Origin of the sequence: Tardiphaga sp. 709, from assembly GCF_032401055.1 — a bacterium.
GTDB lineage: Bacteria > Pseudomonadota > Alphaproteobacteria > Rhizobiales > Xanthobacteraceae > Tardiphaga.
The window spans coordinates 4,336,841-4,449,868 of record NZ_CP135529.1 but is presented as its reverse complement, the minus strand read 5'-3'; the positions used below and the strand labels follow the sequence as shown (position 1 = coordinate 4,449,868).

The following is a 113,028-nucleotide window of genomic DNA, read 5'->3' as shown; positions in this document are numbered from 1 at the left end:
TATCCTGGCGATCTGGCCATTCGAATCCTTGTCGATGTAGGGCACGCCGCCTATCAGATCGGCGCCCTCTCGCATCGCCTGCAGCAGGACGTCCTCACAGCCGGGATCGTCGAGCAATCCTTCCTGCGGAAACACGCAGATCTGCAGATCGATCGCCCATGCGTAATTCTGCTTCAACCTCTTCAGCGCGCGAAAGCTGGTCAACCCGATACGCGGATCGACCTCCACATGCGTGCGCATGCGGTTGGTGCCGTGCTTGATCGCTTTCTCCAGCGTCTGCGATGCGCGCGCGTAGACGTCCTCTTCGGTGAAGTCGCGTTTGGCCCGGGAGACTTCGCTGATCACCTCCGCGAGCGTACCATTCGCGCAATTGCAGCGGCCCAGGAGGCAGGATTTGTCGAGATGGATATGCGTCTCCACGAGGCCTGGCACGAGCAGCCGGCCGCCGACATCCTGATCCGGCGCCACGCCGCGCGGCAGGCCGATCTCGATGGCCTCGAACCGCCCGCCGCGAATGCCGATATCCACCGGGCCATCAGGTCGGTCGGCAATGCGCGCGTTGCGCAGGATGAGATCGAAGGTCATGGGAGGACTCCTGGAGAGGCCACGCCACCGATCGGGACGTAGCGAAAGCATATGCGCGAGCAAGCAAGGCACGTGCCAAGACGCATGCGATTCAATCTATGACTAACCATCTGAGAATACGATAATATCTTCAAATATTCCTTCAGAGAACGCCCAATAACTAGTCGTAACAAACAAGAATTGTATACGATCTGACGCATCTACCGAATACAATTCTGGCACCGGTTTTGCTATGATGGCGCCAGCATCTGTCCGCAGGAGAAACCCGATGTCGCAATCCCCCACCGCGCTTGCGCCCTTCACCGATGAAACCGCCAAGGCTGCCGACCTCGTCGAGCGGTTTCTCGTGGCCTCCATGGTGCCGGATCCGGAAACCGCCGGCACCTTCATGTCGGCCGACGTCGCGATCACCTTCACCGGCGGTCGCAAGTTCAAGCATCCGCGCGATGCCACCGCGTTCAACGCCATGCGCTACAAATGGGTGAAGAAGAAGATGGAGCGCACAGACGTGTCGCCGGGGAATGGCGAGACCATCGTCTACAATACCGGAACGCTCTATGGCGAATGGCATGACGGCACGGCGTTCGAAGGCAATCGCTATGTCGATCGCTTCGTCGTGCGCGGCGGCAAGATCGTGAAAATGGATGTCTGGAACGACAGCGCTGAACGCATTCTCGTGCGCATGGATATCGAGGCGTAATCAGCTTCGCATCGTCGCGAGGGCTCCTTGCGATGACGAGGAGCCCTTGTCGCCTTATTTCACATCCTTCAGCAGCGCGATATTCGCAGCGACTTCCTTCGCCACGAGGTCGTCCATTGCCTTCGGCTGCATCGGCACGGTCTCGACGCCAATCTTCTTCAGCGCCGCCTGCATCTCCGGCTTGGCCAGCACCTTGACGCCGGCATCATGCATCTTGTCGACGATCTCGCGCGACGTCTTGGAGGGCACGAACACGCCGATCCAGCTCTCGCTGACGCCGTCCTTCAGACCGACTTCGGTCATCGACGGCACGTCGGGCAGTTCATTGCTGCGCTTGTCGGTGGAGACGACCAGTGCACGCACCTGCCCTTCGCGGATCAGCGGCAAAGCGGTCGCCGCCGGGCAGAAGTAGAAATCGATACGGCCACCAAGAATATCGGCGATCACTTCGGGCCCACCGCGATACGGCACGTGGGTCGCTTCGAAATTGGCAGCGAGGCGGAATTTCTCGGCACTGATATGCACGGCGCTACCGACGCCAACCGAACCGAAATTGATCTGCGATCCCTTGGCTTTCGCATCCTTGAGGAAATCGTCTACGGTCTTCCAGGGCCGCTCCTTCGGAATGATCATGATTTGCGGGCTGGAGCCGATCATGATGACTGACGACAGGTCTTTCGACGTGTCATAGGGCAGGTTCGGAAAGATCGCCGGCGTGATCGCCAGCGCCGAGGAATGCGCCAGGATGCTGTAGCCATCCGGCTCCGCCTTGGCCACCGCGTTGGTGCCGATCGAGCCGCCGCCGCCAACCCGGTTCTCGACCACGATCGTCTGACCGAGCTCGGGCCCGAGACGCTCGAAGAATATCCGCGGCACCACGTCGGTAGCGCTACCGGGGCCGAACGGGATGGTGGCCTTGATCAACCGGGTCGGCCAGTTGCTTTCGGCCTGCGCCGCGACAGACGACAGCAGCACACCGGCGAAAACACACGACCACCGCATAAACTTATTCATTACTTGCTCCAATAATACCATCCACAGGGAATGGCGGCCCAATGATCGGGCCAATCGGCGACAACGAAGCAAATTTCGGACCGTTTGAAGCCTAAAACAACGCCCGAACGCGCGGTGATCCACTCCAGATAAAGGACAATGCCGGCCTCACCCGTGCTGGCAAGGCCGGCAGTCTGCCTACTTGGCCGCGACCTCGCTTTTGAGCAGTACCTTGTTGTCGGCGATCTCCTTGACGAGCAAAGCATCCATCTCGGATGACTTCATCGGCATCGGCTCGACGCCGATCTTCTTCAGCGAAGCCTGCATGTCAGCCGTGTTCAGCACCTTGGTGCCGGTCACATAAAGCTTCTCGACGATCTCCGGCGGCGTCTTGGCTGGCACGAACACACCGAACCAGATCGAGCTGTCGGCATCCTTGAGACCGGCGTCGATCGGTGTCGGCACATCCGGCAGATCGCGAACGCGGGTCGGCGTCGACACCACCAGCGCACGGACCTGGCCCTCGCGGATCAGCGGCAGTGCCGTAGCCAGCGGACAGAAGTAGAAATCGATGCGGCCGCCGATGATATCGGTGATGACTTCGGAGCCGCCGCGATACGGGATATGCGTGGCCTCGAAGCCGGCGGCGGCGCGGAATTTTCTCCGAACTGATATGCACGGCACTGCCGACGCCCACCGAGCCGTAATTGATCACCGTGCCCTTGGTCTTTGCGGCGGTCAGGAAATCCTGAATCGTTTTCCATGGCCGTTCGTTGGGCACGATCATCACATTAGCCGCATAGCCAATCATCAGCACCGAGGACAGATCCCTAGTGGTGTCGTAGTTGAGGTTGGGGAAGATCGCGGGCGCAATGGAGATGGCGTTGGTCTGCGACAGCAAGGTGTAGCCATCCGGATCGCTCTTCGCGACCGCGCCCGTGCCCACCGAGCCGCCCGCACCCACGCGATTTTCAATCACGATCGGCTGTCCGAGCTCCGTGCTCAATCTTTCGAAGAAGAGGCGCGGGACCACGTCACCCGCACTGCCGGCACCGAACGGATTGACCGCCTTGATCGGCTTCGTCGGCCAGTTGGTGTCGGCCAGCGCAGCGCCGGACATCAACCCAGCGGCCAATACGCACGACAATCGCCAGGACTTGTTCATCGCTCGCTCCAGTTGCGCCATTCAAAGGAATGGCAGCTCATAGAATAAAGCAAAAGCAAGAACCGGACCGGCGCGGGCCTAGAACGAGGTCCCGGCCCGCGGCTTTTTCTCCGGCACTTCCGGCTCGGTCGGTACCGGGCCGATGCGCAGCGCGGTGATGCGGTTGCGCTCACGGCGCAGCACGCGGAAGCGGAAGTTGTAGAAGGTGAAGCTCTGCCCGCGCTCGGGGATGGAACGCGCTTCGTGAATGACGAGACCGGCTACCGTGGTCGCTTCATCATCCGGCAGATGCCAGTCCATGGCGCGATTGAGGTCGCGGATCGGCACCGAACCATCGACCACCACCGAGCCATCGGCCTGCGCGCGCACGCCGGCCACGACCACGTCGTGTTCATCCGCGATGTCGCCGACGATTTCTTCCAGCACGTCTTCCAGCGTCACCATGCCTTCAACTTCGCCATATTCGTCGACCACGAGCGCAAAGTGAGTCTTGCGGCGGCGGAAGGCTTTCAACTGATCCGACAGCGGGCGCATTTCCGGAACGAACCACGGCGGCAGCGCGATCGAGGCCACGTCGATCTTTGCGGTATCGCCATCGACGGCGCGGATCGCGCGCAAGAGATCCTTGGCGTGCAGCACGCCGATGATGTTTTCCGGCTTCTCGCGCCAGAGTGGAATGCGGGTGTATTCGGTGGCCAGCACTTCACGCACCAGCTCTTCGGACGGCAGGTCCGCATTCAGCGTCACCATCGCCGTGCGATGGACCATGACATCGGACACCGCGAGATCGCCGAAGCGAAACACGTTCTGGATATACTCAGCCTCGCCTGACGCGATGCCGCCGTGTTCGGCAGACTCACCGACAAGACCTTCGATCTCGACACCGGTGAGGATCTCATGCGGTGATGCTTCCTGCACGCCGAGCAGCGCCAGCGTGCCGCGTGACGCCGCGTTGAGCAGCCAGTTCAGCGGATAAAACAGGATGTAGGAGGCGTAGAGCGGATAGGCGATCCATTGCGACACCGGCTCCGGCTGGCGGATCGCCAGCGTCTTCGGTACCTGCTCGCCGATCACGATATGCAGCGAGGAGAAGACGAGGAAGCCGGTGAGGAACGAGGTGAAGTGCAGCGCGGATTCCGAGAGACCGAGCGGATCGAGCACCGGTTTCAGCAGTGCGGCCACCGTGGGCTCACCAACCCAGCCGAGTCCCAGCGATGCCATGGTGATGCCGAGCTGGCAGCAGGCCAGATAGGCTTCGATATTGCCCATCATGTTCTGCAGCAGACGCGCGCCGAAGCGGTTTTGCTCGACCATGCTCTTGACGCGGAAGCCGCGGCTTTTAACCAGCGCAAACTCCGCCGCCACGTAAAACGCGTTGGCAGCGAGCAGGAAGATCGCGATCAGCAGATTGACGGTAATCGAATTCATGAAAGTCCTGCGACGGCGCTGGCTTTGGTGGTTCCCAAACCGGACACGGTCAGTTCTATCCCGTCAGCTTCTGATGCAGAAACGCGCGAACCGTCGCGGGATCCACATCGTTCGCGATGACGGCCCGGCCGACGGCTTCCAGCAAAATAAAAGTGAGCTTGCCGCGCTTCACCTTCTTGTCCTGCGCCATCAGTGCCATCAGCGTATCCGCGTCCGCGAGGCCTTCCTGCGCGAAGCCGGCGATGTCCTGCAGCTTCGTGGGCAGACCCACATCGGCGAGATGATGCTGCACGCGGCTCGCATCGCTCTCAGCGACCATGCCGAGCTGCGCCGACAGTTGCGCAGCCAGCACCATGCCGACCGACACGCCCTCGCCATGGAACAGCCGATCCGAGAAACCGGTCACCGCTTCCAGTGCGTGGCCGAAGGTATGGCCGAGATTGAGCAGTGCGCGCTCGCCGTTCTCGCGCTCGTCGCGCGACACGACGCCGGCCTTGGCGCGGCACGAGGTGGCGATGGCGTGTTCACGCCCTGCGCCACCGCGCATGATGTCGGCGTGATTGGCTTCCAGCCATGTGAAGAACGCGGCGTCCCCGAGCACGCCATATTTGGCGACTTCCGCATAGCCGGCGCGGAACTGCCGGGGCGACAGCGTATCGAGGACCGCCGTGTCGGCCACAACAAGCACCGGCTGATGGAACGCGCCGAGCAGGTTCTTACCCTGCGGTGAGTTAATGCCGGTCTTGCCGCCGACGGAGGAATCGACCTGCGCCAGCAGCGACGTCGGCACCTGCACGAAATCGACGCCGCGGCGGATGATCGCTGCGGCAAAGCCCGCGAGATCGCCAACCACGCCGCCACCCAGCGCAATGACGAGATCGTTGCGCTCGATCTTCGCCGCGATCAGCGCTTCGGAGACCTTCTCAAGCCCGGCATAGCTCTTCGAGCTCTCACCTTCCTCGACGATGATGTGCGACGTGGGAATACCGGCTTCCGCCAGCGAGGCTTCCGTGGCAGCGAGCCAATGCTTGGCAACGGTCCTGTCGGTCACGATCGCCGTGCGCACGCCCGGTCGCAGCTTCGCAATGCGCGCGCCGAGCGACGGCAGCACGTTACGGCCGATCACGATGTCATAGGCGCGCTCAGCCAGCGCGACGTCCACGACGATAGGGTCGGAATGCTTCAAGGGCGCGGTCATAGTTGTGAACTCAAGGGATCGCCTGTCGGTTCGGAAATGGCGGAAGCTGCGTGTGGGCGGAACAGATGCTCATGCAGCGCGATGATGCCTTCCTCGACGATCTTCTCATGCGGCACGTCACGCGAGTCGATCGTGATATCGGTCTGCTCATAGAACGGATGGCGCGCCTCGATCAGCCGCGCAATGGTCGCGGCGGGATCGGCGGTCTTCAACAGCGGACGGTTTTCCCGGCGCCGGATTCGGCGCAGGATCACGTCGGCATCAGCTTTCAGCCACAGCGAGATCGCCTTGTCGCGGATGCGCTGGCGGGTCTCCTCGCGCAGGAAGGCACCGCCGCCGGTCGCCAGCAGGATCGGTCCGCTGTCCAGCAGCCGGGCGATCACCCGCGCCTCGCCGTCGCGGAAATGCGGCTCACCATGGACCTCGAAAATGTCCGGGATCGACATCCCGGCCGCCGCCTCGATCTCATTGTCGGCATCGACGAAGGGCAGCCGCAGCCGCGTTGCCATGCGCCGGCCGATGGTCGATTTGCCCGCGCCCATCATGCCCACCAGCACGACCGAGCGCTTTCCCAGCGCCGCCACGATGGCGGCCTCCTGGAGTGCGCTGGCAATGGCCGGCAAGATGGTCTCGGACATCAAAAACACCTGCAAAATCAGTGAGCGACAAGGGATCACAGAGGTTTGCCGCATTCTGGTCACCTATACTACCCCCAGCGCCAGCGTTGCCAGCACCTCTTGCAGTCTGTATCCGGACAAGGTGACCGCCTCAGGCGGAACGAATCGCCCCATTTCGCCGCCGAGTTCCCTGATCATGCCCAGCCTGTTCCGCTTTTTGACGGTCGTCGCGGTGATCGTCGGCGTGGTCTATGGCGTCATCTTCGCGCTTGCCAATTTCGTCAACCCGAAGCCGCGGGACATGACGGTCACCATCCAGCCGGACAAATTTCTCAAGAAATAGCCGCTAGGGTCGCCCCATGAGCACCCGTCCTGCCTCCGATTCGAAACTTTCCGGCCTGTTCCTCGACATGCTCGCCGCCGAACAGGGCGCTGGCGTGAATACTCTGGACGCCTATCGCCGCGACCTCGAAGATTTCTCCGAATTCGCCACCGGAGCGAAATCCAGCTTCATGGCAGCCGACACCCAGTTGCTGCGCGACTACCTGGAAGACCTCGACGAGCGCGGCTTTAAATCGACCACCGTTGCGCGGCGGCTGTCCGCCATACGGCATCTGTTTCGCTTTCTGCTCAGCGAAAAAATCCGCAGCGACGATCCAGCAGCCATCCTGTCCGGCCCCAAGCGTGGCCGCAGTCTGCCCAAGGTGCTGTCGATCGCCGATGTCGACCGTATGCTGGTGCAGGCGCGCACGCAGGCGCAAAACGCGGAGGCTTCGGCGCAGCAGCGGTTGCGCGATGCCCGACTCTACTGCCTGCTCGAAGTACTTTACGCCACCGGGCTTCGTGTCTCCGAGCTGGTGTCGCTACCGCTCACCGCAGCGCGGCGCGATGCCCGCATGATCGTGGTGCGCGGCAAGGGCAACAAGGAGCGGCTGGTGCCGCTCAACGAAACTGCCAAACAGGCGATGGCCGAATATCTCGCCGCGATGACCGAGTTGCAGAAGGCTCAACCAAAAAAGAGTGCAGCCTCGAAATGGCTGTTTCCGTCTTTTGGCGAGAGCGGCCACCTCACCCGACAGCATTTCGCGCGCGACCTGAAAGAACTTGCGGCGGCATCCGGCATTGCGCAGCGGCTGGTGTCGCCGCACGTGCTGCGCCACGCCTTCGCCAGCCATCTGCTGCATAACGGCGCCGATCTTCGCATCGTGCAGACTCTGCTCGGTCATACCGATATTTCGACGACGCAGATCTACACCCATGTGGTGGAAGAGCGGCTCAAGAGCCTGGTCCGAGACCTGCATCCGCTCGCGGAAAAATAGCGCTCAGCGCGAGTGCGGCTCGGCCTCGCCAAGATGATCCGTCTCATCGTCACGCCGCATCCCGGAGGTCGGCACCAGTACTGGCTGCAGCGCCGGAATCAGCCGCGTGCGTTCGCGCTTGGCGGGGATCGCCCGATAGACCTGTTTGGTCGCTTCGACGATATGCACGCCGGCGAACGGCATCGACAACGCCGCGCCAATCCGCTCCCACGCCATCGCCGAGCGCAGAAACCAGCCCATCCCGACCGGCGGCATGAACAGCGCCTCGCTCCACGCTGTCGGCGTAAACCAGGTCTGTCGCAGCAACTGCGTGATCTGCGAGCGCGAATAGGGGCGGCCGTGACCGAACGGCGTCGAGTCGGTGCGGGTCCAGACGCCCCGGCGATTCGGAATCACTGCCATCAACCGGCCGGACGGCGCAAGCACGCGCCAGACCTCGCGGAGCAAACCTTCGGGATCGTCGGACATTTCCAGGGCGTGCACCAGGATGATGCGATCGACGGCGGCATCCGGCAGCGGCAGCGAGAATTCGTCGACCAGTGTGGCCAGCGCGGGCTTTGCCGTCGGCCATTTCAGCACCCCCTGCGCCGCCGGCATGAAGGCGATGCAGCGTTCGGAATTCTCCCGGAAAAGGCCGAGATACGGTGTTGGGTACCCCAGACCGAGCACGCGCTGGCCTTCGGCATCCGGCCAATGCGCCTGAATACCGCGATTGATCAGCCGCCGCGCCACGATACCGAGGCGGCGCGAATAGAAATCCCGGAGATCGATCACATCGATGGTCATGATGACTTTCTAACACGTTGCGGCGACCCACGATCCCCCGAATCGCGCATTGCCGGGGCAGCGTTAACGCCAGATATCCAGACCATCGCGGGCGGTGAGTTGCACCAATTGACAAGGCCGGCCCGGCTGCGGCCTAGTCGGAGAAACAGGTGCCGCGACGTCGTTGCAGGAGAGACAAAAATGCTGTCACGCCGAGGTCAAACAATCACAAGGGCGGCGGCGACGGCCGCGGGTCTGGCCGTGGCAGCACTCGCGCCATTCTCCGCCGAGGCCAATCCGGCGACGGTCGATTACATCTGCACCCCTGCGCTGCCGGGCGGCGACAAGATCTCCGTCGATTACAATTCAGGCGGCACGTCGATCACCCTGTTCTATCCCAATGGCGAAACGCTCCGCATGCCGATCCAGAGATCCGGCTCGGGCTTCCGCTACGGCGAAGGCAATGTCGGGATTGCCGGCAAGGGCCAGACCACCATCACGCTGCAGATTGCCGGCCAGCCCGCGCGCCAATGTGTGACACCGCGCTGACCGTCATGCATCGCCCATATTCATCCCCATCAATTTGCCGCACGTACGTGCGAGCGCATCACGACGTGATCCAACGGAGTTACCATGGCTGCTGAAATTCGCGTCTTCCCCTGCCTGTCCGACAATTTCGGCTACCTGATCCACGATCCGCAGAGCCTGAAGACTGCCGCGATCGACGCGCCGGAAGCCGGCCCCATCATGAAGGTGCTGCAACGCGAAGGCTGGAAGCTCACGGATATTCTGGTGACGCATCACCATGCGGACCATGTCGGCGGCATCGCCGAGCTGAAGAAAACTTATGGCTGCAAGGTCACAGCGCCGCACGATCAGGGCACGGCAATTCCTGAAGTCGACGTCCGCGTCGCCGAAGGCGATACCGTGCAGGTCGGCGCGCTCACCGCACGGGTGTTCGAGACCCCCGGCCATACGCTCGATCATATCTGCTACGTGTTCGACAGCGAGCTGGCGCTGTTCTCGGCCGACACGCTGTTTTCCGGCGGCTGCGGACGGGTGTTCGAAGGCACCTACCCGATGATGTGGCAGTCGCTGAAGAAGCTGCGCACACTGCCCGACGACTACCGGGTCTACTGCGGCCACGAATACACCGCGACCAACATGAAGTTCTGCCTCGGCATCGACGCCAACAACGAAGCGCTGAAGAATCGCGCCGACGAAGTGGCGCAGCTGCGCGCCGTCGGCAAGCCAACCATCCCGGTGCTGCTCGGGCTTGAGAAGAAGACCAACGTCTTCCTGCGCGCCGACGATCCGGCCATCGCCGCCGCCGTCCGCCTCAAGGGATTCAGCGAGGACGACGTGTTCGGCGAACTCCGTGAACGCAAGAACAAGTCCTGATGACAGGCAAGACGCCAACTGCAGCCGAGATCATCGCGACGCTCGGCCTGCAGCCGCATCCCGAAGGCGGCCACTACCGCGAGACGTTTCGCGACAGTCGCGTAGATGCCGGCGGGCGGGCGGCCTCAACGGCGATCTACTTCCTGCTAGCGCGTGGCGAGCGCTCGCACTGGCATCGCATCGATGCTGTCGAGATCTGGCACTATCATGCGGGCGCTCCGCTCACGCTGGAAATCGCCAACGACGCCGGCCAGCGCATGATCACGCTCGGGCCGGACGTCGCCGCTGGACAAGAGCCGCAAGGCATTGTCCCACCGCATGCCTGGCAGGCCGCCTCTACCACTGGCGACTGGACACTGGTCGGCTGCACCGTGGCGCCGGGTTTCGATTTCGCGACGTTTGAGTTGGCCCCGAAGGGCTGGAAACCCGACTAGCTCGGCTTCCAAATCACATCCTTCGCTGCGATGCGGCGTCATTCGTAAAGCGATGTACGGCGAAGGCCAGAAACGCGGCGGTGGCGCATGTCGCACATCCTTCGAGACGCCCGCAAGGGCGGGCTCCTCAGGATGAGGTTCGAGCTTCGAGGCCCGTTACGCGTGATATTGCCCGCCATTGATGGTCATGGTCGAGCCAGTGAAGAAGCCGGACTCGTCTGCAGCTAGGAACACCACCGCGCGTGCAATTTCCTCGGGCTCGCCGAGGCGATTGACTGGGATCTGCGGCAAAATGCTCTTCTCAAGCACGGCGAGCGGCACGGCCTGCACCATCTCGGTGTTAATGTAGCCAGGACAGATCACGTTGACGGTGATACCGAGCTTGGCATTCTCGAGAGCCAATGCCTTGGTGAAGCCGATGTCGCCGGCCTTGGCGGCAGAATAGTTGACCTGGCCGAATTGGCCCTTCTGCCCGTTGATCGATGAAATGTTGATGACACGGCCGAACTTACGTTCGCGCATACCCTCGATCACCTGACGGGTCATGTTGAATAGCGAACCGAGATTGGTGTTAACCACCTTGTTCCACTGTTCCGGCGTCATCTTGTGGAAGGCGCCATCCATGGTGATACCGGCATTGTTGACCAGCACTTCCACCGGTCCCAGATCGGCCTCGACTTTTTTCACGCCGGCGGCGCATTCATCGAACGAACCGACATCCCACTTGTAGGTGCCGATACCCGTCTCGCTTTTGAATTTCTCGGCGGCGGCATCATTGCCGGCATAGCTTGCCGCGACGCTGTATCCCGCAATTTTCAAAGCCTTGCTGATCGCAGCGCCAATCCCTCGTGTTCCACCGGTCACCAATGCTACGCGCGCCATGATCGATCCCTCCACAAATCTCTTTTGTAGTTATAGCTACGAATTAATCCGGCGATACGATGAACATCAAGCAGAATTGGACCATCAAGCGAAAATGCCCGACGCAAAGCGCCGGGCATTTTGTTGTAGCAGTGTGTGCAGTGCACACGCGAGCTGATGTTTTCAGCACGCAGCGCGTAAGGATTAGTCGCGTGCAATGCACATCGCGATGCCCATGCCGCCGCCGATGCACAGCGTGGCAAGGCCTTTCTTCGCGTCGCGCTTTTCCATCTCGTGCAACAGCGTGACGAGAACACGCGCACCAGATGCACCCACCGGATGACCGATCGCGATCGCGCCACCGTTGACGTTAACCTTCGACGTATCCCAGCCGAGGTCCTTGTTCACGGCGCAAGCCTGCGCAGCAAAAGCTTCATTGGCTTCGATCAGGTCGAGATCGTTGATGGTCCAGCCAGCCTTCTTCAGCGCGGCGCGCGATGCCGGGATCGGGCCAGTGCCCATGATCTTCGGATCAACGCCGGCCTGGCCCCACGACACGATGCGGGCCAGCGGCTTGAGGCCTTCCTTGGCGGCCTGCTTGGCGGTCATCAGCACCACGGCGGCGGCGCCGTCATTGATGCCCGATGCCGAGCCGGCGGTGACGGTACCATCCTTCTCGAAGGCCGGACGCAGCTTGGCCATGGCTTCGATCGTGGCGCCGTGGCGCGGATATTCGTCGCTGTCGACCACGGTGTCGCCCTTGCGGCCCTTGATGGTGACCGGAACGATCTCGTCCTTGAACTTGCCGGCCTTCTGCGCAGCTTCCGCTTTCTGCTGCGATGCAACAGCGAACTCGTCCTGCTGCTGGCGCGTGATCTGGTACTGCTTTGCCACGTTCTCGGCGGTGTTACCCATGTGATAGCCGTTGAAGGCATCCCACAAACCGTCCTTGATCATGGTGTCGACGAATTCCACCGGTCCCATTTTCACGCCGCCGCGCAGATATTGCGCATGCGGGGCCATGCTCATGGATTCCTGACCGCCGGCAACGACGATTTCCGAATCACCATTGAGCAGCGCCTGATAGCCGAGCGCGACCGTGCGCAGGCCGGAGCCGCACAGCATGTTGACGCCCCAGGCCGAAGTTTCCACCGGCAGGCCGGCAGCAATCGAGGCCTGACGCGCGGGGTTCTGGCCCTGCGCAGCAGTGAGGATCTGTCCCATGATGACTTCGGAGACGCGGGCCGGATCGATCTTGCCGCGCTCAAGCGCCGCCTTGATGGCAATGGCGCCGAGATCATGCGCCGGCATGGTGGCGAAAGCGCCGTTGAAGCTGCCGACGGGTGTGCGGGCAGCGCTGACGATGACGACATCGTCTGACATGGACATCTCCTGTGTTGAGGTTTTTTCGACGGTCAGAGCCAGGATGGCGGGGGCCGCGTTGCAAACTATCCTGTTAACTGAGGGGTGCCCTGTCAATTGGCCCGACGCCAAATTACGGCCGCAACGCACGCAAAATGGCACGGATGTCGCTTTGCATAGCACAAGACTGCTGCCATTTTAACCGTGACGCACAAAACGGTAGCCGAGCCCCTTTGAAAGTGCTTACTTTATTGCATTGCGTTGTTCGACAACCTTATGGCGCGCTGCCGTAAGGTTCCCTGTCCTCGGTCCGTATGTGTGAGCCCCCATGGCGAAATCAGATCAACCCACGACAATCAAAAAATATGCGAACCGCCGGCTTTATAATACCGGAACAAGCACTTACGTGACGCTTGAAGATCTCGCTGCGATGGTAAAGGACGGCGAGGATTTTCTCGTCTATGACGCCAAGACCGGCGACGATATTACCCGCTCGGTGCTGGCCCAGATCATCTTCGAACAGGAAAACAAGGCTGGCCAGAATCTGCTGCCGACCACTTTCCTACGCCAGCTGATCCGCTTCTATGGCGACAGCATGCAGATGGTGGTGCCGAAGTATCTTGAGCAGTCCATCGACAGCCTGACGCGCGAGCAGGAGAAATTCCGCAAGCAGATGACGAACACGTTCAGCATGACGCCGTTCGCGCCGCTTGAGGAAACCGTTCGTCGCAACATGGAATTGTTTCAGCAGACCTTCGCGATGTTCAAGCCGTTCGTGCCGCCGCGCGGCGGCGCTGCGGCGGCGGAGCCGGAAAAGGCGCCGGAGCCGACCGCTGAGCCTGCCGACACCATGGATGACCTGCGTCGCCAGATGAAGGAAATGCAGGAACGCCTCGAGCGCATGTCGCACGAGCCGAAGCCGGAATAATTCGCGGCTTACTTATCGGAAATCGGAATGACGCCGGCCGTAACAACACCTACGGTCGGCGTTTCCATTTGATGAGCGCAACATCGCCATGGCGAAGCAACCCATCCCACTGACTCTCGACCGGCTCGACACCCCGATCGGCATCGCGCTGCTGGCGACGAACCACGGTGGCGCACTCTGCGCACTCGACTGGATCGATTACGAAGAGCGCTTGCTGACTTTGCTGCGTCGTTACTATGGGACGGTCGAACTGATCGAGAACTCGGCACCATCCGAAATCCGCACCGCACTCTCACGCTATTTCGACGGCGACCTCAACCAACTCGATGGCATCACCTGCCACATCCCCGGCACGCCGTTTCAGAACCGTATCTGGACGGCACTGCGAAAAATCCCTGCAGGCAGCACACTCAGCTACGGCACGCTGGCGGCGCAACTCGGCGTGCCCAATGCGATGCGCGCCGTCGGTCATGCCAATGGTGCAAATCCCCTGAGTGTCGTCGTGCCCTGCCATCGCCTGATCGGCGCCAACGGTTCGCTCACCGGCTATGGCGGCGGCATCGCCCGCAAGCGCTGGCTGCTGGAGCATGAAGGCGTTGCAGTGAAGTAGATTCTCTCAGCCGTCATTGCGAGCTAAGCGAAGCAATCCAGTCTTTCTTCGCCTGCGCCTTTCTGGATTGCCGCGTCGCGTCGCTTCGCTTCTCGCAATGACGTGGAGAGGTCAAAGCGGCAAATGCACTTACGCCGCTGGCTTCTCCGCCGCATCGCCATTCGCCAGCAAATGGATCAGCGCGCGCTCGATCGCCGCTCATGGCGATAGTTTAGGGCGCTATTTTCAGATCAACCACTTCAGCCGACGCAACAGACGCGTCGTCGATTTCGGCGACGGACAGCATCTCCACTTCGTCTCGACCATAGCGTCTGATGGTCACCCGATCGCCATTGGTAAAGCTGACATAGATATTATCGCCAATCACTACGGGGCGTGAGAAGCCCCGTCCAGGTGCAGTAATCAAGCGTTCGGCGCCGGTTTTGAGGTCCGCGACCACCAAATCGTAGCGATAGGCACCAATGTCGGTCCTCGTCCTCAGGAATGCCACCAGCGAAGCATCGGCCGAAGCGCTTGGACGGGTAGCGATGCCGGATGCTTCGAAGGATGGCGATAGCGTCGTGGAAGGCACGCTGAGGAAGCCTTTCACCGCATCGAAGGGGAGTTGAAAAATACTGCTCTGGCGGTTCGAACTGGGATCCTGTTTTGGAATGATCGGCTTTTGCGACGGTGAGCCCAGCGCAGAAAAGTACAGCGATGCACCACCCAGACTAAGGGAGTGCAGCTCGTACAACTGAAAGTCAGTCAGTTGGCGCGCGCCGACTGCTGGATCAAACATCCAGATATCGTTGCGGTTCAGTCTTAAGCGGCCATCGTAGGCTTTAAAGTACGGACTCGAAACGTAGAGAAATCGACCGTTGGAAATTTCAAATGCAGAGTGAATCGAACCGCTGCTCTTGACGATGCTGCGGCAGGAAAACGTATCCGTCGCACATGACACCAATTCGTAGCCCTGCTGTTCGCCTAATGGAACACGGGAGAATAATAACCGTGCCCCGTCCGACGACAGATAGGCCGATGACAAATGCGCGCGTTCGCTGCGAAGTCTAATTTTCCGTCCGCTTTGAAAATCAATCAGAAGCAGCTGCAAATTGTCGTCCGCACCGCTTTTCACGAGTAACGCAGCATTCTTGACAGATGCGGCGAGGTAAAAGCCCCTGTCCCTGCGACCGAGATCATCCGAGCTGCTGTTCGAACTCGCCCAACGCTGGAGACTAAATACGGCCACGCCGCCAACAAAGAGTATGCCGACAACTGCCGGCCACCAGAACAATTTGCGGAGTGGTTTGGGCAACACCAACCTCGAGCTTCAGTTTGCTTTTTGCAGCGCGGAACACGTCGTAGCAAAGCATTGCTGACAGATTGTCGGCTGTTTACTTCAAACTGTATCGATCACCCTCCCACCGCGTGCCCCCTACGCCGCCGGCTTCTCCGCGAGATCGCCGTTTGCCAGCAGATGGATCAACGCGCGCTTGATCGCAGCCTGACGCGTCGGGGCATTGATCTGCGCGCCGAGCAAATCGGTGACATAGAACACGTCGCGCGCGCGCTCGCCGAAGGTCGCCACATGCGCCGAAGCAATATTGAGGTTGAGCTTCGAGATCGCCGTGGTCAGTTGATACAGCAGACCCGGCCGGTCGAGCCCCGAGACCTCGATCACCGTATAGCGATCTGACCACTGGTTGTTGACGATGACTTCCGGCTCTACCGTGAAGGCCCTGATCTTGCCTTTGGTCGAGGCGCGCTTGGCCACGGTTTCCGGCAGCCGCACCTTGCCTTCGAGCACGTCCTCGATCATGTCGCCGATCTCGTGTGGCACGGCGGCCTTCGTCGTCATCGCGATCGTATTCCCGGGAGATCGCGATGGTGTCGAGTGCGCGACCGTCGGTTGTCGTGTAGATCTGCGCGTCGACGATATTGGCGCCGGCTGCGGCGCATGCGCCGGCGATAATCGACAGCAGCCAGGGATGGTCGACGGCCAGAATCGTGAGCTCGGTGACGCCGCGGGCTTCATCGAATCCGACATTGATCGCGAGCTTGTGCCCGGCCTCTTCCGATGCGCGCAGGAAACGCGCATGGCGAATCTTGCGGTCGAGCTCGACCTTGAGCCAGTAGGCCGGATAGTGCCGCAGAATATAGGCGTTGAGATCCTGCTCGGGCCACTCGGTGAAGGCACGGCGGAATTCGGCCTGCGCCGATGCTATGCGCTGTGCGCGATTGACCTCGGAGAAACCACCGGTCAGCACCGGCTCGGTTTCGTAATACAGCGTCCGGATCAGCTGCGCCTTCCAGCCGTTCCAGACGCCGGGACCGACGCCGCGGATATCGGCGGTGGTGAGAATCGTCAGCAGCTTCATCTGCTCAACGGACTGCACGACGGCGGCGAAATTCTCGATGGTCTTGCTATCCGACAGGTCGCGCGACTGCGCAACCGTGGACATGGTGAGATGTTCCTCGATCAGCCATGCGACGAGGTCCGTGTCCGCAGCGTTGAATCCGAGCCGCGGGCATAGCCGCCGCGCCACCTTGGCGCCGGCGATGGAGTGATCCTCCGGACGCCCCTTGGCGATGTCATGCAGCAACACCGTGATATAGATCACCGCCCGATGTTCCGGGCGGATCTTGCGCATCAGATCGCTGGCAACAACGAACTCGTCGTTGCCGCCGCGCTCGATCTCCTGAAGGATGCCGACACACCGCAGCAGATGCTCATCCACCGTATAGTGATGATACATGTTGAACTGCATCATCGACACGATGCGGCCGAAGGCACGAATGAAATGACCGAGTACGCCGGTCTCGTTCATCCGCCGCAACACGATCTCGGCATTGTCCGAGGTCAGTATCTCCATAAACAGCGCGTTGGCTTCGGCGTTCTCGCGGATCTCGGGCGTGATCAGCCGGAGCGAGCGCGTCGCGGTCCGCATCGCATCGGGATGGAAGGCCAGATTGTGCTTCTGTGCCAGTCGGAAGAACCGGATCAGGTTGATCGGGTCTTCCTTGAACACGTCAGGCGCAGCAAGGTTGATGCGGTTGTTGTCGATGATGAACGCATCGCTGTCCGGCAGCCGGCGGCGATGCATCTCGGGCCGCAGCTTGGCCATCATGCGCGTCAGCGCTGGCGCCGGCTTGGCCTGCTGGTCTTCGAGCTTGGCGCACAGGATCGCGGTGAGATCGCCGACTTCCTTGGCAATCAGGAAGTAGTGCTTCATGAAGCGCTCGACGTCCTGCATACCGGGATGCGAGGTATAGCCGAGGCGGACCGCAATCTCGCGCTGCAGGTCAAAAGACAGCCGCTCTTCCGGCCGTTTGGTCAGGAAGTGGATATTGCAGCGGACCGACCACAGGAAGTCTTCGCAACGCTTGAAGGTGCGGTATTCCTGCGGATCGAACACGCCCCGCGCCACCAGCTCCTTGCTGTCGCGCACGCGATAAACGTATTTAGCTATCCAGAACACGGTGTGCAGATCGCGCAGGCCGCCCTTGCCATCCTTGACGTTGGGTTCGACCAGATAGCGCGACTGGCCGCCGCGGCGATGGCGCTCCTCGCGTTCGGCGAGCTTGGCGGTGACGAATTCGGCGGCGGTGCCCTGCACGACTTCGGCGTCGAAGCGCGTGACGAGTTCGTCGTACAGAGCCTGATCGCCGGTGAGGAAGCGCGTCTCCAGAATCGCGGTGCGGATCGTCATGTCACCGCGCGCCTGGCGGATCGATTCATCCACCGAACGCGTAGCGTGGCCGACCTTCAGGCCCATGTCCCACAGGCAATACAGAATGACTTCGGCGACCTGTTCGCCCCAGGCGGTCTGCTTGTAGGGCAGGATGAACAGCAGATCGATGTCGGATTCCGGCGCCATCAGCCCACGGCCATAGCCGCCGGTAGAGACCACCGCCATGCGTTCGGCACCGGACGGGATTGGCGAATGATACAGATGCTTCGTCGCCGCGGCGAACAGCATGCGGATGATCTCATCCTGCACGTGGCAGAGCTGCTCGGCACAGCGTCGGCCGTGGCGGTCCTTTAACAGGACGGCCTCGGCGGCTTCACTGGCCTTGAGCAGTTCCGCCTTCAGCAGCTTGGCGACCGCGGCGCGAAACAAATCGTTCTTGCCGCGATGCTGCGCTGCAAGCGCATCGATCTCGGCGGTAATCCGCGTCGTGTCGAAGTCGGTTTCGGTTGTCGGTCTGTCTTGTGTAGCAACGCTGTCCATGAACAACCCGGATATCGGACGGCGCAAGCGCTGTCACGGTGATTGTAGCCCCACAGCTAGTCCATGCTGCCTTTTGCGCAATCCGGGCAACAACGTTCTCGCGGCGGTGTCCTTGGCGCATCATATCTTCTCGTTGACGAAACACCATAACTAATTGAAATTAAAGCACGTTTTCGCACACAGAGCGACCCCGGCATGGTGCCATGACGCCCGCAGGATGTAAGTCGCCTTCGAACCTCACGTTTCGACAGTCCATCAGGGAGAGACCAGAATGTTCACGATGTCACGGCGCGCTGTCGCCGGTCTGATTGCTGCGGCTGCACTGCTGCCCGGAGCTACCTTCGCCGCCGAGCCGCTCAAGGAAATCCGGCTCGATTGGGCGACCTACAATCCGGTCTCCATCATCCTCAAGCAGAATGGCCTGCTGGAGAAGGAATTCGCCAAGGACGGCGTGAAGATCACCTGGGTACAGTCGGCCGGCTCCAACAAGGCGCTCGAATTCCTCAATGCGGGGTCCATCGATTTCGGCTCGACCGCGGGCTCCGCCGCGCTGGTGGCAAAAATCAACGGCAACCCGATCAAGTCGGTCTATGTCTATTCGCGTCCGGAATGGACGGCGCTGGTCACCGGCAAGGACTCCAAGATCGCCTCCGTCGCCGATCTCAAGGGCAAGCGGGTCGCGGTGACCCGCGGCACCGATCCCCACATTTTCCTGGTCCGCGCTTTGCTCGGCGCCGGCCTGACCGACAAGGACATCACGCCAGTTCTGCTGCAGCATGCCGACGGCAAGGCCGCGCTGATCCGCGGCGACGTCGATGCATGGGCCGGACTCGATCCGATGATGGCGCAGGCCGAGGTTGAGGACGGCGCCAAGCTGTTCTTCCGCAAGCCCGACGCCAACACCTGGGGCATCCTCAATGTGCGCGAGCAATTCCTGAAAGATTATCCGGATGCCGCCCGCCGTGTGCTCGCCGTCTATGAGGACGCCCGCAAATATTCGCTGGAGAATTATCCCGAGCTGAAGAAGGCCTTTATCGGCGTCACCAAGCTGCCCGACGCCGTCGTCGACAAGCAGCTCAAGGAACGCACCGAGCTGACCCACAGCCGCATCGGCGCACCGCAGCGCGAGTCCATCCTCGCCGCAGGCTTGGCATTGCAGCAGGCCGGTGTGATCGACGCCAAAGTTGATGTGAAGGCAACGGTCGACGCTTTGATCGACGATCAAGTTCCACTGCCGAAGAGCTAAGCCTCTCGCACCTGCGAAGCCATCCTTCACCCTCCCTGCAAAGGGAGGGTGAAGCTTTTGACCACCTTGCAAACCAAATCGAGACGCGCTTCAGCTATGGCCATGACGCTCGACACGACCGCATCCGACGTCGCGGAGATCAATGAAAAATCCGCATCCAACAGGCGCTGGCAGCGTTTCGCGCGGCCGGCGCTGGGCATCGTACTGCCGCTGACACTCGCGCTGGCATGGGAGCTAGCAGTTTGGTCCGGCTGGTCGAATGGCCGACTCGTGCCGCCGCCATCGCGCGTCTTTGCCACCATCATGGAGCTCGCCCGAAGCGGCGAACTCTGGCGCCATATCACTACGACGCTGTCGCGCGTTGCCGCCGGCTTCGGGCTTGGCGTCGTCGCCGGAACGCTGCTCGGCGCGATCTCCGGCTATTGGGGCATCGCACGACGGTTGCTCGATCCCACCGTTCAGGCGCTGCGCGCCATTCCATCGATCGCCTGGGTGCCGCTGTTCATCCTGTGGCTCGGCATTTTCGAAACCTCGAAGGTCGCGTTGATTGCCGTGGGCGTGTTCTTTCCCGTTTATCTCGGCGTGATGGGCGCGATCCTCTCGGTCGATCGCAAGATCGTCGAGGTCGGCCGCACCTTCCGCCTCTCCGGCCCCGCCATGATCCGCCGCATCCTGCTGCCCGCAGTGCTGCCGGCCTATGTTGTTGCACTCCGCGTCGGCCTCGGGCTCGGCTGGATGTTCGTCGTCGCCGCCGAATTCATGGGCGCTTCCGAAGGGCTCGGCTATCTCCTGATCGACGGCCAGCAGCTTGGCAAGCCGGCGCAGATCCTCGCCGCGATCACCATCTTCGCATTGCTCGGCAAGACCACCGACTGGCTGATCGAATTGATCACGACGCCACTGCTGCGCTGGCAGGATGCGTTCCGTCCGGGCGGAGAGAGCTGATGCTCGCCCTAGACAAGGTCGGCAAGACCTATCCCAACGGCGTCCATGCGATCGAGCGCTTCACCGCGCAAATCCCGCAGGGCGAGATCGTTGCCATCATCGGCGGCTCCGGCTGCGGAAAATCGACGCTGCTGCGCGCCGTCGCCGGTCTCGACCGTGCCTCGACCGGCAGCATCCGCATCGACAATATCGATATCCGCGCGCCGCACGAGAAAATCGGCATCATCTTCCAGGAGCCGCGGCTGCTGCCGTGGCTGAGCGTCGCCGACAATATCGGCTTCGGCCTGTCCGACCTTCCCGTCGCCACACGGCGCGAGAAAGTCGCGCAGGCCCTGGCGCGCGTCGGCCTGTCCGATAAAGCCAAGGCATGGCCGCGCGAATTGTCCGGCGGTCAGGCGCAGCGCGTCGCCATTGCCCGTGCATTGGTGCCGCAGCCGGAAGTACTCCTGCTCGACGAACCGTTCTCAGCGCTCGACGCCTTCACGCGCCGCGATCTGCAGGATCATCTCCTCGATCTCTGGGCCGATACACGGCCGACGCTGATCCTTGTCACCCATGACGTCGACGAAGCTGTCGTGCTGGCCGATCGCGTGCTGGTGATGCGTCCGCGGCCCGGCCGGCTGTTCGCCGAGATCGATGTCGGCCTCGCCCGTCCCCGCGACCGTGCCTCACCGCTGTTCGACGCCGTGAAGCGCCGCGTGCTCAACGCACTGGATCGATCGCTGGATCGCGACGTGCCCGATAGCGCGCCCGCCGAGACCGTCGGCGCGTGGTGGTGACAACAGCACCGCGAGCTAATAAAAGCTGCAACTAACAAAATCTCAGGGAGAGATATCATGGACGCCACCGCGCTTCGCGCCACCCAGGCCCCCATCAAAGAGCTCTACAAGACCGATCCAAAGGCTGCCTTCATCACGCTCAAAGCCAAGGGCTCGATCGACAGTGACGGCATCGCCTGCAAGGTCGAGACAGGCCGGCAAATCGCCGCTGCCGGTCTGCACCCTGCAACTGGCGGCTCCGGACTTGAACTGTGTTCGGGCGACATGCTGTTGGAAGCATTGGTGGCCTGCGCCGGCGTCACACTGAAATCAGTGGCCACCGCGGTCGAAATTCCCTTGAAGTCCGGCAATGTGACAGCCGAGGGCGATCTCGATTTCCGCGGCACGCTCGGCGTCGACAAGGAAGCCCCGGTCGGCTTCGCCGAAATCCGCCTGCGCTTCGACGTCGACACCGACGCGCCGCAGGACAAGCTCGATCTGCTGCTGAAGCTGACCGAGCGTTATTGCGTGGTCTACCAGACCATCAAACATGGCCCGAAGGTTTCGGTGTCCCTCAACAGAGTGTAAGCAGGCCGGACGATCCACCAAGAAAGAGGAGGCCAAGCACCTCCTCTCGTCAGGCTGCCATGTCCCCCGAACTTGCCTTCCTCCTGACGCTCACTCTGCGCATGGCGATCACCGCCGCCTTTGTGATCACCGCCTCCATCATTACCGAACGATCCGGCCCGGTGATCGGCGCATTGGTAGCGACGCTGCCGATCTCGGCAGGACCTTCCTACGTTTTTCTCGCGCTCGATCACGACGCCGCCTTCATCGCGCAGGGCGCGCTGGCCAGCCTGCCGATCAATGGCGCGACGATGTTTCTCGGGCTGACTTACGTGCTGCTGGCACAACGCTACAACGTGATCGTCAGCCTCGGCGCCGCCGTGCTGGTGTGGTTCACCCTCGCCCTCCTGGTGCGGCAATTCGAATGGACTTTGCTTGGCGGTATCGCCGCCAATGTCGTGGCCTTCGGCATCTGCCTGCCGCTGATGGCGCGGTTTCGCCATGCGAAGATGCCGCTCATCACAAGACGCTGGTACGACATCCCGCTACGCGCCGCACTCGTCGCGACACTGGTCGCCACGGTGGTGACGCTGTCCTCGACCATCGGCCCTACCGGCAGCGGCATCCTCGCGCTCTATCCCGTGGTGTTCACCAGCCTGATGCTGATTCTGCATCCGCGGATCGGCGGCCCGCCCACCGCCGCGGTGATCGCCAATGGCGGCTGGGGCCTCATGGGCTTCGGCATCGCCGTCGCGGTCATGCACCTCACGGCACTACGCTTCGGCTCGGTGATCGCGCTGAGCATGGCGCTCGCCACCTGCGTGGTATGGAATCTCGGGTTGTGGACGCTGGGACGCAGGAAGATCCGCGCGGTCTAGCAAGCGGGTCGGAAAGCGGGTGGCAATCGACTCATTGCTGCACAAGTCTGTTCATATGAACGAACGGAGTGCGATGATGAGCTTCGACATCGAGGCCGTGCACCGGATTTTGGGCGGCAGACGAGACGGGGTCCGCAATCCCTTTCAAGTCATAGACCCGCCTTCGCCCAACGATCTGGATGCGACTGCGTTCGCGGCAAGCGTCGACCTCACCGGTTCAGCCGATGATGATAATGCACACCGCTGGCACGACGGGAATCAATCGGCCGCCGCCGATCTCGACGGCGACTGGTTCAGCCGCTGGAACGGTGGCGCCGATCCGACCATTCCCGGCGACGCCAACGACAAATGGAAGCACGGCGCCGCCCAACTGAGAATGACGGATGACCGGATCTATCTGCTGTTCACCTGGGACGATGGCCGTCGCATTGGCCTGATCGACGCCCGTCGCGACGGCGCGCGCAACCTGGCCGGCAAATACATCAATCTCACCGCACCCGAGATCGTGCGCCCATGGGCGGGACTGATCGTTGACACCAACCGCATCGACGGCCGCTGGACCAACGGCCGCCTCGACTTCCGCCGATAACTACTTCGGCAGTTTCGCCTTCAGCGCATAGAGCGCATCCAGCGCCTCGCGCGGCGACATTTCGTCGGGATGCAGCGCCTTCACGGCCTCCATCAGCAATTCCGCCTCCGACGGAGGGGCCGCCTCGACCGGTGCACGCGCTGTGATCGCGAACAGCGGCAAATCGTCCATTAATGCCTTGGCGCTTTGACCGCGATCCTGCGCTTCCAGCTTGGCCAGCACCGACTTCGCGCGCGCGATCACCGCGGGCGGCAGGCCGGCGAGTTTGGCCACCTGAATGCCATAGGAGCGATCCGCCGAACCCGGCAGCACCTCGTGCAGGAACACGACGTCGCCGTGCCATTCCTTGACCCGCACCGTGGCATTGAACAGCCGCGGCAGTTTCGCCGACAGCGCGGTGAGCTCGTGATAATGCGTCGCGAACAAAGCGCGGCAGCGATTGCTCTCGTGCAAATGCTCGATCGCCGCCCAGGCGATCGACAGACCGTCGAAGGTCGCGGTGCCACGACCGATTTCGTCGAGGATCACCAGCGCGCGCTCGGTGGCCTGATTGAGGATGACCGCCGTCTCCACCATCTCGACCATGAAGGTCGAACGACCGCGCGCGAGATCATCAGCAGCGCCGACGCGCGAGAACAGCCTGTCGACAATGCCGATGCGGGCGCGCGATGCCGGCACGAAACTGCCGATCTGCGCCAGCAGTGCGATCAGCGCATTCTGGCGCAGGAAGGTCGACTTACCCGCCATGTTCGGGCCGGTGATCAACCAGATCTGCCCGGACTTCTGCCCCGGCCCCGGCGACAGATCACTGGCATTGGCGATGAACGGCTGGCCGTCGCGGCGCAGCGCCTGTTCGACCACCGGATGCCGGCCCCCCTCGATGGCGAACAGCAGCGAGTTATCGACGTCCGGGCGGATATAATTGTCATCGACCGCCAGCTTCGCCAGTGCCGTCGCCACATCCAGCAGCGCGAAGGCATGGGCGGCAGCGCGCAGATCTTCCGAGGCCTCGGCGACCATCGCCGACAGCCGTTCGAAGATTTCGAGTTCGAGCCCAAGCGCGCGGTCGCCGGCATTGGCGATCTTGGCTTCGATCTCGCCCAGTTCGGACGTGGTGAAGCGCACCTGCCCGGCCAGCGTCTGACGATGGATGAAGATCGCATTCAGCGGCGGCTGCATGAGCTTGTCGCCATGCTGCGCGGTGACCTCGACGAAATAGCCGAGCACGTTGTTATGCCGGATCTTCAGCGCCTTGACGCCCGTGTCATCGGCGTAGCGCGCCTGCATCGACGCCACCACGAGCCGCGAGGCGTCGCGCAGATTGCGGGTTTCGTCGAGCACCGGCTCGAAGCCTTCGCGCACGAAGCCGCCGTCGCGCTTCAGCAGTGGAAGATCGTCGGCCAGCGCCCGCGCAAAGGTCGCGGCGAGTTCGCGCGATGGCCGGCGCAGGCCGGTCATCGCGGCGGTGATATCCGCTGGCAGATTGTCGATGGCGCCGAGACGCGCCAGCACCTGATCTGCGGCAAGCACACCATCACGCAGACAGGCGAGATCGCGCGGACCGCCGCGGCCGACCGAAAGCCGCGCCAGTGCGCGCGACATATCAGGCGCAGACTTCAGGGCCGAGCGCAGATCGTCGCGCAGCCCGCTGTCGGATACGAAACTCGTGACCGCATCGAGCCGGCGGCCGATGGCCGCTTCATCGGTCAGCGGCGCGGCAAGACGCTGCGCCAGCAGGCGCGAGCCGGCGGCCGTCACGGTGCAGTCGATCGCATCCAGCAGCGAGCCCTTGCGCTCGCCTGATAGCGTTCGCGTCAGTTCGAGATTGGCGCGCGTCGCCGGATCGATCGCCATGGTGGTGCCGACCGCTTCGTGGGTCGGCGGCGACAGCGGCACACGTTTGCCAACCTGGGTGCGCTCGACATAGGTGACACACGCCGCCGCAGCGGTCGCTTCCAGCCGCGACATGACGCTGAGGCCATCCATGGTGGCGACGGCAAAGTAATCGCACAGCCGGCGTTCGGCGGTGGCACCATCGAACACGTCACGGGTCAGCGACGTTACCGCCGGCAATTCGCGCAGCAACTGGCTGAGATCAGGATCGCTGTAGAGCGCGTCCGTAACCAGCACCTCATTGGGATTGATCCGCGCCAACGTCGCGCCGAGTTCGCCCGTCGCACATTCGGTGACGATGAATTCCGCGGTGGAAATATCTATCCAGGCAAGACCGATACGGTCGGCACCAGCCGAGCCCTTGCTGCGCGCAATCGCCAGTAGATAATTGTTGGCGCGGGCATCGAGCAGGTTTTCTTCCGTCAGCGTACCCGGCGTCACCACGCGGACGACGTCGCGGCGGACCACGCTCTTGCCGCCGCGCTTCTTCGCCTCGGCCGGATCCTCCATCTGTTCGCAGACGGCGACACGGATGCCGAGCGAGATCAGGCGGTGCAGATAATCATCGGCGCGGACCACAGGCACGCCGCACATCGGGATATCCATGCCCTGATGCTTGCCGCGCTTGGTCAGCACGATCCCCAGGGCGCGCGAGGCGACCTCCGCATCCTCGAAGAAGATCTCGTAGAAATCGCCCATCCGGTAAAACAGCAACAGGCCAGGATTGGCGGCCTTGATCTCAAGATACTGTTCCATCATCGGAGACACTTTTGCGGTGTCTTCCACACGGGGAGCGGGTTCTGGGGCGGTAATGGGCTGCTGGATCGTCATGGCGGCGGACGCTAGCAAATTTTGCTCCGCCGATCCCACCCGCGGCTGTCGCAAACCATAGTTTTCCCCACCGCGGCGAGGCAGTTGACAAGTCAACTACGATTTCATATCCGCAGTTCTCAAGGGAATTCCTGAATTCCCGCGGACAACGCTGCCACCCAGCAGCGGCATTTGACCGGGTGAGCGGGGGTTCTTAAAACCACCGCGAAAATCCGGCAATCGAGCGCGGATGCAGTCTCCAGGGAGAGAATTGATGAGCGATGTCTTCATTTGCGACGCCGTCCGCACCCCCATCGGCCGTTTCGGCGGCTCCCTTGCCAAAGTTCGCGCCGACGACCTCGCCGCCGCCCCCATTAAAGCCCTGATGGACCGCAATCCCGGCGTGGATTGGGCTGCCGTCGAGGAAGTCTATTTCGGCTGCGCCAACCAGGCCGGTGAAGACAACCGCAACGTCGCCCGCATGGCGGCGCTGCTGGCCGGTCTCCCCGATTCCGTTCCCGGCGCCACGCTGAACCGCCTTTGCGCCTCCGGTCTCGATGCCGTTGGCGCCGGCGCCCGCGCCATCCGCGCCGGTGAAATCGATTTTGCCATTGCCGGCGGCGTCGAATCCATGACCCGGGCGCCGTTCGTGCAGGGCAAAGCCACCGAAGCGTTTTCGCGCTCGGCGGAAATCTTCGACACCACCATCGGCTGGCGCTTCATCAACCCGCTGATGAAGGAAAAATACGGCGTCGACGCCATGCCGGAGACCGGCGAAAACGTCGCGCAGGATTTCCAGATCTCCCGCGCCGACCAGGACGCCTTCGCCATCCGCTCGCAGCAGAACGCCGGCAAGGCCATTGCAGCGGGTTACTTCGCCGAAGAAATCATCCCGGTGATGGTGCCCGGCGGCAAGGCCGGCCCGATCGCCGTCGACAAGGACGAGCATCCGCGCCCCGAGACCACGCTGGAAGGCCTCGCCAAGCTGCGCCCGATCGTGCGCAAGGACGGCACGGTCACCGCCGGCAACGCCTCGGGCGTCAATGATGGTGCCTGCGCCATGATCCTTGCTTCGGGCGCCGCGGTGGAGAAGCACGGCCTCAAGGCCCGCGCCCGTATTCTCGGCCTCGCCTCGGGCGGCGTCGCGCCGCGCATCATGGGCATTGGCCCGGTGCCGGCGACCAAGAAGCTGATGGAACGCCTTGGTCTGAAGATCAGCGATTTCGACCTGATCGAACTCAACGAGGCCTTCGCCTCGCAGGGCATCGCCGTACTGCGCCAGCTCGGCGTCAAGGAAGACGCTGACTTCGTCAATCCGCATGGCGGCGCGATCGCGCTCGGCCATCCGCTCGGCATGAGCGGCGCCCGCCTCGCGATGACGGCGGTGCACGGCATGGAGAAGCGCGGCGGCAAGCTCGCGCTGGCAACCATGTGCGTCGGCGTCGGTCAGGGCGTCGCCATGGCGATCGAGAAGCTGAACTAAAACTTAAGTCCACAAGCAAGCCGCCGCGGGATCCGCGGCGGCCAAAGGGGAAACCAGCATGACGCTAATCTATCCCGTCGAGAGCAATGCGGCGCACGCGCCGCGCCTCTCACCCGGCTACAAGAGCACCATCAAGCGTGCCCCGCAGAAGCAGCGCATCCTGATGCCGCACACGCTGTCGGAAACGACAGGACCGGTCTATGGCCACGAGACCGTGCGCCCCGGCGATCATGACCTTACCACCATGCATGCCGGCGAGCCGCTCGGCGAACGCATCATCGTCCACGGCACCGTGATGGACGAGGACGGCCGCGGCGTGCCGAACACGCTGGTCGAACTGTGGCAGGCCAATGCCTGCGGCCGCTATGTGCATGTCTGGGACCAGCATCCCGCGCCGCTCGATCCGAATTTCACCGGCGCCGGCCGCACCGTCACCGACGCCGCGGGCAACTACAAGTTCGTCACCATCAAGCCCGGCGCCTATCCGTGGGGCAATCACCATAATGCCTGGCGCCCTGCGCACATCCACTTCTCGGTGTTCGGCCATTCCTTCGTCTCGCGCCTCGTGACGCAGATGTATTTCCCGAACGATCCCTTGTTCCCGTTCGATCCGATCTTCAACTCGGTCACTGACGAAAAGGCACGCCTGCGCATGGTGTCGGATTTCGACCTCGACGTCACCGAGCCCGGCTGGGCGCTGGCCTACCGCTTCAACATCGTTTTGCGCGGCCGCAACGCGACCCCGACGGAGAATCACTGATGCCCGGAATTACCCCGTCGCAGACCGTCGGTCCGTTCTATGCCTACGGCCTGACGCCGAACGGCAAATACGCCTGGAACGACGCCTTCACCAGCAACCTGCTAACGCCCGACGTCACCGGCGACAAGATCCGCATCGAAGGCGTGATCTATGACGGCGACGGCAAGGTGGTGCCCGACGCCGTGCTGGAAATCTGGCAGGCCGACGCGCAGGGCCGCTTCGCCGATCCGCAGGACACCCGCGGGCTGCCGAATTCGAGCTTCAAGGGTTTCGGCCGCTCCGGCACCACCGATGCCGGCGAATATTCGTTCGACACCGTCAAACCCGGCAGCGTGCCCGGCCATGACGGCAAGCCGCAGGCGCCGCATATCGTGATGGCCGTGTTTGGCCGCGGCATGACCATGCAGTCGATGACGCGTATCTATTTCGAGGACGAAGCCGCGACGGCTGATGATGCGGTGATGAACCTCGTCCCGGCCGACCGCCGCGCGACGATCATCGCGAAGAAGACGGCGCCTGGCGTGTATCGGTTTGATATCCACCTGCAAGGCGCCAACGAGACGGTGTTCTTCGACGTGTGAGTTTTTAACCTCTCCCCGCCCTTTGCGGGGAGAGGTCGGAGCCGGCGCGCAGCGACGGCTCCGGGTGAGGGGCCGGACACGCAGCCGCGCCGCGCGCGGACTGCCAAGTCCCACTCTCCCTCCCCGAGATCTCAGCATCTCTCTGAGGAAATTCCGATCCGAAAATCCACGCATGAGGTGGACGCCGTACCATGCCCCTCACCCGCCGCGGAGACGCGGCGACCTCTCCCCGCAAAGAGCGGGGCGAGGTTAAAAGGAACTATTCCATCACTGCCGGATGCTCTTCCGCACCCGGCTTTGCCGCTTGCGCCCGCAGGTGCCGCATCCGTTCCGCCTCAATGCCTCATGATGCGCCCCGCCGTGCACAGAGCGTAAAAGGACAACAATCGCGCCAGAAATACTGCCAAAAAGCCGAGGCTCGAAAATTGTGCCTCGGCGTGTAACATGGCGGCGCCGACGCTTCCTCATCTGCGGGACGTGTACCACCATGACAGCAATCTCACCGCTACCAGTGGCGGATGCCGGACATCTCACCGCCGCGCTTCGCAAGTCCGGCGTGCTCGGCAACGGTCGCGTCCGCGATGTCATCGTGGAGCGCTCGTTCAACACGGTGCTGTCCAGGATCGACCGGCTGCGCCTGAGCTACGATGGCGGCGACACCGATGCACCGGGCTCCATCATTCTCAAGACCGTCGTCCCCGAACGCGCGGCGACGTTCTGGCATGCCGGCCGCAACGAAGTTGCATTCTACAACACCGTTGGTTCGGCCATGTCCGAGCATCTTGTGCCGCGTTGCTACGAGGCGGTCAGCGATGCCGGCACCAAGGCGTGGCATTTGCTGCTCGAAGACCTCACTGAGTCTCACTTTGTCGCCACCACCTGGCCGCAGCCACCGACATTCGCACAATGCGAGCAGATCGTTCGGTCTCGGGCACGCTTTCATGCGGCGTGGTGGAATGATGCGCGCCTCGGCGTCACAATCGGAACATGGCAGGAGTCCACCGAGCTGGATCAGCAGGTGCAGACGCTCACGCGCCAGTTGGAAAAATTCACCGAGCGCCAGGGCGATCGCCTGTCACCCGAACGGCGCGAGCTCTACGCACGGCTGCTCGACGCGGCGCCGCGCCTGCAGGCGCGCCACCGCTCCCACTCCAACATGACGATCGTCCAGGGCGACTCCCATGTCTGGAACATCTTTCTGCCGAAAGATGAGAACGGCCATGAAGCGCTGCAATTCGATTGGGATAGCTGGCGCGTCGACACGGCATCGGACGATCTCGCCTATATGATGGCGATGCACTGGTATCCCGACATGCGGCGGCGCTTTGAGCGACCTTTGCTCGACCACTACCACGCCGAACTGGTGGCGCGGGGCGTGCGCGACTACGACCGGCAAGCGCTGAATGACGACTACCGCCTGTCCGTGTTGTGGCAGATCACCACCCCGGCATGGCAGGAGGCCAATAACATCCCGCCGGTGATCTGGTGGAACAACCTTGAACGTATCATGCTGGCGGTCGACGATCTCGATTGCCGCGAGCTGCTCGACTGAGAACTGGCTTTATTCCATCACCGCCGGATGCTCATCCGCGCCCGGCTTCACCGCCTGCGCGCGCAAGGTCGCCTTTGACGAGCCGATGATCAGCGCCATCGGAATCGCACAGAGCGTCACCAGCATCACCATCTGATAATCGAGCCCGAAGGCGATAATCGTTGCCTGCAGCGTGACGATGGCGTCCATCACGGCGCGGCCGCTATCGGTGGCGAGGTTGATTGCGCTGGTTACATTGGGCATCTGCAGCGCGTTGTTGAACGGTGTGATGTGCTCGACCAGCACCGCATGGGCCATACGGGTGTTGGACGTCAGCTGCGCGATCACGATGGAAATGCCGATCGAGCTGGCGACATTGCGCAGCAGCGTGAGCATCGAGGTGCCGTCGGTGCGCAGATGATTGGGTAGCGTCAGGAACGCCACGGTAGATAGCGGCACGAAGACGAGACCGAGGCCAAATCCCTGCGCGATCGAGACGATCACGATCTCCGACACGCCGGTCTGGTCGGTCCACATCGACGTGAAGAACAGCGACACCGACATCAGCGCCATTCCCACCATGATCAGTGTACGCGCCTCGACATATTTCATGATGCGCCCGACCAGCATCATCGCCACGAAGGTGCCGGAGCCACGCGTCGCCAGCAACAGACCTGCCGTGAGGATCGGATAGCCGATCACGTTCTGCAGATAGGGCGACGACAGTGCCATGGTCGAATACAGCACCAGCCCCATGACGGCCATGAACACGCAGCCGCCAACAAAATTCTTGTCCTTGAAGATGGCGAACTGGATGAACGGCTTCGAGGTCGTGAAGGAATGCGCGAAGAAATAATAGAAGCCGATGACCGAGACGATCGCCTCAATGACGATTTCGTTGGATTCGAGCCAGCCGAGTTGCTCGCCACGGTCGAGCGCGAGTTGCATCGCACCGATACCGATGGCCAACGCGCCGAAACCGAACCAGTCGAATTTCAGTTCTGCATCGGTCTTGGTCTCGTCCATGAAGGCCAACAGACCAAACACCGTGACGATGCCGAAGGGCAGATTGACGAAGAACACCCAGTGCCAGGAGTAAGTTTCAGTCAGCCAGGCGCCCAATGAAGGTCCCATGATCGGGCCGAGCATCACGCCCATGCCCCAGATCGACATCGCCTTGGCGCGCTCATGCAGCGCGTAACTGTCGAGCATCACCGCCTGCGACAGCGGCACGAGTGCCGCGCCGAACACGCCCTGCAAGAGACGAAAGCCGACCATCTGGTTGATGTCCTGCGCGAGGCCGCACAGTACCGAGGCGACAGTGAAGCCCGCCGAACAGACGATGAAGATCTTCTTGCGCCCGAACCGATTGGCGATCCAGCCGACCGGCGCGGTCATGATAGCCGCCGCCACGATGTAGGAGGTCAGCACCCAGTTGACCTGGTCCTGCGACGCCGACAGCGTGCCCTGCATGTAAGGCAGAGCAACATTGGCGATGGTGGTGTCGAGCGCCTGCATGATGGTGGCGGTCATGGCGCAGATCGTCACCATGTTCCGGCGAAAGCCGGGGACCGCACTGGGAGATGGCGCCGACGTGGTCATCGGATCAGTCCTGACTTGCCTTGGCCGACTCCGCCTTGGCTGACGAAAGTCCGAGCAGGCCCGCCAGCGAGCGATGATGCTTGGTATCGATGGTGGTGTAGGTGCTCATACCAGCCTTCAGTCGCTTCACGAAGGGATCTGCATAATCGAGATAGATCCGCACCGGCACACGCTGCACGACCTTCACGAAATTGCCGGTGGCATTCTGCGGCGGCAGGATCGCGAATTGCGCGCCGGTGCCGGGGCTCAGCGAACCGACGGTGCCCTTGAAGGCATGGTTCGGGAACGCATCGACATCGATCTCCACGGTCTGGCCGACGGCGATGTAAGTGAAATCGGATTCCTTCAGGTTGGCATCGACCCATGGCCTGTTGTCGTCGATCACCGTGAGGATCGGCGTGCCGGCCATCGCGAAGCGGCCGAGCTGGATGTTATCGACCTGCGTCGCGACACCGGAGATCGGCGCCTTCAGCGCGGTGTGGTCGAGATTGCGCTGCGCCTGATCGAGCGCCGACTGCGCCTGCGCGTAAGGCGGGAATTGGGCCAGCGGCAGGTCGGGATTGCCGAGCAACTGGTTCATCGAGGTCGCGAGCTGCTGCCTCAGGAGTTCGAGCTGTGCTTTCGCGGTCACCGCCGCGGTCGCCGCATTATCGAGATCGAGCTGCGAGCCGAAGTTGCTCTTCACCAGCGTCGACTTGCGTTCGACGTCGCGCTGTTTGAAGTCGACGCCCTGCTGCGCCAGATCCTGCATCTGGCCATAGATCTTCACATTGCTGACGAGGTTGTCATAGGTGGTCTTTGCCTGGGCCAGCTTGGCCCTGGCATCGTCAAGCGCCAGCCGGAACGGGATCGGATCGATCTCGAACAGCACGTCGCCTTCTTTGACATGCTGGCCTTCGCGCACCACGACCTTGTCGACCTTACCGGAGATATCCGGCGTGATCAGCACCTTCTGCGCACCGACATAGGCGTCGTCGGTGCCGACATAACGGCCACCTGAGAGATAGAACGCAACGCCGGCAGCCAGAACCACAGCCGGCAACACGACCAGCAGCAGCGACCGGCGATAGCGCTTCAGGAAACCTTTCGCGCCCTCACGCTGCGTCGTCGCGGCGCCATCGGATCCGCCCTCGGGCGCATCCTTGTCGGGAAATTTCAGCACGGGCTCAGCCATAGACTTGTTCCTTGGTCTTTGTGACTGCGGGGTTCAGCGCAGCGCGGATATTGTCTTTGATGGTTTCGAGATGCGCGACCAGCTGGTGCATGTCGGCCTCGCTCACGCCGGCGAACGCGACCTGCATCAGGTTGCCGCGCAGCACCGCCAGCTTTGCCGTCAGCGGGCGCGCGGCCTCGGTGAGATAGAGGCGCTTGATGCGGCGGTCGGTGTCGTCATTGCGGCGTTCGATCAGACCGCTATCGCAGAGCTTGTCGATCAGCCGCGTCAGGCTGATCGGCGCCATTTCCATGGCGTCGGCGAGATCGGTCTGTTTTTGCCCCTCATTGCGCTCGACCTTGGCGAGCACCGCCCATTGGGCGCGGGTCATGCCGAACTGGCGCGCTTCCTTGTCGGCCAGCAGCCGCAACATGCGCTGGGTCTCGAACAAGGCAGACAGGAAATCGGTGCCGGTGTCAGGCTGGCAGGACATGGAGGCGCTCCGTAAACTTAGCTTATTATAAGCAAGCTTATGAATAACGCATCGGTGGACGATACGACGCAGCCCCGCGACTAGCGCATGGCTAGGTCTCCCGGGCCTCCGCACAATGGGCGGCACAGCAAAAAGCCCGGCACGAGGCCGGGCTTGAGGTCGTCAGGAGGATCGAAAGGATCAGTATTTGGCCACGACCGCGGGGCTGAAGGCGTAATTGATGCCGGCGCGGAAGACGTGGTCATGGAAGCCGACCGAGGTCTGGTTGGCCGTCCCTCCGAAATAGGTCGCCGAGCCCAGATCGAGATACAGATATTCGAGCTTGGCCGACCAGTTGGTGCCGAACTTCTTTTCCAGACCGGCGCCCAGGGTCCAGCCGACGCGGGTCTGTGATTCCGAAAACAGCGTGCCGGGAATCGTCACGGCGGCGCTGGCCGGTGTCGTGCCGGCAGAGCCCGGTCCGAAGATCTGGCCTGTTACTGTCGTCTGTGTCGAATACTTGACCTCGCCGACAGCGAGACCGCCGGTGCCGTAGAGCAGCAGATCCGGCGTTGCCAGCAGGCCGACGCGGCCGCGGAAGGTCGCAAACCACGGGAAGCTCCACGAGCTGTTGGCCGATGTCTGCGTCAACAGATTGAAGTCTCCGCCGGGCAAGGTGGTCCGCAGCGAACTCACTGGAGAGTTCGCGCTGCCACGTTCACCGGTCCCCTGGATATCGGCTTCGAGACCGACGACCCATGTGCGATCGAGCTGCCAGTTGTAGCCGATCTGGCCGCCGCCGAGGCCACCATTGACGTCCTGTTTGATCGGTGACGCGAAGGCAGTGCCCGGCAGGAAAGTAGCGTCGCCCTTGCCCCAGCTGTAGCCGCCGTTGAGGCCGACATAAAATCCGGTCCAGTTGATGCCGGGGTCCACCAGAACCGGCGCCTTGGCGTACATGCGGGGGGACAGATCCGCGGCGCCGGCGGTCGACGAAAACGCCATGATGGCGAGGCCTGCAGCGGCCAATACGGTGCGTTTCACCATCAGTCTCCTCAACAACAGATCAACAAAGGCAGGCCGAAGGTCCTGCTTCGATGATGTGTAGTTGAATGAGACATCAGCGACTTGGAACGGACGCGACGCGGCAGGACTGGATGAGACTGGCACCGCAATTCGTTCTGCTTGTTGCGTTCAGGCCACATGGCGCATCGCGAACTATCAAAGACAGAAATACCAGAAGGCGCGCTAGCGGCGATCAGTATGAACGTGATCCGGCGCTGGCACGACCAAGATGTAGTTCAATGCTTGCAGGACTGATCCTCGTGACTTCAGGGCCCGGTCCCGAAACGCCCGATTCATCAATCGCGGCTGCTTCCGAAAATCTGCAGACACCGCAGCTCCAATTCGGGCGCCTGACATTCAACGTCGAGTCCCCTCTTCCGACGGACACCCCGTTTTCAACCGATGCTGCGTTGCACAGGTTGCCCGGAGCGATTGTTTTTATCGGCACGGGATTTCCGGCGAACGATCGCATGCCGGATGCTGCGACTGCGTCATCGCCCGACGATGTCGTCTTTGCAGTCGTTCTGAAAGGTCGGGCTCGCGCATCGCAGCATGGCCGCGAAGAAATCATCGAGCAGAACCATGCGGTCTTGATGACAACCAGGGACACCGGTTGGCATACGTCATCTTGTGAGACGCAGCATCTGATCGTTCAGATCGACCGTGCTGCGCTGTCGATCAAGGTGCCGAATCTCGGCGCCTGGCTCATGCGACCTGTCCTCCTGGAGGCTCAGACGTTGCGGCTATTGATGGCGCATTGTCAGGAAGCAATCGACCTGGACGGGGCCGCCCCCACCCATCTTCAGCACCATGTCGTGGCCGATCTGTGTAGCCTGATCGCACTTCTCACAATCGGTTGCGAGAACCACTCCGAGACATCTCCACCTTCCAGCACCCGCATGCTGCGCTTGCAGGCGATCAAGGCAGCCATAGAAGCAAGCCTCGGAAATCACGGTCTCTCGGCCGAAACACTGGCGGCCGCTCAGAAAATCTCACCGGATTATGTCCGCAAGCTGTTTCGCGAACACGGCCTCAGCCTGTCGGAATATTTGCTCGAACGGCGTTTGGCCTATGCTCATGCACTGCTACTCGACCCATTGCGGGCCGATGAGCGGATCGGGAAGATCGCCGACGAGGCCGGCTTTAACGACTTGTCGTATTTCAACCGGACATTCCGGCGCCGATATGCCACCTCGCCATCGGATCTGCGCCGGGAGCGCAAAAGCTCCACCTGATCCGGCCCGGTATCGCCCACTCAACCTTTGCAATCGCCCGGCTGTCCCCCCATCTGCAGGGAACGCTCGTCATTTGGCGGGGCTGGATTCGGTGTAAGACTGGGCCCCACCGCCAAAAAGACGGGCACAATCACACCGAACGGGTTAAGCTACCTCCATATGGCAGTTCCGAAACCAACTTTCCCGGCTCCTGGCCACGATCACGACCGCTGTACGGCGGACGCGATGCATCATGCCGAGCATGTCTGTGCGGCCCGGTCGCAAAAGCTGACCCCGATCCGCCGGCAGGTGCTTGAAGCGCTGCTCGCAAGCCATCGGCCGCTTGGGGCCTACGAGATCATCGATGAGCTTGCCAAGACCACCTCGCGTCCGGCACCCATCACCGTGTATCGCGCACTCGATTTCCTGATGGAGAACGGCCTCGTTCACCGCATCGAGAGCCGCAACGCCTTCCTGGCCTGCGCGCACGACCACGGCACCGCCTCGATGGTCGCGTTTCTGATCTGCGACCAGTGCGGGTCGGTCGGCGAAGTGCCCGCAACGAAGGTTGCGCAGAGCCTGAATGATGCCGCACGGACGACTGGCTTCGTCCCGAAACTGTCTGTTGTCGAAATCACCGGAACCTGCGCGCACTGTCAGGCGTGACGATCCCATAACAACACGGCGACAAGCCGGGCCCGAGGCTTCATGTCTGCAGAAGTGATCATCAGTCCACCCGGCGGACGCGCACTCACCGCCGGCGCTATCGCCCTCGTGCTGATGCTGTGCCTGACCTGGGGCTTCAACCAGATCGCCATCAAACTGGTGCTGCACGATATCCCGCCCTACACGCAGGCGATGCTGCGCTCGGCCGGCGCGCTGCTGGTCATCCTGGCCATTGCGCGCGTGCGCGGCATCAAGCTGTTCGAACGCGACGGCACGCTGAAGGCCGGCCTGTTCGCCGGCGTGCTGTTCGGCATCGAATTCGTGCTGATCTTTCACGGTCTGCAATTCACAACGGCCTCGCGCGCCGCGGTTTTCCTCTACACGATGCCGTTTTTCGTCGCCTTTGGCGCCTATCAGTTCCTGGGTGAACGCCTGCGCCCGGTGCAATGGGCCGGGCTCGCGGTGAGTTTCGCCGGCGTCGCCGTGGCGATCGGCGTCCCGCAGCCCGACGTCACCACCGACGTACTGATCGGGGATCTGATGATCGTCGCCGGTGCGGGGCTGTGGGCCGCGACCACGCTGGTGGTCAAGATGACGCCACTCCTCTACGCACCGCCCGAGAAGGCACTGGGATACCAAGTCGGGCTGTCTGTCCCGATTTTGGGCCTGGCGGCGCTGCTGGCGGGCGAGACCCTGACCCGGGTTCCCGGTCCGCTGGCGCTGTCCCTGCTCTCGTTTCAGGCCTTCTGGGTGGTCGGATTCACGTTTTTGCTCTGGTTCGGGCTGATCAAGACCTATTCCGCCAGCAAATTGTCGGCTTTTACCTTCATCACCCCTTTGTTTGGCGTCGCGGCAGGCTATCTCATCATGGGCGACCACCTGACCCCCGCCTTCGGCCTCGCTGCGCTATTGGTCGTCGCCGGGCTGGTCCTCGTTAACCGACCGGTCAGGGCCTAGGCCACTAACACATTGCTGGATGTCATCTAAATCTGATATTCGAGACCCCATGAACAAGATTGAAATTCCGTCTGATATCGCCGGTCCGGCGCCCCGGCACCTCACCACACAGGTCATGGTTGGCAACGTCGCTGTCGGCGGCGGCGCCCCGATCGTCGTGCAGTCGATGACCAACACCGACACGGCCGACATCCAGGGCACCATCGACCAAGTCGCAGCGCTGTCGCGCGCGGGCTCGGAAATGGTCCGCATCACCGTCGATCGCGACGAGGCCGCAGCCGCCGTTCCGCATATCCGCGAAGCGCTCGACAAACAGGGCATCACCACGCCGCTGGTCGGCGACTTCCACTACATCGGCCACAAGCTGCTCGCCGAATATCCGGCCTGCGCCGCGGCGCTCGACAAATACCGCATCAATCCCGGCAATGTCGGCTTCAAGAGCAAGCGTGACAGCCAGTTCGCTGACATCATCGAGATCGCGAACAAGAACAACAAAGCCGTCCGTATCGGCGCGAACTGGGGTTCGCTCGATCAGGAACTGCTCACCAAGCTGATGGACGAGAACGCGCTGTCCGCGAATCCGAAGGACGTTCGCGCGGTGACGCGTGAAGCGATGGTGCAGTCCGCATTGCTGTCGGCGGCCCGCGCCGAAGAACTCGGCATGCCGAAGAACAAGATGATCCTCTCCGCCAAGGTTTCGGCGGTGCAGGACCTCATCGCCGTGTATCAGACGCTGGCCTCGCGCTCCGACTATGCGATCCATCTCGGTCTCACCGAGGCCGGCATGGGCTCGAAGGGCATCGTCGCCTCCTCGGCCGCGCTCGGCATCCTGCTGCAGCAGGGCATCGGCGACACTATCCGCATTTCGCTGACGCCGGAGCCCGGCGGCGACCGCACGGTGGAAGTTCAGGTTGCGCAGGAGCTGCTGCAGACCATGGGCTTCCGCACCTTCGTGCCTCTGGTCGCGGCGTGCCCGGGTTGCGGCCGCACCACGTCGACCACGTTCCAGGAACTGGCGCGTTCGATCCAGGATTTCATCCGCGACTCGATGCCAGGCTGGAAGACGCAGTATCCCGGCGTCGAGAACCTCAACGTCGCGGTCATGGGCTGCATCGTCAACGGCCCCGGCGAATCCAAGCACGCCAATATCGGCATCTCGCTGCCCGGCACCGGCGAAAGCCCGGCCGCGCCAGTGTTTGTCGACGGCGAGAAATTCCGCACCCTGCGCGGCCCCAGCATCGCGGCCGACTTCAAGGCGCTGGTGATCGACTATATCGACCAGCGCTACGGCGCCAACGCCAAGGCGCCGGAAGTCGTGAGCGCGGCGGAGTAATTCAAGCAGCTACTCCAAAATCAGCCGGCGACCGGGTCATCCGTCGCCGGCTTTTTTCGTGCCGTATGACGGACATGAAGGATCACGACTTCATCCAAGCCTTCGTCAACTGCATAGAAGATCGAAAACGGATAGCGCACGATCGGCAGCATACGGGTCTCGTCTTCGCTCGTAGCCACACCTGTGAACGGGAATTGTTCGAGTTGTGTGCAAACTCGCTCGATACGAGCCACAATTGCGCGTGCAGCCGCCTCATTGCGCTCGGATATATAAAGGAAAATCTCTTCGAGTTCGATCACGGCGGTCTTAGACCACCTGACTTTCATCAGCGAAAGCGATTGAAGAGAGCAGCAACTTCTTCTTCGCTAGCCAACTGGCCAGCTCGCATTTCAGCAAGACCGCGGAGCACGGCAGCCCGCTCTTCGTCATCCAATTGGTAGACACCGACGTGCTTTGCCTCGATCTCATTGAACGACGTCAAAAACTCTTCCTGCGCCTCTTCCGGCCAGGTGGCGACTTGTTCAAGGATGAGTTCGATATCCTGACGGGTCATCGATTATGTTTAGCACATTTTTGCTGCCATGGCGATAATTTCAATCTATAGTTTTATTTTAGGATACAGCACGCGAAGAGGCAGTCTTGCGTCTCGGCAATCGCTTATTCGGATTGCACCCGGGCCGAACGCTACGGTCGCCGGCGCCTTTTTCATTCTTGTCTCCTCAGCCTCTTGCAACGCTCAGATGTTTGGCCTGCCTGGCCGCTTCACGCGGCCTGACATCGCGCCATCACCGCAGACGCCGCCGGCAGTGCCCCCTCAGGTGCCGAAGCGGACCGGCAACGCTGCAGCTCACTGGGAACCACTCTTCAAAGCCCAGGTGGAGCGATGCTGGAAAAAGCCCGGTGGTGGCGGCAAGGAGCCGATCGAGGCGATCTTTGTGATCAAGCTGAAGCGCGATGGCATGATCGATGAGGCGCGCCCGATATCGATCACCTCGACCACGCCCTATAGCAAGGCGTATCAGATGAGTTGCATGCGTGCGCTCGAGAACTGCCAGCCCTACAGGCTTCCCGATGCCTATTACGACGAGTGGCGCTTCTTCGAGCCGGTCTTCACCGAGCGCATCCGCTGAGCGACGCTACAGCGGAATCCGCCGAAATTCGCGATTGGTCAGCCCCGCTTCTTCCAGATCCAGATCGCGCTCGATTCTCCTTCGGCTTTCGTCGGTGATCTTGCCGTCGCGGAGTTGCGCGTGGATGAATTTGCGCTCGGCCTTGATGAGTTCGCGCACCAGATCGATGCCGACCGCCGAGACGTCGACGTCGGGATCGAGCTCGCCCGGCAGCTGGTTCGAGCGGCTTTCATGGCGCGCGCGCAGCAGCTTCACGACTTCGTCAGACAGCTCACGATCGTCGGTCATGGCATCGAGCCGCGCCAGGGCTGTCGCCAGCGCCTCGCGGCGCGTAGCGAGTTCAGCCTCGTGCTCGGCGATATATTCCTCGCGGCCAATTTTGGTCACGCCGAGCCACTTCACCACGATGGGCAGGCACAGGCCGAATCCCACCAGCGTGATCAGAATGATGTTGAAGGAGACGAACAGGATCAGGTCGCGCGACGGAAAGCCTTCGTTCGAGACCAGCGTGAATGGCAGCGCCAGCGCTGCGGCGAGCGATACGGCACCGCGCACGCCGGTGAAGGCGACGACGAAGGTCCATTGCCAGTTCGGCGCAGGATCGCGCTTGCGCAGGTCTGCGCTGAGCCAGCGCGGCACATAGATCGCCGCATAGACCCAGACGAAACGCGCCACGATGATCACGACGGTGACGAGCACCGTGGCCAGCATGATATCGGCGAACGGAAACGCCTTCGATTTCTCGATTAGCGCCCGCATCTGGAAGCCGGTCAAAAGGAACAGCAGACCCTCGACCAGATAGATCACCAAATCCCAGAAGAAGATGCCCTGCAAACGCGTTGCCGCCGAGATCAGCAACGGGCCGTTCCAGGAGATGTAGAGACCGCAGGCCACAGTGGCGATGATGCCGGAGCCGCCGAAATGTTCGGGAATGAGATAGGCGACATAGGGCGTCAGCAGCGACAGCGTGATCTCGACCTGCGGATCGCGCGCGCGGTGACGCATGCGCAGGCTGAGCCAGCCGATGGCGAGGCCGAAGACGAGTTCGCAGGCGAGAATGGCGACGAAAGTGCCCGCCGCCTTCGGCAGCGAGAATGCCCCGGTGGTGATCGCTACCACCGCAAAGCGATACAGGATCAGCGTCGTCGCATCATTGGCGAGACCCTCGCCTTCCAGCACCACCAGAATCCGGCGCGGCAGGCCGATTTTGCGCGCAATCGCCAGCGGCGCCACCACATCCGGCGGCGCAACGATGGCGCCGAGCAGGAAGCCGACCGACCACGGCAGCCCGATCAAAAAATGCGTCGCGGTGGCGACGAGGCACGCGGTGAAGATCACGCATCCGACCGCCAGCAGCGTGATGATGCGCAGATTGGCACGGAATTCGCGCCAGCTCATGGCGACGGAGGCCGAATAGATCAGCGGCGGCAGCACGCCCAGCAGCACCACATCCGGCGGCAATTGGATCGAGGGCATGCCCGGCACGAAGGCCAGTGCAATGCCGGCCAGCAGCAGCAGGATCGCGGGGGCGATGCTGATGCGCTTGGCCAGCCACGCTGTACCTGCGAGCGCAGCGATCAAAACCAGGAAAATTTGAAACTTGGCTTCCACGCGGGCGATATCCTCTACAGGCCTAATTTGCCCGGCGCGGCGGCAAGGTCAATGCAGGCGCGTGCTGAAGTATCAGATCGCGCTTGCCGCGATATTGACCATCAGCGCCACCAGCGCGGTATTGAAGATGAAGGAGACGATGCCGTGGGCCGTGGCGGTGCGGCGGATGCTCTTCACAGTGATGCCCACGTCGGAGACCTGCGCGGTCATGCCGATGACGAAGGAGAAATACACGAAGTCCCAATAGTCGGGCTGTTCCTTCGTGTCGTCATCGCCAGACGGAAATGCCAACCCGCCGGGTTTAGCGCCGCGATAGAACTGATGGGCATAATGCAGCGAGAAGGTCGTGTGTACGGCGGCCCAGGACGAGGCGATGGTGACGATCGCCAGCGTCAATTCCCACGCCGTGCGATGGCCCTCGCCAAGTTCGAACACGATGGCCGCGATGCTGGCGAAGGCGCCTAAGGCTGCCACCAGCAGGATGATGAAACTGCCATCGTCCTGCAGGGCGGCGTTGCGGCGGATGTGTTTCTGGCCGCCACTGCGCAACATCATGCCGTAGACCAGCATGAGATAGAACGCGATGAACACGTCCCAGCCGATCAGGAGACGGGTCACCAGCCGCATCGACGATGGCAGCACGAAGAACGCGACAATGCCGATCAGGAGCGCAAGGAATGTGCGCGGGCGACCGTAAACGACGCGGATCGGCGCCGGCATCTTGCGAAAACGGACAAGGAGCTCGTCGAGATCCTTGCCCGCCTCCGACATGATCAGATCTTCCTTAGTTCTTGCGCTCGGCCACGAAGCGCGCGGCGGCGCGGAGCACGTCGCCCTTGGCGCCGAAGATCGACAGCGATGCGTCGGCGGTGGCGATCAGATCGGCGACGCGCTTCTTGGCGCCCTCGACGCCAAGCTGGGTGACGAATGTGGTCTTGTTGAGCGCAGCATCGGCACCGGCGGGCTTGCCGAGCGCAGCGGCGTCGCCTTCGACATCCAGCAGATCGTCGGCGATCTGGAAGGCTTCGCCGAGCGCGCGGCCGTAATCGTCGAGCGCCTTGTATTCCTTCGGCGTGGCCTGGCCGAGCAGCGCGCCGGCGATGACGCCGTAGCGCAACAGCGCACCGGTCTTCATCTGCTGCACGCGGGCGACGTCCACCGGACCCTTGTCCCCGAAGCGGCCTTCGCCGGCGAGATCGAGCATCTGGCCACCGACCATGCCGCCCAAGCCAGCGCAGCGCGCGAGGGCTCGGGTCAGCAGCAGGCGCACCGTCGCATCCGAATGGATTTCATCGCGGGTGACGATGTCGAAGGCCAGCGTCAGCAGCGCGTCGCCGGCGAGGATCGCGGTGGCGTCGTCGGTGGCCTTGTGCAGGGTCGGACGGCCGCGGCGCAGGTCGCTGTTGTCCATCGCCGGCAGGTCGTCATGGATCAGCGAATAGCAGTGGATGCATTCGAGGGCGGCGCCAACCAGCAGCGCCTGCTCGCGATGCACGCCGAATACCGCCGCGCTCTCGACCACCAGGAACGGACGCAGCCGCTTGCCGCCGCCGAGCGAGGAGTAACGCATCGCATCCATCAGCCGCTTCGGCCGGGCGATTTCATCGGGTAGCACGCCATCGGCGAGCACTTTGGTCAGTACGGCTTCGGTATCGTCCGCGGTCTGGTCCAGGCGCGAGGCAAAATCTTTGGTGGAAGCACCGGTCGACATTAAGAATAGCTCCAGAACAATTTGGCCGGACAATCCTCTATGGCAAAGGCCACGTCAATTGCGCCTGCGGCGTCCCGCCGCGATTGGTCGCGGCAAGCTTAACCGGCTTGAAAAGAGTGAGGAAACCCCTCTCTATCAGCGGCATAGCTCCGACCGGGAACGCCCCTCTTGCGCCTCATCCGCCGCCTCATCCTGATCGGAATCCTGCTTGTCGCATTGCCCTATCTGCTGACGCCGCTTTATGCCGTCGGCCGGCCGATTTCGGCGCTGATGGCGTGGCGCTGGATCACCGGTTCCCCCGTGGAGCGGACCTGGGTTGATCTCAAGACCATGTCGCCGGCGCTACCGCGCAGCGTGGTTGCGTCCGAAGACGCCAAATTCTGCAGCCATCGCGGTATCGACTGGGATTCCCTGCAAAATGCCATTGAGGACGCCCAGGACGGCGAAGTCTCGGGCGGCGGTTCCACCATCACCCAGCAGGTGGCGAAAAACCTGTTCCTGTGGTCAGGCCGCAGCGTGATCCGCAAGGGCCTCGAAATCCCGCTGGCCATGTGGGTCGAGCTGATGCTGTCCAAGCAGCGGATCCTGGAAATCTACCTGAATATCGCCGAAATGGGCCCATCCGGGCAGTTTGGCGCCCAGGCCGGCGCCGAATATGCCTTCAATCGGCCAGCCTCAAGCCTGTCGGCCCGGGAAGCCGCGCTTCTGGCGGCGATCCTGCCCAATCCGGTCACCCGCAGCGCCCGGACGCCGGGGCCGGGGGTGCGGCGGCTGGCGGCAACCTATATGGCCCGGGCACAGGCGGCGGAGCTGCAGCGGTGCTGGAACTAGGCTGTCATTCCGGGACAGGACCGGCGGCAAAGCCGACGGGCATGGGCCCGGAATCCCGACATGTGGCGATGAACATGTCGGGATTCCGGGTTCGCGTGCGGCTGGCGCCGCCCTCGCCCCGGAATGACAGGTTTGTGGCGCGAAATCCTCGAAAAATCCGACCGCCCCGCCCTAGCCATCGCGTCGTCATTCCGTTATAAGCCCGGCCTTATCAGCGATTTTGCCCGCGCGTTCTGTGCTGGCCGCCTGTCACCGGGCGCCGATCGAAACCATCTGCCAAGAACCTGCAAGGACTTTTCCTATGGCCGTTCCGAGAAGAAAAACATCGCCGTCGCGGCGTGGCATGCGTCGTTCGGCTGACGCGCTCAAGACCCCGACCTATGTCGAGGACAAGGACTCCGGCGAATTGCGCCGTCCGCACCACCTCGACCTGAAGACCGGCATGTACAAGGGTCGTCAGGTTCTGAAGGTGAAGAAAGAATCCTGACCACTGGATGGAGGGCAGCGCCACGTCAGGTGGCGCCGCCTTCGCTCGTCCACGTAAGGTCCGGGTCAAGCGGGTCGAAGCGCCAGCGGGCAAGTCGAGAAAGCTGTTCAGACAATAATTCTGAACTGGTCTTCCGCCCGAATTCGCTCCAACTCTGGAGCTAATGCGTTGTCCCGGTGATGCGCGCGCGTCACCTCGGTGATGTCGTCACCTTGGTGATGTCCTGCATCGCCCACATGCGTTCTGGTTCTCTCGCTCGCAAAGAAGGCCTTCGATGGCGTCGATCGGTTTCCCGCTGCTGCTGATTCCGGTGGCGATCTGCAACATCATCGCCTTCCTGATGCCCGACCTCGCGCTGTCGGGCCCGATCCCCCTCTTCCCGATCACGCTGATGTCGAAAGACATCTGGATGGTGACGCTCAACGACCTGCTCGTTGCGCTCAGCATTCTCTTGCTGTGGCTCGAGGTGATGCGCGCCGCGCGCCCGGCGCCGAAATATTTCACCGACCATTTCCTGTCGCTGCTGGTGTTCGGCGCTGCCGCAGCCGAATTCGTGATGCTGCCGAAATTCGGCAACGCCACCTTCTTCCTGATCACCCTGACGGCGATGGTGGATTTCCTCGCCGGCATCTCGCTGCGCGCCCGCCGTCCCCGCCGCGTCGCCGCGCCGGTCTATGCACCGGAGCCGGCACCGCGTTATGAGCCCGCGCCAGCGCCGGTCGCTCCGACGCCTCCGCCCGCTCACGTTCCGGCCGCGACGTCCGTCGCCGAAGCCGTGTTGACCGATCGCCCGGAGCCGAAGGTCGAGAAGCTCGAACGGATCGAGCCGAAACTTGAATCGCCCCCGGTCCCGCCGGAAGTCGTGGCGCATACGTCGCCGCAGATCACGTCACCGGATTTGCAGCCGGGTGGCGTGGTATCGCCGGAAGACAAGCCGAAGACGTAAGCGACGAACCTCTCCACTTGTCATCCCCGCCTAGCACGCCGAAGGCGTGCACGGGGCGGGGATCCATACACGCGGAAGAATTGTTGAAAGCGCCATGGATGTGGCTCTGCCGCCGTTTCAGTTTTGAAATGGGAGGCTATGGGTCCCCGCATTCGCGGGGACGACAGCGGAGAGTGTAGCGTCAGATCACTCGCTGCGTCCGACCGCTCGCCGATCCCGCAACATACATATTTGCCACCGCCCGATAGGCCGCCTCGACATCGGCGACAGCTGCACGACGCAGCTCCCGCGTTTGCGGTGCCTGTTCGGCCGTGGCGATTAGATGCGCAATGAAGGATGCGTCGGGCCGTGCCACGCGCGACGACACCGGGGTAGTATGCTGCACCGGCTCAAGCCGCGTCAGCGCGACGCTCTCGATGCCAACCGTCTCTTTCTCGACCACGAAATCGCCAGCGCGCCGCATCGGATGCGGCGTCGTGGCGTAAGCGCGGGTCGCGGAAATCGACATTGTTAACAGTGCTCGCGTCTCAATACGGGACGAGGGTTGCCCCTCCACCCTCTGCGTCGCAAGGGTCGTGCCGCGGCTCTCCACAACTCAGATCGGGGCCTCATCAGCCTTGCGAAGGCCTGCCCGGCTACACTTTCCTAAGTCTTTAGGAACTTTGACTAACGATTGTAGCGATCTGAGCCGTATTGTCGGGGGGCGAATCACCCGATGACGTCCCAAAACGAGGCGACTTTGACATCCGCTGTTTCCCAGAGCGCCGCGGGCACTTCCGAGCCGCAGGCAGCAGAGATTCTGGCCGCACTCGGCCAGGCCGCCTTCATCTGGGACATCGCCAGCGACCGGATCACCTGGACCGACCAGGCCGCCGCCATCTTCACCGACATTTCCCCCGCGACCATCGCCAGCGGCGCCGAGCTGGCGACTCTCATTGAGCCGCAGCGCGGCATTCGCACCGAGGCACTGGCCAAGACACTCGCTTCCGGCGGCGGCACCTACCGGATCGAATACGGACTACGCGCCTCGACCGCTGCCGCCGTGCTGTGGATCGAGGAGAGCGGCAATTGCCGCGCCGATGCCGCGGGCAAGGCCGTACGCGTCGAGGGCGTCGTCCGCATCAACAGCGAGCGCCATGCCCGCGACGAACAACTGCTGAAACTGGCGCAGCACGATCCCGTCACCGGCGAACTCAATCGCGCGCATCTTCTGGCGTCACTCGCCGAAGCCATCGAGGAAGCCACCCGCTTCCGCTCGTCCTTTGCCTTCATGCTAATCGGCATCGACCATCTGGCGCGGATCAACGACGCCTTCGGCTTCGATATCGCGGATGAAGTGATCATCGAGATCGCCAGGCGGATTCGTGCGCGGCTACGCGGCGGCGACGTGCTGGGCCGCTTCTCCGGCAACAAGTTCGGCCTGATCCTGAAGAACTGCACTGTTGACGATGCCACCATCGCCGCCGAGCGTTTTCTGGTCGGCATCCGCGACGACGTCATCCCGACGCAGTCCGGCCCGGTCTCGGTGACCGCCACCATCGGCGCCGTCAGCGTTCCCCGCTATGCGCAGAACGTCAACGAAGCCGTCAACCGCGCGCAGGAAACCCTGAACGGCGCCAAGCGCCGCCGCCACGGCAGCTTTGCTTTGTGGCGGCCGAATGTGGAGCGCGATGCCCAGCGCCGCGTTAATATCCGCGTCACCGACGAGATCGTGACTGCGCTGAACGAGCGCCGCATCGTCACGGCCTTCGAACCCGTGATGCATGCCGACAGCCGTACCCCCGCTTTCTATGAAGCGCTGGTGCGCATGAAGCAGGATGACGGTCAATTGCTGCTGGCGCCGGATATCGTGCCGGTGGCCGAGAAGCTCGGCCTGATCCGGCTGGTCGATCATCGCGTCCTCGAACTCGTCGTCGCCGAGCTCGCCGCCGCGCCGGATGTGCAGCTCTCGCTGAACATCTCGCCGGACACGACAATGGATCCGGACTGGTGGACCTCCATCGAGTCGATGATGCGTGCGCATCCCGGTGTCGCGCAGCGGCTGATCGTCGAGATCACCGAGACCGTGGCCATCCAGGACCTCGACGACGTCCGCGGCTTCGTCACGCGGCTGAAGAATTTCGGCAGCCGCATCGCCATCGACGATTTCGGCGCCGGCTACACCTCGTTCCGCAATTTGCGCAAGCTCGGCGTGGACATCGTCAAGATCGACGGCGCCTTCGTGCAGAACATCGCGCATTCCGCCGACGACCGCGCTTTCGTGCAGACCCTGATCGATCTGTGCCACCGGCTCGGCATCAAGACCGTCGCCGAATGGGTGCAGGACGAGGAGTCCGGCCTGCTGCTGCGCGATTGGGGCTGCGACTACATCCAGGGTCGCCTCACCGGCCTGGCGTCATCCACACGTCCGTGGCTGGACCCGGCATCGCTGCCGAAGCCGGCGGTGGGATGACGCACGCGGCGGCGCGCAAAGCGCATGCGCGCCCGGCCCCACACTGTCATTCCGGGTCGCTTTCTCAGCGAAGCTGAGAATGCGAACCTCAGCCACTCCAATGGGAGTGGCGGGGAATCTCGGTATAGTATGAACACATCGGGATTCCCCGCCATTCCAATCGGAATGGCTGAGGTTCGCGACCGCCAAGAGGCGTTCGCGCCCCGGAATGACAGTTGGGTACTAACGGGGGCTCTCATGACATTCATCGGCAATCTTCTCACCGCACTGGTCGCTGCGCTGCACATCTATTTTCTCGTGCTGGAAATGTTTCTCTGGCAGAAGCCGCAGGGCCTGAAGACCTTCAGGAACACGCCGGAGAAGGCCGAGATCACCGCGGTGCTCGCCGCCAATCAGGGCCTCTATAACGGCTTCCTCGCCGCCGGTCTGATTTGGGGCCTGCTGCATTCCGCACCAGCCTTCGCATTCCAGATCAAGGCGTTCTTCCTGCTCTGCGTCATCGTCGCCGGTGCATATGGCGCAGCAACGGTGAGCAAGCGTATCCTTTATGTACAGGCCGCGCCGGCGGCGCTGGCGCTGGTCGTGTTGTGGCTGGCGAAGTAAGCTCACAAAATCATTGTCGTTCCGGTGAATGCCGGAACGACAATGAGAGCTTCGCCTCACGATTCTTTTGCTGACTTAGCCAGCTAAATTCGGCGGCATCTTTTCATAAAAACATCGCCATCGCTGCCGCGTCATCGCGCCGACATCTCGTGCGCGCGTTGCGTTGCGCATGCTGCATTTCATTGTGACATGCGAATGTCAGAGTCGGCGCGACTCTCCGTAACCATCCTGCGCGCGTTTTGTAAAAGCGATGCAGAGCTGAGCTATCTAGATCGTCGTTAGGTGCACCGCGCGACGCGGTCACGGCATCAACGAGGATCAGTTCTCTTGTTCAAATTCTCTCTGCGCGCTCCAGCGATCCCAGGCTATTTTCCGCGCATCAGATTTGGCCTGCGTATCCAGATCGCATTGATCGGCATCATGGCTGTCGTGCTCACCGGCACGATCTGCCTCATCGGCCTCGCCTATGAGGCAGACGCGCAGCGCCAGTCGGATGAAGCCGTCAAGCTGCGCCAGCATGTCGTGGGTCTGTCGGCGAACTATCTGGAAGCCGGACAGGTCGCCAATGAATTTCTGCGCAAGCATGATGAGAAGCTGATCGCTGTCCATGGCGAGATCATCACCACAGCACTGGCGAATCTGTCGGCGATAGACACCATCGTCGACAAGCGCCCCGAGGGCGATGCGCTGAAACAGGGCTCGGCCCTACGCGCGGGTCTCAATGTCTATCAGACCCGCTTCAACAACATCGCCTCGATCCAGAAATCGCTGGGGCTCAACGAGACGCTGGGCCTGCAGGGCCGGCTGCGCGCTGCGGTTCACGACGTCGAAACGCGGCTGGCGCAGTTCGACCAGATCCGCCTGGCCAATCTGATGCTGATGATGCGGCGGCATGAGAAGGACTTCATGCTGCGCGGCGAGGAAAAATATGGCGACCAGTTCGACAAAAGGCGCGACGAATTTGCCGACGCGCTGAAGGCGACGGAACTGCCCGACGCAGTGCGCGATGAGCTTGCCGCGCTGATCAAGGCCTATGGCGAAAGTTTCCTCGCCTATTCGGTGACGCAGACCACGTTGAATGACGAAGTCGCCGACTTCGCGATGGTGTTTCAGCGCAACCGGCCGGCGCTGGATGGCCTCGTAGCCGCGGCCCAGGCCGAATACAACGCCGCCGAAGTGCGTGCCGCACAAACGCGCCAGATCCTGACCTGGACCATCGCGCTGGCGACGATCCTGATCGGCCTCGCCGCCGTCTATTTCGGCCAGCGCATCGCGCGCGCGATCGCGGATATGACGCAGGCGATGCAGACGCTGGCCTCGGGCGATTTTGCTGTGGTGCTGCCCGGCCTCGGCCGCGCCGACGAGATCGGCGACATGGCGCAGGCGGTCGAGACCTTCAAGCTGCGCGCGCAGCAGAAGGCGGCGGATGAGCTCGACGCCAAGCTGCGCGAGGAGCACCGCGCCGCTGAAGCGCGCAAGGCCGACATGAACCGGCTCGCCGGCGACTTCGAAAGCGCCGTCGGCCGCATCGTCGAGACGGTGTCGTCGGCCTCGGCCGAGCTGGAGACCGCGGCGGGCACGCTGACCTCGACCGCAGCGCGCTCGCAGCAACTGACCGAGGTGGTCGCGGCAGCGTCCGATGAAGCCTCCGCCAATGTGCAGTCGGTGGCCTCCGCCACTGAGCAGATGTCGTCATCGGTCAACGAGATCGGCCGTCAGGTACAGGCCTCCGCTGCGATTGCCGGCGAGGCTGTCGCACAGGCCGAGACGACCAACCGCCAGATCGGCGACTTGCTGAGCGCGGCCGACAAGATCGGCGAGGTGGTCCAGCTCATCAGCGCCATTGCGCGGCAGACCAACCTGCTGGCGCTCAACGCCACCATCGAGGCGGCGCGCGCCGGCAGTGCCGGCCGCGGCTTCTCAGTGGTCGCCGCCGAGGTCAAGGCACTGGCCGAACAGACCGCGAGCGCCACCGGCGAGATCGGCCAGCAGGTGTCAGGCATTCAGCATGCGACGAAGAACTCGGTGGCGGCCATCAAGGGCATCGGCAGCACCATCGGGAGGATGTCCGAGATCGCCTCGACCATTGCCGCAGCGGTGGAGCAACAGGGCGCCGCCACGGCGGAGATCGCCCGCAATGTGCAGCGCGCCGCGCAGGGCACCTCCGATGTCAGCGCCAATATCGCGGACGTCAAACGCGGCGCCAGCGACACGGGTCTGGCCTCGTCCCATGTGTTCTCGGCCGCCCGCTCGCTGTCCGGCGACAGCGCCCGGCTGAAAGCGGATGTGGCGAGCTTCCTGGCGTCGGTGCGGAGTGCGTGAGGGGCGGCGTTGTCTACACAGCATTGGCAAATGGAGTTAGCCGCCGGGAGCGCCGCGCTGCTCCTTCTCCCCGCCTGCGGGGAGAAGGGTGGGATGAGGGGCATGGCACGCAGCCGCGGCAAACCCTCGCCCTCGGATCGCACTGATCGTCCGAACCACGCCTACCGAATTTGCATCAACATCGGCGCTCCGCCCCTCACCCGCCGCGAAGACGCGGCGACCTCTCCCCGCCTAGCGAAGCTTCGCTTCGCCGGGAGCGGGGAGAGGTGAGGGAAAGTGCCCATCTCCTCGCCTTGCCAACGCGAAATCCTTGCCTCACACTCCCCGATAACGACGGCGCCCGCACGGGAACGACTGTCGAGTGACATATCATCAGGGAGGCAACGACATGAGAACTTCGCTTCTTCATCGCTTCGCCACGACGGCTAAATTTGTCGGGATGGCGGCCATTGCGCTGACAGCCACATCACTGCTGGCCACATCGGCACTCGCGCAGAAGAAATACGATCCCGGCGCCACCGATACCGAGATCAAGATCGGCCAGACCGTGCCGTTCTCGGGCCCCGCCTCGGCCTATTCGTCGATCGCCAAGACGCAGCTCGCTTATTTCAAAATGGTCAACGACCAGGGCGGCGTCAACGGCCGCAAGATCAACCTGATCCAGTATGACGACGCCTATTCGCCGCCCAAGGCCGTGGAACAGGTGCGCAAGCTCGTCGAGTCCGACGAGGTGCTGCTGACCTTCCAGATCATCGGCACGCCGTCCAATGCGGGCGTCCAGAAATATCTGAACCAGAAGCAGGTGCCGCAGCTGTTCGCCGCCACCGGCGCCACGCGCTTTACCGATCCGAAGAACTTCCCCTGGACCATGGGCTACAATCCCAACTACCAGACCGAAGGCCGGATCTACGCCAAATACATCCTGAAGAACCATCCGACCGCCAAGATCGCCATCCTCTGGCAGAACGACGATCTCGGCCGCGACTATCTCACCGGCATGAAGGCCGGGCTCGGCGACAAGGCCGCGTCGATGATCGTCTCGGAAGCGTCCTATGAACTCGCCGACCCGACCATCGACTCGCAGATCGTCAAGCTGAAGTCCTCCGGCGCCGACCTCCTGTTCAACGCCTCGACGCCGAAATTCGCCGCGCAGGCGATCAAGAAGGTGGCTGATCTCGGCTGGAAGCCGATCCACATCGTCGACATCAATGCGACATCGGTGGGCGCGGTGCTGGTGCCTGCGGGGCTCGACAATTCCAAGGGTCTCATCTCGACCAATTACGGCAAGGACCCGCTGGACCCGCAGTGGAAGGACGACGAGGGCATGAAGCGCTACATGGCCTTCATGGACAAATATTATCCCGACGGCGACAAGAACTCGAACTTCAACACCTATGGCTACGGCAATGCCCAGCTCATGGTGGAAGTGCTGAAGCGCTGCGGCGACGATCTCACCCGCGCCAATGTGATGAAGCAGGCCAGCAGCATTTCGGGCTTCAAGACCGATCTCGGCCTGCCCGGCATGAGCCTCTCCACCTCGCCCACCGACTACCGCGTCAACAAGCAGCTGCAGATGCAGCGCTTCAACGGCGAGCGCTGGGAACTGTTCGGCCCGATCATCGAGGATGACTCGGCGGGCTAGGCTGCAAACGACAAAGCCACGCGCGGGTATCCCTGCGCGTGGCTTTGAACTTAATTGCCAGCAACCAAAACTCCGTCATGCCCGGGCAAAGCGCGAAGCGCGGCTTCGCCAGATGTCCCGGGCATCCACGTCTTGCTTGAAGTGACAACGAAGGAAGGCGTGGATGGCCGGAACAAGCCCGGCCATGACGAGAGCCTGGTCGTGATTAAGCCGTCTTCGCAAACATCGTCAGCACGCCATCGGCGATATTGATCGCCACCACCTGCGCCGAACTCATGCCCTTTTCCTTGAGCGCATTGGCGGCCGCCGGCGAGGCGTCGATCGAGGCGCGCAGCGCCTTCAGATCCTCCTCGCTGGATTTCGACACCACCTCCTCGACCTGCTTCTTCACCGCATCCGGCAATTGCTTCACATCCACCACCTGGATGCTGGAGATCTTGGCGCTGGTCCGCTCGCCGGATTTGGCCGGTGCATTTTCAGCTGGGGTCGCAGCTCCCTGTGCGAGCACGAAACCCGGCGTGCCGAGCGAGAGAATGGCCGCGATGGCCGTCGCTGTGATGATGCGCATGGTTGGTCCTTTCCGGTTGGGAAGGAGCGCAGCATTAGCGGTGAAGTGTGCGGAAGGTCTGGAGTGGGTGTGGTGGTTTGGTGTGATCAATGCGGCGATGATGTGGGGCGTATGCAGCGATTGCTTTCCCTCCCCCGCCCTTGCGTGGGGAGGGTGGCCGGCCGTCAGGCCGGTCGGGTGGGGGTGCCCAATGCGGTCACCACCGTCTCCATCACACCATCTAGATTCCGATCCACCTCGAAATTCCAGAACCGCAATACGCGAAATCCCTCGCCGCGCAGAAACGTATCCCGCGCTTCATCCTTGCGCGTAGCTTCATCAAAATTATGCTGCCCGCCATCGACCTCGATCACCAGCAGATCGCGAAACGAGACGAAGTCCACGATGATGTGCCGGATCGGCGCCTGCCGGCGAAAGTGAAAGCCGAGCGGCTTGAGTTCACGTAGCTTCACCCACAGCTTCGCCTCCTGCGGCGTCAGGCTCTTGCGAAGCGACCGCGCGAATGCGTTTGCCACGCTGTCCTCACTTGCTGCACCACCCCACCCGTCACGTTGCTCGCAAGTGCTCGCACCGCGCCACCCTCCCCACTGCGCGGCTTCGCCGCTTGAGGGAGGGAGAAGAAGCAGCCCGCCTTCTATAGACGCTTCTGACAATGTGATTGGTGTCACCAAATATAAGTCATTCCAGATTGGATGTATCTAAATTACGTTGCCTCGCCATCGTCAAACAGATTCACGGTCGAATAAAATTTCGAGATCATACGTTCTTGCCAATTCGCATAGGTCTCGTTCGTCGAAACGTTAATCCAATCGGTTCTGCCGTTCCTACTTGTTCCCATAACAGCTTGCGCTGCTGCGCTGGGGGAAGTGAAGGCAACATCCTCAGCGAAATGTAGAACACCAGTTTTTTCGTCCTTTACTAATTTTCCCGTTTTTAGCAATTGATCCCTATACGCACGAACATTCGAAGCGAGCGACGGCGCTTCTTGGGCGCGCGCTTGAGATCCCGACAGAATAATCATTTGCCCATCGATTTCGACTGCCTCTGCCTGAAGGCCGCCTGCATTCATTCGAAACTCTGGCCGCGATTCGTTTGAGAGATTCTGAAACACCATCTCCAGAAGGATTGGAGCCCTTCTCCTTTTCTCCGACAGCCACTGAAGGAACTGAAATTCCACTCGCTTCGAGACGTCGGGCGTTGGGCGAAGAAATTCTGCTCCAAGTACGGGTAGCAAAACTTGGAGGCGAGCTACAAAATCGTCCATATCGGCGAGGTCAGATTCTGGCAGACGGTCAAACTCGGGTTCGCTCTTGTTCGCGAGTGTGGCGCGCCCTTCATGTTTTACGATTCGAATGATTTCGCTTTCAAGATAACGCGCGTGAGCCTTGGTCAAATTGAGATCTTTGCTAGTGATGACGCATGCATGTTCCCAGAAATCCTTATCGTCATCCTTGTTATGGCTAGAGATACGAATTCCGACGTTATCTCCCTCGCCGACGTACACCATGATCTGTATCTTTCGGATCAGGCCCTATTAGGAGATATGCACCTGTTCTCTTTGCTTCAGGGCGAGCTAGAAGGGTCGCGATACTGGACCGTGGTGCGAATAATACATGACCGGTCCAACTCATGATTTCCGCAGTCCGAATCCCGTCGGGGACGCCGTCAACCAAGAAGAGCTTTATCGTTCGTCCGGCTAGATTTCCCATTGTGTGCTCAATTTCCTCATCACCAAGCTTGCTCCATAGCCGAGCACATACACGCTGGGGTTGACAATTAGTTTATTCTGACTATATTCCTTTCCGTCCTACTCACGAGGGGCGCTTCTCGAGGGCGCTTTCGAAGTGGAGTTTGGATGCGGCGCCTGCGGACGTGCCTCGCAAGCACGGACTCGGGAGGTCGGGGGTCACCGTCCGGGCCCACTACGGGGCTCTGCCGGAAACGGCTGGACGCGGTGCGGGTGAAGGCAGGCGAAAGCCTGTCCGGAACAGAGGACTTATTAGTCCTGCCCAGTACCCGGAAGCGCGGTCCCTCGAACAGAAAAACCGCGATGGCGCGCCGAAAGGCGATGCGCGGATCGCAAGGGCCTTCGCAAGGCCGGAGCGAAACGCGAGAACGACCAAGTTGCGCCTTTCGGCGCGTCATCCCCCTCATTCACGAGGGGGAAAACCGGTCCACCCGCTTTGCGCTGAGGCGCGATACGGACGGCGCGTGGGCGGTGAGATTTTTCCAGGGAATGGCGTGGCTGTTTGACAAGTGAAGCGGTGAGCGAGAGTGCGAAGCACAGCGCGTGTGTTGCGTAGTGCGGCCACACAATACTCAGCTGTCATCCCCGCCTAGTGCGCCGAAGGCGCACGCGGGGCGGGGATCCATAGACACGTGCAGAGATAGTCAGGGCGAGAACGTCGCAGCCTTCATCGCGCACCACAAACTCGGAGGTTATGGGTCCCCGCCCCGCGCGCGCCTTTGGCACGCTAGGCGGGGATGACAGCAGAGTTTGCGGAAGCCACCGTGTGCAGCATTCCGCACGGCAACAGTGCGCATCACGGCATCAGTGCCCCCAACCATGGAACCTTGTTTCCCTTACGTTAACTTCTGCGTAACCGCCCCTTAAACCGCGGAGGCTAGGCTCGCGGTATCGGGTGGCGTGGTGTTTGCGTATGGCGTGGGGCAAGAAAAAGAGCGGGCGCAAGGAGCCGACCTTCGGGCTCGGCGCGGCGCTGTCCGATCTGCGCCTCACGGCGGATGATCGCGTGCCCGGCGGCGGCGATGATCGGCCGAAGAAAACGCCCAAGCAGGCGCCGAAGCGTGAGTCCAATAATGGCGGCGGCGACAAGCCGCGCAAATCCCGAACATCCAGCAAGGCGCGCAGCTCGGGCGGTTTCGGCAAGGGCATCAAGCGGCTGTTCTACTGGGGCGCGGTGCTGGGCCTGTGGGCGGCGATCGCTATTGTCGGCGTCGTGATCTATGTCGGCGCGCATCTGCCGCCGATCCAGTCGCTGGAAATTCCCAAGCGCCCGCCGACGATCCAGATCGTCGGCATGGACGGCACGGTGCTGGCAACGCGCGGCGAACAGGCCGGCGCCAATGTGTCGCTGAAGGATCTGCCGCCCTATCTGCCGAAGGCCTTCATCGCCATTGAAGACCGGCGGTTCTATTCGCATTACGGCATCGATCCGATCGGCATCGCGCGCGCAGCGGCGACCAACCTGATGCATCGCGGCGTGTCGCAGGGCGGCTCGACGCTAACGCAGCAGCTCGCCAAGAACCTGTTCCTGACGCAGGAGCGCACCATGGCGCGCAAGCTGCAGGAAGTGGAGCTGGCGTTCTGGCTGGAGCGCAAGCACAGCAAGGCCGAGATCCTGGAACTCTATCTCAACCGCGTCTATTTCGGCTCCGGCGCTTACGGCGTCGAAGCCGCGGCGCAGAAATATTTCGGCAAGCCGGCGAAGAACGTCACCGTCGCGGAAGCGGCGATGCTGGCGGGGCTCGTAAAGTCGCCGTCGCGGCTGGCGCCGAACCGCAATCCGGAAGGCGCCGAGGCGCGCGCCAAGGTGGTGCTGGCGGCGATGCAGGACGCCGAATTCATCACCGCAGCGCAGGCCAAGGGCGCGGCCGGCGTGCCGCAATACAACGTCAAGCCGGTCGGCGCCGGCACGGTGAATTATGTCGCCGACTGGATCGGCGAAGTGCTGGACGATCTGGTCGGCCAGGTCGACGAGAGCATCATTGTCGAGACCACCATCGATCCCAAGCTGCAGAGCGTGGCCGAAGCCGCCATCATCGACGAGCTGGCCGCCAAGAGCGTGAAGTTCAACGTGACGCAGGGCGCGCTGGTGGCGATGACGCCGGACGGTTCGGTCCGCGCCATGGTCGGCGGGCGGAACTACTCGGAGAGCCAGTTCAACCGCGCGGTGACCGCGAAGCGCCAGCCGGGATCGAGCTTCAAGCCGTTCGTCTATCTCACCGCCATCGAGGCGGGGCTGACGCCGGAGACGATCCGCCAGGACGCGCCGATCGACATCAAGGGCTGGAAGCCCGAGAACTACACCCACGAATATTTCGGCTCGGTGACGCTGACCCAGGCGCTGTCGATGTCGCTGAACACGGTGGCCGTGCGGCTCGGCCTCGAGGTCGGCCCGCAGAATGTCGTGCGCACCGCGCATCGGATGGGCATCGCCTCGAAGCTGGAAGCCAATGCCTCGATCGCGCTCGGCACCTCCGAAGTGTCGATGACCGAACTGGTCGGCGCCTATGCGCCCTTTGCCAATGGCGGCCTCGCTGTGTCGCCCCATGTGGTGAACCGCATCCGCACGGTGGAAGGCAAGAAGACGCTGTATACGCGGCCGGCGGAGACGGCGAGCCAGGTGATCGACGCCCGCGCCGTGGCTGCCATGAACACGATGATGCAGCAGACCATTCTGTCCGGTAGCGCCAAGAAGGCCGAACTGCCCGGCTGGTACGCGGCCGGCAAGACCGGCACCAGCCAGGATTTCCGCGACGCCTGGTTCATCGGCTACACCTCGCAGCTCGTCACCGGCGTCTGGCTCGGCAATGACGACAACTCGCCGACCAAGAAGGCCACCGGCGGCGGATTGCCCGTGGAGATCTGGTCGCGCTTCATGAAGACGGCGCATCAGGGCCTGCAGCCGCAGCCCGTGCCGGGCCTCGCGCCGTTGAATTCGTTCAGCACCAATCCGATCGGCCAGGCCCTGTCGAGCCTACTGCCCGGATCGAGCGCACCGTCGCCATCAGCGCCACCGGAACGCGGCTATGTGCCAAGCGCCCCCGTCTATAATGGCTATCGCCCGCAGCCGCCGGCGCCGACGCAAACCAACTACCCCGCCGCGCGCCAACAGCCGCAGCAAAACGTTCGGCCGGAAGCGTCGAGCGGGCTCGATGGCTGGCTGACGGAGCGGTTGTTCGGGAGATAGCGAGCGAGCGTCCCGGACACGCGATGCACAGCACCGCGGCTGGGACCAAGAGCTCAGTCCTGCACACCGAAGCGATGCAGGTCGTTGCCATGAGTATCGAGCCAGGCCTTGGCGCGTTCGGTCGCCGGGCAGATCCGCCCGACCACGCGCCAGAACTTCACCGAGTGGTTCATCTCGACGAGATGCCCGACTTCATGGGCGGCGAGATAGTCCAGCACGAAGGGCGGCGCGAGGATCAGACGCCAGGAGAACGACAGCGACCCCTCGGTGGTGCACGACCCCCAGCGGCTCGACTGATCGCGGATCGAGATCCGCTTCACCTTGACGTTCAGCTGCGCGGCATAGCGGTTCGATGCCTTGACGAGATCGGCCTTGGCTTCGCGCTTGAGGAAATCGTGGATACGTCGGTCGATATGCTCGACATCGCCGGCGACGCAGATGATCTTCTCGCCGCTGTCGCGGGTCTCGGTCCACACCGTCCCCCGCCCCGCACGGTGCACGATTCGATGCGGAGTTCCCCGCAGCGGAACCGTTGTGCCGTGCTCGAATGGTGCTGCCTTCGGCAAACGGCCAAGACGCGCGGCGATCCAGGCGCCATGACGCTGTGCAAAGTCCTTTGCATCGGCCAATGACCCACGCGGCGGCATGGTCAGGATGGCTTCGCGCTCGCTCGGATGAATGCGCAGCGTATAACGCGTCGCACGGCGGTGCCTGCGCAGGCGTATGGCGAAGATCTGGGAGCCGTGTTTGACGGCAAGCGTGTCTGGTTCGGTGGGGCGGCGGTAGAGAAGTGCGCGGAAGGCCATGTCAGTAGTCCCGGTCGTCAGTAGATCGACCGGATTCTGCCATAACCGCCGCCACGGGAATTGCTCGGCGCAAAAACAAATCATTTGCCCAATATACGGGGTCAAAAGGCGATTTGTCCCCTACCGGATGGGGTCCGGAACAGGAATCTCAGATTCAAAAGAACGCCGATTTTCGGAATCTAGGAGTGAATCGCGCACCGCTGCTAGAAATAGGCGGAAAATCCGGTTTCCATGCCTATTTTCAAGGGCTTAGAAAGCCCGCCGCAACAGCTCACAGGCGACGATCTCGCGTTTCAACGATGTTGTTTTCGATTCATCGATGTTGATCGCGCGCATGCGATGACGATGCATCGTCATCGCATGCGCGCGTGTTGAATCACTCAGCAGCAGCGGCGCGATGTCGTGCGCTTGCTGCGCTCAGCATGAAGTCAGACACGCGCGGCACGATTTCAGATTTGAATCGCGATCCATTGAACACGCCGTAGTGTCCAACGCCCTTCTGAACGTAATGTACACGACGCTCATCGGGGATCGAACTGCACAACATATGCGTCGCTTCGGTCTGACCGAGACCCGAGATGTCGTCGTTCTCGCCTTCGACGGTCATCAGCGCAACGTTGACGACCTTCGAGGGATCAACAGGCTTGCCGCGATGGGTCATCTCTCCCTTCGGCAACGCGTGTTTGACGAACACCGTGTCGACCGTTTGCAGGTAATACTCTGCTGTCAGATCCATCACCGCCAGATATTCGTCGTAGAACTCGCGATGCTTGTCGACGAGATCGCCATCGCCCTTCACAAGATTCTCGAACAGCTTCTTGTGTGCTTCCACGTGGCGGTCGCGATTCATGCTGATGAAGCCGCTGAGCTGCAAAAAGCCTGGATAGACGTCGCGCATGATGCCTGGATGCGGAAACGGCACCTTGGTGATCACGTTGTTGCGGAACCAATCCATGCCCTTTTCGGCAGCGAGATTGTTCACAGCAGTCGGATTGCGGCGCGTATCGATCGGGCCGCCCATCAACGTCATCGAGACGGGCACATAGGGATCGTTCTCGGCCTCCATCACCGACACGGCGGCGAGCACCGGCACCGCGGGCTGACAGACCGCGAGCACATGGACGTTACCACCGAGCACGTGGAACATCTCGATCACATAGTCGATGTAGTCTTCGAGATCGAAGCGGCCCGCGGCCAGCGGCACCTGACGCGCATCCGACCAGTCGGTGATGTAGACCTCATGGGTCGGCAGGAAGGCTTCGACGGTACCGCGCAGCAATGTCGCGTAGTGACCGGACATCGGCGCCACGATCAACACACGTGGCTGCGGTGCGCGCAGCGGACGCGGATGCTTGCGATCGAAATACAACAAACGGCAGAACGGCTTTTCCCAGACCGAGCGGATCTCGATCGGCGTGCGTACGCCGTTCACTTCAGTATCGTGGAGACCCCATTCCGGCTTGCCGTAGCGACGTGTGGTGCGTTCGAACAATTCGCAGCCCGCGGTCACCGACTTACCGAACTCGGTTCGCGAGAACGGGTTCAGCGGATTCTGAAACAGCATCCTGGTAGCGTCTGTCATCGCGCGCGCCGGATTGAGCGACGCGTAGGCCATCTCATACATCCAGTACATCGGGGTGGTCAGAGCCGGGCTCGTCTCGGACGGCAGGGCTGGCGGCCTGCCAAATTCACCTATCGGCATCTGTCCTCACTCGTTTAGCATCCGCTTTTGCGCTGCAGTATATACTGGTGTCTGCGTAAGAAAGCGTCAATGCGCCGCACGCATGGCTTTCAGGCCATTGGCGGTAAAAACGGCGGTTATCCCTTGATAAATGGTCTTATTCGCCGCCGGAGATCAGCGTTCCGGCGCGCCTGGCGCTGTTCAAAAGCCCAAGAAATATCGCGAATGAAACAATAAACAGCACGACGTTGATCGCCAGCGCAGTCAACATCAGGTCGGCGCGGAAGGTGTGATCGAACAGCAGCGCCCGCATGCCCTCGAACACATAGGTCGGCGGCAAGGCCCAGGCGATATATTGCAGCCAGGCCGGCAACACCGAGACTGGATAGTAGACGCAGGCCAGCGGCATCAGCCCGAACATCAGCGTCCAGACGATGCTCTCGGCGCCGAGGCCGTTGCGCAGCACCAGACCCGACACGAAGATACCGAGCGACCAGCTGGTGAAGATCAGGTTGCAGAAGAACGCGATCAGCGGCAGGCCGAGCGCGAACAGGTTGAATTTGAAGAACATTGCGAGAATCACCATCGGGATGATGCCGATGGCGAGGCGGATCAGGCTCATGATCATCAGCGAGATCAGAAACTCGATCGGCTTCAGCGGACTCATCATCAGGTTACCGAGATTGCGCGCCCACATTTCCTCAAGGAAGGAGATGGAGAAGCCAAGCTGGCCGCGAAACAGGATGTCCCACAGGATCACTGCGCCGATCAGCGTGCCGCCGGCCTGGGCGAAGAACCCGGCATTCTGCGAGATGTAATTCTGCAGGAAGCCCCAGGTGATGATCTGCAGCGCCGGCCAATAGACCAGTTCCAACATGCGCGGCCACGACGACACCAACAGATACCAGTAGCGCAGCACCATCGCATTGATGCGATACATGGCGATGCCGTGTGACCGCTCTACGAGGCTCATGGCGCCTGCTCCCGGTCGCGACCGCGCGCGACGTCGAGGAACACGTCTTCCAGCGTCGTACGGTTATAGCGCAGCAGAATCTGCTCCGGGGTGTCGTCGTCCTCGATGTGGCCCTTCTTCATGATGATGACGCGGTCGCATAGCCGCTCGACTTCCAGCATGTTGTGCGACGCCAGAAGGATCGTGGCGTTGTGGTTGCTACGATAGGTCTCGATATGTCGCCTGATCCAGTCGGCCGTATCCGGGTCGAGCGAGGCCGTCGGCTCATCGAGCAGCAACAATTCCGGCTCGTTGATCAGCGCCTTGGCAAGCGCAACACGGGTTTTCTGGCCTGCGGAGAGCTTGCCGCTGGCGCGGTCGAGAAAATCGGTGAGGTCGAGATCTTCAGCCAGTTGCGCGATGCGGCCCTTGAGGTCCGGCACGGCATAGAGTTTTCCGAACACGGTGAGGTTTTGCCGGACCGTGAGCCGCATCGGCATATCGACGTAAGGGCTTTCAAAATTCATCCGACCGAGTACTTCGGCTGATTGCGCCGGCATCGCGCAGCCGAGCACCGAGACCCTTCCCGAGGTCGGCAGCGTCAGCCCCATGATCATGGCGATGGTGGTGGTCTTGCCAGCGCCATTGCCGCCCAGGAGGCCGGTGATACTGCCGCGCGCGATCTTGAACGAGATGTCGTTCACGGCGCAGTTGGTCTTGTAGAATTTGACGAGATGAGCGACGTCGATCGCCGCCGCAGCATTGCGATCAACCGTCGCCGCATGACCTGACTTGGTGCCTTCAATCGTCATTGCTGCCGTTCCATGCGGCATTGTGGCGGCGAAGGCAAGCTTGGGCGCTTCAAGTGGCCGCAGCCCGCATGGGTTTGTGGTCATCGCCTGAGACGTCTAATGTCCTGATATGACCGATATTTCCGCCTCCGACTTTCGCCAGCCGCGCCGTTATGTTCGTCTCGACACGATCCTGCGTTTGCGCTGGCTCGCTGCGCTCGGCCAGTTGGCGGCGATCTTCGTCGTAGTCCAGGGCCTTGAATACGACGTCGCGATCATTCCCTGCGTGACGATCATCGGCCTGTCGGCGACCCTCAATCTCGTGCTGCAGACGCTGTTCAATCCGGTCCACCGGCTGGAACCGCTCTTCGCGGCAGCCCTGCTCGCGCTCAATATCATCGAACTCGCGGGCCTGCTCTACTGCACCGGCGGATTGCAAAACCCGTTCTCGTTCCTGTTTCTGGCACCGGTGCTGATCTCCGCGACAGCATTGCCGACACGGTTCACCATCGCGCTCGGCGTTCTCGCGGCAGCCTCTGCCACCGTGCTGGCCTTCTTTCATCTGCCGTTACCGTGGGACTCCGCAGAACCGCTGGTGCTGCCGCAGATCTATCTGCTCGGCGTCTGGTTCTCGATCCTGACCGCCATCGGCGTAACCAGCCTCTATGCGTTTCAGGTCACCGAGGAAGCCCGCAAGCTTTCAGACGCACTCGCCGCCACCGAACTGGTGCTGACGCGCGAGCAGCATTTGACCCAGATCGACGGTCTCGCCGCCGCAGCCGCGCATGAATTGGGAACGCCGCTCTCGACCATCTTCCTGATCTCCCGGGAGCTTGAGAAGAACATTCACAACAACCCGGAACTCGCCGACGACCTGAAGACCGTCCGCGAACAAGCGCAGCGCTGCCGCGAGATTCTGTCCAAGATCACGCAGCTGAATTCGAGCGGCGCGCCATTCGACCGCATGCCGCTCTCGCAGCTGATCGAGGAGGCCGTGGCGCCGCATCGCGACTTTGGCATTGCCATCAAGATACGTATCGCCGTCGCCAACGCCCCCGAACCGGCCGGCATGCGCAATCCGGCGATCCTCTACGGCGTCGGCAACATTCTGGAGAATGCGGTCGATTTCGCGCGGGAGCAGGTCGAGGTGAACGCCTGGTGGAATGCGGAAAGTATCGTGATCTCGATCTCGGACGATGGCCCGGGCATTCCGCCGGACCTGCTGAAGCGAATCGGCGAGCCCTATCTGTCGCGCCGGCGCCCCGCCGAGGAGGGCGAACATCGCGGCCTCGGCCTCGGCGTATTCATTGCGCGCACGCTGCTGGAGCGCACCGGCGCCAGAGTCACTTTCAGCAATCGTGTCTTTCCGGATCACGGCGCGGTGGTGCAAATCTCATGGCCGCGCGACGCCTTCGAGACTGCGGACCAATTGGCCGATGTGGACTGATACAAGTCTCACTACCGCGTGAAGGCAGCCGACAGCTGCACTCATTGACAGCTCGACGCGTTTGAGCCAATTTTATCTTGGTTGATACGACCTGCCGGTTGCGCCCTGAACGGGACGGTGAACGTATCACTTCCTTTGCCGACACCCTTTGTCCGAGCGACCGGGTCAGCAACGCAACCACCTGATGCCTCCTGGTTCGCTCATGCAAAGGACGAAACAGATGCGCGATTTTCGCGATGCAAGGGCTATGGCACAGACCCTGCGCGAAAACCTCACCACCAAAGCCATCACGATCAGTCACAGCGAAAGCCTGGAGTTGATATCGAGAATATTGGGTGTCGCTGACTGGAATACCTTGTCGGCGATGCTGCAGGCCGGTCGAACTTCGCGGGAAACGCCGACTATCAAGCTTCAAAGCGGAATATCAAGCTACCCGGCCATTCCGCTGAGAGATCTCGTTCCATTCCCGACAGCGACCTACCCGCTTTTTGTCGGACGGGAGAAAACAATACTCGCTCTGAAATATGCCTTCGCGCGACAGCGGGAGGTCGTGCTTGCTATTCAAAAGAACGAAACTGTTGACGAACCTGGCTTCGAGGACATCTACGACATCGGCGTTCTCGCCCAGTTGCTTGAAATTCAAAGGCTCGATGACGGCACGCTCAGGGTTCTGGCACAGGGACGTCAACGCGTCGTGATTCGGCGTTTCGTAGGCGAGACCGGCTCGTATAGAGTCGACGTTGCAGGCGTGAGTGAGGGTCCTATTCCCGATGAACCCGAACTGATCCAGCAGGCAGTCAAACGGTTCGAGAGCTACGTTTCGGCTCATGACATGCGCGTGCCACCGATTTGGCCGCCGCTGGAGAGAACCCTCGACCCCGGGCGGGTTGCCGACGTCATCGCCTCGCATATCGTCCTGCCGATCAGCGAAAAGCAGAAGCTGTTAGCAACCCTCGATCCAGTGAAGAGGCTGAAAGGTGCCAACGCCCTTATCGACCTCTCGACGCTGCCGCTTTCGCCCGCGCTTCACGCGACACGGCGACGCGCTATCGACTATGCCGACCAGAGAGGCCATCAATATGCAACGTTGGAGCACCTGTTGCGCTGGTCGACGACGCCGATGCCGCGGCAGTGCTGCGGGATTGCAATGCCGATTTCGTCACGTTGAAAGCCGACCTGATCCGCTACCTCGATAAGGAACTGAAAAATCTCATGATCGAGACCGGCAAGAATGGCCAGCCGACGGCTGCATTTGAGCGTGTGTCCCAGCGTGCTGCGGTTCACGCGCAGGAGCTTGGATGGTCTGAGGTGAAAGGGTCAAACACCTTGCTGGCCATCTTTCCCGAGACAAGAAGTCCGGCTGCCCGCCTGCTGAGCGGACAAGGCATCACCCAGGGACTGGTGGCTGCCTCGATCACTGGAAACACAGGATCGGCCTGAGACGTCCGGACGTCTCTGGAGTATCGTTCGCAAATGCCGGCTTGGGACGATGTTGATCGCCCGGCCGGCAACTGTGTGATGCGCCTTGGCTAGACCGCCGGATCGGGAAACGCCGCAGCCTGCTGCACCGCGCGGCGCTTGATGAAACCGGCCATGACCAGCGCCACGAGCCCGAGAACGACCGGCGGGAAAACCACAGCATTGACTGTCGACCAGCCGTAATTCGCCAGCAACTGGCCGGACGAGAATGAGCCCACCGCCATCAGACCGAACACCAGGAAGTCGTTGACCGCCTGCACCTTGTTGCGCTCCTGCGGCCGATGGGTTTCCAGCACCAGCGCGGAAGCGCCGATGAAACCGAAATTCCAGCCGAGGCCGAGCACGACCAGACAGATCCAGAAATGCATCGCGCTGATACCTGCGATGCCGATCACCGCGGCGATCGCCTCCAGCGCCAGCCCTGCGGCGACGACCTTCGATGCACCGAAGCGCGCGATCAGAGATCCCGTGAAGAAGCTCGGCCCGTACATCGCCACGATGTGCCACTGCAGGCCGAAATTGGAATCGCTCAGCGTGAGCCCGCAAAGCTTCATCGCCAGCGGCGCCGAGGTCATCACGAGGTTCATCATCGAATAGGACACCACGCCGCAAATTGCGGCTGCGATGAAGCGCGGTTGCCGCACGATCTCCAGCAGCGGCCTACCGCCATGCATGTCCGCGGGCGCAGGCTTCGGTGCATCCACCGTGGAGAGCAGCGCCATCGCGATCAGGGCAACCACCGCCTGCGCTGCGAAGCTCGCGGCAAACTGATAGGGCGACCAGATATCCATGGTCCATTGCACGAGCTGCGGACCGAGCACGCCGGCGAACACGCCACCTGCCATCACCCAGGAGACGGCCTTCGGGCGATAGGACGGGCTGGCGCCATCGGCCGCGGCGAAGCGATAGGACTGCGCGACAGCGCCGTAGAAGCCGCCGAAGAATGTCGCGCAGCAGAACAGTGCGAATGATGCTTTCAGGATCGCGATGGCGCCGAGCAGCCCGCAGATCGCACCGGCGCCACTGCCGATGATGAAGGCGACGCGGCGACCATAGGCGCGGGAGATCATGCCGACCGGTAGTGTTCCGCAGGCAAGGCCGACGACATAGACCGAGATCGGCACCGTCGCGAGCGACACGCTCGGCGCCAGCGTGGCGCCGACGATGGCGCCGGTGGCAAAGATGACAGCCGAATTGGCGCCGCCCAGCGCCTGCGCCGCCGCCAGCCTGATCACGTTGGAGCGTGCGCGCGCGTCATCGTGTATCTCTGGGGTAGCCGCGTCGATCATGGGGAAATCCGCCCGGATGTGGCCCGGTTCGTCCCGGGGCCTTCGTTCCGCGCAACTATGACGACGGCCCTGCGGCAGATCAACACACGCCAGCGCGCACGCACCATGCGCTGATCAGTCGGGCGACCGATCGAAGACCAGAATCAGATTGTTGGCCGGCATCTCGATGATCTCTGCCAGCCCGAGGCCGACGCCCTGCGCAACGCGCTCGAGCTCCTCGACATCGCGCACGCCCCATTCAGGATTACCGTCGCGCAGGCTGGTGTCGAACACGGCATTGCTCACCGCCGTATGTTTGCCGCCGCGCTTGAACGGGCCGTAGATAAAGAGACGCCCGTCCGGCCGCAGATATTTTGCAGCGCCCGCGATCAAACCTTCCGCGACGGGCCATGGCGCGATGTGGACGACATTCGCGCAGAACACCGCGAGGAGAGCGCCCGGGCCGTTGCCGTTCTCCATCTCCGGGCACCATGCCGGATCGGTCAGATCAATCCGCAGCGGCGGCCTGACATTGGTCAATTGCGCCGCATGGGTGCGCCAGGCGGCGATGCTTTTCAGATGGGCGTCGTTGAGATCGCTCGGCCACCAGGTGATGTCGGGCGTTTGTCCAGCGAAGTGAATGACGTGCTGGCCGGTGCCGCTGCCGACTTCCACGACATCGCCGCAAGCCTGCTGCAGGAAAGTCGCAAGAACCCGCCAGATCGCCTCGTGGTTGCGATGGAAAGCTGCGGCATCGAGCCGGCCATCATCTTCCACACGTCGGCCGTCCCGACCGAATTCGACCACATATTCCGCCATCAGGCCCTCACTGCTGCGGGCAGTATCCCGAAGTTGCGTTCACGAACAAGAGAAGAAAGAGGTCGTCCAAACGCCGCCAAATGGGTTAATATTCTGACGAATACCAGATCTGAAGAAGGATCGACCACGCAGAATCGGTGCGCCCATGATCTTCCGTCAGTTGTTCGACAGTGTGTCCGGCACATATAGCTACCTGCTTGCCAGCCGCCACGGCGGCGAGGCGCTGATCCTCGATCCTGTTCTGGAAAAGGTCGATCGCTATTGCCAGTTGCTGCGCGAGCTCGACCTGAAGCTTGTGAAGGCGGTCGATACGCATCTCCATGCGGACCACGTCACCGGCCTCGCCGAACTGCGCGATCGCACCCATTGCGTCACCATCATGGGCGATCAGAGCAAGGCGGACGTCGTCGCCATGCGTGTCAGCGACGGCGACAAGGTGACGATCGAGGGCATCGAGCTCGACGTGATGTATACGCCCGGCCACACCGATGACTCCTACAGCTATCTAATGGGCGACCGCGTCTTCACCGGCGACACGCTGCTGATCCGCGGCACCGGCCGCACGGATTTCCAGAACGGCAGCGCGCGGGCGCAGTATGATTCACTGTTCAACCGCCTGCTCAAGCTGCCCGACGAGACGATGGTATTCCCTGCGCACGACTACAAGGGCGACACCGTCAGCACCATCGGCGAAGAGAAGCGCTACAATCCGCGGCTGCAGGTGAAGTCCGTGGAGGACTACATCGAGCTAATGGGCAAGCTCAACCTGCCGAACCCGAAACTGATGGATGTGGTGATCCCGGCCAATATGAAGGTCGGACTGAAGCCGGACGCGCTGAAGAAGCAAGGCCTGGCGCTGTCTCCGCGGGAGGCCATTGCCCATCTCGGCGATCCCGCCATCCTGCTGGTTGACCTGCGCGAGAGCGGCGAACGCGCCAAGCACGGCGTGCTCGCCGGTGCGCTGCATGCGCCCTACCCGTCGATATCGGACAGCCTCAAGCCCGGCGGCATGCTGCGCGAGGTCGCCACTGCCACCAAGCGCCGCATCGTGTTCTTCTGTGCCTTTGGGGAACGCTCGGCCATGGCGGTCACTGCCGCGAAGGATGCGGGGATCGACAATGCCGCGCATCTGGACGGCGGCATCGATGCGTGGAAGAAAGCTGGCGGCCCGGTGCTGGCTGCATGATATAGCGAGCAAGGCGGACCAACCCGCCACTCGACAGGGGGAGACTACAATGGCGTCGACACGATCGGCTGCGCCAATGCTGCTGGCAATGGTGTTCGCACTCTCCCTGCAACCGGCCTCCGCACAAACCGCAGCACAGCCCCCAGCACCAACATCTGCCGGCCCCGTCGATCCAGCGTTGATGCAAGACCTCGTGGTGGCGAACCGCGTCCTCACCGACCTCAATGTGATCGATGGCTTCGGCCATGTCAGCATGCGCCACCCGACCGATCCCAATCGCTACCTGATGGGGCGCTCCGTGGCTCCGGCCCTGGTCACCGCCGACGACATCATGGAATACGACCTCGACTCCAATCCCGTCGATGCGAAGGGACGCGCCAGCTTTCTCGAACGCTTCATCCACAGCGAAATCTACAAGGCCCGGCCCGACGTCAAAGCTGTCGTCCATACGCATTCGCCCGGGATCATCCCCTTCAGCGTCAGCAGCACGCCGCTGCGGCCGGTGTTCCACCTCGGCGCCTTCCTGTTTCCCGACGTGCCGGTGTTCGAGATTCGAGACAGCGCCGGCATGAGCAACATGCTGGTCAGCAACGCGCAGTTGGGCAAGGCGCTGGCCAGTACGCTCGGCGACCGCAGTGTCGCGCTGATGCGGGGCCATGGCAGCGTCGTCGTGGCGGGCACGATTCCGATGGCAGTGTTTCGCGCCCATTACAGCAACGTCAATGCGCAGCTGCAGTCGCAGGCGCTCGCGCTTGGCGGATCCGTGAGCTATCTGCTGGGCGAGGAAAGCCAGAAAACGCTGGCTGTGATCGACCAGATCCATGGCCGGGCCTGGGATCTGTGGAAGCGCGCAGCGCTGGAAAAGATGACGCCCAAATAGCGACGCCGCATCAGGCCTCGTGAACCCGTACCTCGATGTCGTCATAGCCTTTGACGCGATAGACGATCACCGAGATCATCCAGCTCAGGATGAAAATCGCGATGATGAGATAGCCGAGCGCGCCGAAATTCTCGTTCAGCGCCTCGATGCCGTCCCAGAAGCTGCCCGACAGGTCGAGCTTGCGGCCGATCAGACCCAGCGCCTCGACACCGCCGATCACCAGCGCCACGATCACCGACACCAGCGTGATGATCATGTTGTAATACAGCTTGCGGATCGGCTTCACGAAAGCCCAGCCATAGGCACGCACCATCAGCACCGAGTCCGTCGCATCGACCAGCGACATTCCCGCCGTGAACAGTGCGGGAAACACGAGAATCGACCACATCGACATGCCATCGGCGCTTTGCGAGGCGGAGATACCCAGAAGCGCGATTTCAGTCGCGGTGTCGAAGCCGAGGCCGAACAGGATGCCGAGCGGATACATGTGCCAGCTCTTCGAGATCACCGCGAAGACCGAACGCAGCATGCGGCCGATGACGCCGCGCTGCGAAAGCAAAACATTGAGATCTTCATCGATGAAACGCTCACCGCGCTTCACCGCCTTGAACAGCCGATACACCGATACGAGAATGAAGATATTGGCCACTGCCACGATCAGCAGGAAGAAGGCCGAAACGCTGGTGCCGATAAGGCCACCAATTTCCTTGAAGTTCGCAAATTTGTCCTGCAGCGCCGACACTGCCAGCGCCACGAAGACGGATGCCACGACCACTACGGTGGAATGGCCGAGCGAGAAGAACAGGCCCACCGACAGCGGCCGCTTGCCGGACTGCATGAGCTTGCGCGTCACATTGTCGATGGCCGCAATGTGGTCGGCGTCAACGGCGTGGCGCAGGCCGAAGGTGTAGGCGAGCAGCGCGGTGCCCAGCAGAACCGGCTGGTCGCGGAAGGCGATCAGGGCCCATATCCAGGCCAGCACATTGGCCGGGATCAGAATGGCGTAGATAGCGATGATGCGGCCGCGCAGGTTGTCGGCGCCATCGTTGAATAGTGTGCGGATCATGGAGATTCTTGCAGTCCGGATTACCACCGGATTGTCTCAGGAAGGCCTGACGGACGCAACCTGGCCTCATTCGCGTCGAATTCGCCGCATTTCCGGCACAAAGCGATTAACTGCAGCGGCCAGTTAGGTGGCAGCAGGGGTGCCGCTTCCTATATCTACGTGATAAGAATGACACAGAGTTCGCTGCGCGCCGATCGCGCGGCCTAACCCGAGGCGTTGATGGACACCGAACAGGAACAGAAGACACCCGCAGAACTGAAGGAAATCCGGCTCGCCCGCAAGGCGGCGCAGGAAGCTGAAGGCGTGAAGGCGATGGCCGACATTGCGGCCGCCGATGTCGCTATCCGCAAGCGGACCGAGGAACTGCGCGCGCTTCGCCTTGCCAGGGAAGCCGAAGAACTGGCCAACCCGCCCGAACCCAAACCGAAAGCTACCAGAAAAAAGAAAACGAGCTGATGCCAACTGACGACAAAGCGACGAAATCCGAACGCGACGCCGCGGCCAAAGCGGTACTCGACAACATGGCCCGACTGAAGGCCATGCGCCTTGCCCGCGAAGCGGTATCGCCCCCCGCGCCGGCCAAGAAGAAGACCGCAACGAAATCGGGCAAGACGTCTTCGAGCAAGACATCGTCAAGCAAATCGACGGAAAAAGCACAGGCCCTGGCAGCGTGGCTCGCCGATCAGCGCAGCGGCGGCCGCAGGACCTGACTATCGCAGGACCTGCTTTCGCAGGGTCTGATCTATCTCAGGCCGCGCTCGGCGCAGGCCATTCGATCATGGTACGGGTCTTGGTCGCAGAATCGTAGACCTGGATCTGAAGCATCTGAAACTGGTTCTTCAGCTTCATGCCGGCTTCTTCCGCGGCTTCGACCGTATCGTGATGGGATTTGAAATGGCCATCCACCACCAGTGAATAACCTTCGGTCGGCGCCCTGTCGGCGCGAACGAATTTGCGCGCCTGCGGTTCTTCGAGCTCTAACTTCGGTTTTTTCATCGTCACTCCAGAACAAGATCTCGCCCGATTTCAAAGCGGGCAGGATCTGCCCCCGTTTACACGGTCATGCGGAAAAACACAGGGCAATTGCGGGATTACGGCAATATCTGCTTCAATCACGGTCAGAATGAGGTCAACACAAGCAATCCGGCGGGGAAAATGATGAGCGGACGAGTGGGCGGAGCCCGCGACGACAAACCGGCCAAGGACGACAAGCAAAAACCCGTCCCCGCGCCGCCGCGGCCTGACGACGACGAGGAAGACGGCGATATCGCCACACCGAAACGCGATCGCGACGACGAAGATGTCTAGCTGTGCGAAGGCATCGCTACATAAGACATCGGCGCGCCACGACTGACGCGCCGATAAATTTCAGATAGCGACGAGTCGTTAAGCTGCCTTGAGGCCGACATCCGGCAGCATCGGACGGTGACGCAGCGCCTTGGTCATGATTCCCTCCACTTCCGCTTTTTCATGCGGCAGCAGCGCCAGACGTGGTGGCCGGGTCAGTGCGGTACCGCGGCCCATGATGTTTTCGCACAGCTTGATGCACTGGACGAGATCCGGGCGCGCATCGAGATGCAGCAGCGGCATGAACCACTCATAGATCGCCATCGCCTCTTGGAGTCGTCCGGCCTTGGCCAGACGGAACAGCGTCTCGCCCTCGCGCGGGAACGCATTGGACATGCCGGACACCCAGCCGACGGCGCCCATCGCCACGCTCTCAACGATCACGTCGTCGAGGCCGGCGAACAACACGAAGCGGTCGCCGACCATATTGCGCGTGTCGATGAAGCGGCGTGTATCGCCTGACGAATCCTTGAAGCAGACGACCGTGTCGACATCGGCCAGCGTAGCGAGAATGTCGGGGGTGACATCGTTCTTGTAGATCGGCGGGTTGTTGTAGAGCATCACCGGCAGATCGGTGGCGGTGGCGACCGAACGAAAGTGCGCGGCAGTCTCGTGCGGCTTGGACGAATAGACCAAAGCGGGCATCACCATGATGCCATCGATCCCGACGCGTGCGGCTTCCTTCGCGGTATCCACGGCAAAGGCCGTGGTGAATTCGGCGATACCGCAGAGCACGGGCACGCGGCCCTTCGCGACCGACTCGGCCGCTTCCATGATCGCGATCTTTTCCTTGCGCTCCAGCGAGGTGTTCTCGCCGACGGAGCCGCAGATGATCAGGCCGGACACACCGTCGCGGATCAGGCCGTCCATGACCTTCGCGGTGGCGTCGATGTCGAGCGACAGATCGTCATGGAATTGGGTAGTGACTGCGGGGAAGACACCTTCCCAGGAAATACGGGGACTCATGGCAAAACTCCGTGTGATGCCGGCGCGCATAGCGCGCCGGTTGATGAGGACGATGGGGTGGAATTGAGGATCAGATCGTCGCGCCGACCTTGCGCAGCTCGGCGAGCACAGGCGCTTTGGGCAGCCAGATCTTGTCGAATTCGGCGATGACGGCTTCGGTATCCTTGACGGCCACCTGACGCACCGGCACCGACGTGCCCTTGAAATTCTCGATCAGTGCCGGCTCGCCAGCAGCCAATTCGTCGATCTGCGCATCAAGCGTCGACTTCACCGCCTTGGTGATCAGCTCCTTGTCGGCGGCGGGCAGCGACTGCCAGACGCGGCCGGACACGACCGCGGCCATCGGCATGAAGACGGCATTCATCTGCAGGATCGACTTCGACACCTTGTCGAAGCGCTGGTTCCAGGAGAATTCCAGATCGGCTTCAAGACCATCGACCTGGCCGTTCGACATGGCGTCGAACACCTGCGGCGTCGGAATCGGCGTCGGTGCGGCGCCGAGCGATGAGTAGAAGTCGCGATAGACCGGCGTCGGATTGATACGCAGCTTCATGCCCTTGATGTCAGCGAGCGTGTTGAGATCCCTGACCGCGAAAACCGCGCGCATGCCGGTGATGCCCCAGCCGAGGCCGATGGTGCCGGTTTCCGCAGGAAGCACGTCGAACAGTTTGACTGCCGCCGGATGACGCACGAATTTCGCCACGGCTGGCGTGGAGCGCACGATATAGGGCGCGTTGATCGCCGCGATATGCGGCACGCGCGAACCGAGTTCGGCAGCCTGAATAAAGCCCATATCGAGCGCGCCGGTCTGCAACTGCTGCATCATCGCTGCTTCGTTGCCGAGCTGGCCGGAGTGAAACACCGTCATGGTGAGACGGCCCTTGGTCTCTTCCTTGAGTTGATCGGCGAGCTTCAGCGCAGCCTTGTTCCAGGAATGGCCGTTCGGCGTGATCAGGCCGAGACGCAGCTCCTTGGCCTGCGCCAATGCGAGCGACGGCGCAAACACCGAAGCAGCTGCCGATGCGGCGAGGAAGCGACGACGTGAGATGGTCATGACAGAGGCTCCTTGATGGGTATGGGGCTTACTTGATGAGGGCGAGAGACAGATACGGATAGAGGGAGAGCAGCACCAACAGGATGCAGGAGATGAAGAAGAACGGCAGCGTCACCATGAACATCTTGCCGGGCTTGGCGCCTGTGACGGCGGCGGCGACGAAGAAACAGAGTCCGACCGGCGGCGACAGCAATCCGAGCACGAGATTGATCACGACGACCACGCCGAAGTGACGCGGGTCGATGTGGTAGATCTCGGTCGCCACCGGCAGCAGGATCGGCACGGTCATGATCAGGCCGGGCACGCCGTCGATCACCGTGCCGATGACCAGCAGGATGACATTGCAGATCAGCATGAAGCTGATCGGATCCTTGGCAACAGTCTGGATCCAGGCGGCGGTCTCCTGCGGCACCTTGCCGAAGATCAAGACCCAGGAAAACACGGCGGCCGCGGCCACAAGAAACAGCACGATCGCCGAATAGATACCGGAGCGCAGCATCATCTGCGGTAGCTGCGACCACTCGAATTCCTTGGTCCAGTATTTGCCAACAACAGCAGCAGCGACTGCGCCGACCGCAGCCGATTCTGTCGCATTCGCAAGGCCGCCAAGGATGGAGCCGACGATGACGATGGGAATCAAAAGTGTCGGCGAGGTGCGCAGGATGGTCATCACACGCTGTTTCGGCGTCTGATAGTCCGCACGCGGATAGTTGTAGACGTAGCCCATCAGCGCGATGACGACACAGAACATCACTGTGAGGATGACACCGGGAATGATGCCCGCGATCAACATGTCGCTGACCGACACCTGCGCCAGCACGCTGTAGACCACGAACATTACCGACGGCGGAATGATCGGGCCGAGCATGCCGCCGTAGGCGGTGAGACCGGCAGCGAAGGTCTTGTCGTAGCCTTTCTTTTCCATTTCCGGGACCATGATCTGCGCCATGATCGCGACCTGTGCGGTCGCCGAGCCGAGAATGGAGGAGATGAACATATTGGCGAGAATGTTGACGTAAGCCAGTCCGCCCTTCAGTGAGCCGACAAAGGCCATCGCCATGTCGACGATGCGCTTGGTGATGCCGCCGCCATTCATAATCTCGCCGATCAGGATAAACAGCGGGATCGCGATCAGACCGTAGCTGTCGACGCCGCCGAACAGTTGCAGCGGATAGGACTGGAACAGCACCGGATTGCCGGACGCCATGATGTAGACGAAGCCGGCGAGGCAAAGGCAAAGACCGATCGGCACGCCGACCAGCATGATCACCGTGAATGCGGCGAAGGTGATCATATCAGTTCACCCCGTCGAGTTCGGAGAGCTGGAAGCCTTTCGGCGGCACCTTGGCGACGAGGCCGAGGTCCTCGAGCAGATTCTGCAATGCCATGGATGGTGATCGACACCGCGAAAATGGGCAGCGTCAGATAGAGGACCCATGTCGGCCAGTTCAGCGTCTGGGTGCGCTCGGTGTAGAGAAAATTGAAGGTCTGGCCCGCGAACTTCTTCGCGTCGAAGCCTGCTTGCGCAAGGCCGATCGGGTCCATCCAGAGCATGCAGGTGACGATCAGGCCGACACCGAACACGATCACCGTGCTCGTGGCGATAATCTTGAAGATCTGCTGACTTCTGGCCGACAGACGTTCGGTCATCATGGTGACCGCAAAGTCGAGCCGCAGGCGGGTCATCGCGGAGGCGCCGATGAAGGTCAGCCAGACCACCGAATACACCGCCGACTCATCGATCCAGTAGATCGGGAAGTGCGAATAGCGGGTGACGACATTCACCAGGATCAGCGCCGTCAGCAGATACATCAGGCCCATCAGAGCCAGCCGCTCGAAGGCCAGCAGCCCGGCGGACGCCACCAGGATGACCCGGCGGGCTCCGATGGCCGGGGCCGTCGACATCGTCTGGTCACTCATAAACTGCCCCCGCTGTCACGATTGTGATATGATTTTTGGATCGTATAATTTATACAATTTCCCTGTCAAACGCTGATTTGCACAAATTCGCGCCTTGAGGAGTTTTTGTGCGGCAGCGAAGACGGGACGAGATCTGAGATCAATCCGGCCGAAATCCAGAGAAAAGGCTCGATAAATCAATGAGCGCGCCGCTAAAGCACCGCACCCTGTCGGCCATGATCGCGGATCAACTCCGCCAGGCCATCCTCGACGGCACCCACCCGGCTGGCGCGCAGTTGCGCCAGGACGCCTTGGGCGAGGCCTATGGCGTCAGCCGGATTCCGGTGCGGGAAGCCCTGTTTCAGCTTGAGGCCGAAGGGCTGGTGAAGATCGTCCCGCAGAAGGGCGCCATCGTCTCGGAACTGTCGCTCGACGAAATCAACGACGTGTTCGATCTCCGGGTCATCCTCGAGCCACGGATGCTGGCGCAGTCCGCGCCGCATTTTGTCGACAACGACTTCGCTGCACTCGACGACATCCAGCACCGCTTCGAGAAGGCGATTGCCGCCGGCAATATCAGCGAATGGGGACAGCTCAACGCCGATTTCCACATGGCGATGTATGTCCGGGCGCGGCAGCCGCGCACACAGACGATCGTGATGGCGCTGCTGCAAACCAGCGACCGCTACACGCGCATGCAACTCTCGACCACCACCGCGATGGGCATCGCTGAGAAAGAACACGCCGAACTCATCGCGCTGTGCCGCAGCCAGAAGATCGATGACGCCTGCCGTTTCCTTGAACGTCACATCGAGTCGGTGCGCGCAGACCTTTTGCGCGTCATCGGCCGCACCATTCCGAAGAGCGGCGCGGCGTAGACACGCCGCTCAGATCGCGTTGATCGCGGTCTATGCGAGCTCTTGCTCCACCAGCCCGGCGAGATAGCTCGCGCCGATCGGTAAGAGATCGTCGTTGAAATCGTAGCCGGGATTGTGAACGGGCACGCCGCCCTTGTCGGCGGTGCGCTGCCCGAACATCAGATAGGCACCACGGTTGCGTTCGAGCATGAACGCGAAATCTTCACCGGCAAGAATTGGATTGCCTTCGCGCAGCACCTCGGTAACGCCCGGCACCGCCGCCGCGGCTTCTGCCGCGCGCACCGTCTCGTCGGCCGTGTTGATGGTGGCCGGATAGGCGTGGCGATACTCGATCTCCGCCGTGCCGCCGCAGGCCTGCGCGGTCAGCGTCACCGCGCGCATGAACAATTCCTCGACGCGTTCGCGCACCTCGGGCTTCAGCGTACGTACCGAGCCGCGCAACTCCACCGTCTCGGGCAGAACGATGTCCGAGGTACCGCCATGGATCTGGCCGATGCTGATGATGGCGGATTCCAGCGCATCGATCTGGCGCGACGGAATCGCGTTCAGCGCATTCACCACCTGCGCTGCCATGGCCACCGTATCGATACCCTGATGCGGATGCGCACCGTGCGAGGAACGGCCACGCAGCGTCACCTTGAAATAATCGATCGCCGCCAGCGCCGTGCCGGTCAACGCCTTGACGGTGCCGAGCGGCATGTCCGGGCTGTTATGGATCGCATAGATGGAATCGCAGGGGAAACGCTCGAACAACCCGTCGTCCATCATCGCCTTGGCGCCAGCGAGCCCTTCCTCGGCCGGCTGAAAGATCAGATGCACCGTGCCGGCGAAATTGCGCGTCTCGGCAAGATATTTCGCAGCGCCAAGCAACATCGTGGTGTGACCGTCATGGCCGCAGGCATGCATGCGGCCGGCATTCTGCGAGCGGTGGGCAAAACCGTTGCCCTCCTCCATCGGCAGCGCGTCCATATCAGCGCGCAAGCCAATGGCCCGGTTGCTACCCGCCGCCTGATGACGGCCACGGATTACGCCGACGACGCCGGTGCCGCCGAGGCCACGATGCACCTCGATACCCCACTCCGACAGCCGCTCCGCCACCAGCGCACTGGTGCGCTCCTCCTCAAAGCCAATCTCCGGATGCGCATGGAAATCCCTGCGCCATACGGTCATTTCCGGGTGCAATTGGTCGAGACGTTCGCGCGGGGTCATATGCTCTCACCTTTGGACTTGTCCTGCGCATAGGCTAGCCCGACGACCATGCCCTCGCAACCAACCGGCCGCACACACTGCGCGCGCCACACACTTCGGCGCTGAACCCGGGGTGACATTAAGCGGAGATGCGCGTCACCACATGACATCGTGGTCGATCGGCCTGTCTGTGAATGCTGTGCGTTCTGGAAAATGGCACGCCATTCAGAATAAAACTTCGCCCCCCTATGTTTTTGAAATGGATATGTAATTTCGATTGATACCTCATGCGATCCCCGCATGCGCACAAATGGACAGCAGCCCCCGGTTTGGGGAAGAACCATTGCGGCGCTCGCGCAGTCACCACCGACAGCGCGGGCATTCTGATTTATCTCGCGAGAGAGTTGGTCACCGATAACGAATTGCAGCTGTCGGATGGGAGGCCTATGCTGAGCCTACAACCACGCAGCCGCCCATCGCACGGCGAGAGTCTGCAGACAAAGACCTTACGATGGATGGCTTGCATTTTGCCCCGGAGGTCACGCCATGACCATTGCTCCCACCCTGCAGAAATACCTGGCCGCTGAAAACATCCAATACGAGGTGATCCCGCACGAACTCCGCATGACGTCGTCCGGCACGGCTGAGGCATGCCACATCTCGGGCGATCGCCTCGCCAAGGGCATCGTGTTGCGGCGCGACGGCGAATATATACTGGCCGTCTTGCCCGCATCGCATCACCTCCGCCTGTCGGACCTGAGAACATCACTCGGCGACAATGTCCACATGGCAGATGAAACCGAGATCCATCAGCTGTTCCGCGACTGCGCACACGGTGCAGTTCCTGCCGTCGGTAAATGCTACGGGCTGGATATCATCGTCGACGACAGCATCCAGGCGCAGCCGGAGGTCTATCTGGAAGCTGGCGATCACGAGACGCTGCTTCATATGGGTCACGCGCAGTTTGCGCGCCTGATGGCCAACGCCCAGCACGGCCGCTTTAGCGCGCATGACTGAGGATTAGTCCGACGATCCGCGGCGGCCGTCGCAGACCCAAATGGAAAGATCGTACCGCTGCTTAATTGTCGATGCAGCGGTGCGACGCCTCTTTACGTCTCATGCCCTGCATCGAAATCGTCTTCGAAACGCAAATGCTTGACGCTGCGGCCGCGGCGCCGCACAAGCTTCAGGGCCTCCACTCCGATCCTGATATGCCTTTCGACATAGTTCGCGGTCACCTCCTGATCCGACGCTTCGGTCTTCACACCCTCGGGAATCATTGGCTGATCGGACACGAGAAGCAGTGCGCCAGTCGAAATGTGATTGGCAAATCCCGCAGCAAAGATTGTTGCGGTCTCCATGTCGATCGCCATGCTCCGTGTACGACGCAATATATCCCTGAAGCGATCATCATGTTCCCAGACACGACGATTGGTCGTGTACACGGTGCCGGTCCAATAGTCGTGACCGAGATCGCGGATCATGGTCGACACCGCACGTTGCAACTGGAACGCGGGCAGCGCAGGAACCTCCGGGGGCAAGTAATCATTTGAGGTGCCTTCGCCCCGAATAGCCGCAATCGGTAGAACCAAATCGCCAATTTTATTTTTGCGTTTCAACCCACCGCATTTGCCGAGAAACAACACGGCTTTCGGCGCGATGGCACTTAACAGATCCATCACGGTCGCAGCATTCGGGCTTCCCATGCCGAAGTTAATCAGAGTGATACCATCGGCAGTCGCATTGGGCATCGGTCGATCTGCGCCCTTTACCAAACTGCCATACGCCGTGGCGAACCATTCGACGTAGTTGTCGAAGTTGGTCAAGAGAACATACTCTCCGAACTCAGCAAGCGGCGTGCCGGTGTAACGCGGCAACCAGTTTTCTACGATATCCTTTTTCTCTTTCATTCCCAATGATCTCGTCCGGAGGTGTGCAACACCGCCGCCTGCCAAACTAGTGGATAGGACCGCTCCCTGTCCAATGAGACACGTTTGGATTATTTGGGTTCCATTTCCACTTGCAACCGTGGATGGTCCCGGCCTTGCGTCGAATGCGCGCTGTTCAGGAGCGTGGATTGAAACAGCGGCCGCGTTTGTCCGGTCTGATCGCGCAGGCATGATTTTTTCTTCTGCGACCTCGCACGTAATTGATTGTATAGTTGGAGGACATGGAGGGAGGCGAGACATACTGCATTGCATCAATTCACCTGAACTCTAGGAATGGAGGTTCGCCATGAAAGTCAAAGAGGTGATGCACAAAGGTGTCGATTGGGTTAGCCCCGACACTCCTGTCACCGAGCTCGCGAAATTGATGCGGGGGCATGACATTGGCTGCGTTCCGGTTGGCGAGGACGACCGCCTGATCGGGATGGTGACCGACCGCGACATTGTCTGCAAAGGGCTCGCGAGGAACAGCTTCGATGCCGGCCGCGCGACGGCACGCGATGTGATGACCGAAGGTATCCATTGTTGCCGGGAGGACGATGACCTCGCAAAGGCAGTACATCACATGGAGAAACTGCGGGTCCGCAGGCTACCGGTGATCAACAAGAGTAAACGGATGGTCGGTATCGTCAGTCTGGGCGACGTCAGCCATTCTGCGTCAGGTGATTTGTTGTCCGAGTGCGTCAAGAGCGTTTCGGCCCATCACTGAAACACGGCCAGCGCTCCTCTTGCGATCCGGCGGAGGGGCGCGGGCCGTCGGCATGATCGTCGAACAGTTCGATGACAGAACTTTGCTCATCGAGCCGCGATGAAGAAGGCCGTGCCTACGCGGTCACGCCATTATATTCGGAGGCGAAGCAAGGGCGTGGATCGAAACCGCGAACTTCTTATGTCATTGAGACTGCCTGATAATATCGACGATTCTTCTCGTCTTGCGCAGCCCTCACATTGGTTTCGACAGCGAGCGGCGGCTCGCCAATCCCCGTCGTATTGAGATTCTGCCAGGACCCCCCACATCATCTTGATAAGGGAGGCCAGGCTGTGCAGACCGTACAGGCCACTCTTACGGCGACAATTGCGATTGTCGCTCTGGCTGTCTCCCCCACCACGCCTGTCTCGGCGGAGGGGAGTGGAAAACTTGTGCTGACGATCGCAATCGACGGAGCGATCGGACCGGCAACCGCCAGCTACGTGAAAGACGCTCTCGCCAAGGCAAGCGAACAGCGCGCCGAAGCTGTCATTCTGCGCCTGAATACGCCGGGCGGTCTCGTCACCAGCATGCGTGAGACTATCGCCGACGTGCTGGCATCGCCCGTTCCTGTCATAGGTTATGTTGCTCCGCCCGGGGCACACGCCGCCAGCGCCGGCACTTATCTCCTCTATGCAACGCATATCGCCGCAATGGCGCCGGGCACCAATCTGGGCGCCGCGACGCCCGTGCAAATGGGCAGTCCGGTGCCAGGCCTGCCGGGCAGCACCCCTGACAAAGACGGCAAGGACAAGAAAGATAGCGCCCAGCAAACGGAGCCGAAGGATGCAATGATGGCGAAGGCGACGAACGACGCTGTCGCCTTTATCCGCAGCCTGGCCGAGTTGCGAGGACGTAACGCCGATTGGGCCGAGAAGGCTGTCCGGGAGGCAGCTAGTCTTTCCGCCAGTGTTGCGTTGCAAGCGAATGTTATCGACCTCATTGCGCGCGACCCGGTCGAACTGCTCAGACAGGTCGATGGTCGCGTCGTGGAGCTTCCCGGTGGCGACAGACGGCATCTGGCGACAACGGATGCGACGATCGAGACGATCGACTCCGGATGGATCGACCGTGGTTCTTGGCCTCGGCGGAGCCATTGCCCTGGTTCTTGGTGGGTTGATGTTGTTCAGGATCGAAGTGCCCGGATACCGGCTGTCATGGACGCTCGTCAGCATCGTGACGGCAATGTTCATCGGACTGCTTCTCATTGTGCTCGGCTCGCTCCGGCGCGCCCGCAAAGCTCCGGCACGAATCGGCGCGCAGGCCATGCGCGGCCTGCCCGCCGAAGTTCTCGACTGGAATGACATCGAAGGTCACGTCTTCACGCAGGGTGAGCGCTGGCGAGCCCGCGGCATGGAAACATTCAAGCCCGGAGAGACGGTCGAGATCGCCAGCATCACGGATCTGACGCTGATGGTGCGTCGCCGGCCAGCACTCAGCGCCGACGAGGGAGGTGTACGATGATGCTCGATTACATAGCCTATTCGCTGCTCGCGATCATCGTGATCGCCTTTCTCTCCTCCGCCATTCGCATACTGCGAGAATACGAGCGCGGCATCGTCTTCACACTCGGACGCTTCACCGGCGTGAAAGGTCCGGGCCTCATCATCCTGATTCCGTTCGTGCAGCAGATGGTGAAGGCCGATCTCAGGGTGATGGTGCAGGATGTGCCGCCGCAGGACGTCATTTCCCGCGATAACGTTTCCGTCAAGGTGAACGCCGTTCTCTATTTCCGCATCGTCGACCCGGAACGTGCTATCATCAAGGTCGGGAATTACATGGTCGCAACCAGCCAGTTAGCGCAGACCACGCTGCGCTCGGTGCTCGGCAAGCATGAGCTGGATGAAATGCTCGCAGAGCGCGACAAACTCAACGCCGACATTCAGGAGATCCTCGATCAGCAAACCGACGCGTGGGGCATCAAGGTCACCAACATCGAGATCAAGGATATCGACCTCAATGAAAACATGGTGCGTGCCATCGCCAAGCAGGCCGAGGCGGAGCGGCTGCGGCGGGCGAAAGTGATCAATGCGATAGGCGAGCAGCAAGCCGCCGAGAAGCTCGTCGAGGCCGGCCGGATCCTTGCTCAGGAGCCGCAGGCGATGCAGCTGCGCTATTTTGCGGCGTTGCACGACATTGCAGGCGAGCGATCATCGACTGTGGTCTTTCCGTTGCCGATGGATCTACTCAGCCATATGACGCCGCGGCCACGCGAAACATCGTGACTTCCTTCTTGTGCTTCAGCGCCAACTGAAGCTGTCGGCTTGAGTTTGCTATGACCACCCGAACGAACCATGACTTGCACCGGCTTGCTCATCCCAACCTATCGTCAATGAGTATCCTCGGCGCGCTCGTCGACGGGCACATGTGACGGGTGTCGTGCGTCGCCGCGCCGGTTTTGTGGGCGCACATACATCGTCATCGCTTCCGGGAGCTCCGCCTTGACTTTCAGAGCGGCGACAAGCGCGTCCTCGGCGTCCACGACAACATGGCCCGCCTTGCCCTTTAACTTGAATCCAACGGTAAATTGCATCTGCGCACTACCTCGTCTTCACTGCAATTGTGTCCCGCCTACTTTCCGCCAGCGGGCGCCATCTCGACCTTCTTTCCCGTCGACATGTCATTTGACCGGCGCGTGGCATCTCGCGGACGTGCCTCCGGTCCGCAATCAGCCTAGCGACTTGATGATCTCCCGGTAAGCCGTTTCGGGAAACGCTTTCAATGTGTGCGTTCGAATGTTTCCCAGCATACCCAGCTGCAAGTTGAAGCGCGCGGCGACGGCATCGTCCGGCGCTTCGTAAACCGCGACGATGTCATAGTCGCCCATGGTCAGAAAAAACGATTTGAACTCTCCGTCCATGTCCTTGAGAGCTTTCTTCGCCAGGTCGAGACGACGTGGCGAGTCCTTGACGTGTTGGATACCTTGATCAGTCCAGTTTGCAAGCATGATATATGTGGTCATGGAAGTCCTCCTTGCGCACGAGACCCCCGCTCATCTTCACGCCCCAGTCTTGAAGAAAATGATCCGACTCAACAGCGTGTAGTCCGATTCAAACACCATGATCCCGACAAAAACCAGCAACACCAATGGCGGGAGCAGGATGGCATAAGCCAAAGCCAGACGCTCCCACGCCATGTGCATGAAGACCGCAACAATCAAGCCCGCCTTCAACATCATGAACAGCACGATGAGAGACCACCTCAGATACCCCTGCAGGTTGAAGTAGTCGACGAGGTAAGAGCATGTACTCAGAACAAAAAGCCATCCCCAGACCACGAGATAAAGCTTGATCGGATGCTGATGTCCCTCGGCATGGGCCGCGGGGGATGTAGGGGGCGTTGCATGTAGCGTGACTTCAGCCATGTTTTCCCTCACCAAAGATAGAAAAAGGCAAAGATAAACACCCATACCAAATCGACGAAATGCCAATACAGGCCGGTGATTTCGACGATCTCGTAGTTTCCCTTCCTGCTTGTGAAAAATCCCCGATGTCCGGTCTCGAAATCTCCGCGCCAGACCTTTCGCGCAATGATGATCAGGAAAATCACGCCAATCGTTACGTGCGTGCCGTGGAATCCTGTAATCATGAAAAAGCATGAGCCGAATTGCTCCGCCCCCCACGGATTTTCCCAGGGCCTCACCCCCTCCATGATCAGCTTGGTCCACTCGAAAGCCTGCATTCCGACAAATGTCGCACCGAACGCAGCTGTCGCCAGCATCAGCATCGCCGTTTTGCGGCGATCGTGGCGGTAGCCGAAATTGACGGCCATAGCCATTGTCCCGCTGCTGCTGATCAGCACGAAGGTCATGATGGCAATCAGAATGAGCGGGATGTGTTGTCCTGCAATCGTCAGAGCGAAGACTTCACTCGGGTTTGGCCAGGGCACCGTCGTGGACATGCGCGCCGTCATGTACGACAGCAGGAAGCAACCGAAGATGAAGGTATCGCTGAGGAGAAAGATCCACATCATGGCCTTTCCCCAGGATACATTCTTGAATGCCCGTTGATCCGAGGACCAGTCGGCGACAATACCTTGCCAGCCTGCGGTCGTCGTTCGGCGCTTTTCGATGTTTGCCAGCACAGTCTCTGCCATCGCATCGATGCCTTTCCTATGTCAGCAACTGGCGACAGATGGTGACGAATTCGTCCGCCCAGCCTGTCAGCAGAGCGAGCAGGATCAACCAGACCAGGAGTAGGAAGTGCCAATACATCGTGCACAATTCCACACTCAAACGCAGTTGCGGGATTTCAACACCGCGCCATGCCTTGACGATGGTTCTGCCCAAAGCCACGAGACCGCCGAGCAAGTGCAATCCATGGACCGCGGTGATCAGATAGAAGAAGGCGTTGGCTGGATTGGCCGCCAGAAAGTAGCCCCCGATGTTGAGCTGGTGCCACACCAGCAACTGACCTATCAGGAACACAACGGCGGAAACGCCGCTTGCAAGCAGGCCGGTCAGCACATTTTCGTTGTCGTCGCGATCTACGGAAACATGCGCCCATTGCAGCGCGCCACTGCTCACGATCAGAACACCGGTGTTGAACCACAGCAACCCGGGCACGGGCAGCGACCGCCAGTCGATCAATTGCATACGCATGGAGTAAGCGCTGACGAAGAGCGCAAATAACGACCCGACGACCGCGAGAAACACACCCAAACCTATTTTCGCCGCCGGCAACGACATCGAACTTCCGCCGGGAAAATCGCCAACCGCCCCCTCCTCCAGCCAGGGCTTGGCCGCAAGCCGTTGCTGCGAGAGCCACCATCCCGCAATGGCCGCTATTCCAGCCATGAACAGGACGATGGCCGTCATGGATGCGCTCCCTTCGGCGTCAAGCTGGCCGGCGGTTCATTCTGGGGGATGAAATCCCGTGCTGCGCCGGGCACGCTATAGTCATAAGCCCAGCGATAGACGACCGGGAGTTCCTTGCCCCAGTTGCCATGTGCCGGCGGTGTCTGCGGCGTTTGCCACTCAAGCGTGGTCGCGTTCCACGGATTGCCGCCGGCGTCCTCGCCCTTGGACAGGCTCCGGATCATGTTGAACACAAATACGAGCTGGGCAAAGCCGACGATGAGCGCAGCGATACTCATGAATGCATTCAGATCATGGGCAGACGCCGGGACGAATGCCGTCCCGCCGATGTCGTGATAGCGGCGCGGCACACCCAGCAGCCCGAGATAGTGCATGGGGAAGAAGATCGCGTAAGCTCCAAGGAACGTGACCCAGAAATGGAAGCGCCCCAGTGTCTCGTTCAGCATCCGTCCCGTCACTTTCGGATACCAGTGATAGATCGCGCCAAACACGACCATGATCGGCGCAACACCCATGACCATGTGAAAATGGGCGACCACGAACATCGTATCGGACAAGGGAACGTCCACGACGACGTTGCCGAGGAACAGGCCAGTCAGGCCGCCATTGACGAACGTGATGATGAATGCCAGCGCGAATAGCATCGGAATGGTGAGGTGAATGTCGCCACGCCACAGGGTCAGGATCCAGTTGTAAACCTTGATCGCCGTGGGGATCGCGATGATGAGGGTCGTTGTTGCGAAGAAAAATCCGAACTTCGGATTCATGCCACTGACATACATGTGGTGCGCCCACACCACGAAGCTCATCGCTCCGATTCCGACAATCGCCCACACCATCATGCGATAACCGAAAATATTCTTTCGCGCATGAGTGCTGATGAGGTCAGAGACAATGCCAAAAGCAGGTAAAGCAACGATATAGACTTCGGGGTGGCCGAAAAACCAGAACAGGTGCTGGAACAGCAGCGGACTGCCACCGCCGTACTTCCCCAGCTGACCCATCTCCACGAGCGTTGGCATGAAGAAGCTGGTGCCAAGAAGCCGATCGAACAGCATCATCACTGAGGCAACGAACAAGGCTGGAAATGCAAGCAATGCCATTACGGTTGCTGTGAAGATTCCCCACACCGTCAGAGGCAGCCGCATCAGCGTCATTCCGCGCGTGCGCCCCTGCAGCACCGTCACGACATAATTCAGGCCGCCCATGGTGAAGCCGATAATGAACAGGATCAGCGATACCAGCATCATGATGATGCCTGCTTCCTGTCCCGGGCTTCCGGACAGAATGGCCTGCGGCGGATACAGCGTCCATCCAGCGCCAGTTGGCCCACCCGGTACAAAGAAGGTCGCAACCAGCACCAGCACGGCAAGCAGATAAATCCAGTAGCTCAGCATGTTCGCGTAGGGGAACACCATGTCGCGAGCACCGACCATCAGCGGGATCAGGTAATTCCCGAAGCCTCCGAGAAACAGCGCTGTGAGAAGGTAGATCACCATGATCATCCCATGCATGGTGATGAATTGGAGATACTGGCTCGGATCGATAAACGAAAACGTTCCGGGGAAACCGAGCTGCAGCCGCATCAGCCACGACAGCACCAGCGCGACCATACCGATGGCCATTGCCGTCATCGCATACTGGACCGCAATGATCTTGGCATCTTGCGAGAAGACATATCGCGTCCACCAACTTCTTGGGTGATAGAGATCGACCTCACCCACTTCGGCCGGCGGAATTCCTGCGAGTACGTCAGACGGGACATCAACCATTAGAATGTCCTCCCGGATTTATCCTCTGATCGTCGCTCATCGTAAGTGTTACAACGTGCAACGCCGCCGCGCCGGTCCTGCTATTTGCCGCGGGTCTTGTAAGTCGCCTTCGTGATGGGTCGGTGGCCGGATAACGCTGCGAATGTCTGCTGCTTCTCCAGCCATGCATGATATTCGCTCTCTTCCTGGACGATGACGTTGCTCCGCATTTGCGCATGCGCGATGCCGCACAATTCCGCGCAAAGAACCTCGAATGTTCCTGTGCGCGTAGGAGTAAACCAGAAGTATGTGACCGAGCCCGGCACCATATCCATCTTCGCCCGGAACTCAGGCACGTAGAAATCGTGCAGAACGTCGATTGAGCGGAGCAATACCTTGACCGGCTTCCCGATCGGGAGATGCAAATCGTCGTTCTCGACCACGACGTCGTCCTGACCGTTAGGATCGTTCGGATTCAAGCCTAGTGGATTCTCGGCACTGACGTTGCGGGCATCGACCGTCCCGAGCCGGCCGTCTTTTCCGGGCAGCCGGTAGCTCCAGCGCCACTGCTGGCCCATGACCTCGATCTCTGTTGCATCAGACGGCACCGTCACAAACTGATGCCAGACAAGCAAACCGGGCGCCAACATCGCTCCGACACCGATCGCAGTCCCTATGGTGAGCCACCATTCCAGCCTTTTGTTTTCGGGCTCATAGGCCGCTTGTCTTCCTTCCTTGTGATGAAAACGAAAGATGCAATAGGCGATGAATGCGACGATCGCGAAGAAGACCGCCCCGGTGATCCAGAACGTCATGGTGATCGTGTCGTCGATGTAACTCCAGTTCGATGCGATCGGCGTCCACCACCATGGACTTAGGAGGTGAAACAGCACCGAAGCGACTGCGACCAACAGCAGTATGAATGCTACAGCCATCCCTTGTTCATCCTTGCCTCTAGAGGCTGCGGACAAGACTTAGAAAAGGGCGCAGTTCACGTCTGCATCGATGGCTGATTTCGAGCTCGCCATCACAATGCTGGCCGCCTTGCCCTCTAACCGGTCGCAACATCGAATTCGAAAAGTTGCGATCGCTGGTGTCGTCGAACTACGGGCACTTGCCACTACAGGATGTTCCCCGGCAGGCTTGATTGTCAATAGACCGGCTTATTCCTCACGACGACGATAGCACCACGATCGAACCGTTGAGCAATGGCACGCGCAACGGATTCCCATATCGCATTGCAATACACGACGTGCGTCCGCATGACAGACAAAGTGATGCGTCAATTGCCATCAGCCACGCGGTGAAACGTAAACCTTACAAAGGAAGAATTCACCGAACAGTGCGTGCTATTCTTTCCGGATTGCGCTAAACTTGGTGCACAGGTTGCGACAGGTTTTGCTCGGCAAAGCTCTCTTCGTTGAACTTGGCCGTCTTCCAGAACCAGTCGCGATTTCTGCGCACGAAGGCGAAGACTCGTCATTTGAAAATGACTCGATCTCGCCGGTGCGAACGCATGGGAGATCGTGACCATGGCTACTCCGTATTCTGACAAGATCTCGCAGACAGTACCGGGCGCTTCCGATAGCGTCGCCGCCCCCGTCATTCGCAAGATCGGCTTGTCCGATCTGCATGATGCGTTGCGGCTGGGCTGGGAGGACTTCAAGGCGGTCCCGAGTCACGCCATTATTCTGTGCATTATCTATCCTGTTCTCGGGCTTGTGTTGGCCAGAATGACCCTTGGCTATTCGGTGTTACCGCTGCTTTTCCCACTAGCCGCCGGTTTTGCGTTGATTGGTCCTTTTGCAGCCCTCGGTCTCTATGAACTCAGCCGCCGCCGCGAACGCGGCGAAGAGGCGTCGGCGTGGCATGCACTCGGCGTGCTGCGCTCGCCGTCCTTTGGAGCCATGCTTGGCCTCGGCACGCTCCTGCTCATTCTGTTCGTGGTCTGGGTGACCACTGCGAATGCGATTTACGTTTCCAAGTTCGGCAATGCCCCTGCGGCCAGCATTCCTGATTTCGCATCGCGCATCTTCACAACCACAGAGGGGCACCAACTGATCGTCCAGGGCTGCGGCGTCGGACTATTGTTCGCTATCATGGCCCTGTGCGTTAGCGTCGTGGCGTTTCCGCTGATGCTCGACCGACATGCGAGCGTGACAGACGCAGTTCAGACCTCGCTGCGGGTCGTGATGAAAAATCCTGTGACGATGGCGGCATGGGGTCTGATTGTGGCCGCGCTGCTGGTGGCCGGTTCGCTGCCGTTATTCGTCGGTCTCGCCGTTGTTCTGCCCCTACTCGGTCATGCCACCTGGCATCTTTATCGCAAGGTGCTGGAGCCGGACCCGAATCCTCGGCAGGACCCTCCCCGTCCGCCGAAAGGGCGGCGCTATGCGGCCGATTTTCCGGTCTCTCTCTTCCCGTGGGGCCGCGATAAGCCGTAGGTCGAAACAAACGACCGGAGACGCAGGTTCACAACCATACGGCTGCGGTTTCGATCGCTCGCATGCGGTTCCCTGTCGCGTGAGATTCTGACGGGCTCGCGACAGGCTCGCTGAAGAAGAGCAGCAAAAAGATATTTGTGTCGGCTTCACAATCAGTCGAAGCACCCCGCCCGCGCGGATGAAATCCAGCCCGGACGAGGGGCGATCCCGGATATCCCCCGGAAGCGGACTCCGCTCCCGGCAGGGTGTCCGCCCACTATCTATTAAGAGAACCCAAACAGCTTTGCCGGATTTGTGACCAGTATCTTTTCCAGCAAGGCATCGTCCGGCGCGTAGCGATAGAGCAATTCAAGCAGGTCGGCGTCATTCGGCGGCTGGACGACCGATACCGGGTGGGGCCAGTCGCTTGCCCAGACGCAGCGATTAGGCGCGGCTTCGAGATAGGCTTGCGCGATGGGAATGACGTCGTCCCAAGGCGGACCTTTCTTGGACGTCTTTTCACCAAGCGAGAGCATCACCCAGAAATTTCCCTTCGACAGCAGATCGAGAACCGCACGCAAGTTCGGATCGTTCTTGCCGAGCGTTGGATCCGGGCGACCCATGTGATCGATGAGGACCGGCACCTTGAGAGACGCGATCTTGTCGAGATTGGCGACAATGCCGTCCTTCTCCGGCTGGAATTTAGCGTACCAGCCGAGTTCGGAAATACGTGCGATCGCGCGCTCGTAGTCGCTGTCCGAAAGCACGGCGCCGAGCTCCTTGCGGAAGCTGAACCGCGCGCCGCCGACGCCGGCGTCGTTCAGCTTGGCGAGATACGCATCGTCGCGCTCGGCGAAAACCAGTGCATTCGCGCAGGCCTTGTAGTTCGGCCCCATCGCCGCCAGCCCGTCCAGAACCACCGAATGATCGGCGCCATATGTCGTCGTCTGCACGATGATGCCGCGCTCGATACCAAGCGCCTTGTGTACCCGAAGCGCAGCCTCCCAGGTCGCCATCGGCATCTGATAGGCAGCGCCGGGCCGGACGGGATAACGCTCCACCGGACCGAGCACATGGAATTGACTGTCGATGCTCTTCGGCGGCGGCTTGCGGGATGGCGTGCGCGGGGTCGGATCAAATGGAAGATAGTCGGGCATCTGTCGCTCCTTTAATCGATCACCGCAGTGAAATCGCATTGCACCAGGGCGCCGCCGTCCATCTCCATGGAGAGCGCATGACGGGCCGGACGCGAATGTTCGTCCGGAAACATCTTGAGCCACTCGACGTTGACCGGCCCACGATTGCTGCGATCCTTGAGCCAGACCGTCATCTTGATGATGTCGTCAGCGCTGCCGCCGCCGGCTTCCACGATCGCCTTCATATGCGCGAACATGTTGGCGCACTGGCTTTCGAGATCCGGTGGCATCTCGCTTGTCCTGGGATCGCGGCCGAGGATGACGCCGGACATCAGCAGATTGTTGATGCGGCAGGCATTGGGGATCGGATTTGCGTGCTTGAATTCGCCGATATGAACGCTGCGGCGGCGCTTGGAAGATGTCATGGCTGCAGTCTCCGGAAACGGTCAGACGAATTGGCACGACACCGAGCCATACGGCCCGTAATCGGCATGTATCGTATCGCCGCGGCTGACCTCGATCGGACGCGTGAAGGATCCGGCGAGCACCACCTCGCCTGCAGCGAGATATTCGTCGTGCGGCGCAAGGCGATTGGCGAGCCACGCGATGCCGTTTGCCGGATGGTTCAACACGCCGGCAGCGACACCGGTCTCCTCGATCTGGCCATTCCGAAACAGCAGCGCGCTGACCCAACGCAGATCGACATCCAGCGGACGAAATGGACGACCGCCGACCACAAGCGCGGCATTCGCTGCGTTGTCGGAAATCGTGTCCACCACCGTGCGAGGCTTCTTGGTTTGCGGATGCACGCGGTGCATGCGCGTTTCCAGGATTTCGAGCGCCGGTGTGACGTAGTCTGTCGCGTTTAGCACGTCGAAGATCGTACAATCCGGTCCGCGCAGATCGGTCTTGAGCACGAAGGCCAGTTCGACCTCGACGCGCGGCGCGAAGAACCGCTCATAAGGGATGGTGCCGGCATCCTGATAGAACATGTCGACGAACAGCACGCCGTAATCCGGCTCGGAGATGCTGACCGCATTCTGCATCGCCTTCGAGGTCAGGCCGATCTTGTGGCCTTTGATCACCCGCCCGCGTTCGAGCTGCAGCGCCGTCCAGGTCCGCTGGATCGAATAGGCATCCTCGATGGTGAGATCGGGATAGTCGGCGGTCAACATGGTAATGAGCGTCTTGGTCCGCTCCGCTTCGTCGAGGCGATGCGCCAGCGTATCGATGACCGTCTGATCAAGCACCGTTATTTCTCCTCTGCGACGACGTTGCGAAGAATGCCGATCTGCCTGGACTCGACATCGACGACATCGCCGGGCTTGAGCCAACGCGGCGGCGTGAAGCGGGCGCCGGCGCCGGTTGGTGTTCCGGTTGCGATCATGTCGCCGGGCTTCAAGGTGGCGAAGGTCGACAGATAGGAAATCAGAAAGTCGAAGGTGAACATTAGCCGCTCGGTCGAGTCGTTCTGACGCTCCTCCCCGTTCACTCGCGTGACGATATCGTGGGTCCCCTGCGGATCGCATTCGTCGGCCGTGACGATCCACGGCCCGACGCTGCCGGAGCGATCAAAATTCTTGCCCTGGGTGACGTTGAACTTGCCGTGGTGCAGCCAGTCCCGCACCGAGCCTTCATTGCAGAGCGTCATGCCGAAGATGTGCGACCAGGCATTCTCGCGCGTGATGTGACGGCCTTCTTTGCCGATGACGATCACGATCTCGCCTTCGTAATCGAGTTGCTCGGAGATCTTCGGCTTTTCGATCGGCTGATCGGAGCCCACCACCGATGACGGGTTACGGACGAACAGACTCGGATATTTCGGCAGATCCGAGTTATCCTTGTATTCGGCGTTGCGGTCCTTGTAGTTGACCCCGATGCACCACAGTTTCTCCGGTGCCGGGATCGGCGGCAGCAAGACCAGATCCGACAATCGATGATCGGGCTTGCGGCCGGCGCTCACCTGCTTCGCCTTCGCCAGCCCGTTGCCGGCGATCAGGCTGCGCAGATCGGGAAACTCCGATCCAAGCAACGCGCTGAGATCGATGACGCCGTCATCGGCCACCACACCGTAGTGGCTGCTTCCACCGGTCAAATAGCTGCATAGTTTCATGAGGGCCTCTTGAACAATTCACTGGATCGATTGCCGCCGGGATCGCGCTGCTGGAACGGTTGCTCGAGTTGCGCCCGCGGCGTTGTTCCAATTACTTCGATGTCTGGAATACGGACTTCAACGTGAAAATCTCACCTAGCCGCGCGTAACGCGGACCGGCGATGCGGGCGATCGGATCGAGGCTCTCGGTCTCGATCTTGTCGTTGGCGAGCAGATCGTCCTTGATGTGAAATGCGACCACTTCGCCGACGATCAACCGGCTGCGGGTATCCCCGAATTCGAGGCATTGCCGAAACCGGCATTCCATCGCGATAGGCGCCGCCGTCAGCCGCGGCACCGCGATATGATCGCTGGGAGTCGTCTCGAGACCGAGGACTTCGACCTCGCTCACCTCCGGCGGATGTTCGGCGGAGCTTTCGTGCACCGCCGACATCAACGGCGAATCCGCGATGTGAATGACGTATTCTTCGCGATCCAGGATGTTGCGCGCCGTGTCCTTGTAGACGCCTGATTTGCGGCCGACGCTGATTGCCAGCATCGGCGGCTTAGGCGAGACGAAGGTGAAAGCACTGAAAGGCGCAAGGTTGACAGTACCTGCCTGCGACATGCTGGTCACCCATGCGATCGGTCGCGGGACGACGATGCCGGTGAGCAGACGATAGGCCTTCTCGGCGCCAAGTTCAGCGGGATCGATCTTCATTCGTCAATCCGCCTTCACGTTGGCCTTGCGCACGACCGGAATCCACTTGGCGTCTTCACGATCGAGATAGGCTCTGAACTCACCTGGCGTCATCGGGAGTGCTTCGGCGCCAAGTTTTTCGAATTTGTCGATCACGCCTGGTTCTTTGAGGATCTCAGTCAGCGCTTTGTTCAATTTATCGACGATCGGAACGGGAGTGCCCGCCGGAGCAACGAGCCCCGTGAAGGTCTGGCCGTCGAAATCCGGATAGCCGAGCTCGGCGAAAGTGGGCACGTCGGGAAGCGTCTGCAGTCGATGTGGGCTTGTGACCGCCAGGGCGCGCACCATTCCACTCTTGATATATTGAAGGCTGACCGACAGTTGATCGAATGCGAACTGAACCTGCCCGCCGAGCAGGTCATTGGTCGCGGGCGCGTTGCCGCGATAATGCGCCGTCACCCAACGAATCTCGAGCTTGGACTGCATAAGTTCGCTGAGCAGGTGATTGGTCGTGCCCGGCCCCGGGGATGCCATCGTCAGCTTGCCCGGATCGCGCTTCGCGAGTTCGAGCAATTCGGCGAACGACGTCGCCTTCACGGAAGGATGAACCTCGAGCACCAGCGGCGTCATCGAGATGCTCGAGATCGGCAGGAAGTCGCGCTTCCAGTTGTAGGCGTCGCGCTTGTTAATTTCGGGAGCGAAGAGAACCGGACCATTGGCGCCGACCATGAGCGTGTAGCCATCATTCGGCGCTTTCGCCAGCGCTTCCCCGGCGATCATGCCGCCAGCGCCCGACTTGTTTTCAATCACGAAAGGCTGGCCCAATTTTTCTTGCAGCCGATCCGCGACGATGCGCGCCGCGCTATCGACATTGCCGCCGGCCGGATAGGGCACGATCAGTTTGACAATGCGCGCGGGCCATTCCTGGGCCGTCGCCGCGCCATTAACCAGCGTCGCGGCAATGGCTGCAGCGATCCATAGCGACTTCATCATTTCCTCCCGCCAGATGCGACTTTCACGCCGCAGACCGTATGTTCGACGCCGATTAGGACCAGCGCTCTTGCGGCGAACCATTGGTTTCAAGCGCTTTACTTGTCGATGCCAATGTGCGGTTATTGTCCACATTATGGACAGTGGATTGCCGACAACGCTCGATCCGGAGCCGCGACAAGGCGCACAGGCGATCCGGCGCGCGCTCTTCCTCCTTCGCGTGCTTGCAGCGGGCGGTGAGAGCGGATTGCCGTTGAAAGAAGTCGTCCAAGCGACGCGTCTATCGCGCCCGACCGTACACCGGATCGTCCATGTCCTGATGGAGGAGGGGCTCGTCGAGCGCCACGAGCGCTCGGGTCGCTATGCAATCGGCACGCAGGTCCCTGAATTGGCACTCGCTCGCCCATCGCGCTCGCCATTGCTCGCAGCGGCGGACGACATTTTGCGCAAAACGTCGCAACGGGTCGGTGATACATTGTTTCTAACGGTGCGCACCGGCAACGACACTTTATGCGTGGATAGGAGAATTGGCTCATATCCGATTCAGGTACTCTCGATCGCCGTGGGTGCGCGGCGGCCGCTCGGCGTCAGCAGCGCAGGCGTTGCCATCCTGGCCGCGTTACCGGCTCAAGAGTCACGCAGGATCGCTGCGACGAATGAACCTCGATTCGCGGGATATCGGACCGACCGGCAGACCGTGTTGTCAGAAATCGCCGACGTCCGGCGCAGGGGCTATGGCGTGCGCGAAGTCGGATTGGTCCAGGGCACGAAATCGATTTCGACCTGGATCAAGACAGCCGATGGGGATCCGGCGGCGGCCCTCACCATATCGGCCGTCCGAACACGGCTCGGCCCGCGACGCGAGCAGGAAGTTGTCGAAACGCTTTTGAAGGCAGCTTACGAGATCGAGCAGAAAATCCGACAAGCGAGCACGCGTCGCCCAGTCCAAGGCAAAGGTCCGCTTGCGACATAGGCAGCGATTGAGCAGCCAATCGACGGCGAGCTGCTGTAATTTGAACGGAAAAGTCTGGCGCGCCATTCGGAATACAGCCACGAACTTATACATGATTGAAATTGCTTGCGATTTCATAAGACGTCCCATGACGAGAGGCTCGTCGGCATCGATTCCGGCCTCAAGACACACCTCACAACTCCGCGCGCCAGGGCGGCTCCGGGGTGCTAACATAGTCGAGACCGTACGACCGAAAATTTCACCTGTGCGATTGAAACGCGGTCGGGAAACGATGGCGCACGAAGAGATGCACTCCAAAAACAACGGCCGACCGTAATTGCGGTTAGTTGGCTGGGACGTGGAGGATGCTATGGCGTGGCGTGACGACAAGGCCCGGGCAACTCTGATCCGCGACGCGGCGGGAAGCGTGCAGCCGGGCAAGGCCCCCCGAACCTTTGCCGAGCTTATGTTCGGCTACACCAATGTTGAGGACCTCGCCAGTTACGATGCCTCCTCGCTTGCCTTCCTGGCGGAGCGAGCCTGGGAGCATGTACAGCGGCGCACGGCGGGTCGTGCCGATATCCGCGTCGTCAATCCGACGATGCCGGACGGGCGCGAGATGTCCGTGCTCGAAATTCTCAACGACGATATGCCTTTCCTGTTCGATTCCATCATGGCGGAGCTCGCCGAGCAGGGCATCGAAGTCACCCTCGTCGCTCACCCCATCATCGCGGTGGAGCGCGATGACCAAGGCAAACTCCTGCACTTCCACGGTGAAGCACTGCCGGAAGGGGCAAAGGGCGCGCGCGAGAGCCTGATTCATCTCCACATCACCCGCCTCGACGCCGACACCGACCGCGAGAGGCTGATTGACGGCCTCACCGGGACGTTAAGCGACGTGCGCGCCAGCGTCGCGGACTGGCGCGTCATGCGCGACCGCGTCGAGAACGCGATCAAGACTTTCTCTTCCAATCCACCGCCGCTGCCGATCGACGAGGTCGCCGAGGCCAACCAGTTCCTGCAATGGCTGTGCGCGGACAATTTCACCTTTCTCGGCGTGCGCGAGTATCGCTTCTCGCCCGACAGCGATGCGTCGGACGACATCACGACCGCTGAGGGCCTCGGCATCCTCCGCGACCCCGATGTAAAGGTCCTGCGCCGCGGCAGCGAAATGGTGGTGATGACGTCGGAAATTCGCGAGTTCATGCGCGAGCCGACCCTACTCATCGTCATCAAGGCCAATGTGAGTAGCCGCGTTCATCGCCGCATCCGGATGGATTATATCGGCATCAAGCTCTATGCGCCCGACGGCCGGCTCGAAGGTGAATTGCGAGTCGTCGGCCTGTTCACCTCAGGCGCCTATACGCGCTCGGCACGACAGATCCCCTATGTTCGCCACAAGGTATCGCGGGTGCTCCAGCGCGCCGGCTTCGATCCGAACAGCCATTCGGGCAAGGCGCTGATGCATATCCTCGAGGAATATCCGCGAGACGAACTATTCCAGGTCGACGTCGACACCCTCTTCAATTTCGTCATGGAAATCCTGATCCTCTATGAGCGCCCCCGCGTCCGGGCGCTCGCTCGGGTCGACAAGTTCGATCGCTTCGTCTCCATCCTCGTCTTCATTCCGCGCGACAAATACGACACTGATGTGCGCATGCGCGTCGGCGCCTTCCTGTCGCAGATCTACAAAGGGATGCAGGCGGCCTCCTACGTGTCTTTCCCCGAAGGAGCATTGACGCGCGTTCACTACATCATCGGACGCTATGAAGGTAAGACTCCTGCCGTCGAGCGCGCCACGCTGGAAGCCGGGATCAGCGCCATTGCCGCGACCTGGGCCGACAAGCTGAAGGCCGCGCTGACTGCGTCTACCGATGGCATGCGGGCACGCATGCTCGCCAATCGCTATGCCCAGGCCTTTACCGGCGGATATACCGAGGTTTCCACGGCCGAACAGGCGATTGCCGATATCGCCACCATCGAAAGGCTCACGCCAACCCGCCCGGTGACGATTTCGGTTCATCGCTTCGAGGGCGAGGACGATCCCAGGCGCTTCGGCCTGAAGGTGTTCTCGGATGCCGCGCCGCTGTCGCTGTCCTATCGCGTGCCGGTGATCGAAAATCACGGCCTGCGCGTGGTCGATGAACGTACCTATCAGATCGTGCCCGGTGCCAGGCCGGAGCCGGTGTGGCTGCACGACATGACGATCGAGACCAGCGACGGCCAGCCGATCGAGATCAACCGGGAATTCAGTCATCGGCTCGAAGCCTCGATCATGGCAGTGGTCGGTGATCGCGCCGAATCCGACGGATATAACGGGCTGATCCTGCGCACGGCCCTGGGCTGGCGCGAAGTCTCGACCATCCGAGCGCTGTCCCGCTATTTGCACCAGATCCGCGCGCCGTTCAGCCAGGATTATATGTGGGAGACTCTGCGCAAGAACGTAGCGATCACCGCCAACCTCGTCGCGCTGTTCCAGACCCGCCTCGATCCACGCCTCGCCCTTACTGATTCCGAGCGCTCGGCCAAGGAGACCGCCCTCCTTGCCGATATCGAGGAGCAGCTCAAATCCGTCGCATCGCTCGACGAAGACCGCATCCTCCGCCGTTTCACCAATCTGGTGCAGTCCACCATCCGCACCAACTTGTGGCAGGTCGGCGAGGACGGACATCCGCGTCCGGTGATCTCCTTCAAGTTCGACGCGCGCGGAATCGAGGACCTGCCGGCTCCGAGACCGCTCTACGAGATTTTCGTCTATTCTCCCCGCGTCGAAGGCATTCACCTGCGCTTCGGCAAGGTTGCGCGCGGCGGACTGCGGTGGTCCGATCGGCCGCAGGATTTTCGCACCGAGATCCTCGGCCTGGTCAAAGCCCAGCAGGTCAAGAACGCCGTGATCGTGCCGGTCGGCGCCAAAGGCGGCTTCGTGCCCAAGCGCCTGCCGCCGCTCTCCAGCCGCGACGCGTGGCTCGCGGAAGGCACCGAAGCCTATCGCATCTTCGTTCGCTCGCTGCTCGAACTCACCGACAATCTCGACGGCGACGACCTCCTCCCGCCCGACTCGACCTTGCGGCACGATGGCGACGATCCTTATCTGGTCGTCGCCGCCGACAAGGGCACCGCCACCTTCTCCGACATCGCCAACGCGATTTCGGCCGAGAAGAACCATTGGCTCGGCGATGCCTTCGCCTCCGGCGGCAGCCAGGGCTACGACCACAAGAAGATGGGGATTACGGCGCGAGGCGCCTGGGAGGCGGTCAAACGCCACTTCCGCGAGCTCGGCACCGACATTCAGACCATGCCTTTCACCGTAGTCGGCGTCGGCGACATGTCCGGCGACGTCTTCGGCAATGGCATGCTGCTCTCGCCGGCGACGAAACTCGTTGCGGCCTTCGATCACCGCGACATCTTCATCGATCCCTCTCCCGATCCGGCGATCAGCTACGCCGAACGCAAGCGCCTGTTCGACATGCCGCGATCGAGCTGGCAGGACTACAACAAATCGCTGATCTCGCAAGGCGGTGGCGTGTCCTCGCGCTCCCTCAAGGCGATTCCGCTCGCACCGGAAGTGCGCAGCCTGCTCGATCTCGACAAGCCGCAGGCAACGCCCTTCGAGGTGATGACGGCGATCCTGAAGGCGCGCGCGGACCTCCTGTGGTTTGGCGGCATCGGCACCTATATCCGGGCATCGGAGGAGAGCGACGATCAGGCCGGCGACCGCGCCAATGATCCGATCCGCATCACCGGGACCGACGTTCGCGCCAAGGTGATCGGCGAAGGCGCCAATCTCGGCGTCACCCAGCGCGGCCGCATCGAAGCGGCGCAGACGGGCGTGAAGCTCAACACCGACGCGATCGACAATTCGGCCGGCGTGAATACGTCCGACGTCGAGGTCAATATCAAGATCGCATTGGCGCGCCCCGAGCGCGAGGGACGCCTCAGCCCGGCTGACCGTAACACGCTGCTTGCCGCGATAACCGACGACGTCGGTGCGCTCGTTCTACGCAACAACTATCTGCAGACGCTCGCGCTCTCGCTCGCTGAACGCAAGGGCGTGGCAGAGACCGGCTTCCTCACCCGCCTGATGCAGTCGCTCGAGCAGCGCAGCTTGCTCAGCCGTGCAGTCGAATTTCTGCCCGACGACGCCGCGATCGCCGAGCGCACGAGGCGCGGGCAGTCCCTGACACGGCCTGAACTTGCCGTGTTGCTCGCCTACGCCAAACTGACGCTCTACGACGACCTGCTCGGCACCAGCGTGCCGGACGATCCTTATCTCGCTCGCGAGCTCTCGAGGTATTTTCCTGGCCAGGTTCAGGACAGATTCCCGACAGCGGTAGAGTTCCATCGCCTCCGACGCGAAATCATCGCGACCAGCCTCGTCAATACGGTCATCAACCGCGGCGGCCCGGCGTGTATCGTGCGCCTGATCGACGAAACCGATGCCGATATCACCACTATCGTCATGGCCTATGTGGCGGTCGATGAATCCTACGGGCTCAAGGGGCTAAATGATGCGATCGATACGCTCGACGTCTGCATCGAGGGGCAGTTGCAGTTGTCCCTCTATGAGGCGGTCCAGGACCTTCTGCTTTCCCGCATGGTCTGGTACGTGCGCAATATTGATTTCAAGGACGGCCTCGAGGCGGTGATCGCCCGTTTCGGCCCAGGTATCCGCGAGATCAGAGCCTCTCTCGACAACACCCTGCCACCGGACTTGCAGGCCGCGCGCGGGAAGCGCCGGCAGGAGCTGACCGACGCCGGCGTCCCGTCCGGCCTCGCCGGCGAACTGGCCGATCTCGACACCTTGGTCTCGGCGCCGGACATCGTGACGGTCGCCGAGCGCACCAGCCGCAGTATCGGGGAAGCCGCCGCGACGTTCTTTGCCGCCGAGGCCAATTTCCGTCTCGACCGGATCATCGCTGCCGCGCGCAGCGTGCCGGTCAGCGATCGTTTCGAACGCCTCGCCATCGACCGCGCCGTCGACCTGATCGCGGCTGCCGAAAGAGGCCTTGCCGCGGATATGCTGGCAACCGGCCAATCCGGCCAGCAGGCTGCGGAGACCTGGCTTGCAGCTCATCCCGAGGCGACGCGCATCCGCCGCGCAGTCGAGGAGATTGCGGCAGGCGGCCTGACGCTCGCCAAGCTGATGGTGGCGGCAAACCTGCTGGGGGACCTGGTCAAAGGCTGAGGCGTGCGAGGCAGCGATGTGAAACTCTAGAGAGCAATGCTAGCGCAGGTTGTTAGCCGGCGAACGGAGGGACCCAATGATCCACGCTACTTGCCATACCGCTGATAATGTCCGCTGCATCGAGTTCGATGCCACACCCTGGTTCAGCGAGGCTAACGCTCCGAGCATTATCGATTTGGCCCAACGAGGATGGGCCAGCACAGCGATTGCAGACTCCCTCGAGCGCCGACAAGGATACGAACGCTTGCACGACCTCGTTGAGTATGCAGCGAAGCGACTGCAACCGGAATCCCTGGAGGACCCCACTTGGGAAACCTTCGAGTGCGTCGTCGATGGACCCGAGGCCGTAGCCTGGCTCGAGAAAAACCGGCCCGACGTTGTGGCAAGGATCCCGTAAGCTACGAGAAGCGCAGCAATGGCGACGATGATTGGCGCATCACAATGAAGCGGAAATGGCGCGCCCGAAAGGATTCGAACCTCTGACCCCGTGATTCTGTAGTCACGTGCTCTATCCAGCTGAGCTACGGGCGCGTGCCGCGATGTGTGGGGCCAAAAGTCAGAGCCGCCAACACCGGATGCGTTTCGGAAACGATGTTTGCGAAAGCGGGCCATAGCTACCGGGTCGAGCCCGGCTTGGCAAGCGCCCTGAGCCGCTTATTTCACTCCCGTGACATACCCGGAAAAGACGGCTCAGGCCCGCGCGCGTTCTTTGCGGATGCTGTGCAGTTCCACCGGCCTGTCCGGAAGGCTGATCCGGAAGGTTGCACCCAAAGTGCCTTCCACAAGGTGAATATCGCCGTCATGGGCGCGGACCAATTCGGCCGCGATCGCGAGGCCCAACCCGCTACCGCCGGGGCGGGACGAGCCCTGAAATGCTTCGAACAGGTGGTCGCGCGCCCGCTGCGGGACGCCGGGGCCGGTGTCGGACACTTCGAGAATGGTGACAGCGCCTTCGCGGCGGCCGGTGATGCGAATCTGCTGCGGGGCGACGTCGCTCTGCGGCTGCCCCTCCAGCGCCTGGGCCGCATTGCGGACCAGATTGAGCAAAATGCGAAACAACTGGTCGGGATCGGCATCAATCATCAGCCCGCGCTCGATGGCGTTGACCCAGCCGATCGACACGTCGGTCGCAAGCCCGGCCGATTCGCGGACTTCGTTGACCACCGGCTCAACGAGAATCATCTTGCGATCGGGGGCAGCTTCCTGCGCGCGGCCATAAGAGAGTGTCGACTGGCAGAAGGCGATGGCGCGCTCCAGCGAGCGCATCAGCTTCGGCGCGAAGCGCTGCACGCGCGGATCGGGCACGCTGGCGAGCTGATCTGACAGCAATTGTGACGACGCAAGCAGGTTGCGCAGGTCATGATTGATCTTCGAGACCGCGAGGCCGAGCGCAGCGAGACGACTCTTCTGATGCAGCATTGAAACGAGATCGCGCTGCATGTCGGACAATTCGCGCTCCGCCACGCCGATTTCGTCGGCGCGCTGGCTCGGCACGATAATCCGCGCCGAGCTCTCGGGGTTTTCATGGAAAGCGACGAGATTGGCCGTCAAATTCCGCATCGGCCGCACGAACAGATAATGCAGCGCCAGATAGACCAGCCCCGCCGAGAGAATCGCCAATCCCAGCGACACCCACAACAGATTGCTGGAGAAACGATACATCGCCTGCCGCAGCGGCAATTCATCGACCACTACTTCAATGAATTGCGCTCCGCCGGGCGCCGGCCCGATGATGCGCATCGTCTGATCGCCAGTTTCCAGCATGACCTCGAACGCATCGACGATCGCCGACCACACCGTCATCGACCGCATGTCGATGTCATGATCGATCTGCGCCGGCAAATCAGCGCTAGCGAGCAGACGGCGCTGCTGGCCCATCTTGATGGCCACCGCACGGGCGCCGATGCTGCTCAGGATCTGCCGCGACAGCGATTCCGGGACCATCCCAAGCGGCGCAGCGTCCAGCACCAGTGCTGCCGTATTGGCCGCGGCCAGCCTGTCGTTCAGCCTGTTGATCCGGAAATTAGCGATCGAGGGCACATAAATGAGAATTTCGGCAATCAGCACCAGCGGAATGGTGAGCAGCAACAGCTTGCCCGACAGCCCCAGCCGTCGCATGGGGCCGAGCCTGAACGCGGGCTCGATGGGCTTTTCGCCGGCCGAAGACACAATATTGGCCTCTGATCTCACGGTCTGACGCTGAACTATTGAGCGATACGGGTCCAACGACGATTTGTTACGATGATGTTTGCGACCAGTTCTTAAATTTGTCCGCTGAGCGAACACGCTTAAGCCATAGAGCAATTTCACAACCGCCAACAACCTGAAAACACCGGGAAATTGGGATTAATCCCGTGGTTCCAGGAATTTGGCGGATCAGAGCACCGCTACAGGGCAACGTTGACGAAAACAGGACGCTCCCGTATAAGCCCGCCAACTGTCCGCGATGACCCGGTTTTAGATCGGGTGCGGCTCGTCTTTGGGCCCGAAATGGCTCGTTGAGCCAACATCTTAGGACTTACCTCAAATTACTCGGCGAATTGCCCGGTCAGCGGAGAACGACCCGTGAAGCGGACTTATCAACCCAGCAAATTGGTGCGCAAGCGCCGTCACGGCTTCCGCGCTCGCTTGGCGACCGTTGGCGGCCGCAAGGTTCTGGCTGCGCGCCGCGCACGTGGCCGCAAGCGCCTCAGCGCCTGATCGGATCTCTTCCGAGAGTTCATCATGGACCGGTTACGGCAGCGGGCGGACTTTCTCGCCGCTGCCAATGGGCCGCGGGTGAACAGCCCTGCCTTTGTGATGCAAACCCGGCGACGTGACGACGACGGCCCGATCAGGGTCGGCTTTACCGTGACCAAAAAAAACGGAACCGCCACCGAGCGGAACCGTATCCGGCGCAGGCTTCGCGAACTGGTGAAGCGCGTCGATGTCTTATCCATGCGACCCCACAGCGATTATGTGCTAGTCGGCCGTCGTGTCGCGCTCCAACGCGATTTCATGATGATGCTCGACGACCTCCGCTCGGCGCTGCACCGCCTCGATCGGCAATCTTCTAAGACGCAATCTTCTAAAACCAGCGTGACCTGACGCTTTCAGCCTGCGACAAGCGCGCAGCCGGAAGCGAGAGCCGCACCCGCATTTGAATGACGAGACCTGAACGATGACCGACAATCGCAACACCATCATTGCCGTCATTCTGTCCGGCCTGGTGCTGATCGGCTGGCAATATTTCTACAACATCCCGCAGATGGAGAAGCAGCGCGCACAGACCGCGACGCAGACCCAGCTCGCCAACCCGACCGCACAGCCAAACGCCACGCCCGGCAGCACGACGCCGACCGCGAATTCCACCGCCGCAGGCGGCGCACCCACGAATGTGGCGCCGGCCAACGCTCCGATCGTCAGCCGCGATAGTGCCATTGCAGCATCGCAGCGCGTCAAGATCGACACGCCGCGCATCTCCGGTAGCATCGCGCTGAAGGGCGCGCGCCTCGACGATATCTCGCTGACCAAGTTCCGCGACACTGTGGATCCGAAATCGCCGGCGATCGTGTTGTTCTCCCCGTCGGGCACGGCCGCGCCTTATTATGCCGAGTTCGGCTGGGTCGCCGCCGCCGGTGCAAACACAAAAATCCCCGACCAGAACACCCAGTGGCAGCAGGAAGGCTCCAACGCCCTGACGCCGACCACGCCTGTCGTTCTGAAGTACAACAATGGCGACGGCCTCACTTTCACCCGCACCATTTCGATCGATGACCGCTACCTGTTCTCGGTCAAGGATGACGTCAGCAATATCAGCAACGCGCCGGTGACGCTGTATCCGTTCGCGCTGATCTCGCGCCACGGCACACCGCATGTCGAAGGCTATTACATCCTGCATGAAGGCCTCGTCGGCTATCTCGGCGACCAGGGCCTGCAGGAATACGGTTACAAGAAGATCGACGAAGCCAAGGCGGTGAATTTCAAGGTCACCAATGCCTGGCTCGGCATCACCGACAAATATTGGGCTTCGGCGCTGCTGCCCGACACCAATGCGCAGCTGCAGGCCCGTTTCTCGTCGAACCTGACCGGCACCCAGCGGACTTACCAGACCGATTATCTGCAGGACGCGCAGACCATCGCCATCGGCGGCACCGGCACGGCCAATGCCCGCCTATTTGCCGGCGCCAAGGAAGCGGCCACTGTCGGCATCAACTTCCCGTTGGCTGTCGGCCTCGGCGGCTATAATCAGGCGCTCGGCCTCAACCACTTCGACCTTCTGATCGACTGGGGTTGGTTCTACTTCATCACCAAGCCGATGTTCCTGGCGCTCGACTGGTTCTTCCACCTGTTCGGCAACTTCGGCATCGCCATTCTGCTCGTCACCGTACTGGTGAAGATCATCTTCTTCCCGCTGGCCTCGAAGTCCTACGCCTCGATGGCGAAGATGAAGGCCGTGCAGCCGCAGCTGGCGGCGCTCAAGGAGCGCTTCCCTGACGACAAGATGAAGCAACAGCAGGAGATGATGGAGATCTACAAGAAGGAGAAGATCAACCCGATCGCCGGTTGTCTTCCCGTCATGTTGCAGATCCCGGTGTTCTTCTCGCTCTACAAGGTCCTGTTCGTCACCATCGAAATGCGCCACGCGCCGTTCTTTGGCTGGATCAAGGATCTGTCGGCGCATGATCCGACCAACCTGTTCAACCTGTTCGGCCTGATCCCCTTCGATCCGACGACGATTCCTGTGTTCGGTCACTACCTGGCGCTCGGCATCTGGCCGATCATCATGGGCATCACGATGTGGTTCCAGATGAAGCTCAATCCGACGCCACCGGATCCGACCCAGAAGATGATTTTCGACTGGATGCCGCTGATCTTTACCTTCATGCTCGCCGGCTTCCCGGCAGGCCTCGTGATCTACTGGGCATGGAACAACACTCTCTCGGTGCTGCAGCAGGCCTACATCATGAATCGTAACGGCGTGAAGGTCGAACTGTTCGACAACGTGAAGTCGACCTTCGCGAAGAAGAAAACGACCTGATCAAACCAAGTGGCTGACGTCCCCGGCGCAAGCCGGGGCGCGTAGCCGGAAAGACTTCGCATGACCACTGACACCGATGCGAAGCTGATCGAACAGGGCCGCCTGCTTTTCGCAGGCGAATGGACGTTCATCTGGGCGTCGCCCTCGATCGAGACGTTGCCGCCAATGGCAGGGATGGAAGTGGCCTTTGCCGGCCGCTCCAATGTCGGCAAATCCAGCCTGATCAATTCGCTGACCGGCCGCAACGCGCTGGCCCGGACCTCGCATACGCCAGGCCGCACCCAGGAGCTGATCTTCTTCGAAGGTCCCGATGGCTCCGACTTCCGGCTCGTCGACATGCCCGGCTACGGCTATGCCTCGGCGCCGAAGGTCAAGATCGCGTCCTGGACCAAACTGATCTACAATTTCCTCCAGGGCCGAGCGAGCCTCGCGCGCGTCTACGTCCTGATCGACTCCCGGCATGGCCTGAAGGATGTCGACCTCGACGTGCTCAAGTCCCTCGATCGTTCGGCGGTCAGCTACCAGATCGTGCTGACCAAGGCTGATCAGGTGAAGAAGAGCGAACTCGAAAAGACCTTCGAAGAGGTTCGCGCCGAGTTACGGACTCACCCGGCAGCCTTTCCGGACGTGCTGGTTACATCGTCGCGTACCGGTGACGGCATGGCCGAATTGCGGGCTGCAATGGTCCGCCTGTTGAACGAGCGCAACTGATGACCCGCTTTAGCCTGTTTCGCATTCTTGTCATCCTGGCCGGTGTGATGGGCGCCGACGGCGTCATTCTCGCCGCCGCTTCGGCGCACCAGCCGGACGCGACGCGGCTGGCCTCGGCCTCCTCGATGCTGTTGTTTCATGCCGCCGCCATTCTCGGTGTCGTCGCCCTGATCGAGCGTGGCGTCGCCCATCTGCAGATCGGCCTGACGGCGGCCTTCGGCTTTGTCATTGCTGCCGCGATTTTCGCCGGCGACCTGACCCTGCGCCAATATGTCGGTCACGGCTTGTTCACCATGGCCGCCCCGACCGGCGGCACCCTGCTGATCCTAAGCTGGCTGGCGCTGGCGGTATCCGCAGCTTGGCCGCGCCCCACCTGACGCCGGGCCACTGGACAGAGCAGCGATGCTTTGCGCGGCGGCAATCAATCGGCTAGAACGCGCCGCAGATTGCTCACCGTGAGATCCGCTTCATGACCGACGCGCCCATCATCAGTGCTCTCGACCAGGCCCGCATCCTGTCGGAGGCGCTGCCCCACATGCAGCAATATGACGAAGAGACGATCGTCATCAAATATGGCGGGCACGCCATGGGCGCCGAGGATACGGCCCGCGCATTTGCCCGCGATATCGTCCTCTTGGAGCAGACCGCCATCAATCCGGTGGTCGTGCATGGCGGCGGCCCGCAGATCGCGCAGATGCTGACGCGCCTCGGCATCAAGTCCGAATTCGCCGCAGGATTGCGTATCACCGACGCGGCGACGATCGAGATCGTCGAGATGGTGCTGGCAGGCTCCATCAACAAGCAGATCGTCAGCTACATCAACGAAGCCGGCGGCAAGGCCGTCGGCCTATGCGGCAAGGACGGCAACATGGTCACCGCGTCGAAGGCGACGCGCACCATGGTCGACCCCGATTCTGAACATCGAGAAGGTGGTCGATCTCGGCTTTGTCGGCGAGCCGGAAAAGGTCGATCTTACGCTGCTCAACCAGCTGATCGGCTATGAGCTGATCCCGGTGCTGGCGCCGCTCGCAGCAAGCAAGGATGGCAAGACCTTTAACGTCAATGCCGATACCTTTGCCGGCGCCGTCGCAGGCGCGCTGAAGGCCAAGCGCCTGCTGCTGCTCACCGACGTGCCGGGCGTGCTCGACAAGTCGAAGAAGCTGATCCCGGAACTGTCGATCAAGGATGCCCGCAAGCTGATCGCTGACGGCACGATCTCCGGCGGCATGATTCCGAAGGTCGAGACCTGCATCTATTCGCTCGAACAGGGTGTCGAAGGCGTCGTGATCATCGACGGCAAAACCCCGCATGCCGTGCTGCTCGAACTCTTCACCAATCAGGGCACAGGCACGCTGATCCACAAGTGATGGACGCACCACACCACACGTCGTCATGGCCGGGCTTGTCCCGGCCATTCGCGTCTGGCTGGTGGACGCGGAAAACATCGTTGACGCTTCTCGCCAGCGTCATCTGGCTATTTGCCAGCACGGCCGCCCGCGCCGATCTCAAACTCTGCAATCGCATGAGCTATGTCGTCGAAGCCGCCATCGGCATCGACGACAAGAGCGCCACCGCGACGCGCGGCTGGTTTCGCATCGACCCCGCGCAGTGCCGCGTCGTCGTACAGGGCACGCTGACGGCCGACCGCATCCTGCTGCATGCCCGCGCGCTCAGCATCTATGGCGCCTCACCCGTGGCGCAGAACGGCACCGACAACCTCTGCATCGCGCCGGATAACTTCGTCATCGCTGCTGCCCGGCAATGCCGTGCCGGACAGTCACAAGTGCCATTCACGATGATCAAGCCGACGCAGACCGACGACGGCAATATGATCGCCTATCTCGCGGAAGACAGCGAATATGACGACGAGCAGGCCAAGCTCGCTGCCATCCAGCGTCTGCTCGTCATCGCGGGCTATGACGCAGCGCCCATCGACGGCGTGGACGGGCCGAAGACCCAGAGCGCGCTCTCGTCCTTCCTCAAAAGCCGCAGTCTTCCGGCCGATGTGGTTTCGACGCCGAATTTCTTCGAGACCATGATCGCTGCGGTACAGGCTCCCTCTGCGACCGGCCTCACCTGGTGCAACGACACGTCCTACAAGGTGATGGCGTCAGTCGCGACCGACGATGGCAAGGGCATTGTCAGCCGCGGCTGGTATCGCATCGAGCCGGGCAAATGCCTGCGGCCCGACGTGGTCGGCCAGCCCCGCCAGATCCTTAGTTTCGCCGAGGCTGTCGACGACAATGGCCGCGCCATCAAGCTCAACGACAAGCCCCTGAGCTGGGGCGGCGTTCGCATGCTGTGCACACGCGAGAGTAAGTTCGAGATCCGCGAACACAATGACTGCAATACCCGCGGCCTCACCAGCGCCGGCTTCGCCATCGTCGACATGTCGGGCGGCGGCAAGACGCTGCGCTTTGCGACGCCGTGACGACCGGACAACAGAGACAATCAATGACCCTGCCGACCAAATCGCCGCGTGCCTTCAACCATGTCGAGACATGGGTGTTCGATCTCGACAACACGCTGTATCCGCACCACGTGAACCTGTGGCAGCAGGTCGATGGCAAGATCCGCGACTTCGTCGCGAACTTCCTCAGGATTTCGCCCGACGAGGCCTTCAAGGTTCAGAAGGATTATTACAAGCGCTACGGCACCACCATGCGCGGCATGATGACCGAGCACGGTGTCCGCGCCGACGACTTCCTCGCCTTCGTCCACGAGATCGATCATTCGCCGCTGGAGCCCAACCCGGTGATGGGCGCCGCCATCGCGCAATTGCCCGGCCGCAAGCTGATCCTGACCAACGGCTCGGTCGCCCATGCCAGCGCGGTGCTGGAGCGCCTCGGCTTCGCCGACCAGTTCGAAGCGATCTTCGACATCATCGCCGCCGATCTGGAGCCGAAGCCCGCGCAGCCGACCTATGACAAGTTTCTTCGCCTGCACGGCGTCGATCCGTCCAAGGCCGCCATGTTCGAGGACCTGTCGCGCAACCTCGTAGTGCCGCACCAACTCGGCATGACCACCGTGCTGATCGTGCCCGACGGCGCCAAGGAGGTGGTGCGCGAGGACTGGGAGCTGGAAGGCCGCGACGACGACCATGTCGACCACGTCACCGACGATCTGACAGGTTTTCTGGCGGCGCTGAATGCGGCGCGGTAGGGCGGGATGGCCGCCCGCGCGTCTTGACTCTCCCCGGCCAAATCCCGACAAAAGCTTCAAGAAATCACCCTTTACCCACGATCTGCCCAAGGAAATTGCGATGTCGCTGACCGCCCTCGAGTCCACCATCAATGCCGCCTTCGACGCGCGCGATAACGTCAACGCCTCGACCAAAGGTGAAGTCCGCGACGCCGTCGATCAGGCGCTGAACCTGCTCGACAAGGGCGAGGCCCGCGTCGCCGTCCGCGCCGACGACGGCAAGTGGACCGTCAATCAGTGGCTGAAGAAAGCCGTGCTGCTGTCGTTCCGCCTCAATGACATGGCGCAGATCTCTGGTGGTCCCGGCGGCGCGGCCTGGTGGGACAAGGTGCCCTCGAAGTTCGAGGGATGGGGCGACAACAGCTTCCGCGACGCCGGCTTCCGCTCCGTACCGGGCGCTATCGTGCGCAAGTCGGCCTTCATCGCCAAGAACGTCGTTCTGATGCCGTCCTTCGTCAATCTCGGCGCCTATGTCGATGAGAGCTCCATGGTCGACACCTGGTCGACTGTCGGCTCCTGCGCCCAGATCGGCAAGCGCGTGCACATTTCGGGCGGCGTCGGCATCGGCGGCGTGCTGGAGCCGCTGCAGGCCGGTCCGGTGATCATTGAGGACGACTGCTTCATCGGCGCCCGCTCGGAAGTCGCTGAAGGCGTGATCGTGCGCAAGGGCGCGGTACTGGCCATGGGCGTGTTCCTGGGCGCATCGACCAAGATCGTCGATCGCGAAACTGGCGAAGTGTTCGTCGGCGAAGTGCCGGAATATGCGGTGCTGGTCCCCGGCAACCTGCCCGGCAAGCCGATGAAGAACGGCCAGATCGGCCCCTCCACAGCCTGCGCCGTGATCGTGAAGCGCGTCGACGAGCGCACCCGGTCCAAGACCAGCATCAACGAGCTGCTGCGCGACTGATTGTCGTTCGGGCCGGTTTGCGCGTAGCATCGCGCAGACCGGACCGATCGACAACTTGGGGGCTGCCATGGAATGGACCACGCTGCTTTTCAGCTTCACGGGACGGATCAATCGCGGCAAATACTGGCTAGCCATCCTGATCTACCTGGTCATCTGGATCGCCTTCATCGCCGCTGCCGTGATGTGGCTCGGCGGATTCGACACCGACCGGCTGTTCAGCATGGTCGGCGCGGCCATCCTGCTGTGGCTGGCGGCCATCGTCCTCATCGTCGCCGGCACATTGTCCGGCATCGCCACCGGCATCAAGCGACTGCACGACCGCGAGAAGAGTGGATGGTGGATCCTGGTGTTCTGGCTTGGGCCGAGCGTCCTCAGCGGCATCGGCAGCACCAGCAGCGCGAGCACCAGCTTCGTCTTTCATATTGCCAGTTTCGCGGTGACCATTTGGGCGATTGTCGAGCTTGGCTTCCTGCGCGGCACCGCCGGGCCGAACGAATACGGTCCCGATCCGCTTGCCGAACCTGCGATTGCACAGAGGGTCTGAGCCTCATCGACCGCGCGTTCCGCTCCGCGATCGAACCGAAGTCCGCCCGAGGCGACCAACTATCCTGAGCCGCGCCATCGCCGTGCTCCGGAACATCGCTTATGGGCTATCAATGGCTTCTGTTCGGCTTTGACGGCCGCATCAACCGCGCCAGAGTCTGGCTCGCGGCGCTGATCATGCTAGGCTGTATGATGTTGCTAGGCTCTGCGGTGGTTGGAATCGGCAAGCTGTTGGGAATGCCGATCAACTCTTACAGTTTCAGCGCTAGCGACATCTTCGCCGTCGTCGATCCCGCATCCTATCGTTCGATGCCACCGACCAACTTGATCCTGCTGATCATCCACGCGGCTGCAACACCGCTATTCCTGTGGATCTATGCAGCCATCTCGATCAAACGGCTACATGATCGGGACCGAAGCGGCTGGTGGATGGTTCCGTTCTTTGTCGTGCCCGGCCTGTACAACCAACTTGGTGGCTGGCTGGGCGACTCGATCCCCGCTATCGCGCTGGCCATAGTCGTATTCATCGTCCCCCTCTGGGGGGGCGGTCGAACTGTATGTTCTCAAGGGAACGCATGGCGACAACCGGTTCGGCGCCGACATGCTGGCCCCCGCCGATCCGGTCGATACGCGGCCGGCCTGGGACCAGCAAAGTGAGCTCGAATTTGTCCCGCATCGCGCTGGCCCATCGGCGGGACCTCATGTTAATCGGGGGACATGAATGATGTTCTGTCCATCGCCCAGGCGCTGCTGCGCTGCCCGTCCATCACGCCCGCGGATGCCGGCGCCCTCGGCGTGCTCGAGAGCCTGCTGACGTCGGCCGGCTTCGAAGTCCATCGCGTCACCTTCAGCGAGGAAGGCAGCGCCGACATCGAAAACCTCTATGCGCGTATCGGGACTTCCGCGCCGCATATCTGTTTTGCTGGCCATACCGACGTGGTGCCGCCCGGTGATGAAGCGGCGTGGACCCATGGCGCCTTCTCCGGCGACGTGACGAACGGCCTGCTCTACGGCCGCGGCGCGGTGGACATGAAGGGTGGCATCGCCGCGTCAGTCGCCGCCGTGCTGGACTATCTGGCGGCGAATGAAGGCAAGCCGCAAAAGGACGGCGGCGGTTCGATCTCCTTCCTGATCACCGGCGACGAAGAAGGCATTGCCGTCAATGGCACCGTGAAGCTGCTCCAATGGGCGGCCGAACGCGGCGAAAAATTCGATCACTGCATCGTCGGCGAGCCCTCGAATGTCGAGGAGATGGGCGACACCATCAAGATCGGCCGCCGCGGTTCGCAATCCGGCACGCTGGTGGTCGATGGCGTGCAGGGTCATGTGGCCTATCCGCATCGTGCATCGAATCCGGTGCCCGACATCGCCGCACTGATCACGGCGCTGAGCAGCGATCCGCTCGATCAGGGCAATGCGCAGTTTCAGCCGTCCAATCTCGAATTCACCTCGGTGGATGTCGGCAACAAGGCGACCAACGTCATCCCCGCGCAAGCGCGAGCGAAGTTCAATATCCGCTTCAACGACCATCACACGCAGGCGTCATTGCGCGACCTGATCGATGCACGCGTCGCAACTGCCGCCGGCAATCGCATTCGCGCGCATGTGATCTGGGAGCCGAGCAATTCGGACAGCTTCGTCACAAAGCCCGGCGCATTTACCGATACAGTCGTCGCCGCGATCAAGGATGTCACCGGCCGCACACCGGATCTCAACACGGGCGGCGGAACCTCGGATGCGCGCTTCATCAAGAACTACTGCCCGGTGATTGAATTCGGCTTGGTCGGGCAGACCATGCATCAGATCGACGAACACACGAAGGTTGCCGATCTGGAGAAGCTCACCCAAATCTATCGTGGCGTGTTGGATCGGTATTTCGCATG

The 113,028-nt window shown here is 61.5% G+C and carries 110 protein-coding genes, 1 tRNA gene and 5 pseudogenes (3 of these 116 cut by a window edge); 61 read left to right on the top strand and 55 right to left on the bottom strand.

What is annotated here, in order from left to right; all coding sequences use genetic code 11:
* Window positions 1-585, bottom strand: partial view of an amidohydrolase family protein gene (locus RSO67_RS21640; protein WP_315840514.1) — the 5' end (the start) only. Its footprint begins 651 nt before the window's first position; only the first 585 of its 1,236 coding nucleotides appear in the window; the start codon lies at window positions 583-585; the stop codon falls past the left edge of the window.
* A 268-nt stretch (window positions 586-853) separates the two neighbouring features.
* Between RSO67_RS21640 and RSO67_RS21635 the strand changes: the two genes are divergently transcribed.
* Window positions 854-1,285, top strand: coding sequence for a nuclear transport factor 2 family protein (locus RSO67_RS21635; protein ID WP_315840513.1), 432 nt, complete (start codon window positions 854-856; stop codon window positions 1,283-1,285).
* Between the two features lie 54 nt (window positions 1,286-1,339).
* On the opposite strand, the gene RSO67_RS21630 is transcribed toward RSO67_RS21635, so the two are convergent.
* The 6 genes and pseudogenes from RSO67_RS21630 to RSO67_RS21605 form a co-directional block, all read right to left on the bottom strand.
* A complete protein-coding gene (locus RSO67_RS21630; RefSeq protein ID WP_315840512.1) occupies window positions 1,340-2,299 on the bottom strand; it encodes a tripartite tricarboxylate transporter substrate binding protein in 960 nt (319 codons plus the stop codon).
* Between the two features lie 177 nt (window positions 2,300-2,476).
* Window positions 2,477-2,962 carry a Bug family tripartite tricarboxylate transporter substrate binding protein gene (locus tag RSO67_RS21625; protein ID WP_315840511.1) on the bottom strand — a complete coding sequence of 162 codons (486 nt, stop codon included), beginning with the start codon at window positions 2,960-2,962 and terminating at the stop codon, window positions 2,477-2,479.
* A 37-nt stretch (window positions 2,963-2,999) separates the two neighbouring features.
* Window positions 3,000-3,398, bottom strand: a pseudogene (locus RSO67_RS21620) (Bug family tripartite tricarboxylate transporter substrate binding protein); the annotation flags it as partial.
* Window positions 3,399-3,521: 123 nt separating this feature from the next.
* The gene (locus tag RSO67_RS21615; protein ID WP_068732985.1) at window positions 3,522-4,871 is read right to left on the bottom strand and encodes a hemolysin family protein; all 1,350 of its coding nucleotides are present in this window, start codon (window positions 4,869-4,871) and stop codon (window positions 3,522-3,524) included.
* A gap of 55 nt (window positions 4,872-4,926) precedes the next feature.
* Window positions 4,927-6,069 carry a 3-dehydroquinate synthase gene (gene aroB / locus RSO67_RS21610; RefSeq protein ID WP_315840510.1) on the bottom strand — a complete coding sequence of 381 codons (1,143 nt, stop codon included), beginning with the start codon at window positions 6,067-6,069 and terminating at the stop codon, window positions 4,927-4,929.
* On the bottom strand, window positions 6,066-6,707 hold the full coding sequence (locus RSO67_RS21605; RefSeq protein WP_315840509.1) for a shikimate kinase: 642 nt from the start codon (window positions 6,705-6,707) through the stop codon (window positions 6,066-6,068). The genes aroB and RSO67_RS21605 overlap by 4 nt, the downstream gene beginning before the upstream one ends.
* Window positions 6,708-6,882: 175 nt before the next feature.
* On the opposite strand from RSO67_RS21605, the gene RSO67_RS21600 reads away from it, so the two are divergent.
* Entirely contained in the window at window positions 6,883-7,029 is a 147-nt protein-coding gene (locus RSO67_RS21600; protein WP_089262632.1) for a histidine kinase, read from the top strand.
* A 16-nt stretch (window positions 7,030-7,045) separates the two neighbouring features.
* On the top strand, window positions 7,046-8,005 hold the full coding sequence (gene xerD, locus RSO67_RS21595) for a site-specific tyrosine recombinase XerD (protein WP_315840508.1): 960 nt from the start codon (window positions 7,046-7,048) through the stop codon (window positions 8,003-8,005).
* 3 nt (window positions 8,006-8,008) lie between these two features.
* Here the strand turns inward: xerD and RSO67_RS21590 are convergent, their stop codons facing one another.
* On the bottom strand, window positions 8,009-8,791 hold the full coding sequence (locus tag RSO67_RS21590) for a class I SAM-dependent methyltransferase (RefSeq protein ID WP_089262642.1): 783 nt from the start codon (window positions 8,789-8,791) through the stop codon (window positions 8,009-8,011).
* A 180-nt stretch (window positions 8,792-8,971) separates the two neighbouring features.
* On the opposite strand from RSO67_RS21590, the gene RSO67_RS21585 reads away from it, so the two are divergent.
* The 3 genes from RSO67_RS21585 (at window position 8,972) to RSO67_RS21575 (ending at window position 10,605) form a co-directional block, all read left to right on the top strand.
* The gene (locus tag RSO67_RS21585; RefSeq protein WP_315840507.1) at window positions 8,972-9,319 is read left to right on the top strand and encodes an MliC family protein; all 348 of its coding nucleotides are present in this window, start codon (window positions 8,972-8,974) and stop codon (window positions 9,317-9,319) included.
* An 84-nt stretch (window positions 9,320-9,403) separates the two neighbouring features.
* A complete protein-coding gene (gene gloB / locus RSO67_RS21580) occupies window positions 9,404-10,171 on the top strand; it encodes a hydroxyacylglutathione hydrolase (protein WP_315840506.1) in 768 nt (255 codons plus the stop codon).
* A complete protein-coding gene (locus RSO67_RS21575) occupies window positions 10,171-10,605 on the top strand; it encodes a cupin domain-containing protein (RefSeq protein WP_315840505.1) in 435 nt (144 codons plus the stop codon). Before gloB ends, RSO67_RS21575 begins: the two co-directional genes overlap by 1 nt.
* Window positions 10,606-10,761: 156 nt before the next feature.
* Here RSO67_RS21575 and phbB read toward each other — a convergent pair whose 3' ends face one another.
* Both phbB and RSO67_RS21565 read right to left on the bottom strand, forming a co-directional pair.
* Window positions 10,762-11,487, bottom strand: a complete 726-nt coding sequence (gene phbB / locus RSO67_RS21570; RefSeq protein ID WP_068732968.1) for an acetoacetyl-CoA reductase — start codon at window positions 11,485-11,487, stop codon at window positions 10,762-10,764.
* Between the two features lie 183 nt (window positions 11,488-11,670).
* Window positions 11,671-12,849: an acetyl-CoA C-acetyltransferase gene (locus RSO67_RS21565; RefSeq protein WP_068732966.1), complete on the bottom strand. Its 1,179-nt coding sequence runs from the start codon at window positions 12,847-12,849 to the stop codon at window positions 11,671-11,673.
* Window positions 12,850-13,156: 307 nt separating this feature from the next.
* Between RSO67_RS21565 and phaR the strand changes: the two genes are divergently transcribed.
* Together phaR and RSO67_RS21555 are read left to right on the top strand one after the other, a co-directional pair.
* On the top strand, window positions 13,157-13,756 hold the full coding sequence (phaR, locus tag RSO67_RS21560) for a polyhydroxyalkanoate synthesis repressor PhaR (protein WP_315840504.1): 600 nt from the start codon (window positions 13,157-13,159) through the stop codon (window positions 13,754-13,756).
* 88 nt (window positions 13,757-13,844) lie between these two features.
* Window positions 13,845-14,366, top strand: coding sequence for a methylated-DNA--[protein]-cysteine S-methyltransferase (locus RSO67_RS21555; RefSeq protein ID WP_315840503.1), 522 nt, complete (start codon window positions 13,845-13,847; stop codon window positions 14,364-14,366).
* A gap of 211 nt (window positions 14,367-14,577) precedes the next feature.
* Here RSO67_RS21555 and RSO67_RS21550 read toward each other — a convergent pair whose 3' ends face one another.
* Window positions 14,578-15,660: a hypothetical protein gene (locus RSO67_RS21550; RefSeq protein ID WP_315840502.1), complete on the bottom strand. Its 1,083-nt coding sequence runs from the start codon at window positions 15,658-15,660 to the stop codon at window positions 14,578-14,580.
* Window positions 15,661-15,780: 120 nt separating this feature from the next.
* Window positions 15,781-18,577: pseudogene (locus RSO67_RS21545) on the bottom strand ([protein-PII] uridylyltransferase).
* Between the two features lie 271 nt (window positions 18,578-18,848).
* Here RSO67_RS21545 and RSO67_RS21540 point away from each other — a divergent pair.
* From RSO67_RS21540 to RSO67_RS21515, 6 genes are all read left to right on the top strand, one after another.
* Window positions 18,849-19,823 (top strand): aliphatic sulfonate ABC transporter substrate-binding protein, encoded by a 975-nt coding sequence (locus tag RSO67_RS21540; RefSeq protein WP_120288308.1) that lies wholly within the window; start codon window positions 18,849-18,851, stop codon window positions 19,821-19,823.
* A gap of 96 nt (window positions 19,824-19,919) precedes the next feature.
* Window positions 19,920-20,768 carry an ABC transporter permease gene (locus tag RSO67_RS21535; RefSeq protein WP_315840501.1) on the top strand — a complete coding sequence of 283 codons (849 nt, stop codon included), beginning with the start codon at window positions 19,920-19,922 and terminating at the stop codon, window positions 20,766-20,768.
* A complete protein-coding gene (locus tag RSO67_RS21530; protein WP_315840500.1) occupies window positions 20,768-21,547 on the top strand; it encodes an ABC transporter ATP-binding protein in 780 nt (259 codons plus the stop codon). Before RSO67_RS21535 ends, RSO67_RS21530 begins: the two co-directional genes overlap by 1 nt.
* A gap of 57 nt (window positions 21,548-21,604) precedes the next feature.
* Window positions 21,605-22,114: an OsmC family protein gene (locus RSO67_RS21525; protein ID WP_315840499.1), complete on the top strand. Its 510-nt coding sequence runs from the start codon at window positions 21,605-21,607 to the stop codon at window positions 22,112-22,114.
* Window positions 22,115-22,173: 59 nt separating this feature from the next.
* The gene (locus RSO67_RS21520) at window positions 22,174-22,971 is read left to right on the top strand and encodes a hypothetical protein (protein WP_315840498.1); all 798 of its coding nucleotides are present in this window, start codon (window positions 22,174-22,176) and stop codon (window positions 22,969-22,971) included.
* A gap of 76 nt (window positions 22,972-23,047) precedes the next feature.
* Window positions 23,048-23,560, top strand: a complete 513-nt coding sequence (locus RSO67_RS21515; RefSeq protein ID WP_315840497.1) for a hypothetical protein — start codon at window positions 23,048-23,050, stop codon at window positions 23,558-23,560.
* Here the strand turns inward: RSO67_RS21515 and mutS are convergent, their stop codons facing one another.
* A complete protein-coding gene (mutS, locus tag RSO67_RS21510) occupies window positions 23,561-26,284 on the bottom strand; it encodes a DNA mismatch repair protein MutS (protein ID WP_315844325.1) in 2,724 nt (907 codons plus the stop codon).
* A 253-nt stretch (window positions 26,285-26,537) separates the two neighbouring features.
* Between mutS and pcaF the strand changes: the two genes are divergently transcribed.
* From pcaF to RSO67_RS21490, 4 genes are all read left to right on the top strand, one after another.
* Complete coding sequence (pcaF, locus tag RSO67_RS21505; protein ID WP_315840496.1) at window positions 26,538-27,746, top strand: 3-oxoadipyl-CoA thiolase; 1,209 nt, start codon at window positions 26,538-26,540, stop codon at window positions 27,744-27,746.
* A 58-nt stretch (window positions 27,747-27,804) separates the two neighbouring features.
* Window positions 27,805-28,506 carry a protocatechuate 3,4-dioxygenase subunit beta gene (gene pcaH / locus RSO67_RS21500; protein ID WP_068732948.1) on the top strand — a complete coding sequence of 234 codons (702 nt, stop codon included), beginning with the start codon at window positions 27,805-27,807 and terminating at the stop codon, window positions 28,504-28,506.
* Window positions 28,506-29,087 (top strand): protocatechuate 3,4-dioxygenase subunit alpha, encoded by a 582-nt coding sequence (gene pcaG / locus RSO67_RS21495; protein WP_315840495.1) that lies wholly within the window; start codon window positions 28,506-28,508, stop codon window positions 29,085-29,087. The genes pcaH and pcaG overlap by 1 nt, the downstream gene beginning before the upstream one ends.
* A gap of 487 nt (window positions 29,088-29,574) precedes the next feature.
* Entirely contained in the window at window positions 29,575-30,639 is a 1,065-nt protein-coding gene (locus RSO67_RS21490) for an aminoglycoside phosphotransferase (protein WP_315840494.1), read from the top strand.
* A gap of 9 nt (window positions 30,640-30,648) precedes the next feature.
* Here RSO67_RS21490 and RSO67_RS21485 read toward each other — a convergent pair whose 3' ends face one another.
* The 4 genes from RSO67_RS21485 to RSO67_RS21470 all read right to left on the bottom strand — a co-directional run bounded on the left by RSO67_RS21485 (window position 30,649) and on the right by RSO67_RS21470 (window position 34,892).
* On the bottom strand, window positions 30,649-32,220 hold the full coding sequence (locus tag RSO67_RS21485) for a DHA2 family efflux MFS transporter permease subunit (RefSeq protein WP_315840493.1): 1,572 nt from the start codon (window positions 32,218-32,220) through the stop codon (window positions 30,649-30,651).
* A 4-nt stretch (window positions 32,221-32,224) separates the two neighbouring features.
* Window positions 32,225-33,394, bottom strand: a complete 1,170-nt coding sequence (locus RSO67_RS21480) for an HlyD family secretion protein (protein WP_315840492.1) — start codon at window positions 33,392-33,394, stop codon at window positions 32,225-32,227.
* The gene (locus RSO67_RS21475) at window positions 33,387-33,866 is read right to left on the bottom strand and encodes a MarR family transcriptional regulator (RefSeq protein ID WP_315840491.1); all 480 of its coding nucleotides are present in this window, start codon (window positions 33,864-33,866) and stop codon (window positions 33,387-33,389) included. The genes RSO67_RS21480 and RSO67_RS21475 overlap by 8 nt, the downstream gene beginning before the upstream one ends.
* 180 nt (window positions 33,867-34,046) lie before the next feature.
* On the bottom strand, window positions 34,047-34,892 hold the full coding sequence (locus tag RSO67_RS21470) for a porin family protein (protein WP_315840490.1): 846 nt from the start codon (window positions 34,890-34,892) through the stop codon (window positions 34,047-34,049).
* 257 nt (window positions 34,893-35,149) lie between these two features.
* Between RSO67_RS21470 and RSO67_RS21465 the strand changes: the two genes are divergently transcribed.
* The 4 genes from RSO67_RS21465 (at window position 35,150) to ispG (ending at window position 39,080) form a co-directional block, all read left to right on the top strand.
* On the top strand, window positions 35,150-36,145 hold the full coding sequence (locus tag RSO67_RS21465; protein ID WP_315840489.1) for an AraC family transcriptional regulator: 996 nt from the start codon (window positions 35,150-35,152) through the stop codon (window positions 36,143-36,145).
* Window positions 36,146-36,304: 159 nt separating this feature from the next.
* Window positions 36,305-36,790: a Fur family transcriptional regulator gene (locus tag RSO67_RS21460; RefSeq protein WP_092139844.1), complete on the top strand. Its 486-nt coding sequence runs from the start codon at window positions 36,305-36,307 to the stop codon at window positions 36,788-36,790.
* Window positions 36,791-36,832: 42 nt separating this feature from the next.
* Window positions 36,833-37,747, top strand: a complete 915-nt coding sequence (locus RSO67_RS21455) for a DMT family transporter (RefSeq protein ID WP_315840488.1) — start codon at window positions 36,833-36,835, stop codon at window positions 37,745-37,747.
* A 49-nt stretch (window positions 37,748-37,796) separates the two neighbouring features.
* Window positions 37,797-39,080: a flavodoxin-dependent (E)-4-hydroxy-3-methylbut-2-enyl-diphosphate synthase gene (gene ispG, locus RSO67_RS21450; RefSeq protein ID WP_315840487.1), complete on the top strand. Its 1,284-nt coding sequence runs from the start codon at window positions 37,797-37,799 to the stop codon at window positions 39,078-39,080.
* A gap of 20 nt (window positions 39,081-39,100) precedes the next feature.
* On the opposite strand, the gene RSO67_RS21445 is transcribed toward ispG, so the two are convergent.
* Window positions 39,101-39,379 (bottom strand): type II toxin-antitoxin system RelE/ParE family toxin, encoded by a 279-nt coding sequence (locus tag RSO67_RS21445; protein WP_315840486.1) that lies wholly within the window; start codon window positions 39,377-39,379, stop codon window positions 39,101-39,103.
* Between the two features lie 26 nt (window positions 39,380-39,405).
* Window positions 39,406-39,633, bottom strand: a complete 228-nt coding sequence (locus RSO67_RS21440) for a hypothetical protein (protein WP_315840485.1) — start codon at window positions 39,631-39,633, stop codon at window positions 39,406-39,408.
* A 187-nt stretch (window positions 39,634-39,820) separates the two neighbouring features.
* Here RSO67_RS21440 and RSO67_RS21435 point away from each other — a divergent pair, with 187 nt between their 5' ends.
* Complete coding sequence (locus RSO67_RS21435) at window positions 39,821-40,210, top strand: hypothetical protein (protein WP_315840484.1); 390 nt, start codon at window positions 39,821-39,823, stop codon at window positions 40,208-40,210.
* Between the two features lie 6 nt (window positions 40,211-40,216).
* On the opposite strand, the gene RSO67_RS21430 is transcribed toward RSO67_RS21435, so the two are convergent.
* The 3 genes from RSO67_RS21430 to RSO67_RS21420 form a co-directional block, all read right to left on the bottom strand.
* Window positions 40,217-41,821: a Na+/H+ antiporter gene (locus tag RSO67_RS21430; protein WP_315840483.1), complete on the bottom strand. Its 1,605-nt coding sequence runs from the start codon at window positions 41,819-41,821 to the stop codon at window positions 40,217-40,219.
* Window positions 41,822-41,893: 72 nt separating this feature from the next.
* Window positions 41,894-42,592 carry a DUF1345 domain-containing protein gene (locus RSO67_RS21425; protein WP_315840482.1) on the bottom strand — a complete coding sequence of 233 codons (699 nt, stop codon included), beginning with the start codon at window positions 42,590-42,592 and terminating at the stop codon, window positions 41,894-41,896.
* A gap of 13 nt (window positions 42,593-42,605) precedes the next feature.
* Entirely contained in the window at window positions 42,606-43,532 is a 927-nt protein-coding gene (locus tag RSO67_RS21420; RefSeq protein WP_184513246.1) for a polyprenyl synthetase family protein, read from the bottom strand.
* A 168-nt stretch (window positions 43,533-43,700) separates the two neighbouring features.
* Here RSO67_RS21420 and mtgA point away from each other — a divergent pair, with 168 nt between their 5' ends.
* The 4 genes from mtgA to RSO67_RS21400 all read left to right on the top strand — a co-directional run bounded on the left by mtgA (window position 43,701) and on the right by RSO67_RS21400 (window position 45,796).
* Window positions 43,701-44,363 carry a monofunctional biosynthetic peptidoglycan transglycosylase gene (gene mtgA / locus RSO67_RS21415; RefSeq protein WP_315840481.1) on the top strand — a complete coding sequence of 221 codons (663 nt, stop codon included), beginning with the start codon at window positions 43,701-43,703 and terminating at the stop codon, window positions 44,361-44,363.
* Window positions 44,364-44,495: 132 nt separating this feature from the next.
* Window positions 44,496-44,723 carry a hypothetical protein gene (locus RSO67_RS21410; RefSeq protein WP_315844401.1) on the top strand — a complete coding sequence of 76 codons (228 nt, stop codon included), beginning with the start codon at window positions 44,496-44,498 and terminating at the stop codon, window positions 44,721-44,723.
* On the top strand, window positions 44,665-44,850 hold the full coding sequence (gene rpmF / locus RSO67_RS21405; protein WP_068732923.1) for a 50S ribosomal protein L32: 186 nt from the start codon (window positions 44,665-44,667) through the stop codon (window positions 44,848-44,850). The genes RSO67_RS21410 and rpmF overlap by 59 nt, the downstream gene beginning before the upstream one ends.
* Window positions 44,851-45,124: 274 nt before the next feature.
* Window positions 45,125-45,796, top strand: coding sequence for a hypothetical protein (locus RSO67_RS21400; protein WP_315840480.1), 672 nt, complete (start codon window positions 45,125-45,127; stop codon window positions 45,794-45,796).
* A gap of 181 nt (window positions 45,797-45,977) precedes the next feature.
* On the opposite strand, the gene RSO67_RS21395 is transcribed toward RSO67_RS21400, so the two are convergent.
* Entirely contained in the window at window positions 45,978-46,304 is a 327-nt protein-coding gene (locus RSO67_RS21395) for a hypothetical protein (protein ID WP_315840479.1), read from the bottom strand.
* Between the two features lie 207 nt (window positions 46,305-46,511).
* On the opposite strand from RSO67_RS21395, the gene RSO67_RS21390 reads away from it, so the two are divergent.
* The 4 genes from RSO67_RS21390 to RSO67_RS21375 all read left to right on the top strand — a co-directional run bounded on the left by RSO67_RS21390 (window position 46,512) and on the right by RSO67_RS21375 (window position 52,815).
* On the top strand, window positions 46,512-48,248 hold the full coding sequence (locus RSO67_RS21390) for a phosphodiesterase (protein ID WP_315840478.1): 1,737 nt from the start codon (window positions 46,512-46,514) through the stop codon (window positions 48,246-48,248).
* A gap of 237 nt (window positions 48,249-48,485) precedes the next feature.
* Window positions 48,486-48,851 (top strand): DUF1304 domain-containing protein, encoded by a 366-nt coding sequence (locus tag RSO67_RS21385; protein ID WP_315840477.1) that lies wholly within the window; start codon window positions 48,486-48,488, stop codon window positions 48,849-48,851.
* A gap of 327 nt (window positions 48,852-49,178) precedes the next feature.
* Window positions 49,179-51,173, top strand: coding sequence for a methyl-accepting chemotaxis protein (locus RSO67_RS21380; protein WP_315840476.1), 1,995 nt, complete (start codon window positions 49,179-49,181; stop codon window positions 51,171-51,173).
* Window positions 51,174-51,561: 388 nt separating this feature from the next.
* Window positions 51,562-52,815 carry an ABC transporter substrate-binding protein gene (locus tag RSO67_RS21375; RefSeq protein ID WP_315840475.1) on the top strand — a complete coding sequence of 418 codons (1,254 nt, stop codon included), beginning with the start codon at window positions 51,562-51,564 and terminating at the stop codon, window positions 52,813-52,815.
* 205 nt (window positions 52,816-53,020) lie between these two features.
* Here RSO67_RS21375 and RSO67_RS21370 read toward each other — a convergent pair whose 3' ends face one another.
* From RSO67_RS21370 to RSO67_RS21360, 3 genes are all read right to left on the bottom strand, one after another.
* Window positions 53,021-53,383, bottom strand: a complete 363-nt coding sequence (locus RSO67_RS21370; RefSeq protein WP_315840474.1) for a hypothetical protein — start codon at window positions 53,381-53,383, stop codon at window positions 53,021-53,023.
* Window positions 53,384-53,547: 164 nt separating this feature from the next.
* The gene (locus tag RSO67_RS21365) at window positions 53,548-53,898 is read right to left on the bottom strand and encodes an endonuclease domain-containing protein (RefSeq protein ID WP_315840473.1); all 351 of its coding nucleotides are present in this window, start codon (window positions 53,896-53,898) and stop codon (window positions 53,548-53,550) included.
* Window positions 53,899-54,086: 188 nt separating this feature from the next.
* Window positions 54,087-54,890 (bottom strand): GIY-YIG nuclease family protein, encoded by an 804-nt coding sequence (locus tag RSO67_RS21360; protein ID WP_315840472.1) that lies wholly within the window; start codon window positions 54,888-54,890, stop codon window positions 54,087-54,089.
* Between the two features lie 1,153 nt (window positions 54,891-56,043).
* Here RSO67_RS21360 and RSO67_RS21355 point away from each other — a divergent pair.
* Window positions 56,044-58,317, top strand: a complete 2,274-nt coding sequence (locus RSO67_RS21355; protein WP_315840471.1) for a transglycosylase domain-containing protein — start codon at window positions 56,044-56,046, stop codon at window positions 58,315-58,317.
* Window positions 58,318-58,370: 53 nt separating this feature from the next.
* Here the strand turns inward: RSO67_RS21355 and RSO67_RS21350 are convergent, their stop codons facing one another.
* The 4 genes from RSO67_RS21350 to RSO67_RS21335 all read right to left on the bottom strand — a co-directional run bounded on the left by RSO67_RS21350 (window position 58,371) and on the right by RSO67_RS21335 (window position 62,568).
* Window positions 58,371-59,207 carry a SprT family zinc-dependent metalloprotease gene (locus RSO67_RS21350; RefSeq protein WP_315840470.1) on the bottom strand — a complete coding sequence of 279 codons (837 nt, stop codon included), beginning with the start codon at window positions 59,205-59,207 and terminating at the stop codon, window positions 58,371-58,373.
* Window positions 59,208-59,499: 292 nt separating this feature from the next.
* On the bottom strand, window positions 59,500-60,825 hold the full coding sequence (locus RSO67_RS21345; protein WP_315840469.1) for a polyhydroxyalkanoate depolymerase: 1,326 nt from the start codon (window positions 60,823-60,825) through the stop codon (window positions 59,500-59,502).
* Between the two features lie 136 nt (window positions 60,826-60,961).
* Window positions 60,962-61,777: an ABC transporter permease gene (locus RSO67_RS21340; protein WP_315840468.1), complete on the bottom strand. Its 816-nt coding sequence runs from the start codon at window positions 61,775-61,777 to the stop codon at window positions 60,962-60,964.
* Window positions 61,774-62,568 carry an ABC transporter ATP-binding protein gene (locus RSO67_RS21335; protein ID WP_315840467.1) on the bottom strand — a complete coding sequence of 265 codons (795 nt, stop codon included), beginning with the start codon at window positions 62,566-62,568 and terminating at the stop codon, window positions 61,774-61,776. Before RSO67_RS21335 ends, RSO67_RS21340 begins: the two co-directional genes overlap by 4 nt.
* A gap of 109 nt (window positions 62,569-62,677) precedes the next feature.
* Here RSO67_RS21335 and RSO67_RS21330 point away from each other — a divergent pair, with 109 nt between their 5' ends.
* The 3 genes from RSO67_RS21330 (at window position 62,678) to RSO67_RS21320 (ending at window position 65,434) form a co-directional block, all read left to right on the top strand.
* Entirely contained in the window at window positions 62,678-63,994 is a 1,317-nt protein-coding gene (locus tag RSO67_RS21330) for an ActS/PrrB/RegB family redox-sensitive histidine kinase (protein WP_089262725.1), read from the top strand.
* Between the two features lie 220 nt (window positions 63,995-64,214).
* Window positions 64,215-65,162, top strand: coding sequence for an LON peptidase substrate-binding domain-containing protein (locus RSO67_RS21325; RefSeq protein ID WP_315840466.1), 948 nt, complete (start codon window positions 64,215-64,217; stop codon window positions 65,160-65,162).
* Complete coding sequence (locus RSO67_RS21320) at window positions 65,159-65,434, top strand: hypothetical protein (RefSeq protein ID WP_315840465.1); 276 nt, start codon at window positions 65,159-65,161, stop codon at window positions 65,432-65,434. Before RSO67_RS21325 ends, RSO67_RS21320 begins: the two co-directional genes overlap by 4 nt.
* 89 nt (window positions 65,435-65,523) lie before the next feature.
* Here RSO67_RS21320 and RSO67_RS21315 read toward each other — a convergent pair whose 3' ends face one another.
* Window positions 65,524-66,762: an MFS transporter gene (locus RSO67_RS21315; RefSeq protein WP_315840464.1), complete on the bottom strand. Its 1,239-nt coding sequence runs from the start codon at window positions 66,760-66,762 to the stop codon at window positions 65,524-65,526.
* A gap of 114 nt (window positions 66,763-66,876) precedes the next feature.
* Complete coding sequence (locus RSO67_RS21310; RefSeq protein ID WP_315840463.1) at window positions 66,877-67,560, bottom strand: DUF938 domain-containing protein; 684 nt, start codon at window positions 67,558-67,560, stop codon at window positions 66,877-66,879.
* 145 nt (window positions 67,561-67,705) lie between these two features.
* Between RSO67_RS21310 and RSO67_RS21305 the strand changes: the two genes are divergently transcribed.
* Together RSO67_RS21305 and RSO67_RS21300 are read left to right on the top strand one after the other, a co-directional pair.
* Window positions 67,706-68,746 (top strand): MBL fold metallo-hydrolase, encoded by a 1,041-nt coding sequence (locus tag RSO67_RS21305; protein WP_315840462.1) that lies wholly within the window; start codon window positions 67,706-67,708, stop codon window positions 68,744-68,746.
* 49 nt (window positions 68,747-68,795) lie between these two features.
* Complete coding sequence (locus RSO67_RS21300; RefSeq protein ID WP_315840461.1) at window positions 68,796-69,626, top strand: class II aldolase/adducin family protein; 831 nt, start codon at window positions 68,796-68,798, stop codon at window positions 69,624-69,626.
* Window positions 69,627-69,636: 10 nt separating this feature from the next.
* On the opposite strand, the gene RSO67_RS21295 is transcribed toward RSO67_RS21300, so the two are convergent.
* Window positions 69,637-70,692, bottom strand: a complete 1,056-nt coding sequence (locus RSO67_RS21295) for a HoxN/HupN/NixA family nickel/cobalt transporter (RefSeq protein ID WP_068732888.1) — start codon at window positions 70,690-70,692, stop codon at window positions 69,637-69,639.
* Between the two features lie 219 nt (window positions 70,693-70,911).
* On the opposite strand from RSO67_RS21295, the gene RSO67_RS21290 reads away from it, so the two are divergent.
* Complete coding sequence (locus RSO67_RS21290) at window positions 70,912-71,148, top strand: hypothetical protein (RefSeq protein WP_068732887.1); 237 nt, start codon at window positions 70,912-70,914, stop codon at window positions 71,146-71,148.
* Window positions 71,148-71,402 (top strand): hypothetical protein, encoded by a 255-nt coding sequence (locus RSO67_RS21285; protein WP_315840460.1) that lies wholly within the window; start codon window positions 71,148-71,150, stop codon window positions 71,400-71,402. The genes RSO67_RS21290 and RSO67_RS21285 overlap by 1 nt, the downstream gene beginning before the upstream one ends.
* 37 nt (window positions 71,403-71,439) lie before the next feature.
* Here the strand turns inward: RSO67_RS21285 and RSO67_RS21280 are convergent, their stop codons facing one another.
* Window positions 71,440-71,688, bottom strand: coding sequence for a hypothetical protein (locus RSO67_RS21280; protein WP_315840459.1), 249 nt, complete (start codon window positions 71,686-71,688; stop codon window positions 71,440-71,442).
* 162 nt (window positions 71,689-71,850) lie between these two features.
* Between RSO67_RS21280 and RSO67_RS21275 the strand changes: the two genes are divergently transcribed.
* A complete protein-coding gene (locus RSO67_RS21275; RefSeq protein WP_176454452.1) occupies window positions 71,851-72,000 on the top strand; it encodes a hypothetical protein in 150 nt (49 codons plus the stop codon).
* Window positions 72,001-72,078: 78 nt separating this feature from the next.
* On the opposite strand, the gene RSO67_RS21270 is transcribed toward RSO67_RS21275, so the two are convergent.
* The 4 genes and pseudogenes from RSO67_RS21270 to RSO67_RS21255 all read right to left on the bottom strand — a co-directional run bounded on the left by RSO67_RS21270 (window position 72,079) and on the right by RSO67_RS21255 (window position 75,979).
* Window positions 72,079-73,005: a dihydrodipicolinate synthase family protein gene (locus tag RSO67_RS21270; RefSeq protein ID WP_315840458.1), complete on the bottom strand. Its 927-nt coding sequence runs from the start codon at window positions 73,003-73,005 to the stop codon at window positions 72,079-72,081.
* 70 nt (window positions 73,006-73,075) lie between these two features.
* Window positions 73,076-74,059, bottom strand: a complete 984-nt coding sequence (locus RSO67_RS21265; protein ID WP_089262741.1) for a TRAP transporter substrate-binding protein — start codon at window positions 74,057-74,059, stop codon at window positions 73,076-73,078.
* 28 nt (window positions 74,060-74,087) lie between these two features.
* Window positions 74,088-75,353 (bottom strand): TRAP transporter large permease, encoded by a 1,266-nt coding sequence (locus RSO67_RS21260; RefSeq protein ID WP_093759765.1) that lies wholly within the window; start codon window positions 75,351-75,353, stop codon window positions 74,088-74,090.
* A 1-nt stretch (window position 75,354) separates the two neighbouring features.
* A pseudogene (locus RSO67_RS21255) lies at window positions 75,355-75,979 on the bottom strand (TRAP transporter small permease).
* A gap of 179 nt (window positions 75,980-76,158) precedes the next feature.
* On the opposite strand from RSO67_RS21255, the gene RSO67_RS21250 reads away from it, so the two are divergent.
* Window positions 76,159-76,836: a GntR family transcriptional regulator gene (locus tag RSO67_RS21250; RefSeq protein ID WP_089262746.1), complete on the top strand. Its 678-nt coding sequence runs from the start codon at window positions 76,159-76,161 to the stop codon at window positions 76,834-76,836.
* Between the two features lie 30 nt (window positions 76,837-76,866).
* On the opposite strand, the gene RSO67_RS21245 is transcribed toward RSO67_RS21250, so the two are convergent.
* Complete coding sequence (locus tag RSO67_RS21245) at window positions 76,867-78,045, bottom strand: M20 aminoacylase family protein (RefSeq protein WP_315840457.1); 1,179 nt, start codon at window positions 78,043-78,045, stop codon at window positions 76,867-76,869.
* A 525-nt stretch (window positions 78,046-78,570) separates the two neighbouring features.
* On the opposite strand from RSO67_RS21245, the gene RSO67_RS21240 reads away from it, so the two are divergent.
* The gene (locus tag RSO67_RS21240) at window positions 78,571-79,041 is read left to right on the top strand and encodes an aminoacyl-tRNA deacylase (protein WP_089262750.1); all 471 of its coding nucleotides are present in this window, start codon (window positions 78,571-78,573) and stop codon (window positions 79,039-79,041) included.
* 92 nt (window positions 79,042-79,133) lie between these two features.
* On the opposite strand, the gene RSO67_RS21235 is transcribed toward RSO67_RS21240, so the two are convergent.
* Window positions 79,134-79,934, bottom strand: coding sequence for an AMP nucleosidase (locus RSO67_RS21235; protein WP_089262752.1), 801 nt, complete (start codon window positions 79,932-79,934; stop codon window positions 79,134-79,136).
* Window positions 79,935-80,259: 325 nt separating this feature from the next.
* Between RSO67_RS21235 and RSO67_RS21230 the strand changes: the two genes are divergently transcribed.
* The 3 genes and pseudogenes from RSO67_RS21230 (at window position 80,260) to RSO67_RS21220 (ending at window position 82,943) form a co-directional block, all read left to right on the top strand.
* Window positions 80,260-80,679 (top strand): CBS domain-containing protein, encoded by a 420-nt coding sequence (locus RSO67_RS21230; RefSeq protein ID WP_315840456.1) that lies wholly within the window; start codon window positions 80,260-80,262, stop codon window positions 80,677-80,679.
* Window positions 80,680-81,011: 332 nt separating this feature from the next.
* Window positions 81,012-82,182, top strand: a pseudogene (locus RSO67_RS21225) (NfeD family protein).
* Window positions 82,179-82,943 (top strand): slipin family protein, encoded by a 765-nt coding sequence (locus RSO67_RS21220; protein WP_315840455.1) that lies wholly within the window; start codon window positions 82,179-82,181, stop codon window positions 82,941-82,943. Before RSO67_RS21225 ends, RSO67_RS21220 begins: the two are co-directional and overlap by 4 nt.
* Window positions 82,944-83,047: 104 nt before the next feature.
* Here RSO67_RS21220 and RSO67_RS21215 read toward each other — a convergent pair whose 3' ends face one another.
* The 7 genes from RSO67_RS21215 to RSO67_RS21185 all read right to left on the bottom strand — a co-directional run bounded on the left by RSO67_RS21215 (window position 83,048) and on the right by RSO67_RS21185 (window position 88,220).
* On the bottom strand, window positions 83,048-83,251 hold the full coding sequence (locus RSO67_RS21215; RefSeq protein ID WP_089262760.1) for a hypothetical protein: 204 nt from the start codon (window positions 83,249-83,251) through the stop codon (window positions 83,048-83,050).
* Between the two features lie 135 nt (window positions 83,252-83,386).
* The gene (locus RSO67_RS21210; protein ID WP_120288269.1) at window positions 83,387-83,680 is read right to left on the bottom strand and encodes a GYD domain-containing protein; all 294 of its coding nucleotides are present in this window, start codon (window positions 83,678-83,680) and stop codon (window positions 83,387-83,389) included.
* Between the two features lie 36 nt (window positions 83,681-83,716).
* On the bottom strand, window positions 83,717-84,082 hold the full coding sequence (locus RSO67_RS21205; RefSeq protein WP_315840454.1) for a cytochrome C oxidase subunit IV family protein: 366 nt from the start codon (window positions 84,080-84,082) through the stop codon (window positions 83,717-83,719).
* Window positions 84,083-84,090: 8 nt separating this feature from the next.
* The gene (locus RSO67_RS21200) at window positions 84,091-84,813 is read right to left on the bottom strand and encodes a heme-copper oxidase subunit III family protein (protein ID WP_315840453.1); all 723 of its coding nucleotides are present in this window, start codon (window positions 84,811-84,813) and stop codon (window positions 84,091-84,093) included.
* Window positions 84,814-84,829: 16 nt separating this feature from the next.
* Window positions 84,830-85,534, bottom strand: a complete 705-nt coding sequence (locus RSO67_RS21195; RefSeq protein ID WP_315840452.1) for a cytochrome c oxidase subunit 3 — start codon at window positions 85,532-85,534, stop codon at window positions 84,830-84,832.
* Window positions 85,531-87,306, bottom strand: a complete 1,776-nt coding sequence (locus RSO67_RS21190) for a cbb3-type cytochrome c oxidase subunit I (protein ID WP_315840451.1) — start codon at window positions 87,304-87,306, stop codon at window positions 85,531-85,533. Before RSO67_RS21190 ends, RSO67_RS21195 begins: the two co-directional genes overlap by 4 nt.
* 80 nt (window positions 87,307-87,386) lie before the next feature.
* On the bottom strand, window positions 87,387-88,220 hold the full coding sequence (locus RSO67_RS21185; RefSeq protein WP_315844324.1) for a cytochrome c oxidase subunit II: 834 nt from the start codon (window positions 88,218-88,220) through the stop codon (window positions 87,387-87,389).
* Between the two features lie 597 nt (window positions 88,221-88,817).
* Between RSO67_RS21185 and RSO67_RS21180 the strand changes: the two genes are divergently transcribed.
* Entirely contained in the window at window positions 88,818-89,729 is a 912-nt protein-coding gene (locus RSO67_RS21180; RefSeq protein ID WP_315840450.1) for a DUF2189 domain-containing protein, read from the top strand.
* Window positions 89,730-89,992: 263 nt separating this feature from the next.
* On the opposite strand, the gene RSO67_RS21175 is transcribed toward RSO67_RS21180, so the two are convergent.
* From RSO67_RS21175 to RSO67_RS21150, 6 genes are all read right to left on the bottom strand, one after another.
* Window positions 89,993-90,865: an amidohydrolase family protein gene (locus RSO67_RS21175; protein WP_315840449.1), complete on the bottom strand. Its 873-nt coding sequence runs from the start codon at window positions 90,863-90,865 to the stop codon at window positions 89,993-89,995.
* 11 nt (window positions 90,866-90,876) lie between these two features.
* A complete protein-coding gene (locus RSO67_RS21170) occupies window positions 90,877-91,269 on the bottom strand; it encodes a RidA family protein (RefSeq protein ID WP_315840448.1) in 393 nt (130 codons plus the stop codon).
* A 21-nt stretch (window positions 91,270-91,290) separates the two neighbouring features.
* Window positions 91,291-92,100, bottom strand: coding sequence for a 2-oxo-hept-4-ene-1,7-dioate hydratase (hpaH, locus tag RSO67_RS21165; protein WP_410001906.1), 810 nt, complete (start codon window positions 92,098-92,100; stop codon window positions 91,291-91,293).
* Entirely contained in the window at window positions 92,097-92,957 is an 861-nt protein-coding gene (locus RSO67_RS21160) for a fumarylacetoacetate hydrolase family protein (protein ID WP_315840446.1), read from the bottom strand. Before RSO67_RS21160 ends, hpaH begins: the two co-directional genes overlap by 4 nt.
* A gap of 91 nt (window positions 92,958-93,048) precedes the next feature.
* Complete coding sequence (locus RSO67_RS21155; protein WP_315840445.1) at window positions 93,049-93,657, bottom strand: flavin reductase family protein; 609 nt, start codon at window positions 93,655-93,657, stop codon at window positions 93,049-93,051.
* Window positions 93,658-93,660: 3 nt separating this feature from the next.
* A complete protein-coding gene (locus RSO67_RS21150; RefSeq protein ID WP_315840444.1) occupies window positions 93,661-94,626 on the bottom strand; it encodes a tripartite tricarboxylate transporter substrate binding protein in 966 nt (321 codons plus the stop codon).
* Window positions 94,627-94,762: 136 nt separating this feature from the next.
* On the opposite strand from RSO67_RS21150, the gene RSO67_RS21145 reads away from it, so the two are divergent.
* Window positions 94,763-95,599, top strand: coding sequence for an IclR family transcriptional regulator (locus RSO67_RS21145; protein WP_315844323.1), 837 nt, complete (start codon window positions 94,763-94,765; stop codon window positions 95,597-95,599).
* 337 nt (window positions 95,600-95,936) lie between these two features.
* Window positions 95,937-100,763 carry an NAD-glutamate dehydrogenase gene (locus tag RSO67_RS21140; protein WP_315840443.1) on the top strand — a complete coding sequence of 1,609 codons (4,827 nt, stop codon included), beginning with the start codon at window positions 95,937-95,939 and terminating at the stop codon, window positions 100,761-100,763.
* Window positions 100,764-101,216: 453 nt separating this feature from the next.
* On the opposite strand, the gene RSO67_RS21135 is transcribed toward RSO67_RS21140, so the two are convergent.
* Together RSO67_RS21135 and RSO67_RS21130 are read right to left on the bottom strand one after the other, a co-directional pair.
* Window positions 101,217-101,294: transfer RNA gene (locus RSO67_RS21135), tRNA-Cys, on the bottom strand.
* 159 nt (window positions 101,295-101,453) lie between these two features.
* Entirely contained in the window at window positions 101,454-102,881 is a 1,428-nt protein-coding gene (locus RSO67_RS21130; RefSeq protein WP_315844322.1) for a HAMP domain-containing sensor histidine kinase, read from the bottom strand.
* 447 nt (window positions 102,882-103,328) lie between these two features.
* On the opposite strand from RSO67_RS21130, the gene rpmH reads away from it, so the two are divergent.
* Window positions 103,329-103,463: a 50S ribosomal protein L34 gene (gene rpmH / locus RSO67_RS21125; protein WP_011471298.1), complete on the top strand. Its 135-nt coding sequence runs from the start codon at window positions 103,329-103,331 to the stop codon at window positions 103,461-103,463.
* A gap of 24 nt (window positions 103,464-103,487) precedes the next feature.
* Window positions 103,488-103,850, top strand: a complete 363-nt coding sequence (gene rnpA / locus RSO67_RS21120) for a ribonuclease P protein component (RefSeq protein WP_315840442.1) — start codon at window positions 103,488-103,490, stop codon at window positions 103,848-103,850.
* 73 nt (window positions 103,851-103,923) lie between these two features.
* On the top strand, window positions 103,924-105,783 hold the full coding sequence (gene yidC / locus RSO67_RS21115; RefSeq protein ID WP_315840441.1) for a membrane protein insertase YidC: 1,860 nt from the start codon (window positions 103,924-103,926) through the stop codon (window positions 105,781-105,783).
* A gap of 60 nt (window positions 105,784-105,843) precedes the next feature.
* Window positions 105,844-106,494 (top strand): ribosome biogenesis GTP-binding protein YihA/YsxC, encoded by a 651-nt coding sequence (gene yihA, locus RSO67_RS21110; protein WP_315840440.1) that lies wholly within the window; start codon window positions 105,844-105,846, stop codon window positions 106,492-106,494.
* Window positions 106,494-106,871: a DUF423 domain-containing protein gene (locus RSO67_RS21105; RefSeq protein ID WP_315840439.1), complete on the top strand. Its 378-nt coding sequence runs from the start codon at window positions 106,494-106,496 to the stop codon at window positions 106,869-106,871. The genes yihA and RSO67_RS21105 overlap by 1 nt, the downstream gene beginning before the upstream one ends.
* 92 nt (window positions 106,872-106,963) lie before the next feature.
* Window positions 106,964-107,861, top strand: a pseudogene (gene argB / locus RSO67_RS21100) (acetylglutamate kinase).
* An 80-nt stretch (window positions 107,862-107,941) separates the two neighbouring features.
* Window positions 107,942-108,925, top strand: a complete 984-nt coding sequence (locus RSO67_RS21095; RefSeq protein WP_315840438.1) for a DUF1036 domain-containing protein — start codon at window positions 107,942-107,944, stop codon at window positions 108,923-108,925.
* Window positions 108,926-108,948: 23 nt separating this feature from the next.
* Entirely contained in the window at window positions 108,949-109,656 is a 708-nt protein-coding gene (locus RSO67_RS21090; protein ID WP_315840437.1) for a pyrimidine 5'-nucleotidase, read from the top strand.
* 100 nt (window positions 109,657-109,756) lie between these two features.
* Window positions 109,757-110,602: a 2,3,4,5-tetrahydropyridine-2,6-dicarboxylate N-succinyltransferase gene (gene dapD, locus RSO67_RS21085; protein ID WP_231078267.1), complete on the top strand. Its 846-nt coding sequence runs from the start codon at window positions 109,757-109,759 to the stop codon at window positions 110,600-110,602.
* A 67-nt stretch (window positions 110,603-110,669) separates the two neighbouring features.
* On the top strand, window positions 110,670-111,146 hold the full coding sequence (locus RSO67_RS21080) for a DUF805 domain-containing protein (protein WP_315840436.1): 477 nt from the start codon (window positions 110,670-110,672) through the stop codon (window positions 111,144-111,146).
* A gap of 101 nt (window positions 111,147-111,247) precedes the next feature.
* Complete coding sequence (locus RSO67_RS21075; RefSeq protein WP_315840435.1) at window positions 111,248-111,802, top strand: DUF805 domain-containing protein; 555 nt, start codon at window positions 111,248-111,250, stop codon at window positions 111,800-111,802.
* A gap of 60 nt (window positions 111,803-111,862) precedes the next feature.
* Window positions 111,863-113,028: the 5' portion of a succinyl-diaminopimelate desuccinylase gene (gene dapE, locus RSO67_RS21070; protein ID WP_315840434.1), read on the top strand. The gene runs 1 nt beyond the window's last position; the window shows 1,166 of its 1,167 coding nt (coding positions 1-1,166); it begins with the start codon at window positions 111,863-111,865; its stop codon straddles the right edge of the window (only 2 of its three bases are visible, at window positions 113,027-113,028).
* Window positions 113,026-113,028, top strand: the 5' portion of a protein-coding gene (locus tag RSO67_RS21065; RefSeq protein ID WP_315840433.1) for a 5'-methylthioadenosine nucleosidase. Its footprint extends 558 nt past the window's final position; the window shows 3 of its 561 coding nt (coding positions 1-3); the start codon lies at window positions 113,026-113,028; its stop codon lies off the right edge, out of view. Before dapE ends, RSO67_RS21065 begins: the two co-directional genes overlap by 4 nt.

Excerpts from the sequence above, each read along its gene's own strand:
- RSO67_RS21345 (WP_315840469.1), bottom strand. The coding sequence starts at position 60,825 with ATGCCGATAGGTGAATTTGGCAGGCCGCCAGCCCTGCCGTCCGAGACG.
- RSO67_RS21250 (WP_089262746.1), top strand. The coding sequence starts at position 76,159 with ATGAGCGCGCCGCTAAAGCACCGCACCCTGTCGGCCATGATCGCGGAT.
- RSO67_RS21340 (WP_315840468.1), bottom strand. The coding sequence starts at position 61,777 with ATGAGCCTCGTAGAGCGGTCACACGGCATCGCCATGTATCGCATCAAT.
- RSO67_RS21190 (WP_315840451.1), bottom strand. The coding sequence starts at position 87,306 with ATGGTTGATGTCCCGTCTGACGTACTCGCAGGAATTCCGCCGGCCGAA.
- rpmF (WP_068732923.1), top strand. The coding sequence starts at position 44,665 with ATGGCCGTTCCGAGAAGAAAAACATCGCCGTCGCGGCGTGGCATGCGT.
- RSO67_RS21475 (WP_315840491.1), bottom strand. The coding sequence starts at position 33,866 with ATGTCCTGCCAGCCTGACACCGGCACCGATTTCCTGTCTGCCTTGTTC.
- RSO67_RS21400 (WP_315840480.1), top strand. The coding sequence starts at position 45,125 with ATGGCGTCGATCGGTTTCCCGCTGCTGCTGATTCCGGTGGCGATCTGC.
- phbB (WP_068732968.1), bottom strand. The coding sequence starts at position 11,487 with ATGGCGCGCGTAGCATTGGTGACCGGTGGAACACGAGGGATTGGCGCT.
- RSO67_RS21090 (WP_315840437.1), top strand. The coding sequence starts at position 108,949 with ATGACCCTGCCGACCAAATCGCCGCGTGCCTTCAACCATGTCGAGACA.
- RSO67_RS21480 (WP_315840492.1), bottom strand. The coding sequence starts at position 33,394 with ATGGCTGAGCCCGTGCTGAAATTTCCCGACAAGGATGCGCCCGAGGGC.
- RSO67_RS21435 (WP_315840484.1), top strand. The coding sequence starts at position 39,821 with ATGTTTGGCCTGCCTGGCCGCTTCACGCGGCCTGACATCGCGCCATCA.
- RSO67_RS21260 (WP_093759765.1), bottom strand. The coding sequence starts at position 75,353 with ATGATCACCTTCGCCGCATTCACGGTGATCATGCTGGTCGGCGTGCCG.
- RSO67_RS21390 (WP_315840478.1), top strand. The coding sequence starts at position 46,512 with ATGACGTCCCAAAACGAGGCGACTTTGACATCCGCTGTTTCCCAGAGC.
- RSO67_RS21205 (WP_315840454.1), bottom strand. The coding sequence starts at position 84,082 with ATGGCTGAAGTCACGCTACATGCAACGCCCCCTACATCCCCCGCGGCC.
- yihA (WP_315840440.1), top strand. The coding sequence starts at position 105,844 with ATGACCACTGACACCGATGCGAAGCTGATCGAACAGGGCCGCCTGCTT.
- RSO67_RS21315 (WP_315840464.1), bottom strand. The coding sequence starts at position 66,762 with ATGATCGACGCGGCTACCCCAGAGATACACGATGACGCGCGCGCACGC.
- RSO67_RS21605 (WP_315840509.1), bottom strand. The coding sequence starts at position 6,707 with ATGTCCGAGACCATCTTGCCGGCCATTGCCAGCGCACTCCAGGAGGCC.
- RSO67_RS21170 (WP_315840448.1), bottom strand. The coding sequence starts at position 91,269 with ATGACATCTTCCAAGCGCCGCCGCAGCGTTCATATCGGCGAATTCAAG.
- RSO67_RS21240 (WP_089262750.1), top strand. The coding sequence starts at position 78,571 with ATGACCATTGCTCCCACCCTGCAGAAATACCTGGCCGCTGAAAACATC.
- RSO67_RS21615 (WP_068732985.1), bottom strand. The coding sequence starts at position 4,871 with ATGAATTCGATTACCGTCAATCTGCTGATCGCGATCTTCCTGCTCGCT.
- RSO67_RS21290 (WP_068732887.1), top strand. The coding sequence starts at position 70,912 with ATGGACACCGAACAGGAACAGAAGACACCCGCAGAACTGAAGGAAATC.
- RSO67_RS21155 (WP_315840445.1), bottom strand. The coding sequence starts at position 93,657 with ATGAAGATCGATCCCGCTGAACTTGGCGCCGAGAAGGCCTATCGTCTG.
- RSO67_RS21310 (WP_315840463.1), bottom strand. The coding sequence starts at position 67,560 with ATGGCGGAATATGTGGTCGAATTCGGTCGGGACGGCCGACGTGTGGAA.
- RSO67_RS21535 (WP_315840501.1), top strand. The coding sequence starts at position 19,920 with ATGGCCATGACGCTCGACACGACCGCATCCGACGTCGCGGAGATCAAT.
- ispG (WP_315840487.1), top strand. The coding sequence starts at position 37,797 with ATGAACAAGATTGAAATTCCGTCTGATATCGCCGGTCCGGCGCCCCGG.
- RSO67_RS21635 (WP_315840513.1), top strand. The coding sequence starts at position 854 with ATGTCGCAATCCCCCACCGCGCTTGCGCCCTTCACCGATGAAACCGCC.
- RSO67_RS21335 (WP_315840467.1), bottom strand. The coding sequence starts at position 62,568 with ATGACGATTGAAGGCACCAAGTCAGGTCATGCGGCGACGGTTGATCGC.
- RSO67_RS21230 (WP_315840456.1), top strand. The coding sequence starts at position 80,260 with ATGAAAGTCAAAGAGGTGATGCACAAAGGTGTCGATTGGGTTAGCCCC.
- RSO67_RS21565 (WP_068732966.1), bottom strand. The coding sequence starts at position 12,849 with ATGTCAGACGATGTCGTCATCGTCAGCGCTGCCCGCACACCCGTCGGC.
- yidC (WP_315840441.1), top strand. The coding sequence starts at position 103,924 with ATGACCGACAATCGCAACACCATCATTGCCGTCATTCTGTCCGGCCTG.
- RSO67_RS21350 (WP_315840470.1), bottom strand. The coding sequence starts at position 59,207 with ATGATTTGTTTTTGCGCCGAGCAATTCCCGTGGCGGCGGTTATGGCAG.
- RSO67_RS21235 (WP_089262752.1), bottom strand. The coding sequence starts at position 79,934 with ATGAAAGAGAAAAAGGATATCGTAGAAAACTGGTTGCCGCGTTACACC.
- RSO67_RS21630 (WP_315840512.1), bottom strand. The coding sequence starts at position 2,299 with ATGAATAAGTTTATGCGGTGGTCGTGTGTTTTCGCCGGTGTGCTGCTG.
- RSO67_RS21270 (WP_315840458.1), bottom strand. The coding sequence starts at position 73,005 with ATGAGTCCCCGTATTTCCTGGGAAGGTGTCTTCCCCGCAGTCACTACC.
- RSO67_RS21600 (WP_089262632.1), top strand. The coding sequence starts at position 6,883 with ATGCCCAGCCTGTTCCGCTTTTTGACGGTCGTCGCGGTGATCGTCGGC.
- RSO67_RS21325 (WP_315840466.1), top strand. The coding sequence starts at position 64,215 with ATGCGCGATTTTCGCGATGCAAGGGCTATGGCACAGACCCTGCGCGAA.
- RSO67_RS21150 (WP_315840444.1), bottom strand. The coding sequence starts at position 94,626 with ATGAAGTCGCTATGGATCGCTGCAGCCATTGCCGCGACGCTGGTTAAT.
- RSO67_RS21360 (WP_315840472.1), bottom strand. The coding sequence starts at position 54,890 with ATGGTGTACGTCGGCGAGGGAGATAACGTCGGAATTCGTATCTCTAGC.
- RSO67_RS21275 (WP_176454452.1), top strand. The coding sequence starts at position 71,851 with ATGAGCGGACGAGTGGGCGGAGCCCGCGACGACAAACCGGCCAAGGAC.
- RSO67_RS21370 (WP_315840474.1), bottom strand. The coding sequence starts at position 53,383 with ATGCGCATCATCACAGCGACGGCCATCGCGGCCATTCTCTCGCTCGGC.
- RSO67_RS21355 (WP_315840471.1), top strand. The coding sequence starts at position 56,044 with ATGGCGTGGGGCAAGAAAAAGAGCGGGCGCAAGGAGCCGACCTTCGGG.
- RSO67_RS21245 (WP_315840457.1), bottom strand. The coding sequence starts at position 78,045 with ATGACCCCGCGCGAACGTCTCGACCAATTGCACCCGGAAATGACCGTA.
- RSO67_RS21590 (WP_089262642.1), bottom strand. The coding sequence starts at position 8,791 with ATGACCATCGATGTGATCGATCTCCGGGATTTCTATTCGCGCCGCCTC.
- RSO67_RS21265 (WP_089262741.1), bottom strand. The coding sequence starts at position 74,059 with ATGACCATCTCACGTCGTCGCTTCCTCGCCGCATCGGCAGCTGCTTCG.
- RSO67_RS21160 (WP_315840446.1), bottom strand. The coding sequence starts at position 92,957 with ATGAAACTATGCAGCTATTTGACCGGTGGAAGCAGCCACTACGGTGTG.
- RSO67_RS21330 (WP_089262725.1), top strand. The coding sequence starts at position 62,678 with ATGACCGATATTTCCGCCTCCGACTTTCGCCAGCCGCGCCGTTATGTT.
- RSO67_RS21470 (WP_315840490.1), bottom strand. The coding sequence starts at position 34,892 with ATGGTGAAACGCACCGTATTGGCCGCTGCAGGCCTCGCCATCATGGCG.
- RSO67_RS21425 (WP_315840482.1), bottom strand. The coding sequence starts at position 42,592 with ATGTCGGAGGCGGGCAAGGATCTCGACGAGCTCCTTGTCCGTTTTCGC.
- gloB (WP_315840506.1), top strand. The coding sequence starts at position 9,404 with ATGGCTGCTGAAATTCGCGTCTTCCCCTGCCTGTCCGACAATTTCGGC.
- RSO67_RS21530 (WP_315840500.1), top strand. The coding sequence starts at position 20,768 with ATGCTCGCCCTAGACAAGGTCGGCAAGACCTATCCCAACGGCGTCCAT.
- RSO67_RS21440 (WP_315840485.1), bottom strand. The coding sequence starts at position 39,633 with ATGACCCGTCAGGATATCGAACTCATCCTTGAACAAGTCGCCACCTGG.
- phaR (WP_315840504.1), top strand. The coding sequence starts at position 13,157 with ATGGCGAAATCAGATCAACCCACGACAATCAAAAAATATGCGAACCGC.
- RSO67_RS21145 (WP_315844323.1), top strand. The coding sequence starts at position 94,763 with ATGGACAGTGGATTGCCGACAACGCTCGATCCGGAGCCGCGACAAGGC.
- RSO67_RS21105 (WP_315840439.1), top strand. The coding sequence starts at position 106,494 with ATGACCCGCTTTAGCCTGTTTCGCATTCTTGTCATCCTGGCCGGTGTG.
- RSO67_RS21465 (WP_315840489.1), top strand. The coding sequence starts at position 35,150 with ATGCTTGCAGGACTGATCCTCGTGACTTCAGGGCCCGGTCCCGAAACG.
- RSO67_RS21485 (WP_315840493.1), bottom strand. The coding sequence starts at position 32,220 with ATGACCACGTCGGCGCCATCTCCCAGTGCGGTCCCCGGCTTTCGCCGG.
- RSO67_RS21200 (WP_315840453.1), bottom strand. The coding sequence starts at position 84,813 with ATGGCAGAGACTGTGCTGGCAAACATCGAAAAGCGCCGAACGACGACC.
- mutS (WP_315844325.1), bottom strand. The coding sequence starts at position 26,284 with ATGACGATCCAGCAGCCCATTACCGCCCCAGAACCCGCTCCCCGTGTG.
- pcaH (WP_068732948.1), top strand. The coding sequence starts at position 27,805 with ATGACGCTAATCTATCCCGTCGAGAGCAATGCGGCGCACGCGCCGCGC.
- RSO67_RS21080 (WP_315840436.1), top strand. The coding sequence starts at position 110,670 with ATGGAATGGACCACGCTGCTTTTCAGCTTCACGGGACGGATCAATCGC.
- pcaG (WP_315840495.1), top strand. The coding sequence starts at position 28,506 with ATGCCCGGAATTACCCCGTCGCAGACCGTCGGTCCGTTCTATGCCTAC.
- rnpA (WP_315840442.1), top strand. The coding sequence starts at position 103,488 with ATGGACCGGTTACGGCAGCGGGCGGACTTTCTCGCCGCTGCCAATGGG.
- RSO67_RS21220 (WP_315840455.1), top strand. The coding sequence starts at position 82,179 with ATGATGCTCGATTACATAGCCTATTCGCTGCTCGCGATCATCGTGATC.
- RSO67_RS21420 (WP_184513246.1), bottom strand. The coding sequence starts at position 43,532 with ATGTCGACCGGTGCTTCCACCAAAGATTTTGCCTCGCGCCTGGACCAG.
- RSO67_RS21215 (WP_089262760.1), bottom strand. The coding sequence starts at position 83,251 with ATGCAATTTACCGTTGGATTCAAGTTAAAGGGCAAGGCGGGCCATGTT.
- RSO67_RS21455 (WP_315840488.1), top strand. The coding sequence starts at position 36,833 with ATGTCTGCAGAAGTGATCATCAGTCCACCCGGCGGACGCGCACTCACC.
- RSO67_RS21375 (WP_315840475.1), top strand. The coding sequence starts at position 51,562 with ATGAGAACTTCGCTTCTTCATCGCTTCGCCACGACGGCTAAATTTGTC.
- aroB (WP_315840510.1), bottom strand. The coding sequence starts at position 6,069 with ATGACCGCGCCCTTGAAGCATTCCGACCCTATCGTCGTGGACGTCGCG.
- RSO67_RS21585 (WP_315840507.1), top strand. The coding sequence starts at position 8,972 with ATGCTGTCACGCCGAGGTCAAACAATCACAAGGGCGGCGGCGACGGCC.
- RSO67_RS21300 (WP_315840461.1), top strand. The coding sequence starts at position 68,796 with ATGGCGTCGACACGATCGGCTGCGCCAATGCTGCTGGCAATGGTGTTC.
- RSO67_RS21280 (WP_315840459.1), bottom strand. The coding sequence starts at position 71,688 with ATGAAAAAACCGAAGTTAGAGCTCGAAGAACCGCAGGCGCGCAAATTC.
- RSO67_RS21075 (WP_315840435.1), top strand. The coding sequence starts at position 111,248 with ATGGGCTATCAATGGCTTCTGTTCGGCTTTGACGGCCGCATCAACCGC.
- RSO67_RS21575 (WP_315840505.1), top strand. The coding sequence starts at position 10,171 with ATGACAGGCAAGACGCCAACTGCAGCCGAGATCATCGCGACGCTCGGC.
- RSO67_RS21175 (WP_315840449.1), bottom strand. The coding sequence starts at position 90,865 with ATGCCCGACTATCTTCCATTTGATCCGACCCCGCGCACGCCATCCCGC.
- pcaF (WP_315840496.1), top strand. The coding sequence starts at position 26,538 with ATGAGCGATGTCTTCATTTGCGACGCCGTCCGCACCCCCATCGGCCGT.
- RSO67_RS21515 (WP_315840497.1), top strand. The coding sequence starts at position 23,048 with ATGAGCTTCGACATCGAGGCCGTGCACCGGATTTTGGGCGGCAGACGA.
- RSO67_RS21130 (WP_315844322.1), bottom strand. The coding sequence starts at position 102,881 with ATGCGACGGCTGGGGCTGTCGGGCAAGCTGTTGCTGCTCACCATTCCG.
- RSO67_RS21525 (WP_315840499.1), top strand. The coding sequence starts at position 21,605 with ATGGACGCCACCGCGCTTCGCGCCACCCAGGCCCCCATCAAAGAGCTC.
- RSO67_RS21195 (WP_315840452.1), bottom strand. The coding sequence starts at position 85,534 with ATGACGGCCATCGTCCTGTTCATGGCTGGAATAGCGGCCATTGCGGGA.
- RSO67_RS21385 (WP_315840477.1), top strand. The coding sequence starts at position 48,486 with ATGACATTCATCGGCAATCTTCTCACCGCACTGGTCGCTGCGCTGCAC.
- RSO67_RS21395 (WP_315840479.1), bottom strand. The coding sequence starts at position 46,304 with ATGTCGATTTCCGCGACCCGCGCTTACGCCACGACGCCGCATCCGATG.
- xerD (WP_315840508.1), top strand. The coding sequence starts at position 7,046 with ATGAGCACCCGTCCTGCCTCCGATTCGAAACTTTCCGGCCTGTTCCTC.
- RSO67_RS21555 (WP_315840503.1), top strand. The coding sequence starts at position 13,845 with ATGGCGAAGCAACCCATCCCACTGACTCTCGACCGGCTCGACACCCCG.
- RSO67_RS21180 (WP_315840450.1), top strand. The coding sequence starts at position 88,818 with ATGGCTACTCCGTATTCTGACAAGATCTCGCAGACAGTACCGGGCGCT.
- RSO67_RS21295 (WP_068732888.1), bottom strand. The coding sequence starts at position 70,692 with ATGATCCGCACACTATTCAACGATGGCGCCGACAACCTGCGCGGCCGC.
- RSO67_RS21490 (WP_315840494.1), top strand. The coding sequence starts at position 29,575 with ATGACAGCAATCTCACCGCTACCAGTGGCGGATGCCGGACATCTCACC.
- RSO67_RS21305 (WP_315840462.1), top strand. The coding sequence starts at position 67,706 with ATGATCTTCCGTCAGTTGTTCGACAGTGTGTCCGGCACATATAGCTAC.
- RSO67_RS21520 (WP_315840498.1), top strand. The coding sequence starts at position 22,174 with ATGTCCCCCGAACTTGCCTTCCTCCTGACGCTCACTCTGCGCATGGCG.
- RSO67_RS21540 (WP_120288308.1), top strand. The coding sequence starts at position 18,849 with ATGTTCACGATGTCACGGCGCGCTGTCGCCGGTCTGATTGCTGCGGCT.
- RSO67_RS21210 (WP_120288269.1), bottom strand. The coding sequence starts at position 83,680 with ATGACCACATATATCATGCTTGCAAACTGGACTGATCAAGGTATCCAA.
- RSO67_RS21285 (WP_315840460.1), top strand. The coding sequence starts at position 71,148 with ATGCCAACTGACGACAAAGCGACGAAATCCGAACGCGACGCCGCGGCC.
- dapD (WP_231078267.1), top strand. The coding sequence starts at position 109,757 with ATGTCGCTGACCGCCCTCGAGTCCACCATCAATGCCGCCTTCGACGCG.
- RSO67_RS21185 (WP_315844324.1), bottom strand. The coding sequence starts at position 88,220 with ATGGCTGTAGCATTCATACTGCTGTTGGTCGCAGTCGCTTCGGTGCTG.
- RSO67_RS21460 (WP_092139844.1), top strand. The coding sequence starts at position 36,305 with ATGGCAGTTCCGAAACCAACTTTCCCGGCTCCTGGCCACGATCACGAC.